97 protein-coding genes and 3 pseudogenes (2 of these 100 cut by a window edge) are annotated in these 115,343 nt (G+C 37.3%); 74 read left to right on the top strand and 26 right to left on the bottom strand.

What is annotated here, in order from left to right; translation table 11 throughout:
• From NPX36_RS04725 to NPX36_RS04700, 6 genes are all read right to left on the bottom strand, one after another.
• Positions 1-72, bottom strand: partial view of a hypothetical protein gene (locus NPX36_RS04725; RefSeq protein WP_257500263.1) — the 5' end (the start) only. It extends 1,413 nt beyond the left edge of the window; 72 of the gene's 1,485 nt are visible here — the first part of the coding sequence; the start codon lies at positions 70-72; the stop codon falls past the left edge of the window.
• A gap of 220 nt (positions 73-292) precedes the next feature.
• A complete protein-coding gene (locus tag NPX36_RS04720; RefSeq protein WP_257500262.1) occupies positions 293-3,385 on the bottom strand; it encodes an efflux RND transporter permease subunit in 3,093 nt (1,030 codons plus the stop codon).
• Between the two features lie 3 nt (positions 3,386-3,388).
• The gene (locus NPX36_RS04715) at positions 3,389-4,483 is read right to left on the bottom strand and encodes an efflux RND transporter periplasmic adaptor subunit (RefSeq protein ID WP_257500261.1); all 1,095 of its coding nucleotides are present in this window, start codon (positions 4,481-4,483) and stop codon (positions 3,389-3,391) included.
• Between the two features lie 4 nt (positions 4,484-4,487).
• Positions 4,488-5,738, bottom strand: a complete 1,251-nt coding sequence (locus NPX36_RS04710; protein ID WP_257500260.1) for a TolC family protein — start codon at positions 5,736-5,738, stop codon at positions 4,488-4,490.
• Positions 5,739-5,823: 85 nt separating this feature from the next.
• A complete protein-coding gene (locus NPX36_RS04705; protein ID WP_257500259.1) occupies positions 5,824-7,161 on the bottom strand; it encodes a sensor histidine kinase in 1,338 nt (445 codons plus the stop codon).
• Positions 7,162-7,164: 3 nt separating this feature from the next.
• The gene (locus tag NPX36_RS04700; protein WP_257500258.1) at positions 7,165-7,842 is read right to left on the bottom strand and encodes a response regulator transcription factor; all 678 of its coding nucleotides are present in this window, start codon (positions 7,840-7,842) and stop codon (positions 7,165-7,167) included.
• A gap of 151 nt (positions 7,843-7,993) precedes the next feature.
• Between NPX36_RS04700 and NPX36_RS04695 the strand changes: the two genes are divergently transcribed.
• Together NPX36_RS04695 and NPX36_RS04690 are read left to right on the top strand one after the other, a co-directional pair.
• Complete coding sequence (locus NPX36_RS04695) at positions 7,994-8,992, top strand: DUF4837 family protein (RefSeq protein ID WP_257500257.1); 999 nt, start codon at positions 7,994-7,996, stop codon at positions 8,990-8,992.
• Positions 8,976-9,419, top strand: a complete 444-nt coding sequence (locus tag NPX36_RS04690) for a GNAT family N-acetyltransferase (protein WP_257500256.1) — start codon at positions 8,976-8,978, stop codon at positions 9,417-9,419. The genes NPX36_RS04695 and NPX36_RS04690 overlap by 17 nt, the downstream gene beginning before the upstream one ends.
• A gap of 51 nt (positions 9,420-9,470) precedes the next feature.
• Here NPX36_RS04690 and NPX36_RS04685 read toward each other — a convergent pair whose 3' ends face one another.
• Positions 9,471-9,797, bottom strand: a complete 327-nt coding sequence (locus NPX36_RS04685; RefSeq protein WP_257500255.1) for a helix-turn-helix domain-containing protein — start codon at positions 9,795-9,797, stop codon at positions 9,471-9,473.
• Between the two features lie 252 nt (positions 9,798-10,049).
• On the opposite strand from NPX36_RS04685, the gene NPX36_RS04680 reads away from it, so the two are divergent.
• From NPX36_RS04680 to NPX36_RS04655, 6 genes are all read left to right on the top strand, one after another.
• Positions 10,050-12,044 carry a hypothetical protein gene (locus NPX36_RS04680; protein WP_257500254.1) on the top strand — a complete coding sequence of 665 codons (1,995 nt, stop codon included), beginning with the start codon at positions 10,050-10,052 and terminating at the stop codon, positions 12,042-12,044.
• Positions 12,045-12,104: 60 nt separating this feature from the next.
• Entirely contained in the window at positions 12,105-13,139 is a 1,035-nt protein-coding gene (locus NPX36_RS04675) for a hypothetical protein (RefSeq protein WP_257500253.1), read from the top strand.
• 86 nt (positions 13,140-13,225) lie between these two features.
• On the top strand, positions 13,226-14,488 hold the full coding sequence (locus NPX36_RS04670) for a gliding motility-associated C-terminal domain-containing protein (RefSeq protein ID WP_257500252.1): 1,263 nt from the start codon (positions 13,226-13,228) through the stop codon (positions 14,486-14,488).
• An 11-nt stretch (positions 14,489-14,499) separates the two neighbouring features.
• A complete protein-coding gene (locus NPX36_RS04665; protein ID WP_257500251.1) occupies positions 14,500-15,420 on the top strand; it encodes a PorP/SprF family type IX secretion system membrane protein in 921 nt (306 codons plus the stop codon).
• Positions 15,421-15,431: 11 nt separating this feature from the next.
• Entirely contained in the window at positions 15,432-17,399 is a 1,968-nt protein-coding gene (locus tag NPX36_RS04660) for an OmpA family protein (RefSeq protein WP_257500250.1), read from the top strand.
• A 10-nt stretch (positions 17,400-17,409) separates the two neighbouring features.
• The gene (locus tag NPX36_RS04655) at positions 17,410-17,541 is read left to right on the top strand and encodes a hypothetical protein (protein ID WP_257500249.1); all 132 of its coding nucleotides are present in this window, start codon (positions 17,410-17,412) and stop codon (positions 17,539-17,541) included.
• Between the two features lie 671 nt (positions 17,542-18,212).
• On the opposite strand, the gene NPX36_RS04650 is transcribed toward NPX36_RS04655, so the two are convergent.
• Genes NPX36_RS04650 through NPX36_RS04635 form a run of 4 tightly spaced genes read right to left on the bottom strand, consistent with a single transcriptional unit; the run spans position 18,213 to position 20,570 of the window.
• Positions 18,213-18,866 (bottom strand): response regulator transcription factor, encoded by a 654-nt coding sequence (locus tag NPX36_RS04650; RefSeq protein WP_257500248.1) that lies wholly within the window; start codon positions 18,864-18,866, stop codon positions 18,213-18,215.
• Complete coding sequence (locus NPX36_RS04645) at positions 18,844-19,632, bottom strand: sensor histidine kinase (RefSeq protein WP_257500247.1); 789 nt, start codon at positions 19,630-19,632, stop codon at positions 18,844-18,846. Before NPX36_RS04645 ends, NPX36_RS04650 begins: the two co-directional genes overlap by 23 nt.
• Positions 19,611-20,249, bottom strand: coding sequence for a hypothetical protein (locus NPX36_RS04640; RefSeq protein ID WP_257500246.1), 639 nt, complete (start codon positions 20,247-20,249; stop codon positions 19,611-19,613). The genes NPX36_RS04645 and NPX36_RS04640 overlap by 22 nt, the downstream gene beginning before the upstream one ends.
• 3 nt (positions 20,250-20,252) lie before the next feature.
• Positions 20,253-20,570, bottom strand: a complete 318-nt coding sequence (locus tag NPX36_RS04635; protein ID WP_257500245.1) for a hypothetical protein — start codon at positions 20,568-20,570, stop codon at positions 20,253-20,255.
• A gap of 566 nt (positions 20,571-21,136) precedes the next feature.
• Here NPX36_RS04635 and NPX36_RS04630 point away from each other — a divergent pair.
• From NPX36_RS04630 to NPX36_RS04505, 26 genes are all read left to right on the top strand, one after another.
• The gene (locus NPX36_RS04630) at positions 21,137-21,709 is read left to right on the top strand and encodes an RNA polymerase sigma factor (RefSeq protein ID WP_257500244.1); all 573 of its coding nucleotides are present in this window, start codon (positions 21,137-21,139) and stop codon (positions 21,707-21,709) included.
• A gap of 506 nt (positions 21,710-22,215) precedes the next feature.
• The gene (locus NPX36_RS04625; RefSeq protein ID WP_257500243.1) at positions 22,216-22,854 is read left to right on the top strand and encodes a response regulator transcription factor; all 639 of its coding nucleotides are present in this window, start codon (positions 22,216-22,218) and stop codon (positions 22,852-22,854) included.
• Between the two features lie 25 nt (positions 22,855-22,879).
• Complete coding sequence (locus tag NPX36_RS04620) at positions 22,880-23,629, top strand: sensor histidine kinase (protein WP_257500242.1); 750 nt, start codon at positions 22,880-22,882, stop codon at positions 23,627-23,629.
• 152 nt (positions 23,630-23,781) lie between these two features.
• Positions 23,782-24,774: a hypothetical protein gene (locus NPX36_RS04615; protein ID WP_257500241.1), complete on the top strand. Its 993-nt coding sequence runs from the start codon at positions 23,782-23,784 to the stop codon at positions 24,772-24,774.
• Between the two features lie 20 nt (positions 24,775-24,794).
• Positions 24,795-31,607 (top strand): beta strand repeat-containing protein, encoded by a 6,813-nt coding sequence (locus NPX36_RS04610; protein WP_257500240.1) that lies wholly within the window; start codon positions 24,795-24,797, stop codon positions 31,605-31,607.
• A 100-nt stretch (positions 31,608-31,707) separates the two neighbouring features.
• On the top strand, positions 31,708-33,987 hold the full coding sequence (locus tag NPX36_RS04605) for a SlyX family protein (protein WP_257500239.1): 2,280 nt from the start codon (positions 31,708-31,710) through the stop codon (positions 33,985-33,987).
• 73 nt (positions 33,988-34,060) lie between these two features.
• Positions 34,061-38,947, top strand: coding sequence for a GEVED domain-containing protein (locus NPX36_RS04600; protein ID WP_257500238.1), 4,887 nt, complete (start codon positions 34,061-34,063; stop codon positions 38,945-38,947).
• A gap of 11 nt (positions 38,948-38,958) precedes the next feature.
• A complete protein-coding gene (locus tag NPX36_RS04595; RefSeq protein ID WP_257500237.1) occupies positions 38,959-39,471 on the top strand; it encodes a hypothetical protein in 513 nt (170 codons plus the stop codon).
• Between the two features lie 68 nt (positions 39,472-39,539).
• On the top strand, positions 39,540-40,799 hold the full coding sequence (locus NPX36_RS04590; protein ID WP_257500236.1) for a gliding motility-associated C-terminal domain-containing protein: 1,260 nt from the start codon (positions 39,540-39,542) through the stop codon (positions 40,797-40,799).
• Between the two features lie 12 nt (positions 40,800-40,811).
• Positions 40,812-41,732 (top strand): PorP/SprF family type IX secretion system membrane protein, encoded by a 921-nt coding sequence (locus tag NPX36_RS04585; protein WP_257500235.1) that lies wholly within the window; start codon positions 40,812-40,814, stop codon positions 41,730-41,732.
• Between the two features lie 12 nt (positions 41,733-41,744).
• Complete coding sequence (locus NPX36_RS04580; protein ID WP_257500234.1) at positions 41,745-43,706, top strand: OmpA family protein; 1,962 nt, start codon at positions 41,745-41,747, stop codon at positions 43,704-43,706.
• 450 nt (positions 43,707-44,156) lie between these two features.
• A complete protein-coding gene (locus NPX36_RS04575) occupies positions 44,157-45,305 on the top strand; it encodes a hypothetical protein (protein WP_257500233.1) in 1,149 nt (382 codons plus the stop codon).
• A gap of 2 nt (positions 45,306-45,307) precedes the next feature.
• Positions 45,308-45,790 carry a hypothetical protein gene (locus NPX36_RS04570; protein WP_257500232.1) on the top strand — a complete coding sequence of 161 codons (483 nt, stop codon included), beginning with the start codon at positions 45,308-45,310 and terminating at the stop codon, positions 45,788-45,790.
• Positions 45,791-45,792: 2 nt separating this feature from the next.
• The gene (locus NPX36_RS04565) at positions 45,793-48,390 is read left to right on the top strand and encodes a hypothetical protein (RefSeq protein WP_257500231.1); all 2,598 of its coding nucleotides are present in this window, start codon (positions 45,793-45,795) and stop codon (positions 48,388-48,390) included.
• 71 nt (positions 48,391-48,461) lie between these two features.
• A complete protein-coding gene (locus NPX36_RS04560) occupies positions 48,462-48,896 on the top strand; it encodes a helix-turn-helix domain-containing protein (protein ID WP_257500230.1) in 435 nt (144 codons plus the stop codon).
• The gene (locus NPX36_RS04555; RefSeq protein ID WP_257500229.1) at positions 48,866-49,225 is read left to right on the top strand and encodes a helix-turn-helix domain-containing protein; all 360 of its coding nucleotides are present in this window, start codon (positions 48,866-48,868) and stop codon (positions 49,223-49,225) included. The genes NPX36_RS04560 and NPX36_RS04555 overlap by 31 nt, the downstream gene beginning before the upstream one ends.
• A 190-nt stretch (positions 49,226-49,415) precedes the next feature.
• On the top strand, positions 49,416-49,859 hold the full coding sequence (locus NPX36_RS04550) for a hypothetical protein (RefSeq protein ID WP_257500228.1): 444 nt from the start codon (positions 49,416-49,418) through the stop codon (positions 49,857-49,859).
• Positions 49,856-50,209: a toxin-antitoxin system YwqK family antitoxin gene (locus NPX36_RS04545; RefSeq protein WP_257500227.1), complete on the top strand. Its 354-nt coding sequence runs from the start codon at positions 49,856-49,858 to the stop codon at positions 50,207-50,209. Before NPX36_RS04550 ends, NPX36_RS04545 begins: the two co-directional genes overlap by 4 nt.
• Positions 50,210-50,246: 37 nt before the next feature.
• Positions 50,247-50,612 carry a hypothetical protein gene (locus NPX36_RS04540; protein WP_257500226.1) on the top strand — a complete coding sequence of 122 codons (366 nt, stop codon included), beginning with the start codon at positions 50,247-50,249 and terminating at the stop codon, positions 50,610-50,612.
• A gap of 75 nt (positions 50,613-50,687) precedes the next feature.
• Positions 50,688-51,668, top strand: coding sequence for an IS30 family transposase (locus NPX36_RS04535; protein WP_397376464.1), 981 nt, complete (start codon positions 50,688-50,690; stop codon positions 51,666-51,668).
• Positions 51,665-51,949 (top strand): hypothetical protein, encoded by a 285-nt coding sequence (locus NPX36_RS04530; protein WP_257500224.1) that lies wholly within the window; start codon positions 51,665-51,667, stop codon positions 51,947-51,949. The genes NPX36_RS04535 and NPX36_RS04530 overlap by 4 nt, the downstream gene beginning before the upstream one ends.
• Before the next feature lie 21 nt (positions 51,950-51,970).
• Positions 51,971-52,975 (top strand): toxin-antitoxin system YwqK family antitoxin, encoded by a 1,005-nt coding sequence (locus tag NPX36_RS04525; protein ID WP_257500223.1) that lies wholly within the window; start codon positions 51,971-51,973, stop codon positions 52,973-52,975.
• Between the two features lie 10 nt (positions 52,976-52,985).
• Positions 52,986-53,513, top strand: coding sequence for a hypothetical protein (locus NPX36_RS04520; RefSeq protein ID WP_257500222.1), 528 nt, complete (start codon positions 52,986-52,988; stop codon positions 53,511-53,513).
• A complete protein-coding gene (locus NPX36_RS04515) occupies positions 53,503-53,913 on the top strand; it encodes an energy transducer TonB (RefSeq protein ID WP_257500221.1) in 411 nt (136 codons plus the stop codon). The genes NPX36_RS04520 and NPX36_RS04515 overlap by 11 nt, the downstream gene beginning before the upstream one ends.
• A 4-nt stretch (positions 53,914-53,917) precedes the next feature.
• Positions 53,918-54,292 (top strand): hypothetical protein, encoded by a 375-nt coding sequence (locus tag NPX36_RS04510; RefSeq protein WP_257500220.1) that lies wholly within the window; start codon positions 53,918-53,920, stop codon positions 54,290-54,292.
• A gap of 13 nt (positions 54,293-54,305) precedes the next feature.
• Complete coding sequence (locus NPX36_RS04505) at positions 54,306-55,409, top strand: hypothetical protein (RefSeq protein WP_257500219.1); 1,104 nt, start codon at positions 54,306-54,308, stop codon at positions 55,407-55,409.
• Positions 55,410-55,475: 66 nt separating this feature from the next.
• Here NPX36_RS04505 and NPX36_RS04500 read toward each other — a convergent pair whose 3' ends face one another.
• The 4 genes from NPX36_RS04500 to NPX36_RS04485 all read right to left on the bottom strand — a co-directional run bounded on the left by NPX36_RS04500 (position 55,476) and on the right by NPX36_RS04485 (position 57,389).
• On the bottom strand, positions 55,476-55,820 hold the full coding sequence (locus NPX36_RS04500) for a hypothetical protein (protein WP_257500218.1): 345 nt from the start codon (positions 55,818-55,820) through the stop codon (positions 55,476-55,478).
• Between the two features lie 102 nt (positions 55,821-55,922).
• Positions 55,923-56,342 carry a hypothetical protein gene (locus NPX36_RS04495; protein ID WP_257500217.1) on the bottom strand — a complete coding sequence of 140 codons (420 nt, stop codon included), beginning with the start codon at positions 56,340-56,342 and terminating at the stop codon, positions 55,923-55,925.
• A gap of 77 nt (positions 56,343-56,419) precedes the next feature.
• On the bottom strand, positions 56,420-56,962 hold the full coding sequence (locus tag NPX36_RS04490; RefSeq protein ID WP_257500216.1) for a TetR/AcrR family transcriptional regulator: 543 nt from the start codon (positions 56,960-56,962) through the stop codon (positions 56,420-56,422).
• 10 nt (positions 56,963-56,972) lie between these two features.
• Positions 56,973-57,389 (bottom strand): winged helix-turn-helix transcriptional regulator, encoded by a 417-nt coding sequence (locus NPX36_RS04485; RefSeq protein ID WP_257500215.1) that lies wholly within the window; start codon positions 57,387-57,389, stop codon positions 56,973-56,975.
• A 99-nt stretch (positions 57,390-57,488) separates the two neighbouring features.
• Between NPX36_RS04485 and nfsB the strand changes: the two genes are divergently transcribed.
• Positions 57,489-58,148, top strand: a complete 660-nt coding sequence (gene nfsB / locus NPX36_RS04480; RefSeq protein WP_257500214.1) for an oxygen-insensitive NAD(P)H nitroreductase — start codon at positions 57,489-57,491, stop codon at positions 58,146-58,148.
• A gap of 74 nt (positions 58,149-58,222) precedes the next feature.
• Here the strand turns inward: nfsB and NPX36_RS04475 are convergent, their stop codons facing one another.
• Complete coding sequence (locus NPX36_RS04475) at positions 58,223-58,762, bottom strand: type 1 glutamine amidotransferase domain-containing protein (protein WP_257500213.1); 540 nt, start codon at positions 58,760-58,762, stop codon at positions 58,223-58,225.
• Positions 58,763-58,940: 178 nt separating this feature from the next.
• Between NPX36_RS04475 and NPX36_RS04470 the strand changes: the two genes are divergently transcribed.
• Positions 58,941-60,200 (top strand): putative DNA modification/repair radical SAM protein, encoded by a 1,260-nt coding sequence (locus NPX36_RS04470; RefSeq protein ID WP_257500724.1) that lies wholly within the window; start codon positions 58,941-58,943, stop codon positions 60,198-60,200.
• Position 60,201: 1 nt separating this feature from the next.
• The gene (locus tag NPX36_RS04465; protein ID WP_257500212.1) at positions 60,202-60,963 is read left to right on the top strand and encodes a TIGR03915 family putative DNA repair protein; all 762 of its coding nucleotides are present in this window, start codon (positions 60,202-60,204) and stop codon (positions 60,961-60,963) included.
• A gap of 63 nt (positions 60,964-61,026) precedes the next feature.
• Here the strand turns inward: NPX36_RS04465 and NPX36_RS04460 are convergent, their stop codons facing one another.
• From NPX36_RS04460 to NPX36_RS04440, 5 genes are all read right to left on the bottom strand, one after another.
• On the bottom strand, positions 61,027-63,159 hold the full coding sequence (locus NPX36_RS04460) for a catalase (RefSeq protein WP_257500211.1): 2,133 nt from the start codon (positions 63,157-63,159) through the stop codon (positions 61,027-61,029).
• 106 nt (positions 63,160-63,265) lie between these two features.
• Complete coding sequence (locus NPX36_RS04455) at positions 63,266-63,772, bottom strand: pyridoxamine 5'-phosphate oxidase family protein (protein WP_257500210.1); 507 nt, start codon at positions 63,770-63,772, stop codon at positions 63,266-63,268.
• Between the two features lie 113 nt (positions 63,773-63,885).
• Positions 63,886-64,308 carry a hypothetical protein gene (locus NPX36_RS04450; RefSeq protein ID WP_257500209.1) on the bottom strand — a complete coding sequence of 141 codons (423 nt, stop codon included), beginning with the start codon at positions 64,306-64,308 and terminating at the stop codon, positions 63,886-63,888.
• A 119-nt stretch (positions 64,309-64,427) separates the two neighbouring features.
• On the bottom strand, positions 64,428-66,404 hold the full coding sequence (locus NPX36_RS04445) for a KUP/HAK/KT family potassium transporter (RefSeq protein ID WP_257500208.1): 1,977 nt from the start codon (positions 66,402-66,404) through the stop codon (positions 64,428-64,430).
• Positions 66,405-66,417: 13 nt separating this feature from the next.
• Positions 66,418-67,320 carry a DUF4349 domain-containing protein gene (locus tag NPX36_RS04440; protein WP_257500207.1) on the bottom strand — a complete coding sequence of 301 codons (903 nt, stop codon included), beginning with the start codon at positions 67,318-67,320 and terminating at the stop codon, positions 66,418-66,420.
• 205 nt (positions 67,321-67,525) lie between these two features.
• Here NPX36_RS04440 and NPX36_RS04435 point away from each other — a divergent pair, with 205 nt between their 5' ends.
• From NPX36_RS04435 to NPX36_RS04425, 3 genes are all read left to right on the top strand, one after another.
• Entirely contained in the window at positions 67,526-68,422 is an 897-nt protein-coding gene (locus NPX36_RS04435) for a hypothetical protein (RefSeq protein ID WP_257500206.1), read from the top strand.
• A gap of 294 nt (positions 68,423-68,716) precedes the next feature.
• Positions 68,717-69,541 (top strand): IS5 family transposase, encoded by an 825-nt coding sequence (locus NPX36_RS04430; protein WP_257500205.1) that lies wholly within the window; start codon positions 68,717-68,719, stop codon positions 69,539-69,541.
• Between the two features lie 90 nt (positions 69,542-69,631).
• Complete coding sequence (locus NPX36_RS04425; RefSeq protein WP_257500204.1) at positions 69,632-70,561, top strand: hypothetical protein; 930 nt, start codon at positions 69,632-69,634, stop codon at positions 70,559-70,561.
• A 139-nt stretch (positions 70,562-70,700) separates the two neighbouring features.
• Here the strand turns inward: NPX36_RS04425 and NPX36_RS04420 are convergent.
• Positions 70,701-72,273 (bottom strand): annotated as a pseudogene (locus NPX36_RS04420) (IS1182 family transposase); the annotation flags it as partial.
• Between the two features lie 105 nt (positions 72,274-72,378).
• Here NPX36_RS04420 and NPX36_RS04415 point away from each other — a divergent pair.
• From NPX36_RS04415 to NPX36_RS04390, 6 genes and pseudogenes are all read left to right on the top strand, one after another.
• Complete coding sequence (locus NPX36_RS04415; protein ID WP_257500203.1) at positions 72,379-73,449, top strand: T9SS type A sorting domain-containing protein; 1,071 nt, start codon at positions 72,379-72,381, stop codon at positions 73,447-73,449.
• 46 nt (positions 73,450-73,495) lie between these two features.
• Positions 73,496-73,741: pseudogene (locus tag NPX36_RS04410) on the top strand (glycerol acyltransferase); the annotation flags it as partial.
• Positions 73,742-73,881: 140 nt separating this feature from the next.
• Entirely contained in the window at positions 73,882-74,922 is a 1,041-nt protein-coding gene (locus NPX36_RS04405; RefSeq protein WP_257500202.1) for a hypothetical protein, read from the top strand.
• Between the two features lie 66 nt (positions 74,923-74,988).
• Complete coding sequence (locus tag NPX36_RS04400; RefSeq protein WP_257500201.1) at positions 74,989-76,059, top strand: T9SS type A sorting domain-containing protein; 1,071 nt, start codon at positions 74,989-74,991, stop codon at positions 76,057-76,059.
• A 233-nt stretch (positions 76,060-76,292) separates the two neighbouring features.
• Complete coding sequence (locus NPX36_RS04395; protein WP_257500200.1) at positions 76,293-77,351, top strand: T9SS type A sorting domain-containing protein; 1,059 nt, start codon at positions 76,293-76,295, stop codon at positions 77,349-77,351.
• A gap of 233 nt (positions 77,352-77,584) precedes the next feature.
• The gene (locus NPX36_RS04390; RefSeq protein WP_257500199.1) at positions 77,585-78,652 is read left to right on the top strand and encodes a T9SS type A sorting domain-containing protein; all 1,068 of its coding nucleotides are present in this window, start codon (positions 77,585-77,587) and stop codon (positions 78,650-78,652) included.
• A gap of 80 nt (positions 78,653-78,732) precedes the next feature.
• Here the strand turns inward: NPX36_RS04390 and rnpA are convergent, their stop codons facing one another.
• Positions 78,733-79,110, bottom strand: a complete 378-nt coding sequence (rnpA, locus tag NPX36_RS04385) for a ribonuclease P protein component (protein ID WP_257500198.1) — start codon at positions 79,108-79,110, stop codon at positions 78,733-78,735.
• A 189-nt stretch (positions 79,111-79,299) separates the two neighbouring features.
• On the opposite strand from rnpA, the gene NPX36_RS04380 reads away from it, so the two are divergent.
• From NPX36_RS04380 to sufD, 9 genes are all read left to right on the top strand, one after another.
• Entirely contained in the window at positions 79,300-80,157 is an 858-nt protein-coding gene (locus tag NPX36_RS04380) for an MBL fold metallo-hydrolase (protein WP_257500197.1), read from the top strand.
• Between the two features lie 67 nt (positions 80,158-80,224).
• Positions 80,225-81,859 carry a S8 family peptidase gene (locus NPX36_RS04375; protein WP_257500196.1) on the top strand — a complete coding sequence of 545 codons (1,635 nt, stop codon included), beginning with the start codon at positions 80,225-80,227 and terminating at the stop codon, positions 81,857-81,859.
• Between the two features lie 183 nt (positions 81,860-82,042).
• Positions 82,043-83,932 carry a M1 family metallopeptidase gene (locus NPX36_RS04370; protein WP_257500195.1) on the top strand — a complete coding sequence of 630 codons (1,890 nt, stop codon included), beginning with the start codon at positions 82,043-82,045 and terminating at the stop codon, positions 83,930-83,932.
• 161 nt (positions 83,933-84,093) lie between these two features.
• The gene (locus NPX36_RS04365) at positions 84,094-84,423 is read left to right on the top strand and encodes a HesB/IscA family protein (RefSeq protein WP_257500194.1); all 330 of its coding nucleotides are present in this window, start codon (positions 84,094-84,096) and stop codon (positions 84,421-84,423) included.
• 88 nt (positions 84,424-84,511) lie between these two features.
• A complete protein-coding gene (gene sufB, locus NPX36_RS04360) occupies positions 84,512-85,960 on the top strand; it encodes a Fe-S cluster assembly protein SufB (protein WP_257500193.1) in 1,449 nt (482 codons plus the stop codon).
• A gap of 14 nt (positions 85,961-85,974) precedes the next feature.
• The gene (locus NPX36_RS04355) at positions 85,975-86,181 is read left to right on the top strand and encodes a DUF2683 family protein (protein WP_257500192.1); all 207 of its coding nucleotides are present in this window, start codon (positions 85,975-85,977) and stop codon (positions 86,179-86,181) included.
• Positions 86,172-86,444 carry a Txe/YoeB family addiction module toxin gene (locus NPX36_RS04350; RefSeq protein WP_257500191.1) on the top strand — a complete coding sequence of 91 codons (273 nt, stop codon included), beginning with the start codon at positions 86,172-86,174 and terminating at the stop codon, positions 86,442-86,444. Before NPX36_RS04355 ends, NPX36_RS04350 begins: the two co-directional genes overlap by 10 nt.
• A 13-nt stretch (positions 86,445-86,457) precedes the next feature.
• Entirely contained in the window at positions 86,458-87,195 is a 738-nt protein-coding gene (gene sufC, locus NPX36_RS04345; protein WP_257500190.1) for a Fe-S cluster assembly ATPase SufC, read from the top strand.
• Positions 87,196-87,283: 88 nt separating this feature from the next.
• Entirely contained in the window at positions 87,284-88,597 is a 1,314-nt protein-coding gene (gene sufD, locus NPX36_RS04340; protein WP_257500189.1) for a Fe-S cluster assembly protein SufD, read from the top strand.
• A gap of 46 nt (positions 88,598-88,643) precedes the next feature.
• Here the strand turns inward: sufD and NPX36_RS04335 are convergent, their stop codons facing one another.
• The gene (locus NPX36_RS04335) at positions 88,644-89,894 is read right to left on the bottom strand and encodes a helix-turn-helix domain-containing protein (RefSeq protein WP_257500188.1); all 1,251 of its coding nucleotides are present in this window, start codon (positions 89,892-89,894) and stop codon (positions 88,644-88,646) included.
• Between the two features lie 325 nt (positions 89,895-90,219).
• On the opposite strand from NPX36_RS04335, the gene NPX36_RS04330 reads away from it, so the two are divergent.
• The 8 genes and pseudogenes from NPX36_RS04330 (at position 90,220) to NPX36_RS04295 (ending at position 105,999) form a co-directional block, all read left to right on the top strand.
• Positions 90,220-91,476 (top strand): gliding motility-associated C-terminal domain-containing protein, encoded by a 1,257-nt coding sequence (locus tag NPX36_RS04330; protein WP_257500187.1) that lies wholly within the window; start codon positions 90,220-90,222, stop codon positions 91,474-91,476.
• A gap of 12 nt (positions 91,477-91,488) precedes the next feature.
• Positions 91,489-92,408, top strand: a pseudogene (locus NPX36_RS04325) (PorP/SprF family type IX secretion system membrane protein).
• 12 nt (positions 92,409-92,420) lie between these two features.
• Positions 92,421-94,382 carry an OmpA family protein gene (locus NPX36_RS04320; protein ID WP_257500186.1) on the top strand — a complete coding sequence of 654 codons (1,962 nt, stop codon included), beginning with the start codon at positions 92,421-92,423 and terminating at the stop codon, positions 94,380-94,382.
• A gap of 92 nt (positions 94,383-94,474) precedes the next feature.
• Positions 94,475-95,284, top strand: coding sequence for a hypothetical protein (locus tag NPX36_RS04315; protein ID WP_257500185.1), 810 nt, complete (start codon positions 94,475-94,477; stop codon positions 95,282-95,284).
• A gap of 49 nt (positions 95,285-95,333) precedes the next feature.
• Positions 95,334-98,108 carry a beta strand repeat-containing protein gene (locus NPX36_RS04310; RefSeq protein ID WP_257500184.1) on the top strand — a complete coding sequence of 925 codons (2,775 nt, stop codon included), beginning with the start codon at positions 95,334-95,336 and terminating at the stop codon, positions 98,106-98,108.
• Positions 98,109-98,129: 21 nt separating this feature from the next.
• Positions 98,130-99,743 (top strand): hypothetical protein, encoded by a 1,614-nt coding sequence (locus tag NPX36_RS04305; RefSeq protein ID WP_257500183.1) that lies wholly within the window; start codon positions 98,130-98,132, stop codon positions 99,741-99,743.
• Between the two features lie 113 nt (positions 99,744-99,856).
• The gene (locus NPX36_RS14415) at positions 99,857-103,666 is read left to right on the top strand and encodes a DUF11 domain-containing protein (RefSeq protein WP_257500182.1); all 3,810 of its coding nucleotides are present in this window, start codon (positions 99,857-99,859) and stop codon (positions 103,664-103,666) included.
• A 26-nt stretch (positions 103,667-103,692) separates the two neighbouring features.
• Positions 103,693-105,999: a DUF11 domain-containing protein gene (locus tag NPX36_RS04295; protein WP_257500181.1), complete on the top strand. Its 2,307-nt coding sequence runs from the start codon at positions 103,693-103,695 to the stop codon at positions 105,997-105,999.
• A gap of 58 nt (positions 106,000-106,057) precedes the next feature.
• On the opposite strand, the gene NPX36_RS04290 is transcribed toward NPX36_RS04295, so the two are convergent.
• Positions 106,058-106,291 carry a DUF6341 family protein gene (locus tag NPX36_RS04290; RefSeq protein ID WP_257500180.1) on the bottom strand — a complete coding sequence of 78 codons (234 nt, stop codon included), beginning with the start codon at positions 106,289-106,291 and terminating at the stop codon, positions 106,058-106,060.
• Positions 106,292-106,399: 108 nt separating this feature from the next.
• Here NPX36_RS04290 and NPX36_RS04285 point away from each other — a divergent pair, with 108 nt between their 5' ends.
• Complete coding sequence (locus NPX36_RS04285; protein WP_257500179.1) at positions 106,400-107,329, top strand: DUF6427 family protein; 930 nt, start codon at positions 106,400-106,402, stop codon at positions 107,327-107,329.
• A 98-nt stretch (positions 107,330-107,427) separates the two neighbouring features.
• On the opposite strand, the gene upp is transcribed toward NPX36_RS04285, so the two are convergent.
• Positions 107,428-108,069, bottom strand: coding sequence for a uracil phosphoribosyltransferase (gene upp / locus NPX36_RS04280; RefSeq protein ID WP_257500178.1), 642 nt, complete (start codon positions 108,067-108,069; stop codon positions 107,428-107,430).
• 68 nt (positions 108,070-108,137) lie between these two features.
• Here upp and NPX36_RS04275 point away from each other — a divergent pair, with 68 nt between their 5' ends.
• The 10 genes from NPX36_RS04275 to NPX36_RS04230 all read left to right on the top strand — a co-directional run.
• Positions 108,138-108,743 carry a DUF4254 domain-containing protein gene (locus NPX36_RS04275; protein WP_257500177.1) on the top strand — a complete coding sequence of 202 codons (606 nt, stop codon included), beginning with the start codon at positions 108,138-108,140 and terminating at the stop codon, positions 108,741-108,743.
• A gap of 44 nt (positions 108,744-108,787) precedes the next feature.
• Positions 108,788-109,084, top strand: a complete 297-nt coding sequence (locus NPX36_RS04270) for a hypothetical protein (RefSeq protein WP_257500176.1) — start codon at positions 108,788-108,790, stop codon at positions 109,082-109,084.
• Position 109,085: 1 nt separating this feature from the next.
• On the top strand, positions 109,086-110,117 hold the full coding sequence (locus NPX36_RS04265) for a glycosyltransferase family 9 protein (RefSeq protein ID WP_257500175.1): 1,032 nt from the start codon (positions 109,086-109,088) through the stop codon (positions 110,115-110,117).
• Positions 110,114-111,172 carry a M20 family metallo-hydrolase gene (locus tag NPX36_RS04260; protein WP_257500174.1) on the top strand — a complete coding sequence of 353 codons (1,059 nt, stop codon included), beginning with the start codon at positions 110,114-110,116 and terminating at the stop codon, positions 111,170-111,172. Before NPX36_RS04265 ends, NPX36_RS04260 begins: the two co-directional genes overlap by 4 nt.
• A 153-nt stretch (positions 111,173-111,325) precedes the next feature.
• The gene (locus tag NPX36_RS04255; protein WP_257500173.1) at positions 111,326-112,543 is read left to right on the top strand and encodes an aminotransferase class V-fold PLP-dependent enzyme; all 1,218 of its coding nucleotides are present in this window, start codon (positions 111,326-111,328) and stop codon (positions 112,541-112,543) included.
• Between the two features lie 69 nt (positions 112,544-112,612).
• Positions 112,613-113,029, top strand: a complete 417-nt coding sequence (locus tag NPX36_RS04250; RefSeq protein ID WP_257500172.1) for a SufE family protein — start codon at positions 112,613-112,615, stop codon at positions 113,027-113,029.
• A 4-nt stretch (positions 113,030-113,033) separates the two neighbouring features.
• The gene (locus NPX36_RS04245) at positions 113,034-113,357 is read left to right on the top strand and encodes an iron-sulfur cluster assembly protein (RefSeq protein ID WP_257500723.1); all 324 of its coding nucleotides are present in this window, start codon (positions 113,034-113,036) and stop codon (positions 113,355-113,357) included.
• Between the two features lie 2 nt (positions 113,358-113,359).
• Positions 113,360-113,878: a DUF2480 family protein gene (locus tag NPX36_RS04240; protein WP_257500171.1), complete on the top strand. Its 519-nt coding sequence runs from the start codon at positions 113,360-113,362 to the stop codon at positions 113,876-113,878.
• Between the two features lie 9 nt (positions 113,879-113,887).
• Positions 113,888-114,733 (top strand): DUF3078 domain-containing protein, encoded by an 846-nt coding sequence (locus NPX36_RS04235; protein WP_257500170.1) that lies wholly within the window; start codon positions 113,888-113,890, stop codon positions 114,731-114,733.
• 83 nt (positions 114,734-114,816) lie between these two features.
• On the top strand, positions 114,817-115,343 hold the 5' end (the start) of the coding sequence (locus NPX36_RS04230; RefSeq protein ID WP_257500169.1) for a gliding motility-associated C-terminal domain-containing protein. It continues 1,291 nt past the right edge of the window; the window shows 527 of its 1,818 coding nt (coding positions 1-527); its start codon is at positions 114,817-114,819; its stop codon lies off the right edge, out of view.

The following is a 115,343-nucleotide window of genomic DNA, read 5'->3' as shown; positions in this document are numbered from 1 at the left end:
TCTTTTGTAGGATAATTGACCATAGCCGTATGTAAAGTTAATTAAGAGAAATAATAGAATTGCTTTTTTCATTAGATCGCTATTTAAAAAGTAAAAATAACACTATTTATCTGTCAATAAAATATTATGTGAAACAAAAAAAGCAAGTTGCCATGTTGCAACTTGCTTTAATAGATAAAAAACACTCGTTCGTTAATGAATAATTAACTATTTTGAATGATGCTGCTAAATTACTGCAGTAGGGTAAACGAACGGTTATGTGTAAGTTATCTGTATATTATTTTAAAGTTTTTTATTCTTTTTGTTTTCTATATGCGTAATAAAAAACTATTGGAAGTATGGAAAAGGATAAAATTAAACACACAATCAATCCGCCTACAATCATAATTGCCAATGGTTTTTGTATTTCAGATCCCATTCCGGTTGATAATGCTGCGGGTAATAATCCCATCGATCCCATTAAAGCAATCATTACTACTGGGCGTATTCTGCTTTTCACTCCGCTTGCAATGGCTTCTTTTAGTTTCATTCTCTGTTTTAAATTTTCGCTTATAACGCCTATCAAAACAATACCGTCGATCGTTGCAACACCAAACAGAATAATAAAACCAATACCTGCCGAAATACCAAAAACTGTTCCTGTAAACCAAAGTGAGATAAATCCACCAATAAAAGCAAAAGGTAATGTTAACGATGCTATTGCGGTGTCTTTAATGTTGCCAAAATTGGTGTACAGCAATAATAAAATCAACACCAGCGAAACCGGAACAACCAATGCTAACTGCTTTGTTGCACGTTCTTTACTTTCAAATTCACCCGCCCATTCGGTATAATTTTCTTTCGGAAGTTTCACTTCTTTCGCAACTACTTTTTTGGCTTCGGCAATAGTGCTGCCTAAATCTCGTCCTTCAATGCTAAATCCTACACCAATATAGCGGCTGTTTCCTTCGCGATAAATAAATGCTGGGCCAGTCTTGTAACCAATCGTAGCAATTTCTTGTAAAGGAACGTTGTGTCCGTTGCTTGTTGGTATTAAAATGTTTGCAATTTTTTCAGGAGAATCTCTATAAGCTTCCTGAAAACGTAAAATTACATCAAACTTGCGGTCGCCTTCGTAAAACTGGGTAGCAGCTTGTCCGCCAATGGTCATTTCAACTACAGCCTGAACATCGGCGGTTTGAATGCCGTATCGAGCCATTTTGGAATCGTGCAGTTGAATGCGCAATTCCGGTAAACCAATGTTTTTATAAACGTTGATGTCAGTGATACCGCGCACTTTTGCAATAGACGCTGCCACTTTATTAGCATATTTTTCCAGATCGTATAAATCATCCCCAAAAATCTTTATGACTAGCGCACTTTTCACGCCGGCAACATATTCTTCCACATTGTCTTGAATGGGTTGACTAAATCCAAAGGTAATCCCTGGATATCGGTTTAATTTGGTTCGAAGCTCCTGAATAATGTCTTCTTTGGAAACCTTTCGGGTCCAATCGGCTGCGTCTTTTAGCTGAATATTAAATTCAATGTTGAAAAATCCGGTGGGATCGGTACCATCGTTCGGTCGCCCGGTTTGTGTTAGAATAAAATCAATTTCCTCACAATCTTTCTGCATCAATTGTTTCATTTCTTTGGTGATGCGGGTCGATTCTTTCAAATTCACACTATTCGGAAGGGTTGCACGAATATAGATTGCACCTTCGTTTAATTTCGGTAAAAATTCAGAACCATAGTTCATGAATTTGAACACACAAACGCCTAAAATTGCCAAGAAAATTCCTAAAGTGGCTTTTTTATATTTAAAAGCGGTACTGTATAAACCAAAAACTGTTTTTTGAAAAAAACGGGTAATGAAATTCTCTTTTTCTTCTATGTTTTTAGTGAATAATAGTTTGCACATTGCCGGCACGTAGGTTAAACTCAAAATTAATGAACCCAACAAAGCATAACCCAATGTAAACGCCAACGGAGAGAACATTTTTCCCTCTACCTTTTGGAATGAAAAGATAGGTAACAATGCCACAATTAAAATGATTAATGCAAAAAAGATATAAGATGCTACACTACCAGCACTTTTCTTAATAACGCCCATTTTGCTCATTTTTGCGAAACGTTCAGGGCCCACTTTGTGCGACAGCGTGGCGAGGGCAACGAATACGGTTTCAACAATTACGAGCGTTCCTTCGAGCAACAAACCAAAATCGAGCGAACCCATAGAGATCAAGTTGGCGGGCAAGCCTTGTATCTTGAGCATAATGATAGCAAACAAAAACGAAAGCGGAATAACCGATGCTACAATTACAGTAGATTTCCAGTTGTAAAGAAACACAAAAACGATTAACGATACCAAAAGCACACCTTCAACCAAGTTTTTTGATACGGTTTTCACGGTATTATCAACCAATTTGGTACGATCTACCACGGTTTCGATTGTTACATCGTCTGGTAAGGTGCGTTCGTTTAATTCAGTAATTTTGGCTCTAAGATCTTCTATCACTTTTGATGGATTTTCGCCACGAAGCATAATCACAATACCTTGCACCACATCATCTTGCTCATTGTATCCTACTTGTCCTAAGCGTGGTTTGTGTGATACCAACACATCTGCCACATTTTTTATAAGAATGGGGGTAGATCCATTGAGTTTTATGGTGATATTTTCTATATCCTCAATTTTATCCAACAAACCCACACCACGAACCACATACGCTTGATTTCCTTGTTCAATCACATCTCCACCTACATTTATGTTTGATTTGGAAACGGCTTCGTAAACATCTAACGGCGACAAATCGAAATTCTTCAACTCCGTAGGATTTATTTTTACTTCAAACGATTTTTTTTCCCCACCAAAACTCACCACGTCTGCAACGCCGGGAACAGAAAGCAGTTCGCGTTCAATAACCCAATCTTGAATAGCAGTTACTTCTTTCAGCGGAAGGTTGCTTTTTATGATATAGCGAAATATTTCACCTGTGGCTCCTGAAGGTGGTTCAATTTCAGCATCGGCACCATCGGGCAAATCCACGCCTGCCAGTTTGTTTGATACATATTGCTGTGCATAAAAGTCATCTACACCGTCTTCAAACTGCACGGTAACCACCGAAAGTCCAAAAAGCGAAATAGAGCGAATGTTTGATTTATGCGGAATACTGTTCATTACCTTTGAAACGGGAAGCGTAACAAGTTTTTCCATTTCCTCGGCACTGCGGCCTGGCCATTGGGTGATGATTCGGGCTCTGGTGTTGGTTACATCAGGAAACGCCTCAATGGGCGTTTGTTTCAGTGCGAAGATTCCTCCAAAAAGCAAAGCCAGTACCCCAAAAAGCACAAAAGTGGTGTTTTTCAAGGAAAAGGTTACGATGTTCTGTACAAATTTCTGCATAACTTATTGGTTTAATTCTTCAAAAATGATTAAAGCGTTGGTGTTTACAATTTTTTCATCGGCAGCAAATGTTTCACGAACGAAGGTGTATTCTTCATTGCTAGCGATTCTATTGATTTGCTTTGCAGCTAACGAACATTTGTTTTTGTAAACCACCACATACTCTTTGTTATTGCTAAATACAATTGCTTTATTTGGCACGGCAAAAGCTTCGCCTTGGGTGTTTTTTTTATCGATAATAATATCGGCACTCAAACCAGGCATTAAGTTCAATTCTTGGTTTTCAAGTATTACCCGTGCTTTTAAAACATGCTCATTAGCATCGAATACATTGTAAATTTTATCAATTCTTCCCGAATAGATTTTATCAGGATAGGCAACCGTTCGAACCTTTACAGGGTCGTTTTTATGAATATATTTTAAATTGTTGGCATAGATATTCACCATTACCCACACTTCTTTTAGGTTTGATATAGAGAAAAGCGGCTCTTGGTCATCTGCAGTGATTGCCATACCCGAACTCATATTTTTTTGAACGATGTATCCGTTTTTAGGCGCCAAAATTTGAAAAAAACCATTGCCTGTCCCGCGAAACATTTTTAAAGAAGCATTGATTTTCTCAGCTTCGATCTGCTCTGCTTTTAATGCGTATTCAATTTCAGAAACTTCGGGTTGCGATGCCATACCGTCGTTTAATAATTCTTTTTTGCTTTGCAATTGCTTTTGTAAAAGGGCTATTTGGTTCTCGTGTGCACGTTTTTCCTGCATTAAATCTTGGATTTCGTTCGATCGTACTACTCCTAAAACTTGACCTTGTTTTACATAGTCGCCCAATTCAAAATGCACTTTTTCAACAATTCCTTGCAGCAAACTTTTAAAGGCAACCAAATCGTTTTCGTTGTATTCTATTTTGCCCGATAAGGTCAATTGTTCTTGAATGGGTTGTTTGCTAATTGCCGTGGTTTGGGTGTTGGCGTGCAATTCGTTGCTTAAACAAAATGCTTTTTTCTCTGTAGTGGTTTCTAGAGTATCGTTTTCTTTTTTACAAGCCGTAAACAAAACGCCCCAAAAAAGGAGTAATAAGCTGTATTTTTTCATAATATTATAATTCTTTTCCTGTTAAATAATTTAGTTCTTCTAGGGTGTGCTGGTAATTTTCTACTAATTCGTTATAAGCTTGTTGTGCTTCGCGGTATGCTTGCGTAAAATCTAAAAACTCTAAAAGTGTAATTTGTTTGGTTTGTAGGTGTTTTTTATAATTCTCAATCATTTGTTCGTGCTCTTTTGTTTGCATACCCGACCATTTTTGTAATGATTGATTGATAATGCTTAATTGGCTTTGCAGTTGTTGCACAGATTGATCTAATGCTGTTTCTAATGCTTGTTGCTGTTTTTCTTGTTGATCTATCGTGTGTTTGGCTGCTTTAATAGCGCCTTTGTTTTTGTTAAAAATGGGTAAATCAACACTTACACCTACGCCCATAAAATCGCGCATAATGTTCCCGCCGCGGTCATATCCAATTTGAATATTTAGGTCGGGTATGCGTTTTGCTTGTTCCAAAAGCAATTGTTGGCGTGCCATTTGGGTTTCGTTTTGTTGTTGTTTCAGCTCTATATTGTTCTGCATTGCAGCTTGTTGCAAGTCTATCGGCAGATTTTTAGGTGAAAATGCCTGTTTTGGAAAACTTATTTGATTTATTTCAAGCGTGCTATTCTGTGTAAGCACTCTTAGTTTATGAATATTTTCTGTTTTTTCATTTTCTAATGCTACTTGTTCTTTTTGCAAAGCAATTAATTCGGTTTGCATACGGAAATATTCAGCTTTAGGAACGTTTTTTAGTTCGGTTTGGCGTTCGTATTGGTCACTCATTTGCTGAAACAACGCAACCATATTTTTTAAAAGCAGTTCTTCGGTTTGTACTTTATGCAGCGTATAATAAGTTTGGCGCAATTCTTTCTTTAGAGAACGCATTAACTCTTCAAATTCAAAAACGGCATTGTTTTTTTCTAACTGTTTTAAAGCCACACGCTTTTTGCGTTTTCCGGCCGTTTCGATAAGTTGTTCCAATTCTACTGTAACTTGTTGGTTGATACCGTATGTTCCAAATATGGGCGGTTGCTCTTCGATTTGATAGGTTTTCCAAAGATTCACTTCAGAAACAGTAAGGTTGGGATTTGGCCATAGTTTTTCTTGAACAATTTCGGCTTCGGCGCGTTCTATATTGTACTTGCTTGCTATTAATACATAGTTTTTCTGTAAAAACTGACTTTCTAAATCAGTTAATTGATAGGTTTGCGCCTTAACTAAAGACGTGAACCCTATAAAAAGGATGGTTAAATAAATTCTGTTCACTGTATGATACTTTTAGAAAGCAAAAGTATCGTTGGAACATTAAAAAGGGTTTTAGTTAAAATTAAAAGTAGATTAGAATTGGTTTTTAAAAGGCTAATTCAACAATAGTTCCCACTGGGTGATTTGCGCTCAAAGTAAGCGTGGCATTGTGCATTTGCAAAATAATATCTGCCATAGAAAGCCCAATACCTTTGCCTTGAAATTCGCCGGTATTGTTGCCGCGGTAAAAGTTCTGTTTAATTTGTTTTAAATCGCTTGCAGGAATACCGATTCCTTGATCAATAATTGCCAAAATTAAGCGGTTGTTTTTTTCGTAAAAACGAATGTTAACCAGTTTGTTGCCTGAATATTTTATAGCATTGCCCACCAAGTTGTTTAGGGCAACTTCAAGCATTTGTTCGTTTCCTTGCAGCGTGAGCAACGCTTCGTTGGTTACTTGTAAATCAACATCAATTTGTGCATTGTGATACAAAACAGCGTTTTCAATTACTTGCCAAACAATTTCATCAATACGCACCGATTTAAACTCAAAACTGGTTTTCACACCCGAAAGCAGCATCATTTGGTCTAATGTTTCTTGTAAATCGTTGGTATATTGTTTTAATTGATTAATAATTTGTTCGTGTTCTTCTAGGGTGCGTTTTTTGTTGTGAGCAACTTCCAAAGTTCCCAATAAGGCAGTTATTGGTGTTCGAAGTTCGTGCGAAACATAATCGATAAAGTTTTTTTGAATCGTGAATGTTTGCGAAATTTTATGGATAAAATGATTATAAGTTTCCATTAAATCATCAATTTCGGCGTATGTTTTCTTCAATTCAAGCGGTTGATTAAAATTGCGGGTGTCGCGCTCTTTAATTTGTGAAATAATTTTTAGAATAGGTTCATAAGCAATATGTCCTAAAAAAAGAGAAAAGAAATAAATAAAAGCAAGCCCAATTACCGATACAATTGCCAAAATATGCAACAAGGAAAGCATTTGCTCGTTAAATTCATCTTTTGGTTCGCGGGTAATCACCACAAAATCGCCTTGATTGTCATGGTAAAAAATACCGTTATAAAAAAAGTGTTCGTCCGTAAATGAATGGTTGTTGTTTGTTCGAACCATTTCAATAAAATCATTGGTGATGTTTTTATCGAACCGCATTTCACCGTTGAATTTTTTATTTATAGAATCATAGATGATGATGTTTTTCCGGGAGATGCTTTTCAGCAACATGCTTTTCACGTTTTCGTGTTCAAAAGTAGGCAGTTCATCTTGTTCTAAATAGTATAAAGCAGATAGAAGGGTTTTGTTTTCAAGCGATTGTATTTCCTTTTTTTCCATTTGGGTATAAAAAGAAAAATAGACCACTGCAGAAACAATAAGGATAATGACACTAAAGATCACAATAGAATACAAGGCAAGGCGGTGTTTTAATTTCATGTATCAGCTTTTAAACATATATCCAACTCCTTTTACGGTTTGAATATATTTGTTGTCTTCTTTCTCTATTTTATTGCGCAGGTACGATATATACACGTCAACCACATTGGTGTGATTGTTAAAAGTGATGCCCCAAACGGCATTTAAAATTTGTACACGTGTTACGGCCTTACCTTCGTTGGCAATTAGGTAGTTCAATAGTTTAAACTCGCGCGGTGAAAGTTCTGCTTCTATTCCGTTTACAAAAACCTTGTACTGATCAAGATCAATTAGCAATGCTCCGTATTCTTTGTTGTTTTCTACTTTCTCTTTTGTAAGTGCCGGATTGCGTCTTGTAAGTGCTTTGATACGCGAAAGCAATTCATCAAAATGAAAAGGTTTGGTGAGGTAATCATCTGCACCAAAGTCTAATGCCGAAACTTTATCTTGCACAGTGTTTAAAGCACTAAGCATTAAAATAGGGGTGTTGTTATTCTTATAGCGCAGTGTTTGCACCAATTGAATACCATCCATTCCAGGAAGCATCACATCGCAAATAATCAATGCAAATTCAATGTTTATGAAATGGTTCAACACTTCTTCGGCATTTTTGCAAAGCGTTACCACATAACCGTTTTCTTCCAATCCTTTTATTAAAAAGTCGCTTATTCTTTTATCATCTTCAACTACTAAAACTTGCATTTCAAGAAAAATTTATCAAATGTATGCTATAAATGTAAAAATAAAATATGGTAGGTTTTATTCTAACGTGTTTTTAATTTGTAATTAATTCTATTCTGAAGTGAAATTTCCGCGTGTTTGTGTAAATTTACAAAAATGAAGATCTGACGTTATGAAGTATTTTTTCTGTTTGATACTATTTTTCGGATTGCTTTTTGGTTGCAGTAAAAAAGAACAAACGCCAACAGCCAGCTTAAAGCCCTCGTTTGGAAATCGCAACGAAGTGGTTTTGGTAATTGACGACAGCTTGTGGGTGGGCAGTTTGGGCGATAGCATACGTGCACATCTTGCGCAAACCACAGCAGAAAGCACCACCACAGAACCCATTTTTGATTTGGTGCAATTAGATCCAAGTATTTTTACTACAAGAGCCAAAACAGCACGAAACATTGTGCTTTTTTCGATACATACCCAACATGAATTTTTGTTGCAGAAAAGCGTGCACGCCACACCGCAAAACTTCTTTTTTTTAAGAGCAAAAACAAAAAGCGATTTATTGGCGATGTTTAAAAAACGAGCCGATTCTGTTATTTCGGTTTTTAAGGCATCTGAATTAAATGAAGAAACGCACGAAGTGGTACGCACTTCTACCAAAGAATTAAGAGAATTGAAAGAGTTTTTTGGATGCACCTTAAAAATTCCGGATGATTATCATTTGCAAGTAAAAAGCGAATTTCCGTTTTTGTGGTATCAAAAAGATTTATCTTCGGGTAGTGTGAATTTAGTATTGTATGAATTTCCCATAGCCGAAATTGAAAACAACAAAGGTTCTGTTGAAGAACATCTTTTGCAAGCACGCAATTTTATTGGAAAGAAATTTATTAAAACCGCAAAAGATACTGCTTATATCACTACAAACACAAAAGAATATCAATTTGTTTCAAAAGAAAATATGTTGCAAATGCCCGCTTACAGAATTGTGGGCAGTTGGGAAACGGTAAACGACTACCTCAAAGGACCTTTTATTTCGTATGCCATTCGCGATGAATATTACCAACGCTATTTGTTTGTAGAAGGATACGTTAATAATCCTTTAAAAAACAAACGAGATCAAATTTTAGAAGTAGAAGCAATTATAAAAACCATAAATTTTAATGAAAACGGAAATTAAATCGTTCCAAGAACTTTCTGCTACCGAGTTGTACCACATTTTAGATTTGCGAAACCAAGTTTTTGTGGTAGAACAAAATTGTGCCTATTTGGATACCGATGGTTGCGATCAAGCAGCTACACATGTATTAATTTGGAACAATGATGAGGTGCTGGTGGCTTATGCGCGCGTAATTGCTCCTGGTGTAAAATACAAAAGCAGTAGCATTGGGCGTGTGGTGGTACATGCATCGTATCGGGCAAAAAATATCGGGCATTTACTAATGAAAACTGCAGTGCAAACTGTTTTTGATTTGTATAAAACCGGTCATATAACCATTTCTGCCCAAGCCCATTTGCAAAAGTTTTACAACCAGCATGGTTTTGTGACTTCTTCTGAAGTGTATTTAGAAGACAATATTCCGCATGTGCAAATGGTTCGCACCTAAAAATAACTACAAAAGGTTTTAATTTCTCAATGGCAAACGGTTTTTCGTTTGCTATTTTTTTTCGATTAAATTTTTCAAAGTTTCGATATGTTCTTTAAGCATTGAGATTGTTTCTTGGTAATGCTGAATAAGCGGTATTGATGCATTGCCCGTTGCTGGTAAACTTTTATTTTGCGCTGATTCATTGCTAAAAAACTCAAGTGCTGTAACTCCTAAAATATCTAAAATTTCATTTAAGCGTTCTAAAGTTAATTGTGTTTCCCCACTTTCAATCTTAGAATAGGCTCTTAAAGAAATACCCAATTTTTTTGCTAAATCTTCCTGAGTGTATTGTTTTTGTTTACGAAGTTGTCTCAATCGTTCATTTGCTTCCTTCATTATAAAATAGTGTTTCAGGAACAAATAGTTCCTTTTTATGTTAAAAATGTTTCAAATAAGAATTATTAATTCATATATTTACAAAAAATACGAATCAAAAGTTCTTGTTTTTATTATGTAGTCTAAGCTTTTTATGTTTTAAAGCTCAATTATTAGACCGTTTTTTTTAGAAAAGTCACATTTTACCTCTTTAAAAAAGATATATACGAGAAAATTATATAAAAAGAACAACTAATTGAAATTTTATTAACTATGAGAAAAATTACTATGTTGGCGGCCTTATGTGGGTCTGCTTATTTCGCAAATGCTCAAGTAGGTATAGGAACTTCTGAACCTGCTTCATCCACCATGTTAGAGATTAAATCTTCAGATAAAGGAGTTTTAATACCGAGAGTTTCATTAACGGAAACCGATTCTTTTAGTGGAGTCACAGGAACCGAAATCGAAAGTCTTTTGGTTTATAATACAGCCAATTCGGGTACGGGTAGTACTGCTGTTTCGCCCGGGTTTTATTATTGGACCATTCAAAATGGTACTACAACTGCACATTGGGAACGAATAGTTAACCAATCACAGTTAGACGAAGCTATTTCAAATATTACTGATGTGCAAGCCGATCTGAATAAAATTATCAATCTTTTAAAAGTAGCTTTTCCGGCAAATAATTTGGTTGATCCTGCTGTAACAGGTGATACGTTCGGAGGAGGCATGGTTTTTACTCCTGGAACAAATCCTACTATTGAATATGTTTACTTTGATGGAACAAATTATACCAAAAAAGATATTACCACCGACATTATTGCTATAATTAAAGGAAATGAATCTAAAACAAAAATTGTTACAATAAACAATAAACAGTACTACGTTTCTGAAAGTTATACGGGAACTGCCGACCCCGTAACTGGAACCGAAACTGGTGTTTATCAAATTGATGTTATTGGTGGTGTGGTAAACAACTTTAATGAATTTATAAATAGCACTGTTGGTGGTGGTGGAACAAATTATTCTACTGTTGAAGAATATATCGAGTATATATCTGAAAATGTTACAAAAACTGGTGAAACCCGAATTGTAATCGATACAAGTGTTACACCAAATCAAGCCTCTTTTGAACAATGGAACGGAACCACTTGGGTAACTGTTCCCAATACAGCTTTTAGTACAATCGTAAAATCAAATGAAACAATTACTACCTTAACTGCCGGTGCTAATGCTACTTATACCTACAAGAATGAAGCGGGTGTAGATGTTACAATCAATATACCAACAGCTGTTGTACAAAATTTAGATACCATTATTAACGCATCCACCAGCTTTAGTGGCTCCACATCCACAACATTAGTGCAATATATTCAAGAAATGATTGACAATACCGATCTGCCAGAAGGAATCGTTACAGCATCAATCACAGGAGGAAATATCATGTTTAATATCATCGATGCTTCGGGTACACCTCAGGCAGTTCCAGCAACAGCTTTCTCCGATATTGTAAAAGCTAATGAAAGCCTAACAACGCTTGCAAAAAGTACTAATAATTCAGCATATGTGCAGGTTACTGCAGATCCAAAGGCAGCTCAAAAGGTGGTTTATGAATACCTAACAGAGAATGCAACCATTAAAAATTATATGGATGTGACCGCTGATGTAGAATGGTCAATTGAGAATAATACAGATGTGCAAAATGCAATTGAAGATATTGTAAACAACTTATTAAATGAAGGTGGAAACGTTTATTTTACAAGAACAGAGATTGCAGCAGGAACTCCCGCAGGTCAATTGACAATTCCTGCATTTTCATTTTATACTATAAACAATACTACGGGGGTGAAGGAATTGGTTGATATAGCCCAAACAATTGTAAATGCAATTACCAATGCTACAGCAGTTCAAAAACAAGAAATTAAAAATCAATTAGGGGATGTTTATAATGAATCAACTGTTGTAAATACGGGCGATACATGGATTGATGGTGGTAAAATTTACACAGGAGTCTATGCTGCTACTGTTACTGGAAATACAGCGAATGTATCCACAATTACGATTATACCAGCCGCAGGAACAACCATTGGAAAAATAGTTAGCATTAAATTGCTGAACACTGATAACAGCCTAATAAATACTTCTACAACTGATATTGCTTTAACTGGAAACAATTTATCATTTAAAATTGGAACAGGTAATATGTATAATGTTTTGAGTACCTCAAACTTAAACGTAAAAGCAGTTGTAGAATTCTCTGCCCAATAATTTTTTAAATCAAACCATCTGTTTTTTCAAAGCAGATGGTTTTTCTAAACTAAATGAACTATGAATAATAAAATTATCTTTTTATCAGCTGTGTTATTTAGCGCTTTAGCATCGGCGCAAGTAAAAATTGGAGGAACAGATGGCACACCAAACCCCAATGCCATGTTAGAAGTAGAGGCAACTAACAAAGGTGTTTTGCTACCCCGCGTTGCATTAACATCCACAACCTCTTTTGCACCACTATCGGCACATGTTCAAGGTATGACTGTTTATAATACCGCCACAATAAATGATGTGGTTCCAGGTCAATATTATAACGACGGTAGCAAATGGAGCAGAATTGCAAATAGTACGGATATTCCCGCAGTAATAACAGCAAATAATGGTTTAACCAAAACTGGCAATAATATTGCTTTAGGTGGTAGTTTAGCAACATCAACAACAATTACCACTACTCCAAACAATGATTTAACCATTGCCACTACAGCTACCGGTATTACAGGAAAGTTGAAAGTTACGGGTTTGCCAGCAACAACTGCTGCACAATTACCTAGCGATAAAGTTCTTTTACAAGACGCAACAGGCATTCTAAAAACAGCAAACGCAAGCGATTTTGCCAAAACAAGAAATACGACCGTTTACCGAGCTGAAAACGACGGAGCTTGGAGTTTATTAGGTCTAACCATAGGAGGAACTAATTGGTCTAAAATCAACTTGCAAACAAGTGATACAAAGTTGGGAAATTCTGCACTGTTTAGTAATGGAAATTATACTGTGCCTTCAACGGGAATATACGCTATCAATTTTGAAGTGCAATTGGAAGGCGGAGTTGATTTAGGACTTCTTGGAGGAAGAAATCTTGCTGTTTTAAAAAATAATACGCTTTTGGAACAAAAGATGGTTGACGCCGTGCGGGTTTCTATTTTAGGAATTACCTTAGCTTCTGTTCCTGTGACCTCTACCTCTATAAATACGCTACACACATTAACAGCAGGAGATTTAATTTCATTTGGTGCGCAAGGTTCTGTATTAGATTTAGGTCTTTTAACAGATGGTAAAGTTTCTATTCATATTTACAAAATATCTGACTTATAGTTTGTGATTTTTCATCGTTTAAAAAGCGGTGATAAAGCTTACTAAACAATAATATGTTTTATGGATTTAACCTAAAATCATAAACTATGAAAAAAACTTTTATAAATATAGGTTTGCTTTTTATTCCCATTAGTTCTGCAATATATGCGCAGTCTTCAGAGAATATCATGGTAAATCACGGCGAATTGTATGTGTTGCCCAATACGGTAATTTCTACACAGTTTGATTTTGAAAATAAAACATCGGGAATAATTTTTAACGACGGGGAATTTCAGTTCTATAAGAATTATAATAACGACGGCTTGTTTACCCACTCAACAAACCAAAATACAGGTTACACAGTTTTTCAAGGCAGTCAGCAACAAACAATAAGTGGTTCGCAACCATCAAAACATTTTGATGTGCTTTTTAATAATGCCTCCACACCGTATTCATTTAATTTGAACAGCGATATGATTATTGATGGGGTAGGGAACTTTATAGAAGGCATTGTTCGTATCAACAAAACTGTTGGTGGGCAACTATTATTTGGCAATGGAGCTTCGCAAATGAATGCTAGCGACCGAAGTTATGCCGAAGGAATGGTAGAAAAGCAAGGTAACAATGCCTTTACTTTTCCCATTGGTAAATCGGGATTCTATCGTTTGGCAGGAATTTCAGCTCCTACAAATGAAGATCATAGCTATATGAGCGAGTATTTTATAGAGAACACCAATCAAACATATCCTCACAAAGACCGAACAGGAATTATTTCTGCTGTAAACAATCAAGAATATTGGACAATCAATCCATCTTCAGGAACAACAGGTTCGGTAATGGTTACGCTTTCATGGCACGATCAAACCACGCCAGCAGAATTTCACGGAACACAAGACTTGCATATAGTTCGTTGGGATGCAGCTCAAAACCTTTGGGTAGATGAAGGCGGAATTGTTGATAAAACTGCAAAAACAGTGACCACTCCCGTTCAGGTAGATGGCTTCGGAATATTTACACTGGGAAAAATCAAAGAGAAGTTCTTAAACCCAGGAGATGTAGTTGTTTATAATGGTGTTTCTCCTGACGGTGACGGAATCAACGATTATTTAATCATTGATAATATCGAGCATTTTCCGGATAATCAAGTCATTCTTTACAATCGTTGGGGGCGTAAAGTGTACGAAACCAAAAACTATAACAGTAAAAACAATGTATTTGTTGGCATCGCCGAAGGCAATGGAATTGTGGGCGGTGGGGAAAAACTACCTATCGGAACCTATTATTATGTGGTGGAATACTTGTACAATCGCAATGGAGAAAATCAATGGATTAAGAAAGTGGGATATATTCACCTCGAAAATCAAAACTAAACTAAAAAGCAATGAAGAGATTAAAAATCATAGGGGCTTTGTTAGCTTTAGTAAGCTTCTCTGCCAACGCACAACAAGATCCACAATTTACGCAATATATGTATAACACGGTAAACATTAATCCTGCTTATGCCGGCAGCCGTGGTTCGTTAAGTATTTTTGGTTTGCACCGCACACAATGGGTGGGTTTAGAAGGTGCACCAAAAACAAACGCCTTCTCTGTAAATACGCCCTTAGGAGATAGTAAGTTGGGGTTAGGAATAGGTTTTATTAATGATGGATTAGGAATTATGGACGAAAATACGGTAAGTGTAGATTTATCATATACGATTGATTTAAACAGCCGCGGTAGTAAATTTTCATTCGGTATTAAAGGATCAGGTAATATGCTCAATGTAGCTTATTCCAAGTTATTGACATACAATCCGAACGACCCTAATTTTCAAAACGATATCAGCGGACAATTTACACCGAATATAGGTGCCGGCGTTTATTGGCATAATGAAAAAAGCTATTTAGGGCTTTCTGTACCCAATTTTTTAGAAACAACTCGTTATGATGATAATATGCAAAGTACGATGCGGACCAAAATGACGTACTATTTCATTGGCGGACACGTTTTTGAGTTGAATCCCATGCTTAAACTTAAACCGGCATTTTTGGTTAAAGCAACAAACGGAGCACCCTTACAAGCAGATATCACAGCCAATTTCTTAATTAGTAACAAATTTACAATTGGTGGAGCCTATCGTTGGGATGCGGCTTGGAGCGGCTTGGTAGGTTTTCAAGCTACCGACGGTTTGTTTATAGGTTACAGCTATGATGGTGAAACTACTAAGTTAGCGAATTACAACAACGGATCGCATGAGGTTTTCTTAAGATTTGAATTGTTTAACAAGTATCGCCGTATCAACACGTCGCGTTTCTTCTAAAATCTACACACATGAAAAAAGGATTATCACTATTGGCCCTAGCATCATTGTTTTTTTTAGGGAATACCACAGCAAAAGCACAAGCAGGGTTAAAGCAATCTAACAAAGAGTATGAAAACTGGGCTTACGCAGACGCTATGCATATTTACGGAAAAATCGTAAAAAAAGGATATGTAACTCAGGATATCTTAGAAAAGTTAGCCAACACATACTACTTCAATGCAAAATATGCCGAAGCACAACCGTTTTACGAGCGTTTATTCACGGAATTTGAATCGGAAGACATAGCTTCTGAAGTATACTACCGATATGCACAAACATTACAGCATGTAGGAAAAAATGGCGAGGCCAAGCATTATTACGATCAATTTGCAGCTAAAACAGGATCTCAGTCACAGATTGCGCTAGTTCGCAAGAATGAAAAAGAACTTAAAAAACAGATTCTAGAAAACTCAGGACGTTATCGCAATATAGAAAACCTACCTATAAATACCCAATTCGCCGATTTTGGCAGCTATGTACACCATGAAAAACTTTACTTTACAAGTGCACGCGATACCGGCAGTTTTTCAAAAAAAATCCATACATGGACAGGTGGTGCATTTACCAATTTGTATGACTATCAGTTACCGAATGATACCATCAGCAAAAAATCGAAAATTAAAAAATTAAAAGGCGACATTAAAAGTAAGTTCAATGAATCGTCGGCAGTTTTAACAGCAGATGGGCAAACAATGTATTTTACTAGAAATAATATGTTGGAAGGTATTCGGGGTTATGATGCCGAGAAAAATACAAAATTGAAAATTTATCGAGCAGAATTGCAAAACGGTAGGTGGAACAATATTCAAGAACTGCCTTTTAATGGAAATGATTTCAATACAGCACACCCAACCTTGAATAAGGATGAAAGCATACTTTATTTTGCCAGCGATCGCCCAGGTGGTTTCGGAAATTCTGATTTGTGGAAAGTAACCATCAATGGCAATGGATATGGTGTGCCTCAAAATCTTGGTCCGGCAATTAATACAGAAGCAAGAGAAACATTTCCTTACATAAACAGCAATGATGAATTGTATTTTTCAAGCGACGGTAGAATTGGATTGGGTGGTTTGGATGTATATGCAGTAAAAGTTAAAGAAGATGGTGGTTTTTACGAAGTGCAGAACATTGGAGAACCCATAAACTCTAATACCGATGATTTTGCTTATTATATCGATTACAAAACCAAAAAAGGTTTTTTCTCATCAAACAGAACGGGCGGTCATGGCGGCGATGATATCTATAGTTTTGTTGAAACCAGAGCATTAAAGTTAGGTTGTGCTCAGGAACTGCTTGTTACAGTTTTAGACGCTAAAACAAACAATATTGTTACCGATGCATCGCTCACCCTTTACGATAAACTTTATAAAGAGTTAGGAACAGCAAACAAATACGTCAACAATGGCTACCGTTTTAATACTGAATATGAATGCGGTGCAACATATCATGTAAAAATTTCCAAAGAAGGATACATTACAAAAGAAGAAACGGTGATTTTAGATTCTGAATCTGGAGTAAGTGAACGAACAATTGCATTGGAACAGAAAAAAGTGGAAGTTAAAAAGAACGACGACTTGTTTAAGGTGTTGAAACTGAATCCTATTTATTTCGATTATGATAAAGACCATATCAGACCTGATGCTGCTTTAGAATTAGCCAAAGTGGTTGAGGTGTTGAAAGATTATCCGCGTATGAAAATTGATATACGTTCACACACAGATAGTCGCGGGTCCGATGATTACAATTTGAAATTATCTCAACGCAGAGCAAAATCAACAGCAGAATGGATTGTTGCGCAAGGAATAGATGTAACAAGAATCACCTACAAAGGCTTCGGCGAAACGCAGTTAATAAATACATGTATCAATGGTGCAAAATGTTCAGATACGGAACACGAAGAAAACCGGAGATCAGAGTTTATTGTTTTAGAATTATAACAAACTGTTTATGAATCATTTAAAAAAAGTAAATCTTTATTCGCAAAAAGATCTTCCTCCGTGCATTAAAAAAAAAGTGATGAAAAAAATAGCACTGATGAAGCAAAATCATAAAATAAAAAGTAAAAAAAGTCCTGAATAAAGGGCTTTTTTTATGATAGATTTGATAGCTTTTTTGAAAGAAGTTCGGCGTAATAGCAATTAACAACTAGTAGAAGATAATTCTCAAGACTGTGGTTTTGTTTTTCTTGGGAAGAATATTGAAAGTGTAATGGCGTATTTTTTTTAGGAAATCTGTTTTCGGCAAATTGCAGGTATGATAGCTGTATGAACTGTAAGGTTGTGAATAGTTGTTCCAACTGGTTTTTTAAAGCAATTAATTGCGTATTTCTTTTTTTTGAATTGCTTATTATTCCAATTAATCTTATTTTATGAAGGGTATGGGCGTCAAATTTTTTTATCAGTAGCTGTAAATCTACCGTATAACTTTTAGTAGAGGGAATCGAACCTTTAATGCTTTCTTGTGTTTTATTATAAAAAAAATTTAAGTGATTCCCAATAAATTCATAGCGCGTGTGAGGTATTGGCTTCATAGTATATTTTTTTAAAATAAAAAAGCTGTCAAATAAATTGACAGCCCTTTAAAATCATTGGTGTTTTTCTTTATACGAATTTTAGTTTTTTTTGCTGACATTTCATACGTGCTAAATTATAAAGAAGAACTAGTTACAGCAATAGGTAAAATACCTATTTTTATTCAATTGTAAGTTTTGTTTTTAGGTACTCTATAAAAGTTCTTAAAGCCATAAAGTGCTATAAGGTGTTGATTGTGATGATTTTATTTTTAATGCAATAAAGTATCGCACTCATCATACTGTCAAAACTATATTTATTCTGAATATTTTGCTTGTGGCTATTCACGGTTTTTGGGCTTATATATAATCTATCGGCAATTTCCTTCGCTTTAAGTCCTTCGGCGGTCCATTTTATAATTTCAATTTCTCTATCACTAAAAAGTTGATCCGTATGGTTTGGTTTCTGTTTTCGATCGTGGGCTAATAATTTATTGATTACCAAACGTAAGTTGTTTTCAAAATAAAATCCATCGTGAGTTAAATCCCACAGGGCATCTTCAAGTTCTAAAGATGAAATATTTTTTGTAAAATATCCTGCTATTCCTAAATCTAAAACCCGTTCAATTGCTGTTTCGTGATTTAAATGGCTTAATATCATAATTTTTATCGAAGGATATTGTGCTTTTAAAATTTTACAAGTTTCAAAACCATCCATTTTAGGCATTTGTAAATCTAACAATAGAATATCAACCTCATGATTTTTGATGGTATCTAATAACTCTATGCCGTTTGCTGCATCAAAAACAACTTGCATCCCCTCAAAACTGTTTATAAGCATTGCCAAACTTTTTCTAAATAAAGTATGGTCATCAGTTATAGCTATCTTCAACATAGTTATTTGTTTTAAATTTTATTTGAGTAGTGTTGCCCATCTGTTTAGGCGTGCATTCTAGCTCTGCGTTTATCTGCTGTACGCGTAAAAGAATATTTTTAAGCCCCATTCCTTTAGAATGCTTTACATGACTGTAAAAATCAAAAGGGCTGCCGTTATCATTCATTACAACATACACTTCCTCGTTTTTTAAAAACATCTGTACATCAATGTTATTTGCTTTTCCGTGTTTCACAGCATTGTTGGTCAATTCCTGAATGATCCGGTATAATTCATAACTCACCGCCGAGGGTATGTTGCGGGAATCAATAGTATAGGCTTCTGTAAACGTAATATTATGCAATTTCCCCATTCGTTCAAAATGGTTTTGCAAAGTAGTAACAATCCCATGACTTTCAATCGTAGGAGGCATAAGGCTGTAACTTATATTTTTAAGATTCATTGTGGACTGTTTTATGAGAACCAAAATGTCATCAAACAAATCTATTTTAGACAAATCTTTCTCTTGTTTTCTTAACAGATTGATATAATTCTGTAAAGCACTTAAATCCCCACTAATACCATCATGAAGATCCGAGGCAATACGTTGACGTTCCTTTTTTTCGGATAATAAAGATGCTTTCAATAAATTTTCAGACTCTTTTCGCTTCAAACGTTCCACTTTTGCCTGATGTAGAACAGCCAATAATATAACGCCAATTGCTAGAAAAGCCATCACCGAAGTGCCAATCCATAAAAAAAGCTCTACTTCTGCTGTATTTTGCATATTCCTACCGTTAAAAGAATTCGTAATACGAATGTAGCAATAATGTTAATTACCCAATATTCGTAAAAGAAAATATTATTAGTATATAGATAATTGCTTGCCAAAAACAAAAGCAGGGTAGTGCAGTAATAAATGACAAAACCAGAAACAAAGTAGAAAATAGGATTTGTTTTTAAAGGAATTTTTTTATCGCTTTTAATGAACTGTGTTAACCATAGCAGGGTAAAAGTAACCGTGTAAAAAGTCACAATGGTTTTGTTTAAGGCATTTGCCACAAGTTTACCATTCTCATGAGCTATTTTAAAAGAAATAAGGTAAAACCCTATAAATAAAAAAAGCATCACAAGTGATAGTATTTTATAACGCCCCTTGAAAACTTTTGTAAAGAAATATACAATACAGCCCATTTCCAACAAAGCGTATGCCTGAAACCAGTACGTAGTATCTATCTTTAAAACAAGTGAAAATAGAAATTCATATAAGCTGGCAAAAGCAGTTAAAACAGCAAAAGGAACAATTGCATTTGTAAAAACAAAAGTCCCTTTGGTTTTTTTTATAATCAAAACGGTTGCTGGGAGTATTCCACTAAAAAGTGTGATGTATAATAATGCAATCACAAATTAAGGTTTAAGTAACACACTTGTTGATGAACAATGTTGAGGACACGGCACAAGATTTTCTAAAATAATCCCGTTTGTCATATCTTCTCCTAATACATTCACTCCAACCAACACCAAGTTAGGCGTGCTTTCTGCGGTGTTGTAGCCATTGTAAATTCGGATTCCTATGCAATTTTCTTGCGCTAGGATACTCTCAATTTTGTTGCTGCCGGCAAAATAAGCTTTAATTTCTTTAGGGTAAAGGGTTTGATAGGCATGTGTAAAAGCAATAGCTTCTTCTAAAGTAATTACTTTTGATGCATTTGAATTAATTTCCATAGTATATGTTGTTTTGTTGTATTACAAATTTCTGTAATTAATTCAATTTATCAAACATTCCAAGCGTTTCAATATGGGGCAGAGTGAATAAAAAAAGAGGTTGTAGTGCGAACACTAGCAACCTCTTAATAACCAAAAAAAACACTTATGAAATCCAAATTTACGAATAAATTTAATACCACAAAACTTTTATGGGTTTTTTTTCAAAAAAAAAGCAAATAAAATTATTGGTTGCCATATGGCGATGTTTAAAACATTGAATTTCAACAGCTTAAAATTGTTGTTTTTTTAGCTTGAAATGAAAAATGAGCAAAAATTTGTCATTGAATCATAGTTAATCATTTATTAATTTTCATCCAAGAAACTAAAAATGTTGTACTTTGAAAAAAATACACATGAAAAGCTGATTCAATAAAAAGGAAATGATGGAAAAAGTTGTGTAGTATCTGAAAAGGTTTTTATAAAACAGGGTACGGAGATTAAAAAATTATTAGAATGTACTATTTAGTTGTACATTATTTGGTTGTTATCTGTAAAATAGTAAATTTACCCCTTAATATGTGTTGATGAAGAAAAGAATAGATAATAAAGTAACATTGTCCGATCAAGAAATAGTAGCATTGATAACAAAATTTAATCACTATTCCTATTTTGGAATTTTATACGATAGGTATGCCCAATTTGTATATAATAAATGTTATGCTTTTGTTGATAATGAAGAAGAAGCAAAAGATCTCACACATGATATATTTATTAAGATATTTCTTAAACTAACTGATTTTAAGGGAAAATCAAAGTTTTCTACTTGGTTGTATGCGATCACTTTTAATACCTGTGTTAATTATGTCAATAAAAACAAAAAGCAGAAATTTTATTTCTCCGATGAATATTTAGTAGAAGAAACCGAGGAAGATACTACCAATGAAGAGCTTAATCAATATGATCTTTTTGAAATTTCTTATACGCAATTGCAGCAAATTTTAAATACCATTCCGCCTACAGATAAAATGATCCTTATCATGAAGTATCAAGAAGATTTGTCAATTAAAGAAATCTCAGAAATTTTAAATGTGAAACTAAGTGCAGTAAAAATGCGTTTATCGCGTGCAAAACAAAAAGTTTTAGATCTGCATAAATAATTTTCTACCATATTATATAAAGAAAGCTGCCCAACATGTCTTCATAAAAACATTTGTTAAGCAATACTTACCTTCTTACCAGAATGCAAATACATCTATAATTTTATGCGAATACCATATTTAAGCTATCTGCAAAGTAGTTATTTATATGATTCACTTGTAGAACAAGTTCTACAACTAACACGTTTATGGTACTACAAAGACTTTTAAAGACTCTTCCTACATTTGCTTAAAGTATTGAATGGTTACAAACATAAGAAAAACACTAAACAATATAATTGTATCCATTTTACAGAAGCTTTTGCGAATTTCAACGGAATCATTCACAAAGCTTGTCATAAAAAATACTTATGTATGGATAATGATTAATTAAAAGTAAACAGCTTTAACGTACAGATAAAGGTTTTTTGTACCTAAATGTTTATAAGAACAGTTGATAATTAAACACTTATTCATACTTCGATTTTTTAAGTTGAAACGATTGTTCAATTTTAAAGTGTGAAAAGATGGAAAATATAGAAAAAGTTGCAGTTGTAGTAGATGATCATGCGTTATTCACCGATTCATTTACTTTGTTGTTAGAAAAAGTAGGGATTTTTGATGAAATTCATGTATTGAACGATGCAAAAATGCGAATGGATTATTTTTTGAAGAATCCACGCAAAGAAGTTTATTTGTTTTTAGACTATTATTTGGGCGATCAATTGGGTATTGAAATCGTTAATGAAATCCGTCGTGTAAATAAAAAGGTAAAAATAATTATTATAAGTAGCGTAACGCAAATAGTGGCCATTCGTACCATAATTTCGGCACGACCAGAAGCGGTTATATCAAAAATAGCAGGTTTTGATGTAGTTATTGATTGTTTAAATACCTTAAAAAAAGGAACATCTTTTTTCTGTCCAATCATTGCTAATATTTTAGAAGAAGCAAGCAAAGTGCAAGAAGTATTGTTAAGTTCGCGCGAAATAGAAATATTAGAATTTTTTGCTAAAGGCTATTCCGTAAATGCAACAGCAGAAAAGTTTTGTTTAAGCCGTCATACAGTGGTGGCGCATCGCAGAAAAATGATGAAAAAAACCAACACCAATTCCATTACCGAATTGCTATCGTATGTGCGTAAATCAGGTTTAATTTTAGATTAAAAACCGTTCCATAAATTTTTGTTGTATGCAGTGGGTGGTTATTATAGGTGTAGTAGGAGTGCTTTTGCTAACAAGTTGTGTGCTAACAGTACTTTGTTTTAAGCAAAAAAAGAAGCTCATTGATTTAAAAAAAGCAAAAAAGAGATTAGCAACGCATGCCGAAAGTCAACTTGCAAAGCGTGTAAAAGCAGAGCGTGCGGCTATGGCGCAAAATCTGCACGATGATTTAGCAGGAACTTTAGCAGCAATAAAAAACAATATCGATATAGCCCTACACACAAATAATACAGCGCAGTTAGAACAAGTCAATAAAATGGTAACCGAGGTGTATCATAACGTTCGAAATAAAAGCCATGAATTGCTAGAGCAGAAACCGGTTGCCAATTTAACATTTACCAATGAACTATTAAAGTTAACAGATACATTTTTTACATCAAACGCATACAAAACAGCAATCGAAATAGAAGAAGATGCTGTTAAAAGCATAAACACACATCAGCAAAACGAATTACTCCTTATTATAAAGGAAGCATTTACAAACATTATAAAACATTCAAAGGCAACCTGTGTATCAGTAACTTTGTATCAAGAATCACAAAAAATATATTTGTTAATTACAGATAATGGTGTTGGATTGCCAACACATATGTTAAGAAATGGTTACGGATTAAAATTAATAGAAAAAAGAGTAAAGGCTATAAAAGGAACACTAAATCTGAACAAACCCTTATTGGGAGCGGAGTTAGAAGTGCAAATTTATGTCAATAAGGTGTAAAAATCGAATTAAAATTTATTATTTTAGGATTGTTTATAGCATATTTGTGCTATAAATCAAAAAAAACTTTGAATTTAATTTTATTTTATTAGTACCTTTGCCTTTGATTAGAAAATAATTAGAATAATTTTAGAAAATAATTAGTTAATGTTATGAATAGAAAATTACTTTCAGTATCATTATTGTTATTTGGTATCAACGCTTATAGTCAGGTAGGTATTGGAACGTTGAATCCAAATTCCTCTTCACAATTAGATGTAACATCAGATAAAAAAGGGGTTCTCATACCAAGGGTAGCGTTATCTTCAACAACAGATGCAACTACCATTCAAAATGGTAATGTGAATAGTTTGTTGGTATTTAATACCAATAACGAAAACGATATACAACCAGGTTATTACTATTGGTATATTGATAAATGGATGCGTATTGTAAATGAGTCTGATGTTATTGCATTAGATAAAAATACAACAAACACTACCTTAACTGTTATAAACGGAGATTTAGTACTTACAGATAGTGATGGGAATACAGTTACTGTTCCTCTGTCAGCAATTAATATTCCAACTAATATAGTTACTTATCAAGGTAATCAATATTACCTTTCTGAAGAATATATTTTAAATGGCGGTTCAGCAGATGTTTCTACGTGGACAAGTGTGCCTCCAGGAGCTGTTTTAATAGATGTAGTTGGAAATGTGGTAACAAACATCCAAAACCAAGGCGATATCTATAGTGAGATCATCAACATCTTAGAACAAGAGAGCGATCTATTTGTAGACAACGGCGACGGAACCTTCACGCACACAGCAGTAGACGGAACGGTAATGACCTTTGATGCGAACACTTTGGATATGGTTAACAATAACGACGGAACCTACACCTTTACAAATGCCAACGGGGAAACCTTAACAGTAGATGTAGTAGGCGATGTGGTAACAAACATCCAAAACCAAGGCGATATCTATAGTGAGATCATCAACATCTTAGAACAAGAGAGCGATCTATTTGTAGACAACGGCGACGGAACCTTCACGCACACAGCAGTAGACGGAACGGTAATGACCTTTGATGCGAACACTTTGGATATGGTTAACAATAACGACGAACCTACACCTTTACAAATGCCAACGGGGAAACCTTAACAGTAGACGTAGTAGGCGATGTGGTAACAAACATCCAAAACCAAGGCGCTATCTATAGTGAGATCATCAACATCTTAGAACAAGAGAGCGATCTATTTGTAGACAACGGCGACGGAACCTTCACGCACACAGCAGTAGACGGAACGGTAATGACCTTTGATGCGAACACTTTGGATATGGTTAACAATAACGACGGAACCTACACCTTTACAAATGCCAACGGGGAAACCTTAACAGTAGATGTAGTAGGCGATGTGGTAACAAACATCCAAAACCAAGGCGATATTTATAGTGAGATCATCAACATCTTAGAACAAGAGAGCGATATTTTCAGAGACAACGGCGACGGAACCTTCACGCACACAGCAGTAGACGGAACGGTAATGACCTTTGATGCGAACACTTTGGATATGGTTAACAATAACGACGGAACCTACACCTTTACAAATGCCAACGGGGAAACCTTAACAGTAGACGTAGTAGGCGATGTGGTAACAAACATCCAAAACCAAGGCGATATCTATAGTGAGATCATCAACATCTTAGAACAAGAGAGCGATCTATTTGTAGACAACGGCGACGGAACCTTCACGCACACAGCGGTAGACGGAACGGTAATGACCTTTGATGCGAACACCTTAACCATGGGTAAAAACACAGACGGAACCTACACCTTTACAAATGCCAACGGGGAAACCTTAACAGTAGATGTAGTAGGCGATGTGGTAACAAACATCCAAAACCAAGGCGATATTTATAGTGAGATCATCAACATCTTAGAACAAGAGAGCGATCTATTTGTAGACAACGGCGACGGAACCTTCACGCACACAGCGGTAGACGGAACGGTAATGACCTTTGATGCGAACACTTTGGATATGGTTAACAATAACGACGGAACCTACACCTTCACTAACGCCAACGGGGAAACCTTAACAGTAGATGTAGTGGGCGATGTGGTAACAAACATCCAAAACCAAGGCGATATTTATAGTGAGATCATCAACATCTTAGAACAAGAGAGCGATATTTTCAGAGACAACGGCGACGGAACCTTCACGCACACAGCAGTAGACGGAACGGTAATGACCTTTGATGCGAACACTTTGGATATGGTTAACAATAACGACGGAACCTACACCTTTACAAATGCCAACGGGGAAACCTTAACAGTAGACGTAGTAGGCGATGTGGTAACAAACATCCAAAACCAAGGCGCTATCTATAGTGAGATCATCAACATCTTAGAACAAGAGAGCGATCTATTTGTAGACAACGGCGACGGAACCTTCACGCACACAGCGGTAGACGGAACGGTAATGACCTTTGATGCGAACACCTTAACCATGGGTAAAAACACAGACGGAACCTACACCTTTACAAATGCCAACGGGGAAACCTTAACAGTAGACGTAGTAGGCGATGTGGTAACAAACATCCAAAACCAAGGCGATATTTATAGTGAGATCATCAACATCTTAGAACAAGAGAGCGATATTTTCAGAGACAACGGCGACGGAACCTTCACGCACACAGCAGTAGACGGAACGGTAATGACCTTTGATGCGAACACTTTGGATATGGTTAACAATAACGACGGAACCTACACCTTTACAAATGCCAACGGGGAAACCTTAACAGTAGACGTAGTAGGCGATGTGGTAACAAACATCCAAAACCAAGGCGCTATCTATAGTGAGATCATCAACATCTTAGAACAAGAGAGCGATCTATTTGTAGACAACGGCGACGGAACCTTCACGCACACAGCAGTAGACGGAACGGTAATGACCTTTGATGCGAACACTTTGGATATGGTTAACAATAACGACGGAACCTACACCTTTACAAATGCCAACGGGGAAACCTTAACAGTAGACGTAGTAGGCGATGTGGTAACAAACATCCAAAACCAAGGCGATATTTATAGTGAGATCATCAACATCTTAGAACAAGAGAGCGATATTTTCAGAGACAACGGCGACGGAACCTTCACGCACACAGCAGTAGACGGAACGGTAATGACCTTTGATGCGAACACTTTGGATATGGTTAACAATAACGACGGAACCTACACCTTTACAAATGCCAACGGGGAAACCTTAACAGTAGACGTAGTAGGCGATGTGGTAACAAACATCCAAAACCAAGGCGCTATCTATAGTGAGATCATCAACATCTTAGAACAAGAGAGCGATCTATTTGTAGACAACGGCGACGGAACCTTCACGCACACAGCGGTAGACGGAACGGTAATGACCTTTGATGCGAACACCTTAACCATGGGTAAAAACACAGACGGAACCTACACCTTTACAAATGCCAACGGGGAAACCTTAACAGTAGACGTAGTAGGCGATGTGGTAACAAACATCCAAAACCAAGGCGATATTTATAGTGAGATCATCAACATCTTAGAACAAGAGAGCGATATTTTCAGAGACAACGGCGACGGAACCTTCACGCACACAGCAGTAGACGGAACGGTAATGACCTTTGATGCGAACACTTTGGATATGGTTAACAATAACGACGGAACCTACACCTTTACAAATGCCAACGGGGAAACCTTAACAGTAGACGTAGTAGGCGATGTGGTAACAAACATCCAAAACCAAGGCGCTATCTATAGTGAGATCATCAACATCTTAGAACAAGAGAGCGATCTATTTGTAGACAACGGCGACGGAACCTTCACGCACACAGCAGTAGACGGAACGGTAATGACCTTTGATGCGAACACTTTGGATATGGTTAACAATAACGACGGAACCTACACCTTTACAAATGCCAACGGGGAAACCTTAACAGTAGACGTAGTAGGCGATGTGGTAACAAACATCCAAAACCAAGGCGATATTTATAGTGAGATCATCAACATCTTAGAACAAGAGAGCGATATTTTCAGAGACAACGGCGACGGAACCTTCACGCACACAGCAGTAGACGGAACGGTAATGACCTTTGATGCGAACACTTTGGATATGGTTAACAATAACGACGGAACCTACACCTTTACAAATGCCAACGGGGAAACCTTAACAGTAGACGTAGTAGGCGATGTGGTAACAAACATCCAAAACCAAGGCGCTATCTATAGTGAGATCATCAACATCTTAGAACAAGAGAGCGATCTATTTGTAGACAACGGCGACGGAACCTTCACGCACACAGCAGTAGACGGAACGGTAATGACCTTTGATGCGAACACTTTGGATATGGTTAACAATAACGACGGAACCTACACCTTTACAAATGCCAACGGGGAAACCTTAACAGTAGATGTAGTAGGCGATGTGGTAACGAACATCCAAAACCAAGGCGCTATCTATAGTGAGATCATCAATATCTTAGAACAAGAGAGCGATCTATTTGTAGACAACGGCGACGGAACCTTCACGCACACAGCGGTAGACGGAACGGTAATGACCTTTGATGCGAACACCTTAACCATGGGTAAAAACACAGACGGAACCTACACCTTTACAAATGCCAACGGGGAAACCTTAACAGTAGATGTAGTAGGCGATGTGGTAACAAACATCCAAAACCAAGGCGATATTTATAGTGAGATCATCAACATCTTAGAACAAGAGAGCGATCTATTTGTAGACAACGGCGACGGAACCTTCACGCACACAGCGGTAGACGGAACGGTAATGACCTTTGATGCGAACACCTTAACCATGGGTAAAAACACAGACGGAACCTACACCTTTACAAATGCCAACGGGGAAACCTTAACAGTAGACGTAGTAGGCGATGTGGTAACAAACATCCAAAACCAAGGCGCTATCTATAGTGAGATCATCAACATCTTAGAACAAGAGAGCGATCTATTTGTAGACAACGGCGACGGAACCTTCACGCACACAGCAGTAGACGGAACGGTAATGACCTTTGATGCGAACACTTTGGATATGGTTAACAATAACGACGGAACCTACACCTTTACAAATGCCAACGGGGAAACCTTAACAGTAGATGTAGTAGGCGATGTGGTAACGAACATCCAAAACCAAGGCGATATTTATAGTGAGATCATCAATATCTTAGAACAAGAGAGCGATCTATTTGTAGACAACGGCGACGGAACCTTCACGCACACAGCGGTAGACGGAACGGTAATGACCTTTGATGCGAACACCTTAACCATGGGTAAAAACACAGACGGAACCTACACCTTTACAAATGCCAACGGGGAAACCTTAACAGTAGATGTAGTAGGCGATGTGGTAACAAACATCCAAAACCAAGGCGATATTTATAGTGAGATCATCAACATCTTAGAACAAGAGAGCGATCTATTTGTAGACAACGGCGACGGAACCTTCACGCACACAGCGGTAGACGGAACGGTAATGACCTTTGATGCGAACACCTTAACCATGGGTAAAAACACAGACGGAACCTACACCTTTACAAATGCCAACGGGGAAACCTTAACAGTAGATGTAGTAGGCGATGTGGTAACAAACATCCAAAACCAAGGCGATATTTATAGTGAGATCATCAACATCTTAGAACAAGAGAGCGATCTATTTGTAGACAACGGCGACGGAACCTTCACGCACACAGCGGTAGACGGAACGGTAATGACCTTTGATGCGAACACCTTAACCATGGGTAAAAACACAGACGGAACCTACACCTTTACAAATGCCAACGGGGAAACCTTAACAGTAGATGTAGTAGGCGATGTGGTAACAAACATCCAAAACCAAGGCGATATTTATAGTGAGATCATCAACATCTTAGAACAAGAGAGCGATATTTTCAGAGACAACGGCGACGGAACCTTCACGCACACAGCGGTAGACGGAACGGTAATGACCTTTGATGCGAACACCTTAACCATGGGTAAAAACACAGACGGAACCTACACCTTTACAAATGCCAACGGGGAAACCTTAACAGTAGATGTAGTAGGCGATGTGGTAACAAACATCCAAAACCAAGGCGATATTTATAGTGAGATCATCAACATCTTAGAACAAGAGAGCGATCTATTTGTAGACAACGGCGACGGAACCTTCACGCACACAGCGGTAGACGGAACGGTAATGACCTTTGATGCGAACACCTTAACCATGGGTAAAAACACAGACGGAACCTACACCTTTACAAATGCCAACGGGGAAACCTTAACAGTAGATGTAGTAGGCGATGTGGTAACAAACATCCAAAACCAAGGCGATATTTATAGTGAGATCATCAACATCTTAGAACAAGAGAGCGATCTATTTGTAGACAACGGCGACGGAACCTTCACGCACACAGCGGTAGACGGAACGATAATGACCTTTGATGCGAACACCTTAACCATGGGTAAAAACACAGACGGAACCTACACCTTTACAAATGCCAACGGGGAAACCTTAACAGTAGATGTAGTAGGCGATGTGGTAACAAACATCCAAAACCAAGGCGATATTTATAGTGAGATCATCAATATCTTAGAACAAGAGAGCGATCTATTTGTAGACAACGGCGACGGAACCTTCACGCACACAGCGGTAGACGGAACGGTAATGACCTTTGATGCGAACACCTTAACCATGGGTAAAAACACAGACGGAACCTACACCTTTACAAATGCCAACGGGGAAACCTTAACAGTAGATGTAGTAGGCGATGTGGTAACAAACATCCAAAACCAAGGCGCTATTTATAGTGAGATCATCAACATCTTAGAACAAGAGAGCGATCTATTTGTAGACAACGGCGACGGAACCTTCACGCACACAGCGGTAGACGGAACGGTAATGACCTTTGATGCGAACACCTTAACCATGGGTAAAAACACAGACGGAACCTACACCTTTACAAATGCCAACGGGGAAACCTTAACAGTAGATGTAGTAGGCGATGTGGTAACGAACATCCAAAACCAAGGCGCTATCTATAGTGAGATCATCAATATCTTAGAACAAGAGAGCGATCTATTTGTAGACAACGGCGACGGAACCTTCACGCACACAGCGGTAGACGGAACGGTAATGACCTTTGATGCGAACACCTTAACCATGGGTAAAAACACAGACGGAACCTACACCTTTACAAATGCCAACGGGGAAACCTTAACAGTAGATGTAGTAGGCGATGTGGTAACAAACATCCAAAACCAAGGCGCTATCTATAGTGAGATCATCAATATCTTAGAACAAGAGAGCGATCTATTTGTAGACAACGGCGACGGAACCTTCACGCACACAGCGGTAGACGGAACGGTAATGACCTTTGATGCGAACACCTTAACCATGGGTAAAAACACAGACGGAACCTACACCTTTACAAATGCCAACGGGGAAACCTTAACAGTAGATGTAGTAGGCGATGTGGTAACAAACATCCAAAACCAAGGCGATATTTATAGTGAGATCATCAATATCATTGAAGCTGAAGAATCTTTAACAGCAATGACACAAGATGTAAACACAGGTATTATCACATACACTCCAGAAAGAGGAACAGCGACTACAGCAAATGTTGTTAGTGCAGATGATGATAACCAAATAACTGTAGGGTCAGATGGAGGTGCTTATTATAAACCTTCAAATACCGTAAGAAGCATTGCTACTAGCAGTACAGTAGTAGCAGATGATGATACAATATTAATCGATGCGTCATCAGCAGCGTTAACAGTAACATTACCAGCTGCTAGTGAAAATAATGGTAGAATAATTATTCTACGTAAAATGGACGGAACAGGTAATATTATAACGTTAACAGAACAAGTAACTTTAGCTAACGGTGTAACATTTGATAAATTCAACGTACAAGGTACTATGCGTATTCAAAGTAATGGAACAAATTGGTATAAAATAGACTAATCAATTCTAATAATATGGATAAACAGAGGTTCGGCCTCTGTTTATTTAAACTTTGAAATAAATAAAACATCTACTATTATTAAAATTAAAAATAAAAGTTATGAATAAAATAACTAGAAATATAGCAGCTCTTATTGCATTTGGTATTGGAACTACAACAATAGGATTCGCACAAGTAACGCAACAAAAAATAGGAAATAATCCAACGATTATAAATCCTAGTGCAGTGATAGAAGTTGAAAGTGCAAATAAAGGTTTTTTGGCGCCTAGAGTAGCATTAACAAATACCAACAATTTTAGCCCAATCACTGGGTTAGCAGCAGCAGATCAACACACGGCAAACTCTTTATTGGTTTACAATACAGCAACAGCAGGCGACGTTACACCTGGTTACTATTACTGGCAAAAACCAACCGTAGCCGCACCTGGTAAATGGGTAAGATTAATTGATGCCCCAGCAGATGTTCGCCGGATTGGTACCAACCACATTTCTGAAGATGCTGGTGTAGGGAGTAATGGATCTACTATTCCAGGTAATGCCAATGTAGCTATAGGTCCAGGTGCTATGAATAGCGTATCGGTAGGTACACACCCATTTGGATTTACAGGCAACATTGCCATAGGTGGAGGTGATCAACTAGCAAAAATAACTGGCGCAGGAAACGTAGCCATAGGATATGCTAACTTACCTAACGCGACATCAGGAACCAATTTAGCAATAGGTGCTTTAAACTTACCCCAAGCAACTACCGCAGATGCAAACGTGGTAGTAGGTTCTTCAAACATGAGCGCAGTAACAACGGGGTCGTCTAATATTTCAATGGGTATAAGTAACTTAAGTGCTTTAACTACTGGAAGCAATAATCATGTTGTGGGAAATATGTCTTTAAGAGCTATAACTACTCAAAGTCAAAACTTGGCATTTGGGGCAGACGTTTTGCCTACTGCTGTTGGTAACAAGAATATTGGTGTTGGTAGCACTGTATTAAATACATTAGGAACAGGTGATGACAACGTTGGTTTAGGTGTTGCTTCGGGTGGCGCTTTAACTACAGGTAGCTATAATACCTTTTTTGGTACTGAAGCTGGAAATAGATTATTAGGTGCAGCGACAGAAAGATATAACTCAGGTGATTTCAGTTTATTTTTAGGCTCGCAAACCAAAGCAAAAAATACAGGTAACAATCAGCTAAACATCCAAAACTATATTTACGGAGAAAGCGGTAATTTAGCCTTTGGAGACTTTACAGGTGTGAATGCGTTACCAACTATAACTTCAACCAACCGTTTGGATGTAGTAACGGGTAATGTGCGTGTAAGACAGATTACTAATGCATATACTTTACAAACAGCAGATAAAGTTGTAGTTGCAGATAATTTGGGCGTATTGCGAACGGTTAACACTTCTGCATTAATACCTGCCACAACAAACAATTTATCTTTGACAGGAAAAAATTTAACGAGTACCGTTAACGGTGAGTCATCAACAGCTAATTTAGAACCTCTGGTTACAGCTGCGAATGGATTAACCGAAAACGGCACAGCAATTGAATTAGGCGGTACGTTAAATAGAGGTACGACAGTAGCAATCAATGGCCACTCATTAAATTTTAATAACACCATTCAACAGACGTCGGTATATGACACAGGAGGTCTTAGTCAAGAAGGTTTGTCAAATGAAGGAAGCATAATTATTAGGTCAGCAGATGCCAATACGAATGGTAGACAAACAAACTTATCTTTGCAGTCTTATGACGATAATGCAGCTCAAATATTTGCAGGCGAAGGAGCTACCAGATTAACAATTGGAACACATTATACAGCAGTACCAGCTCCTATTGTATTTACTACAAATCAAGTAGCTAATACCTTATCTACAGAAAAAATGCGTTTAACACCAACTGGGGAATTGGCTATCGGTGCCACTTCTGCACCATCCTTTACTGTAGGAGGAGCAACGATTCAGCCTAAATTGCACGTGGCAGGCGATATTTCTACAACTGGTAAAGTTTGGACAACAAACAGTGTGTATGCCGATTATGTGTTTGAGAAATACTTTGGTGGAAAATCTGAGATTAACCCTAATTACGAGTTTAAATCTTTAGACTACGTGAGAAACTTTATCAAAGCAAATAACCACTTACCAGGGGTTACTTCAATTGCTGATTTAGGCAAAGCTAACAATGGCTATACATTTGATATGACCAAGTTAACCATTCAAAGCTTAGAGAAAATTGAAGAGTTGTACATCCACACAATAGAACAACAAGATACCATAGAAAAACAGCAATCCGAAATCGAAGCGCTTAAAAAACAAGCCCAAGACACAGAAGAACGATTACAACGTTTGGAAAAATTGTTGTTAAACAAAAAAAACTAATTATGTGTTGCAATACTTTATCGATAGGATAAAGTATTGCAACTTTATAATTGCTCACATTAAATAATTAGTTATGACAAAAAACTACTTCACATATTTATTAGTATTTCTTTCCATTGTTTGCTTTGGCAATAGTTCCTTTGCACAATGTGGTTTTGTGGCAGGAGAAGGCTGTAGCAACACCGATTACAACAATGCCTTTGTTAATTCTACAAACAATGCTGCAACCATAGAATATGATAACTATACCTCTGCTTATCACGGTACTGCTGTAAGGCAGTACGATGGAACTTTTAAAGTTTGGGGACAAAATATGGCGAACAATGGAACAGACAATGTATTAAGTCCAATCACAATTAATGGAACCAATTTTCCTGCACTTGGTAATGCAAAAGTGTATAAAGTTACTGGTGCTTCCGGTGGTTCAAATAATCAATCATTTGTAGCACTAGCCTCTAATGGTTTATATGTTTGGGGTACAGAAGGTAGAATAATTGATGGGTCATTTACTACAAGTACTACATTTCAAAAGATAAGTGTTAATGGAAAAGCAGATGGGCTACCAACTGGTGTTTCTCCTACTGATGTAAAAATGCTTACCGGGACTATAAGAAGAGGTAGTACACAAATAGGAACATTATGTCTAGTAACTTGTAGTGGAGATGTATGGGTTATGTCGGCAAATCCTGAAATGAGAGGAAATGGAAATGCAGGAAATGCAACTACTTGGTATAGAGTTCAACAAACGAGCACTACTAATTTAACTAATGTTATTGTTGCAAGGGTAGCTGGTGGTACTGCTATGGCACTAAAAAGCGATGGAACCGTTTGGACTTGGGGTGAAACTTCATACTTAGGGAACAATACCGCTGCAGCTGCCAGATCTAGAGCAACACAAATGACTATTCCATCAGGAACCATTAAAATGATAGGTATAACACCAAGTACAAATTCTTCAACATTACAAGAGTCTGCATATTATATTTTAATGACTGATGGCAATTTGTACTCGATGGGATTTAATGATTACAGACAATTAGGTGATTGGTCAACATCCGAAAGAAGAACTTGGATTCAGCCAAGATATACATCATCTACAGGACCAGTGATGAACAACATCAAATGGATTAGCCCTAATGAACACGACGGAAGATATGCCGGTATCAATGTGATCAATAATTCGAATCAATTATACAATTGGGGATATAATGACGGAAGTATGCTTGGAAGAGGAACATCGGATGGTGCAGTGAATCCGGGTATTCCTAATGGATTAACTGTAAGTAGTATTGTTACTTCTGTACATACAGGCGGTCACACCACTATGATTACCGAACAATGCCAAACCAATTTTGGATATGTAGGACACCGTATTGATGGATCTATGGGTGCTGGTGGTGGTACTGATACAGATGAAACCAGCTTTACTTTCAATACAGCCTATGTCCCAATTTGTGCTTCTTCTGTTCCAAATATTACCTTAGAGCCTCAAATTAAAGGAAGTACCGGGAAATTTTGTGTAAATGTTGAATTTGATCTGGTTGCTATACCTACTGGCGGTACAGTTACAGCGAGCACAGGGCCAGTAACCATTACAGGAAATGCCACAACAGGTTATAAAGTTAAGTTTACAAGCGCAGGCACTGCTACAATTACCTACCAAACACCAGCAGGCACTTGCCCCGTGAGAACAATCACAGAAACATTTCAATCGGAGACTTGTAATTTAGTAAATGCTGTGGAAGATACCTACACCAATGTTGCTCCTGGAAGTGCAACAGCAAGTGTTATTGTAAATGACATTAACAATGCAGGAAATCCCGCAGTAATTGGTATTTCAGCAGGACAAGTATCCATTGCAACATCAGGAACTTGGCCAGCAGGATTTACACTAAATGCAAATGGAACTATTTCAGTAGCCTCAACAGTAGCTGCGGGAACATATACAATGAATTACACCATTTGTAACCAGACTTCAGGAACTCCTTGCGATACAGCGCAAGTAACTATAACGGTAGTTATAAATCCTTGTACTCCTTCTGCGGCCAACCCTGACTCTGACAGTGATGGTATTGCAGATGCATGTGACTTAGATGATGACAACGACGGTATTTTAGATATAGATGAGTGTCCAACAATTAATAACGAGCCACTCTATCATTTATTTGATGGTACAGCATCTAATACAACGGATGGGCTGTGGTTATATAAGCAGACAGATGGAGTGGGAACAACATATGTTTGCCCTGCAGGAACTGGTTGTCCTACAAATGGTGGCGTTCCTTATACAGTAGCAAACAATATCACCGCTACAACAAATTTAGCCTATGACGATGGTAAGTTTTACGTAATTAACAGTGCGGGGAGACTACTTTATACCAATAATATTACTACAGGAACCTTTACCGATCTTGGAAATGCAAATGTGGGAGGTGGTCAAAAAAACCTAGGGTATGATAATGGTGTTTTTTATCATTGGTTCAATAATTCAGGTACTCCGGTATTGTATTCTTCTACCGATCCTGTCACAAATAGCTGGACTAATATGGGAACATTAACTGGTTTAGCACTTACTTTCGCTGATGGAGGCAGAAACTATGCGTTGGTAGATATGGCGGTTCATGATGGCGTATATTACTTTATGTATTATTCTTCTTCAGGTACTGCTACAGAAACATTAGCGAATAGAACCAGAGTATATTCTTCTTCTAATCCTACATCGGCTACGCCAAATTGGGTAAATGAAGGAAGTGCAAATTTTGGAACGAATGTATTCAACATAGCATACGGATCTGAGGATTTACTCACTGTTTGCGACACTGATGGGGATGGTATCCCAAATTATTTAGATTTAGATTCAGATGGTGATGGTTGTCCTGATGTTATTGAAGGCGGCGCTAATTTTCAGGCAGGAGCAAGTTATATTTCAGGAAATAGATTAAATACCACCGTAAATTCGAGTGGTGTGCCAGCGTTGCCAACAGCAACACCTGCAATTACAGGCTATTCACAAGCGAGTGGACAAACAGTTAATCAATCGCAGACTGTAAATCCTGCTGCAGTTGCTGGTACAGCCACAGCCAATCAAACCATTGCTTCTGGATCTATCCCAACCGCCTTAACATTAGCGGGATCTACAGGAAGCATTCAATGGCAAGTGTCAACGGATAATGTAACATTTACAAATGTAGCAACTGGTGGTACAACTGCTTCTTACAGCCCAGGAGCATTAACAGCCACAAGATACTATCGTGCGGTTGTAACCAGTGCAGGTGGTTGTACGGCTATTTCCAATGTAGTTACGATAACCGTTGTACCTCCCTATGATTGTACCAATAAAACATATAGTCTAAGTGCAAATACAGGTGAAATAAGGGTTTTTGATACCACAACCGGAGCTTTGGGAGCGGTAATCAATACGACTCCACATCCTACATCGGTTCCAGCAGCACCCAATGGAGCAAATGCATTAGGGTTCAGTGATGTGACAAAAAAGTTTTATTATGTATTGAGCCAAAACGGAGGTCCTTCAGGAAGTAATATTTTTGTAAGTTATGATCCTATTACAGGAGCTTATCAAAACTTGGCTAGTACTACGGGACTTATTTACAGAGGAACAGTAACCAATGATGGTACAGGTTATTATGGAATTACGTCAAGCAATGTTTTGAAATATTATAATATCGCAAATAACACTTGGACAGATATTACAAGTAACTATGTAGATCAAAACGGACAATCACTAAATACTGTTTTAGCTACTTATACGGGCGGAGATATTGCCATGGACGGTAATGGCGACTTGTGGATATTATCCGGGACTGCTTTTGCGCCAACTGCTTATGTTTTCAGAATAAAGAGTGCAGTGCCTACAACCAATATGGGAAGTACACCTTTGGTATTAGAACAAATAGCTAAACAAGATATAGGAAATGGTCCAAATGGAATTTCATTCAGTCCAGCAGGAGAATTGTTTATTACCAATGCGACAACATTGTTTAGAATGAATAATGATTTTAGTATTTCATCGATTGGTACGATAACACCAGCAGGAGCTCAAGGAGATTTAGCAAGCTGTGCTACACCTTTAAACCCGTTCGCTGTTTCAGATTTTGGAGATGCACCAGATACCTATAAAACATTATTGGCATCAAACGGACCTCGTCATACAGTGTCTCAGTATGACGCAACTAATAACACAGCATCTCTTATGATTGGTTCTAACATAGATTTAGAGAATGATGGTTTTCCAAATACCAATGCCAATGGAGATGACACTAACAATATCAATGACGAAAACAGTGTAACTTGGCCAATATTATACAGTAATGCTACAGCATACACAGCAACGATTCCGGTTACTAATACTACCGGACTTGCAGCAACGCTAAGAGGTTGGATCGACTTTAATAAAAATGGAACTTTTGAAGCTGCTGAGTCAACTTCGGTTACAGTTGCCAATGGAGCAACAAGTGTTTCTCTTACATGGACAGGAATTTCTGGAATTTCTGCAGGAAGTACATATTTCCGATTAAGAATTGCACGAAACGCTTCGGATATTACTTTGCCTACCGGTTCTGTTTTTGGTGGAGAAGTTGAAGATGGAATATTTATTATTTCAGGACCAGGAGGTTGCTATGAAGACCCTAATACCAATCCAGCTGATAGTTTTACAAAAACAGGTATTTCTGATATTCTAGGATTTAATGGTGGAACAACAGGCTGGCCAGGAAATGTACCTAATGGTTTTATAGCAGTAGAGTCTAGAAGTAAAGGTTTTGTTATTTCACGTGTAAACCATGTAGGAGGTACAAACGGCACTCCAAACCTCACAACTGATTCCATTACGGCACCTGTTGAAGGGATGATTGTTTATGATCTGCAAGACAATTGTGTGAAATTGTTCGATGGATCAATTTGGAAGTGTATTGAGAAAGATTGTAGTTTTCCAACTAATTAAATTTTTTTAAGATGAAACAGTATTTTTTAATAGCAATAAGTAGTTTAGGTATCTACTCCAATGTAAATGCACAAACGGTCATCGAAGAAAAAACAGCCAGTAGTGCCTCTGCATTGTTAGATTTTAAAAAAGGAACTACAAACGGGATTATTTTACCAGCGGTAGAAACATTACCTACAACACCAGAAAACGGAACTTTTTTGTTTGATGCCAGATTTACTGAAAAAAAAGTAAAAATGTTTGAAAATGGTGCTTGGGTAAGTCTTTCAGAGGCTGGAAATACAACTACGTTGGTACCTTACAGTGGAACAGTTGATAACGGTAAAAAAACTGTGATTGGCGCAAAAGAATCTGATGCTGATGGCGTTTTGGTACTAGAGTCGGCTAATAAAGCTTTGGTTTTGCCACATGTCATGAATCCGCATTTAACAGTTAAAAGTCCTTACCCTGGAATGATGTGTTATGATACGGTGAGAAACGCAGTCGCTGTTTTTGATGGAGCTGTTTGGAATTATTGGAAATAATTCAAAAGATTTCCTGATAGAAGTAATTGTTGAACAATCTTTTAAAGATTTACAATAAAGAAAAATTTATGAAAAAAATATATATAACCACACTGTCTATTTTTTTAGGGATAAATAGTTTCTCCCAAACAGAATTAACAGTAAACGAGGGCGTTTTAAAAGTAGAGCCGGGCACGGAAGTATCTACCTACTTTGATTTCAAGAACGAATCAACGGGCGATGTTTTAAACGACGGCGATTTTTATTTCTACGGCGATTACCAAAACGAAGGTTTGTTCAGTTACACAACCAACAGCCGCACGGGCTATGTGGTATTTGAGGGCTTAATGCCGGGCATGCAACAGATTTCAGGAAGCTCACCCAGTAGCTTTTACGATGTATTGTTCAACAAAAGCGGGGCAGAACACAGTTTTCATTTAACCAATGACATTGCCAATGCCGGCACCGTAAATCTTTTAAACGGAGTGGTGTTGATGGATAAAGCCAATGGCGGTGCATTTGTCTTCTTAAAAGGTGCGAACCACATCAATACTTCCGACCGCAGCCACGTAAACGGCGAAGTCACCAAACGGGGCAACGAAGGGTTTAAATACCCTATTGGCGATGGAGGTTATTACCGTTTTGCAGGCATATCAGCACCCGTTCAAGAAGCAGAAATCTACACGGGCGAATACCTATTGGAAAATTCCAACAGCAAATACCCGCATGCCAGCCGCACCGGAGTCATAAAAGCCATTGACGACCAAGAATATTGGATCATCAACCAAAGCGTAAACACCGATAATTCGGTGGTTGTAACCCTCTCATGGGATACACGCACCACCCCAGCATGGTTAACAGCAAATCCTGATTTATTACACGTGGTACGTTGGGACGAAACCCAAAAATTGTGGGTAGATGAAGGCGGTGTGGTAAACTATGGCGAGCAAACCGTAAGCACACCTGTAAATGTAGATGGCTTTGGAATATTTACCCTTGGCACCATCAAAGAAGCACTGATCAACCCAGGTGAAGTAGTAATCTACAATGGGGTAACACCCGATGGCGACGGCATGAACGATTACTTCATTATCGACAACATCAACCAATTTCCAAACAACCACGTAACCATTTACAACCGTTGGGGAAGAAAAGTATATGAAACCCATAGCTACGACAGCAACGGCAACGTGTTCCGTGGCTATGCACAAGGCAATGCGATTGTAAACGAAGGCGAAAAACTCCCAAGCGGAACCTACTATTATGTAGTGGAATATTTATTCGACCGCGATGGAGAAAGCCAATGGGTTAAGAAAGTAGGGTATTTACACTTAGAAAACAACGACTAAAACTAAAAAGCAATGAAACAATTAAAAAAGATAATGGCTTTGTTAGCTTTGGTAAGCATTTCGGCAAACGCCCAACAAGACCCCCAGTACACGAATTACATGTACAACACGATCAACATCAACCCGGCTTATGCAGGTAGCAGAGGCGCCTTGAGCATCTTTGGCTTGCACCGCAGCCAATGGGTAGGATTAGAAGGCGCACCAACGACCAATTCGTTTTCCATAAACACCCCTATAGCCGAGAGTAAAGTAGGTTTAGGAGTAAGCTTTGTAAACGACAGGTTAGGGGTGACCGATGAAAACACGTTAAGTGTAGATTTCTCGTACACCTTAGATTTAAACAACCGTGGCAGCAAGCTAAGCTTCGGCTTAAAAGGATCAGCCAATATGCTGAATGTAGCTTATTCTAGGCTGAACAAATACAACCCGAACGATTCGCAGATCCTTACAGACATCAACAACCAATTCACTCCAAACATAGGAGCGGGTGTTTATTGGCATAACGAACAAACGTATGTAGGATTATCGGCACCCCATTTTTTAGAAACCACGCGCTACGACGACAACGTACAAAGCACGATGCAGCAAAAGATGCACTATTATTTAATGGGAGGTCACGTATTTGAGTTGAACCCGATGTTGAAGTTTAAACCGGCATTTTTGTTAAAAGCAGTAGAAGGCGCACCTTTACAAGCTGATATCACAGGGAATTTCTTAATCAACGAGAAGTTTACTTTAGGAGCCGCTTATCGCTGGGATGCCGCATGGAGTGCCTTGGCAGGCTTCCAGGTAACCGACGGATTGTTTATAGGCTATAGCTACGACAGCGACATCAAAGCCTTGAGAAATTACAACAACGGCTCACACGAGATTTTTATGCGCTTTGAATTGTTTAACAAATACCGCCGCGTGAACTCGCCGCGTTTCTTCTAAAAATAAAGAAAAATGAAAAAAGGGATATATAGAGCCGCTTTGTTCACCGCCTTTATGCTGGGGAACACGGGGGCACAAGCACAAGCGGGATTAAATACAGCCGATAAAGACTACAACCAATGGGCTTATGTAGATGCAATCAGCATTTACGAGAAAGTAGCCAACCGCGGCTATGCCGGGAAGGATGTACTAGAAAAGTTAGGCAACGCCTACTACTTTAACGCACGCTATGGCGAAGCCCAAAAGCACTACGAACGCTTGTTCAAAGAATTTGGCAGCGAAAACATTGGCAGCGAGTACTATTACCGCTACGCCCAAACCTTGCAACACGTGGGCAAAGAAAGCGAATCAAAGCGCTATTACGACCAGTTTGTAAACAAAGCCGGCAGCCACACGCAACGTTCTAAAATCCGCAAGAACGAAGCCGAACTTAAAAAGCAGATACAAGCCAATTCAGGTCGCTACGACCAAATCAAGAACTTGGAGATCAACACGCCTTATTCCGATTACGGAAGCTATGTACACAACAACCAATTGTACTTTACCAGCGCGCGCGACACGGGCAGCTTGCACAAACGCGAACACACCTGGACAGGCGATGCCTTTACCAGCTTGTACAGCGTAGCCGAAACGGCAAGCAAAGATGATAAAGTAACCCGATTGAAAGGAAAGGTAAAATCACCACTTAACGAATCCACAGCGGTAATCACCAAAGACGGCAACACGATGTATTTCACACGCAACAACTACATCAACCATACCCGTAAATACGATGCCGACAAAAACACGAAGCTTAAAATCTACCGTGCAGAAAACGTGGATGGCAAATGGGAGCACATAACCGAGTTACCGTTCAATATGGACGGCTACAACACGGCACACCCCACCTTAAGCCCAGACGAAGCCACAATGTATTTTGCGAGCGACCGTCCGGGAGGCTTCGGCGAATCGGATTTGTGGCAGGTAGCAATTCATCCCTCAGGAGCTTTTGGCGGACCTGTAAACATGGGTGAGGGGATCAACACCGAAGGCAGAGAAACCTTTCCGTTTGTAACCGAAAGTGGGGAATTGTATTTTTCAAGCGACGGTAGAGTAGGACTAGGCGGACTTGATGTATATGCCACAAAATTAGACAGAAACAGCCAACCTGGGGAAATCCACAACGTAGGAGCACCAATCAACGGAAATGCAGATGATTTTGCGTATTATATCGACCCAAACACCAAACAAGGCTTCTTTTCAAGCAACCGTGAGGGCGGCAACGGCAACGACGATATTTACAGTTTCCATGAAACCAAACCGTTGCAACTAGAATGCATCCAAAAATTGCTTTTAAAAGTAGTCGATGCAAAAACCCGCAACATTATTAGCGATGCCAACGTAACGTTGTACAACAATTTGTACGGCGAACTAGAAAGCAGCAACCGCTATCAAAACGGCGGTTATGTGTTCAACAACGAATTCAAATGTGGAGAAACCTACCGCTTAAAAGCGGAAAAAGAAGGCTATACGACCCAAGAAGACGTGGTGCGTTTGCCCAATGAAAGCGGTGTAACCGAGCACACCATTGTTTTGGAACCAGCTAAAACCCCTGTAAAAGTAGGCGACGACTTGTTTAAAGTATTAAAACTGAATCCGATTTATTTTGATTTAGACAAATACAACATCCGTCCGGATGCAGCGGCAGAGCTGGCAAAAGTATTGGCGGTATTGGAAGAATATCCAACGATGAAAATCGACATCCGTTCGCATACCGACAGCCGTGCATCGCACAAGTACAACGACAGATTGTCTGAGAACCGCGCAAAATCGACTAGAGAATGGTTGATTGACCAAGGCATCAGTTCGTCACGATTAACATCGAAAGGCTATGGCGAGCGCCAATTAGTCAACGAATGTGCCGACGGAGTGCAGTGTAGCGAAGAAGCACACCAAGCCAACCGTAGATCCGAGTTTATTATCGTGGAGATGTAAACCATCCACACAAAGGATTAAAGCTTATTAAACACCCCCAAATGGTAAAATATACCGTTTGGGGGTGGTTTTTTGTGGGGGATTAAATCAGTTTGGTGAAATTGAATAGCGGAGAATTTATGAATCAGAATTAATTAGAAAATACTCATCGGAGAATTAACTATCCTTAATGTTATTTTATAACATATTGTTGCTCTGTGTAATAAGCGTTTTTCAAAAAAGTATTAGATATTTTATAAAATTTCAAATTTTCATGTTGGTTTTTGATAGCTTAAATATGTTATATGTTGTTTTTTGTATAGCTTAAATTTGTTATTTTCAATAGGTTAGTGAATAATGTAGGTTCAATAATGATTAATTTTATGCTCGAAATGAAGATTTAGGAAAGAGTAAAACATACTTAAAATGAGTGTGTTAAAAAAATAATTATTAAGAACGATTATGAAAAAAATGGCATTAGCTACAGTTTTTTCTGTGGCATCATTGGGTGCGTATAGTCAAGGTCAGGTAGGGATAGGAACTAGAACACCTAATGCATCTTCTCAGTTAGAAATAGTATCGAATAGTAAAGGTGTTTTATTTCCACAAGTAAACCTTACTTCCACTACCGACAACACTTCTATTACACCAGGAAATATCAATAGTCTTTTTGTTTATAATACAGCAAATACTAGCGACGTTACACCTGGTTATTATTATTGGTATCAAAATAAATGGCAACGACTATTGAATGGAGAAGACGTAGCGGCGATTGATAACAATGCAATAGTGGCGCCAGGAACGGGGATATCGGTAGTTCCTAATGTGTCGGGAAATATAACTACTTACACAGTAAGTGCCAATACAGCTGGAATAACGTTGAATGGTGATGTAACAGGCGCAGCAAATAGTACAAGGGTAGAGAAAATTCAAGGAACAGCAGTTAGCAGTACCGCCCCAAGTGTAAACGGACAGGTTTTAACATATAATGGCTCTTTGAACCAATGGGAAGCCGTAACCCCAAGTTTAAGTGGAATGGCAGAAAGTGGTGTAGAAATACATGATGGAAAAGTAAAGTTAGGAGGGAATTTAACACGGGCAACTACCATTTCAAACAATGGAAATGCTTTTACCATTGCAACCGGAGGTAGTAATTTAGCAATTACTGGGCTTGATAAAAACAAAACCCAAGCTACAAACGCTACTACTGGAATTACACAGCATTTAATGGCTGTAAACCAAGATGGAACAGTAAAGGCTTTAAAAGCAGCAATGCCTAAATTTTTCTATATGCCATCGGTATTAGTGCCTACAGCAGAGAGTCAATTGGCTGGTCAAACAGGTGTTACCTATAATAATACCACACGAACCGGAACTATTAATCTTTATCAAATATACAGCACGCAATTTAGTAACCCAGTGATGAGTAGTACAGGTGCTGCTACACTTCCCGTTTTACCAGCTAGCGAATTGGGGTATCATGTAACATATGCCACACCAGGTGTTTTTACGATTAATAGCATCTCAGCAGCCGGACTTATGACTTACACGGTGAGTGCTTCTGCCAATATTAATAATGGCAGCTTTATAAATATTGTTTTTGCTGTTAAAGAAGATTAATCATGAAAAAGTATATTTTATATCTAGTTATTTGTTTCGTAAGCAGTTTAAATGTGCACGCACAAATAGAAACTTTAGAAGAAGCATTTAAAGCTGAATCAAAGCAAAATCAAGAATATTTAAGAAAAAGTTTACATGGTGAAAAATCATTTTTATATGTTAGCAAACAAGGTGAAATAGAAACTATTTTAAATGGTAAAGAACCTATTGATGTAATGGAATTGGAAGATGTAATTGCAATTCAAAAATTAAGATTAACAAACGAACAATTGCAGCAATTAAAGGTGTTAATCATCAATGTTCCTGCAGAAAGTTCCAATGAAATAGATTTAGAAGTGGCATCTCTTGCAAACTTAGAATACATCAATTTAAAAGGATATGACGAACAATCTCTAAAAAAAGTATCCGAAAAACTAAGTAACCAATTAAAAGAGAGTCGTTTAAAAAGTAAAATCCTTATTCAAAAATTAAATATAGACAGGTAGGAATGGCACATAAAAAGATTTATCTATACATAAAGCTCATTGCCTTGCTGCTTTTTCTATTTCAAGGCAAAAATCTATTGGCACAAGTGCAGAACAAACAAGCTTTTGGTTTGCGTACTTCTCCAAATTCACCAAATGGAGCACCAGCAGGGGGAATATATAACTTGCGCGGAGACTTCTTAATGATTGGAAACGCCAATTTATATGACAGAAGACTATGGAATTCAGGAACTCCAGAAGAAAATAACAGTAATAATTCCAACATGAGGTTTTATAAATTATCAGGAGATCCTAGTAATATATTGAATTCATCATCGGCTGTACTGGCGCACCCTTCGGGGTTTTCTCAAAATTGTTCTAAGATAGTTTATGCAGGTTTGTATTGGTCTGGGCGAGGTAATAATAATTCAAATCTCACACTAGGCAATGGTTTAGTTAAGAATAAGGTAAAATTGAAATTGCCGGGTGAAACAACATACACCGAACTTACCGCCAATGGAATACATTTTGGAGATTCTGATGTAGATGGCATTTATACCGCTTATGCGGATATTACGCAACAAGTCCGAAATCTTACAAACGCTTGGGGAACATATTCTGTTGCTGATGTTGCTACTACCGTTGGTGATGGTGGAGCTGTTGGTAATTATGGAGGTTGGGGAATGGTAGTAATCTATGAAAACGCGCAGATGAAATGGCGCGATATAACGATGTTTGATGGTTTTAGCTACATTGCTCAGGCTAATACGGGTGTTACAGATTATGGAGAATTAACCGTATCAGGATTCCGTGCTGCTCAAAATGGTAACATCAACGTTAAAATGGGAATGATGGCAGGCGAAGGCGATAGAGGAATTAGTGGCGATGTATTTGATATTCGCAATGCTGCTAACAGTAACTGGGTGCGTTTAAGCCATAGCGACAATAGTCCAAATAATTTCTTTAACTCATCTGTAAATACTGGCGAAAATACCCGAACACCCAATTATACCAACAATTACGGATTAGATATTGCGATGTTTGATTTGCCAAATAGTTCTAAGAACATCATCACAAACAATCAAACATCTACACGTTTTCGTTTTGGAACCAATCAAGATACCTATGCAATTTATAGTATTGTTTTTGCCGTGGATGCTTATGTTCCAGAGGTAGTTGCTGAAAATGCACCAGCAGTAAACACACCCCCGACAAACACCACTGTAAATCCTGGTCAGGACTTAGATTTTGAGGTGAAATTGTACAACAAAGGAACCGAAGCTATTAATAATTTTAAAGTAGAAATTCCGATTCCTTTTAACTTGCACTACGACAGTGCTACAATAATACCAGGAACCGATAGTACTATAAAAATATCAAACAATACAACAGTCACTTGGCAAAAGCCAGCTTGGGCTCCTGTGGGGGCTACACCACAAAACTATCCAGGCGGAACATTGATATGGGATGTGGGTACATTACCGTTAGACACTTCTATGGCCATTTTACAAGGTTCCTTGAAGTATAAATTAAAAACCACATCAAACTGTGCTTTTTTGTCAACAGTTGGTCCATGCGGATTATCTATACACGTTAACGGAACTGTTTCTGGGGTGGGAGCAACCTCGGGAACAACAGTCACTTCGAGACTAGTAAGCAGTTATTCGATAGGAAGTTGTGAAGGAGCTGATTATGATGATTTTGTGTCCACCATAAATGTGAGTCAAGCATTTATACAAAGTTGTGCTCCACCACCTGTTGAAAACGGCATGCTTCAATTTAAAGCATTTTGTTCGTTGCCTGGAAACGCATTTCCTCGTACTGATATCACCAATAGATATCCACTAGGAACCAAGTTTTTTACGGTGATTCCAACTAGTTATGATCAAACTACAAATCTTGTAACAGGCAATTTTCCAGTGAATACCGATGGCACAAAAAGAACGTTTTACGCAGTTGTTCCAGGTATGGCTCCTAATTGTTATATATCATTACAAACCTCACTACAATTAGTAACAACACAGCCAACCGTTCAAAATGTGAGCACTTGTCAAGGAAAAGCACCAGTTCTGCAAAACGCATTATCATCAACGGGTATTACCAACAGTTACCAATTGTATTATTTTGATTCAGCAACTGCAACCACACCATTAGCAAGCACACCCAATCCGTCTGCCGTTGGTACTTATACCTATTGGGTTGCAGAAGGAACTTCGGTTTCAGGAACTTTGTGCGTTGGTCCTAAAGTGTCTTTTACGATTACCGTGAATGCGTTACCTACGGTAGCGCAAAATGTTCCTAATATTAGTATTTGTGAAAATAACGATACACAAATAACGGTTGCTGTGGCCAATGCTACTACTTATACTTGGGAATATGCTTCAGCATCTGCACCTACGGTTTGGAATGTATTAACCAATGCTACTTTTAGTGGCGTTGTTTCGGTAAGCAACAACACCTTAAATATCACCCATGCTTCCAATGCTTTAAATGGAACAAAAGTGCGTTTAAAAGTGCTAAATAATGTGAATTGTGAAAATATATCCAACGAAGTATCCATACAAATAAAAAATTGTATAGCAATTACAAACCCGATGCTTCCAAATACACATAATAAGTAAAATATAACAGTAGATAAATAAGTAAGAAGAAGAAAAAAAATAGAGAAAACATAACACTTGGGCAAAAGTTAATGGAATTCAAATTTAAAGATATTCATATAGGACATCTTATTCTTCAATTGGTAAATGAACAAAAAATAGAGACAGACCGTATTCTGAAATTTTTTAAAATAACCGATGAAGAACTGGAAAAAATGTATCAATCCAAAAATATTGATACAGAGAGATTATTGCTTTGGAGTAAATTATTAGCGTACGACTTTTTTAGAATTTACACGCAGCATTTAGTGTTGTATGCACCGCCAACTTCCATCAATTATAAAAAAGAGAACAATTTTAAAAGTGTACCGCAATTCAGAAAAAACGTGTACACTACCGAAATTATTGACTTTTTTTTAGAGATGCTCGATAAGGGTGAAATGACAAAAAATGAAATTATAGAAAAATACAACATTCCTAAAACAACACTTTACAAATGGATAAAAAAATACAAAACAGATCAATAGTTCCTAATTATAAAAAAATTTATGTAGATTTATTAGAAAAAAAATATCCACATAAAAAGAATGATTGTGCCGCCTTTTTATCAAAAGAGAAGCTAACTTCAATGGATGTTTTGTTATTGAATGATTTAATATTTGGAAAAAAAATAAAGGAACAGCAAGATATTAACCAAAAGTATAAATCGTATGATGCAGCATCGATTGAGAAAATATTAAATTACCAAAAAAAGCATAATTTAAACGATAGTGAATTGGCACTACATTTTAAGTTGAGTCGCAATACAGTGGCAAAATGGAAGAAAATTTTTCAGCAGCAAACCGCTGAACGTTAGCGAAAACCCTTCCTATAAGACAGTATCTTATAATTTTTTTTAGGACATGTGGGAATTTATTTTTTGACAGATCTCTACCCCTAGAATGTTGATGATTGGGGAATGAAGCCTTGGCAAACTGTATATAGAGAAGAAATGCGTTAAATGAAATAAGCGCCGTAGGAGCGACTTCTAAAAAACAAACCAACAAATGAAAAATCTAATCATCATCATAATTCTTAGTTTGTTATCCTGCCAAAACAATGCACAAACTAAAACCGAAGCCAAACCCGAAATCAAAGCAATTTCCATTTCAATATTTGGCGGACGGAGCACAATCCAATCAAGAACCTACGTCATCACTAAAGATAGCGTGTTATATGATTTAGTAACTCACCACCGCGCCCAAAACATAAAAAAATCATATCCTAACAAAGCTCAGGATTGGGAAAATTTGCTAAAAAGCATCGATTTAGAAAAATTTAAAAATGCTAAAAACGGTTCGTCTTACCAAGAAACAGATGGCTATGATACCGAAATAACCATTACCACAACAAAAGAAAAAATCATAAAATTGAATGGCGAAAAAAGTGAAAGTTGGAGCAAGGCTTACCGTCAATTGATTTCCATCTATTTTAAAGAAGAAAAGAAATGAAAAACATATTGATAATCAAAATGCTACTCTTTACTCATTTTTTTGCTTTTTCTCAAATAATGGTAGCACCCAACGAAAATAGTGGTAGAACAAATGGTACCACCTACATTACTCATAAAAACGGAAAACTGGCAAAAGCGGGTAAATATGACAGCCACGGAAAAGAAACCGGCAAATGGAAATTTTATACCCTAATTGAAGATTTAGAAAGTATCGGTTACTATAAAAGTGGCCAAAAGCACGGTGAATGGAAAGATTTTTACGCTAATGGAAAAACCTTAAAAACGGGTAATTACGAAAAGGGTAAACGAAAAGGGGAATGTAGCCTTGTTGAGGCAAACTGTTCATAGCCCTTCAGGTCAACAATAGAACAACAAAATTATATATATGAGAAAAGTTACAAAAATATTAATCACTATTTCGATTGTTATTTCATTGATTAGTTGCGAAAAAGCATTAATAGTAGGAGAAAAACTACCGCAATCTAATGCTGCTTATGTGTGGGAAGTTCATTATAAAAACACAGATTTAGATGAAAAGAGAATTGCTTTAGAAGGTTATATCAGTTTAGAAAATTGGCGTGGAAGAGGCGATGAAAATTATTGTGAATTCGTAGATGAAACGGGCATGCATTTGATGTTTCTTACTATTCAAAGAAAATCCAAAAACAGTTTGAAAATTCAAGGTATAGGAAAAAACTTAGATTCAACTAATAAATGCAACATCATAAAAAAAACAGGGGGAACATTTTAGCCCCGCGGGGCTAAAATGTTCCCCCTGTTGGCGAAAAAATACCTTACTTTGTGGTTTCGACACTACAAAATAAAGATGGGACATTTAACGCTTGAACAAAGATACAAAATTGAAACTTACCACAGCTTAGGTAAACGAATTATTGAAATTGCCGACTATATCGGGAAAGACAAATCGGTTGTTTCCAGAGAAATCAAGAGAAATTCTGATGGCAGAAACGGCATCTATAAAGCCAGTTTAGCACATCGAAAAGCCCAAAAAAGGCATCAAATCAAGCCTAAAAAACTTACATTCACTCCAGAGGTTATAAGCAATGTAAAACAGTATTTAGCACAAGATTTCAGTCCAGAGCAAATGGTGGGAAGAGCCGTTTTAGAAGGAAAAAAAATGGTTTCTCACGAACGTATTTATCAGTATATCTGGAAAGATAAGCGAGCCGGTGGCAACCTATACAAACATTTGAGAACCAAAGGTAAAAAATACCGCAAAAGAGGTAGTTCAAAAGACAATAGAGGCTTGATAGCCAATAGGGTAGATATCAGCAAACGACCGCAAATTGTGGAGAAAAAAGAACGATTTGGAGATCTAGAAATAGATTTAGTTATTGGTAAAGATCATAAAGGTGCACTATTAACGATTAACGACCGAGCCACAGGATTACTTTTTATGGGAAAAATTGACAGCAAAGAAGCAAAAGCCGTAGAAACCAAAACCATAGAACTTTTAAAAGACTGGAAACCTTTATTACACACCATTACATCAGACAATGGAAAGGAATTTGCCAACCACGAGCAACTCTCAGAAAAGCTCGCAATTGATTACTTTTTTGCAAAGCCCTATCATAGTTGGGAAAGAGGTGCTAATGAAAATTTAAATGGTTTAGTAAGACAATATTTTCCCAAAAGTTCTAACTTTGAATCGATAACCCAAGATCAAATTAATACAGTTATTAATATTTTAAACAACAGACCACGAAAAAGATTTGGTTTCAAAACGCCTAACGAAGTTTTTGCTCTAAAAATGAACGAAAATAGACGAGTTGCATTTAAAACTTGAATCCACGAAATCAAAAAAGTAACAATATAGATTATGTTGATTTTGATGAAAAAAAATCTTATATTATTGATAATAAAGGAGATAAATTGTCTTTTGACCAAAAAATACTACTTTCTTTTGATATTAAGTACCCTAAAAACCAGGAAACAGGTCAGCATCCGGTTCATGTAATCAAAGACGAGGATACCAGCAGAGATATTAATAGAATACAGCGTATTGCCAAAAAAGGAGATAAGTATTACTTGTTCTATTCTGAAAATATTAGGATTGATAAACTTTAATGAGCATATACCAAGTATATCATGAAAAACTTACTCACAATCATCGTACTATTCTGTATTTGCCATTTCGCTTTTGGGCAAGGAATTACACCCGCACCCAACGAAAATAGTGGTAGAACAAATGGTACTACCTACATTACTCATAAAAACGGAAAACTCGCGAAAGCGGGTAAATATGACAGCAACGGAAAAGAAACTGGCGAATGGAAATTTTATACCCTAAATGAAGATTTAGAAAGTATCGGTTACTATGAAAATGGCCAAAAGCACGGTGAATGGAAAGATTTTTACGCTAATGGAAAAACCTTAAAAACGGGTAATTACGAAAATGGTAAACGAACAGGCGAATGGAAAACCTACAATCAAAATGGAGAATTGGCGTCCGTTGAAAAATATATTGATGGAAAACAAATTGGCAAAACCGAATTGTATAACCAACAAGGAAAAAGCACCACCCAAAAAGCGTTAGACAATGAAATGAAGGATTTGATGACAGCCGAATTTCAAGAATTTTGCACATCGCTCCAGCAAAAAGATTTTGATCAAGCCGTTGATTTTATTTCCGAAGATTTCCTAAATGCCACTCGCTTTTCAAAAGATCAAATGAAAAATATGCTTCAAAGCAATTTCGATAATTGGGAAATCCTTCCTGATTTAAATGTCGTATTGAAAAAAATTGAAACGGAAAAGCCGAAAAAAATCATCAAACAAGCAAATAAATTGTATGGTGTTTTAGCAGCCACCATGCATTTTGAAATGACCGTTACCGGAAATTTTACTAAAAAAGAAATTGCAGAAACAGTATCTATAATAGAAATTATTGGAAAAGATCGATACAAAATCGGCGAAATATCGCAAACTGAACAAACAACGGTTATTCAGCTTACAGACAAAAGATTGGTTGCCGCTATTTACGATGAGGCAAGCCAAACAGTGCGCTTTGCAATGGCAGAAATGGGTTTGCAATATAGTTTTAAAGAATTCCTCCCAAAGGAAATAGTAGAAGAAATGAAACCCCAATTGTAAAAAAAAAGATATGAATGTAAGAATTTTACTGACCACCGCTATCTTGGTTGTTTCTATTACCTCCTGCACCACCAGTAGAAGCGTGACCAAAAATTGCGATGCGCAACCTCAAAAATTGAATATCGCGAACATTAACGGAACGTATGAAACCGAGCGTTTGTGGGATGAATTTTACGAAAACAAAACCACCAAAATAGATACCACCAAATACAGCGAAAACGCACAAACAAAAATCTACTTCGACGGCAAAAAATACATCACGGCAAGTGTGTATGATAATGGACTGAAGAAAAACGAAATTACCCTAAAAGCCAAAGTATATAAAGATTTTGTTTCTGTAAAAAAAAGACACAAACTTTTGCCGTTTTTTCCATTTTATTTTTACAGCAATGTACACAAGTTTGCATTGTATAACGATGCTGATAACAACCTTGGATTGTGCGGTTACGGAAGCACCACAATGGTGGTTCTTATCATGTCGGGCGGAAAAGGCGGCGACTATTCAGCGACATATAAAAGGGTGGAAAATGAAGAGTAAAATAGTTTTATTGGTACTGACTACTCTGTTGACTTTCACAACAAGGGTAACAGCGCAGAATAAAACATTAAAAGATACCGTTGTTAGCAGAGCAGATATTAAACCATCATTTATGGGAGGAAATAAAGAACTCTTTGATTATATCGACAAAAACTTGGAACATCCTAAAAATGCTAAAACAAGTGATATAAAAGGACGTGTCGATGTTTCATTCATCGTAGAAAAAGATGGGCGACTTACTAATATTCAAATAGAAAGAAGCCTTTCTAGAAGCCATAACAGAAAAGCAAAAAAACTAGTGCGAAAAATGCCTAGGTGGAAACCCGCTTTATTGGGTGGACAACCTGTAAGATTCAGGTTTCGCTTACCGGTAGTTTTTAAAACAGAAATAAACAATTAGCAGTATGAAAACAAAACCAAAAGTAAAGTCATCACTTCTTACTACGCTATTTGTAGTGGCGGTATTTTTGATAACTAACACAATAAGTGGAGGCATCAATAGCTTCTATTACACACTTTTCATTATTTTTTTTACTCCCATTATTTTTGGCGGATTTTTGTTTTTAGGATTTATTTTACAATTTATTCTCTCAAAAAATAGAATCATCAAATCCTTCTGGGTGTATAGTTTAGCTTCATTTTTATTTATTTATATAATTATATTTTTGACGTTACCAACATCTGAGGGTGATTTTCCGCATCAGTTAGTATTTATATTTGTAATAACGACCTCATTTTTCTATGCAATTTGTGCTTTATACTTAGAAAAAGACGAATAAAAAAAATAAGTAAATGAAAAGAACACTCGTATTTCTCCTCCTTATTTTAGTGGCAGGCATTCTCATTGAAGGCTGTTCTACAATTAATTTATCGCCCAAATTACTATTCAATAGCGGCAAATTCAGCCAATTTCCTACGTTGGATGATGGTTTACAAGCAGAAGGTATTTCAATCAATAGAATTACCCAATCAAGCAATAACGAAATTCGGTATTTTCCCGAAAAGAACTTTTTTATGGTTGTGGCATCCAGTAAAGCAGGGCATTTCAATCCCATAAAAATAGACAGCATGGGCAATAAAGTGTTTGGATTGAATATCAACGAAAACTACTTCAAAGGGCAAACCATCGAAATTATCAATTGCTTTTTGATAGCACCTAACCAAATTTGCGATTTTTCTTCCGAAAAACCAACAGCAGAACCTTTTACAGAGGTATTAAATAAAGAAAGTACATTTTCTGAAAAAGATTGGGTTGAACGATTTGGTAGTCTATACAGCAGCTCAGATATAGTGTTGTATTCTTATCGATCTGATTTACCAACTTCAAGTGTGGTCTATTTTCAAAACCAAGGCAAATGGATAAAATTGTACACATCTACCAATCATCATTTCATCTATGCAAACTCAAATCAAGTAGTATGTGAAATCAATAATAAAAAAATTCCGCACAAATGGCATGAAGAAATATATTTGAAAGATGTGCAAAAAAACACCTATTCCAACGTACATCGTTATTCAGATGAATACATCACACCATTCAATTCCGATGGTACATTCTTTCCCAACCAAACACTCAAGTACCCGCAATCAGCAACAATAAAAACATTAGCTTTCGCTAAAGAAACGTACACTTCGGAAGGTTATTATAACCCCGGTATTCCAGTTCAATTTTATGGCACTGGATATTATGCTCTAGAAATTGAAAACAGCGTTTTAAATTTTAAAACCGTTGCAAGCAAAGAAGCCTTTTTTGGCAAAGTAGAAACAGACCTGTATTTATTTGTTTTGCCAACTAAATATGCCAATCAAAGCGTTGTAAGTTTTTTAAGCTATGATTACGGCACAAATTATCATGAAAATGACAAAAAAGGAGTTTACGTTATTCGAAAAAATTAAGCAATTTCAACAAAACCTTTTCCTGAAAGGAAAAAAATCATAACCCAATGCAGCACATCGGGAAACCTAGCATCTATCACCTACTAGCAAACGTGGTATGTCACCTTTTTCTTTGCTTAAAAGATAAATAAGATAGGGTGCAAAAACAACAATACCCAAAACTGCAGCTGCAAGCCCCCAAATAATTGATGAGGTTTTAAAATGACTGCGCCACATAATCCATAAGCCCGATAGCATTAAATAGCAGCTAAAATCAAGATTGAATTGCCCGCTCCAATTCATGTTTTTTACATTCGTTAAAAATACACTTAATAAATCGGCACCTTCTTTTGGGAAAACAAAAAGGGTATAAATCAGCACAGTAACTGCCATGAATGCCAAAAGCATCTTTAAAAAATTAGAAGTATTCATTTTCTTATGAAATAGAGATATAAATTGTTGATATTGTTTTTTTTGTCAAAATGTTCCGAATAACTCAATAGGTAGCATAAACATTTTTTAAATTTTATAGGCCTAATTTTTTGCAGCTTTCCATAGCGGGCCAACTGCAATAAGCAATACCAAAATATTGATGAAAGCATTGCTCACATTTCCCGAAGTAATTGAACCTGCGCTGTCTAAGAAAAACCAAGCCAAAATACCAGCCAAAACTGCTTTTCGAACCTCATTGGGTGCTTTGTCATAAACCCATTTTTGCAAAAACCAAATACAAACACCCCAACCAAACAAAAATCCGCCTGTCAATGCACTCAAAAATCGGGTAGTGGGCGCCTCATAATTTTGTAAACCGTCTAAGGGAAGGCTTAGTAAATCCAAAGACCATCTTGCGGGCTCAGATGTGGGCAGCATCGTGCCCAAAAAGAAAATCGGACCAAACGAACCTATTACGATTGCAGTAATTTTCAGATAAAACTTGTGAAATCTTTGTGTCATTTCGCTCTAATTAAATTTTTCACCACAAAATTAAAGAAAGAGTAAAAGGCGTTTTAGTCGCAACCGTACAATTACATTCAGGCAAAACTTTTGGCAATTGCTTTCAAATTTTCAAAATATGCCGAAAGCCAAGTGTGATTAAGGTTTTCATGGTTGATTTGCAAGAAAAAATTCTCTAATGCCAAGCTAAAAATGCCATTTATTTGTTGTGCAGATAGCTGCAAGCCTAAATCTTTAACCCACAATTTTACAAACGCATCGCCCACTATTTGATTCGATTGATGCAAAACAGCCGCAAATGCAGGAATGTGTTGCTGAAAGCGCAATTGACGGTTAAAAAGCAAATCGGTTTTATGTGTTACCAATATTTCAACAAGATCTGGGTGGACTGATTGAGCCTGCTGCTCTTTAAGTGCAATAATTTTAGATTGTGCAACATGATGTTGTAAAAGCAAGTCCACAAATAAATCCATATCTGCAAAATGATGATAAAACGATGATTTACTTTTGCCAACTTTCTTAGCAAGTGGTTCTATTTTTAAAGCAGCTTGTCCATGTAGTGCAAAGGTTTCGTAGCCATGTGCAATCCAATTTTTTTGATGGTCTTCTATGCGTTGCATATCGTATCAGTTATTCCTTATTATTAATTCGTTCTTGAAGTTTTGATTGTATTTCCTTCAGGAATTTTACCTTTTTGCCAGCTATTCGCTGACCGAAAGCCGATGCTTTAGCCGATTCATTGTGCTTAACGCTCCAATCGGCCATTTCTATCAAAATAGGTAACAAATCCGCACCTTTTTGCGTTAAACGATACTCAAATTTCGATTTGTTGGTAGCAGAAACTTCCTTTATCAAAATACTTTCTTCCTCTAACATTTTTAATCGATTTGCTAAAATGTTGGTCGCAATTTTTTCTTCCGAAAGTAAAAATTCGCTGTATGATACCTTTCCTTTCCATATTACATCGCGAATAATCAGCAACGACCATTTATCGCCCAAAATATCAAGCGAACAACTTAGCGGACAATTTGATCTGTTTTTTTCCATAAAAAAAATAAAAAAAGCACTTGCGTTTTGCAATTACATTTATATCTTTGTACTTGCATTTTGCAATTACAAAAATACATAAAAATAACCGTTTACATAATGAATTTAATCAACATTTTAAACAATCGATATTCAACGAAATCATTCGATCCTTCCAAAAAAATAAAAGAAGACGATTTTAAGCAACTTCTATCATTATTGCAAATGAGTGCGTCTAGCGTAAACCTTCAGCCGTGGCATTTTGTAATTGCTTCTACGGAAGAGGGTAAACATAGAATGGCAAAAGGTGTACAAGGAAATTATAAATTCAATGAAGCCAAAGTGCTGAATGCCTCGCATGTGGTGCTTTTCTGCTCCAAAACGCGTATTGATGAAGCCTACAAAGAGCAAGTTCTTGAATCGGAAGCCAATGCTGGGCGTTTCCCCAATGAGCAAATCAAGCAAATGACCAAAGACGGCAGAACTTTGTTTGTAAATATTCATAAAGAACAATTAAAAGACGAGCAACATTGGTTGGAAAAACAAGTGTATTTGAACATTGGTCAGTTTTTATTGGGAGCAGCCGCTTTGGGAATTGATGCATGCCCCATGGAAGGCATTGATGTGCAAATTTTGGATGAAGAATTTGGATTAACCGAAAAAGGATTCACAGCCATTACTGCTGTGGCGTTGGGATATAGAGGCGAAAGCGATTTTAATGATCCTGCCAAAACACCAAAAGCCCGATTGGCTTTAGAAGATATTACCACACTTGTTTAATGAGAAGCAAAGTGTTTGGAACAATTTAAAGTTAAAAACACCATCTGATAAAAAGCAGATGGTGTTTTTGGGTTTTAGGCTTTGGCAATCGCCTCAATTGTTGCTTTGTTAAAAGCGGGTAAATCTTTTGGGGTGCGGCTGGTGATTAAATTTCCATCCACAACAACTTCTTGATCTTCCCATTGTGCACCGGCATTTTTTAGGTCGGCTTCAATTGCCCCAACCGATGTCAATTTTTTGTTTCGAACAGCTTCTGCATTTATCAAGACTTGTGGGCCATGACAAATGGCAGCAACCGGTTTGTTCTCGTTAAAAAATGTTTGTACAAACTGCAAAGCATCTTTATTGGTGCGCAATTTGTCTGGATTGATCACACCACCCGGCAGAACCAATGCGTCAAATTCATTGGCTTTTGCATGGTTTAGCTGCAAGTCCACTTGGTACTCTTTGGTCCAATCGTCACCCGATTTTGCTTTTACTTTACCATTTTTTGGCGATACAATCAACACTTCTGCGCCGGCATCTTTCAAGGCTTCAAGCGGGCTGGTCAATTCAATTTCTTCAAAGCCATCTTCTGTAAGAATGGCAATTTTTTTTCCTTTTAAATCATTCATAGCTTTAATTTTTTAAAATGAATCTACAAGTTAATGATATTTTACAAGCTAAAAAAGTGGATTTTTGTTAGGGGGAATATCTTATCAAAACCTTAACAAAAAATGTCGTTTTTAACTTTTGGAACGACAAGTGAAAATGAAAGGAATCGTTAACTTTGATAGGATGTAAAGAGGAACTATTTTGGAACGTATCGAAGAAAAATTGATGATATTGGCCGATGCTGCAAAATATGATGTGAGTTGCAGTTCTAGCGGAAGCAAGCGAAAAAATACCGGCGGAATTGGCGATGCATCTGCTTCAGGAATTTGCCATACCTACACGGAAGACGGAAGATGTGTGTCTTTGCTTAAAATTTTGCTTACAAATCATTGCATCTACGATTGTGCTTTTTGCGTGAGCCGTAAAAGCAACGATGTAAAACGTGCTGCCTTTACGGTGGAAGAAGTGGTAGATTTAACCATGAATTTTTACCGCCGCAATTATATAGAAGGATTGTTTTTAAGTTCGGGCATTTTTAAAAATGCTGATTTTACAATGGAACGTTTGCTGCGTATTGTGAAAAAACTGCGATTGGAGCAACGGTATAACGGATACATTCACTTAAAAACCATTCCCGGTGCCAGCGAAGAACTGATACAGGAAGCTGGTTTGTATGTGGATCGTATGAGTATTAATCTTGAAATGCCCACCGAAGCTGGATTAAAGCTCGTGGCGCCTGAAAAAAGTCATGATGCGGTGCGCAAACCTTTGCAATTTATCAATCAAAAAATTCAAGGATTTCAAAACGAAAAAAAACTAATCAAACACACGCCCAATTTTGTTCCTGCGGGGCAAAGTACACAAATGGTTATTGGTGCCACGCCCGAAAACGATTGGGAAATTATGAGTGTTGCCGATGAGTTTTACAAGAAATATCAACTTAAACGGGTGTATTACAGTGGATATATTCCTGTGAATAATGCAAACGAAACACTTCCACAAATAGGTTCGCGACCGCCATTGATTCGAGAAAACCGATTGTATCAAACCGATTGGTTGCTGCGATTTTACAATTTTTCATTGAATGAAATTCTAAATCCGGCTTTCACACAGTTAGATTTAGATATCGATCCCAAATTGAGTTGGGCATTGCGCAATCTGCATTTATTTCCAATTGATATTAATACTGCTGATTATCAAACCATAATTCGCGTTCCAGGAATTGGCAGAGGATCGGCAATGAAAATTGTTTCAGCCAGAAAATACGGTAAGTTGCGCGAATATCAACTCAAAAAAATGGGCATTGCGTATAACCGAGCCAAACATTTTATTACGTGTGCCGATACCATTGCGCCGTTGGGTTTTAAATATGCACCCCAAATAAAAAATACTATTTTGCAAATGGGTAGTAGTAAATACAAAGCGGAAATGGCTGAAAATCAATTAAAATTGTTTTAAAATGAATTATGTGTTCGATGGCAGTTATCTCGGATTTTTGTGTTGTGTTTTCGAGTGTTTCGAAATGAAAGAATGGAAGGCCGTACCGGTTGCCGAAGGTTTTTTTCAGCCCGATATATTCATGCCCGAAAGAACCATTTTTACGGATGTTGACAAAGCCAAACGCATTCAAAACGCATTGATTAATCAATTTGGAAAAGCCACAGCCGATGATTTTTACAAAGCATTTCTCTCTGAAGATACCGAAGCTTGGAATGCGGCTTTTTATATCATGGTTTCATTGTTTAAAGGAAATCATTCCATATTAGAACATTTTGGTGATTTAAAGGTTTTGTATTTTCATCAAACCTTAAAAAAAGTAAGCCGTGAACGCCACCGCATGAAAGCTTTTATACGTTTTAGCAAAAGCAGCGATGGTTTATATTTTGCAGTTATTGAACCCGATTTTAATGTGTTGCCTTTGATCTTATCATTTTTTAGAAATAGATATACCGATATGCCTTGGGTGATCTATGATGTAAAACGCAAATACGGATTTCATTACAATTTAAAAGGACTTTATGAAATTGTGATTGATAAACAAGAACAAACCGCTTTTCAAAACACCAATTTAACTATTGCTTTAGACGAACGCGATGAACTTTTTAAACGTTTGTGGAAACAGTATTTTAAAAGTACCAATATCGAAGCACGCAAAAACATGAAATTGCATGTGCAACATGTGCCGAAAAGGTATTGGAAGTATCTGGTTGAAAAACAGTAAAAAAAAAACAAGCTGCACAATCAAAAAATGGTGCAGCTTGCAAATTTGGGCTAATATAGTGGGCTAAACAGGAACTTTTCGGGCTTCTTCGCGTTCCCAAACACGGTGTTCTTTCATAACGGCAATCATTTCAGAAATCCAGTTTTTATCTTTGCTTTCTAAAAAAACACCACGGTCTTTTTCTACAAACGATTGCGCCAAAACATCTTCTGTTCCCTCGGCAAAAGCCAATGCTTTGCAATGACGATATGCTTCGTTGATAAAAGCAAAATAATCGGGATTTTTTAATAATTTTTCAGTTGCTTTTCCGCCGGGAGTGTACACTGCATCATATAAAACCGATGCATCTGTGGCATAGGTGTGTTGAATGTTTTCTGTACCACCTTCCATAAACTGAAACGTACCCACATGCGGTGCAATTAAAACCGCTTCAGCACCTTCTTTTTCTAACGCCTTTTTAAATGCATCAACACTGGCTTTAGAAGATCCTTCATCAAGGAGAAAAGCCACTTTGCGCGTGGCAATAGTTCCTTCTCCTTTTTTAACAGCCATGCTTAAAGGTGCAGATTTTTCCACTTCGGGTTTGTTTGGTTTTAGAGGATATTCCGGATGATTGTTTCGGGCAAATTGCAACGTTAGCTCATCTAATTGTTCAGGAACGCTGATTCCCAAATTACTACCTACTTGCATCGCTAAATGCTTGTCTATTTGATGCAGAATAGCTACTTGGCGTTCCCTGATTTTAGGGTCGTTCACCTTACTCAATTCAAACGAAAGTGCGTTTATAATATGATTTTGCTCGTATGATGTTTGCGATTGGAAAAACAATCGGGCTTGTGTGAAGTGGTCTGCGAATAATTGTGTTCTTTTGCGTTCTTTCACAGTTTCAATAGGTTCTTTGTGCGATTGATAACCTGTTTCGCCTTTCAACATGGCGTGGTACGGACAACCAGCGGCTTTACTGTTTGGAAAATAACTTACATCACCTTTTAAAATATCTTGGCGGGCAAAACCGTCTTTTTGATTATTGGTTTTTTTGTTGATGCTTCGATTAATGGGCAATTCATGAAAATTGGGTCCACCTAAACGGTAATTTTGGGTATCCATATAAGAAAAAATTCTGCCTTGAAGCAACGGATCGTTAGAAAAATCGATTCCGGGAACCACACGCCCCGGATCAAATGCAGCTTGTTCGGTTTCGGCAAAAAAGTTTTCAGGATTTTTGTTCAATGTCATGGTACCAACAATGGTTACTGGCACCACTTCTTCAGGTACTATTTTAGTTGGATCTAATAAATCGAATGAAAAGGAATGTTCGTCTTCTTCAGGAATCAACTGCATGCCTAAATCCCATTGCGGATAGTTTCCGTTTTCAATTGCTTCCCATAAATCCTGACGGTGAAAATCGGAATTGAATCCTGATATTTTCTGTGCTTCGTTCCATGCCACACCGTGTGTCCCTAAACGAGGTTTCCAGTGAAATTTTACAAAAGTGCCTTTTCCTTCTGCATTGACTAACTTAAAAGTGTGTACCCCAAAACCTTCCATCATACGCAAACTGCGAGGAATGGCTCTGTCTGACATCACCCACATAATCATATGTGCTGACTCGGGCATTAATGAAATAAAATCCCAAAAAGTATCGTGTGCCGAAGCTGCCTGCGGAATTTCATTGTTGGGTTCGGGTTTTACTGCATGAATTAAATCCGGAAAATTCATCGCATCTTGTATAAAAAACACGGGAATATTGTTTCCTACCAAATCGTAGTTTCCTTCTTCTGTATAAAATTTTACGCTAAAACCGCGTACATCGCGTGCCAAATCGGTAGATCCTTTAAAACCTGCAACGGTAGAAAAACGTACAAAAACTGGGGTTTGCACGCCTTTTTGTAAAAAATGTGCGGAGGTGTATTTTGATAAATCTGCATTCATTTCAAAAACGCCATGCGCCCCACTTCCGCGGGCATGTACCACACGCTCGGGAATACGTTCTCTGTCGAAATGCATCAATTTGTCCAGATAAATATGATCTTGTTGCAAAGACGGTCCTCTTTCGCCTGCTTTCAGGGTATTGTTGTTGTCATAAATAGGTACGCCGTCGTTGGTAGTGAGCACCTTACCGTTGTTATCCGTAATTTGTTGTTGCAACTGTTTGGTTTTTTGGTTTTCGTCGGTTTGCTTTTTTTCTTTTTTCATGAATTTATTATTTTGGGATTTTATATTTGGTGGGTCTGTTTTAGCAGCAGGTTTTTTTGATGCAGAAAAAGCTCTGAAAAAACTTCAGAGCTTTTGTATTAAAAGGCTAAAGGTTTAAATCGCCTTCTCTGCCCATGTCCATTTTTGCGCCTGTTAACGCGCTTGTTGCTACTTTGAAGAAAGTAACCAATTTGTTGGTTTTGTTGTCCCAATAGTGTGCCTCATTTGGAACTACTTTTAAGATGCGAATGTTGGGATCTTCTTTCCCTTTTTCAAACCAAGCTTCTACAAACTTGTTCCAATATTTTTCGATTTTGGCAGCATCTCTTGAAACTTCGCCAATGCCGTTGATACTTAAAAATTCATAGGATTTAACATCGGCAAAGGTCAATGATACTTTTTTGTTTTCCATTAAGTGTTGGTGGGTATCGCTGGTTGCCGAAAATAGAAACCATATATTGCCTTCTTCGTCAACTTCTTGACGGCTCATTGGAATGCTGTGTGGATAATCGGTGTGGTTTTGAAAAGTAGAAAGCATACCAATATCAATGGCATCTACCATGTTTTTTAACTTTTCAACTGCTTCCTTGTGGTTCAGGTTTTCTGTACTCATAGCTTTAATTTTTTAAATTGATTTTTTCTTTTTCAATTATAAAGATACAAATTAATAACATAAAAATGCTATTAATTTTGTGTTTCTATGAAGCACAGATGTGAACGGAACGATTATTTTTTTTCTAAAAAGAGGGTGTCCATATCTGGAATCTCGGCAAATTCGCTGTATGTTCCACCGTTCATATTTACGCGTAGTTCCATTTTATCGTAGCCCAAAAAGCGGTAAATACCCCGCATGCGGTTGATTTCATTATTGTTTGCAAGGTTATAAAAAACATAATCTATTTGATGCGGTGTTTTAGAAAAATCGGCAATGTATTTGCAAGCGGCTTTAATGCCTTCGATTTCAAATTCTTTTCCGCCAAAGGTGTTTTTTCCGTTAATAAACGTCACATAACCATCTTTTGAGAATAGAATACAAACAGTACCTCCTTGGGAATCGGTTCCCTTCCATTTTCCTGTAAGGCGCTTATCTTGAGCTGTACAGGAAAGGCTCAGCATTAAAAAAACAACGAATAAAAGTCTTAAGTTCATGTGGCGAGTAGCATAAATATGTGATGTCAAATGTAAACATAATATTAATAGAAAAAGCGCTTGTTGAATTTTAGGCATAAAAAAATGCTGTTTCCATTGAAAACAGCATTATTAGTGATTTATTTCTTTTTATCGGTTCTTCGTTTTAAAGGAATATCAGCGATATTGTTGTTCAACAACAGCGGATAATATTCAATTTTCACCGAACTATTGTCTAATCCAAAAGCTTTTTCTTCCGATAAACTGTTCTTGCGGATGAATGCATAACAATCGAGTACAAATTTTTCGTACCAAGGCAAATCATTGTCATAAGAAACCACTTTTTCGATGATGATGTATTTGTGGTCGGCAGTAATTTGATTTTTTCTTAAAGAGTGATACGTACTAAGTTTATTGAACTCTCCGCATTTGTTTAAATCTTCTAAAACTTTTTTAAACAACGGACTTATCTTTGGTGCAATGCGGAATCCTAAATAAAAATCGACACGGATAATTTTGTCTGAGAATTTTTTAATTTGATATTCCATTCCATAAGGTTCATCTAAAACATTTACATGCAACATCCAATAAACATCAGCACGTTTGGGACGTTTATAAAGGATGGAATAAATCACTTTCGATTCAATTTCGCTTTTAATATGTGCGTTGGTAAGATAGATGAGGTTGTTGGCATATTGCGGGATGCTTTCGTCATTGCTTAAATCTTCTATTACAGTGGTGTAATCTTCCAAACGAACAAATTCGGTATAATTCTTACGAATGCGTTTACCCAAAAACCAAATGGCCATAACACTTGCTAAACCTCCTGCCACTAAAAGCGACACATAACCGCCGTGGTGAAACTTATCAATATTTGCCAAGAAAAACGATATTTCAATCACGCTATATACCATTACAAACGCAACGATGATGAATTTACTGAAGCGTTTTAAAATCATATAGTAGGTAAGCAATATACTGGTTGCAATCATGCACATTACAATTGCCAAACCATAAGCAGCTTCCATATTGCTCGATTCTTTGAAATGCAACACAATCAATATACAACCAATGCAAAGCATCCAGTTGGTAGAAGGAATGTATAACTGTCCTTTTATAATCGATGGATATTTAACCAACACACGCGGCCAAAGATTTAAACGCATGGCCTCGTTTATCATGGTAAATGAGCCGGTAATTAATGCTTGTGCTGCAATGATGGCTGCCAATGTTGCTACAATAATTCCGATGGGAATAAACCATTGCGGCATCATTAAATAGAACGGGTTTTGAATAAACTCAGCTCCGTTTTCAAATGTTTTCAGTTTTATATCGGCATGTGAAAGTAAAAATGCACCTTGACCAAAGTAATTTAAAATCAATGTTGTTTTTACAAACAACCAACTTGCGCGTATGTTTTTTATGCCACAATGACCCAAATCGCTGTACAAAGCTTCGGCACCTGTGGTACACAGAAACACAAAACCCAGTACATAAAAACCTTCGGGATGTTCTTTTAACAGCAAATAAGCGTAATAAGGATTAAATGCTTTTAAAATTTCTGGCAATTGGATAATTTGCAATAACCCCACAATTGCCAACATGCTGAACCAAATAAACATAATAGGTCCGAAGAATTTTCCAATGGTTTTGGTACCATAACTCTGAAAAAAGAACAGCACCACAATAACAGCAATTACAAGCGGAATGGTTTGCAAATCGGGGTAATAAATTTTTAAACCCTCCAAGGCCGAAGAAATTGAGATAGGAGGTGTGATGAATCCATCGGCAAGCATGGCACTACCGCCAATTAAGGCCGGAACAATCAACCATTTTTTCTTTAGTTTTTTCACCAACGTATAAAGCGAAAAAATGCCCCCTTCTCCGTTGTTATCAGCTTGTAAGGTAAGCCATACATATTTTATGCTGGTTTGTATGGTAAGTGTCCAAAGCACACAAGAAACCGCACCCAGCACCAGATTTTCATTAATGGGTGCTTCGCCAAAAATAGCTTTCATTACATACAAAGGCGAAGTACCGATATCTCCATAAATAATACCTAATGTGATTAATAAAGCGCCGGCACTTACTTTATTTAGGCTGTGTTTTGCTTCCACTTAAATTGGATTTTTAATTAGATTTAGATTGATTTTTTTTATATTTCTTATATTTCACTAAAAACCATAGCCCAAAAATAAGAATAATTAAAAAAAACGGCCAAAGGTATAAAATATCTATTAACGAATCTACAAAATTTTCAAAACCACCGATAAACGCATTTTTGGTTTTGTATCCAATAGTGCGATCGGGCGATTTTGCGTGTGGGATTTCTTTAAAAATAGTAAGCGAAACGGAACTGTATCGCACTTGTCGATCATACAACCGCAGGCGGTTTTCTGAAAGCTCAATTTCTAATCGCACTTGGTGGAGTTTCTCTTCGATTTCTAAAATTTCGGTAACGTTTTTTGCTTGTTTCAACAACTCTAAATAGCGTGCTTCTAATGCCCTTTGGTTTTTTAAGCGAGTGGCTACATCCACGTAATCGCGGGTAACATCTTCGCGCTTAATTTCCTTTAAATCAAAATAAGCTACATCTTTTTCAAGAGAAGTAATAAACCCGTCGAAATGTTCCGAAGGAATATTAAGCTGAAAAGCAATTTGCGGATTGTTGAAAGTGGCATCAGCAATTTCAGAAACTACAAAACCTTTTAAAGCATTGGTTTCGCGAACCAGTTTATTTTTTTCTTCTTCTAAATCATCTACTTGATATTTAACCGTTGCCGATTTAATGATTTTTTTAGCAAAAGAAACTTCGTTCTGCACGTTGTTGTGGTTAGGTGTTGGCTCTTGAACTTGAGCCATTTCTTCTGAAGATAATTGGGCATCATACATCACATTATCCTCGCGTGGTTCATATTCTGGCAATTCGATCTCGGTAACAGCTACGGCATCTTCGGTAGCCGTTTCGTTGTTTTTACAAGCAGTGATCAACAAACTGTTGAAAGCAAACACCCAAAAAATATACTTTTTCATACCACATCTAGTTTAGGTAGTACTAAGGTATATTTTTATTGTGAATATCAAATAGAAAATAGAGCGAATAATTACAGGTTTGTTTTTTGTATTACTTTTTTTTGGCTCGATTTTTTTATAATATAGCATAACTTTTATAAAAAACAATATTTTTAATTAAAATTTAAAATTTATCTTCACAATCTAATCTTAAAATTATATTAAAATGAAAAAATCTATTATTGCCCTTATGGGCTTGTTTGCTCTTGTAGCTTGTAGCGAAGATTCTTATCAGCAGGCTGATAAAATGAGTGAAACTGGAAGTGTTGAAACTGGTTCGGGTGGAATGCAGACAAATTCGGTTGATTCCGACGTACCGGGTCATACAACACCAGGAATCCCCAATAATTCTGGGAATTATGAGTCTCCGTATTTAACACCTGCCGGAACGCTTAGTCCAAAGTACCATTTTATAAACAATACATCTAATACGATAGTTATTACTCCAAGTGTCGGATTTTATGTTTGGGGACAACCAGTTGATCCCTATTATGGTAATTATTTATCAAATCCGGCTAATTACCCGAATCTTTTTGCTGGTGGTAATAAATATGGGAATACCGTGGACTTAGATCCGATTATTTTACACCCGGGAACCTCTTTAATGCATGGTCCTGCTACTGGTGGTTTGCCAATAAATGGAGCAACAATGGGTACAGGGTTTTCATATTCTTCTAGCTTGATAACAACAAATGAAGTATTGGCAATGATGGAAATTGGTAAAATGCATCATCTGACTTATAGTATCTACCCACGTAATGCGGACCCTAAATCTGTTCCTCCGTTTACAAAAGGAATGCTGAAGCAAAAGGTAGGTCCGGATACGTGGGATTTTACTATGTTTCCTAATCACTGGAAAAATATAGTACCTCTTTCTATTCACCCTGACCTAATGTTTATAGCTAATTTAAGGGATGATCCTACAAGAGGTGAGTTGTGCCTTACTAATAGTCCAAATAAGCCTATTGTGCCAAGTGAGGTTTCGATTACAGATCCTTTTGGAGCAACTCATACATTATCTTATGTAACTGATTTAACCGACATATATGTTATTTACCAATAATATTATATAATTTTAAAAACCGGAGTAATTTCCGGTTTTTTTATTTTTAAACTTTCTCAATTCCTCTATTTTTTCATAGAGCAATTTATCTATTTAAATTTTGCAAAGTAAATAAAAAGCCACTCAATTAATAGTGTTTTTTTTATTTCACTATTAAATTAAATAATTTTAAAAACAATTAACTTTGGCACGATGTTTATTTATAATATAGAATTGATTTAAACTTATTTTGTAAATAATAAAGGGTTGACGAAATTTGTGTTGCAAAACATATTCATTTCAAAATCAACCCTTATGTACAGTGTACTGAACAAAGATATAATAAAAAAAGAAATAGTACCTTATTTGCCATTAGCAAAACGAGGTTTTCAGGCAACAGTTCCTTTGGAAGAAATAGTAAATGCTGTACTTTACAAACTTAAAACAGGAGTTCAATGGCATCAACTTCCAGTTAAGGCATTATTTGAAGAAAATGTATTAAGTTGGGAATCGGTTTATTATCATTATCGAAAATGGTGTAAGGCAGATATTTTAAAAAAAATCTGGACAAGCATTTTAGAAAAAAACAAATCAAAATTAGACCTTTCGAATATAGATTTTGATGGTAGTCATACCTCTGCAATTAGGGGTGGTGAAGAAGTAGAATATCAAGGTAGAAAGAAACGTAAAACCACTAACTCATTGTATTTAAGTGATAAACAAGGAATTCCATTAGCCATTTCAGAACCTGTAGCTGGTAACCATAACGATCTTTTTAACATAGAAGTTCAGTTTGAAGTGATAACGGGAACTTTAGAGCAAGCAAAAATTCCAGTTGAAGGACTTTTTTTAAATGCTGATGCGGGCTTTGATTCTAAAGAATTTAGGTTGTGTTGTGAGAAAAAAGAAATACATGCAAATATTTGTTTCAATAAAAGAAATGGCGATACAGATAGAGATGAATATTTTGACCAAGAACTTTATAATGAGAGATATAAAATAGAAAGAACAAATGCTTGGATGGATAGTTTTAGATCCATATTAAATAGATTCGACACAACAGTTACAAGTTGGCTAGGCTTTAATTATTTAGCATTCATCGTAATTGCTCTAAAAAAATTTAATAAAATAAAAGTTTAAATCACTTCATAGTATAACTTTTAAAAAAAACAATATTTTTAATTAAAATTTAAAATTTATCTTCACAATCTAATCTAAAATTATATTAAAATGAAAAAAATAATTATTACCCTTATGGGCTTGTTTGCTCTTGTAGCTTGTGGTGAAGATGTTTCGCAAAGCCAAACACCAGAATTAAACAAAGTAGTGCCGGGGACCGATCCTAAAGCAACAAGTGATTCAGGTGGAGTCAAGCCTTTTACGAGTGTCAATGGGTATGATTCTCCTTGGGATATTAATAATGTGGTACCGGTTCAACATTATTTTCAATGCCATTTATTTTCTCAACAAGGTGTTTATACAAGAGTAACCCCTTATATTGGTTTGGCTTATTACGATGGTGCGAATGATGGTACTTATAATGGGGTTAATTTAGCGGGTGGTTATCCAAATTTGTATGCTGGCGGTAATGAGTATGGAAATTACATAGCTGCCAACCCAATTGTTTTAACAGGTACTTCAAGTACACACGAATTAGCGGTATTTTCTGATTGGGTTACACCTCAAGCAAACGATCATTGTCCTGTTATACCAAGCGTGTATCAATACCCATACAACCCAGAACCTATTTTTTTTGATTTGGTAAATAACAACATGGTTAAACCCGCAGCATTGGGCTTGCCTCCCATTACACCACCACCATCTGCCACCCCGCAAGAGGTACAATTACTAAAAGATTTTGGAAAGGTAATGTATTACAAAATTGAATTTGGAAGTAATCCAACAGTATTTACAGATACTTTTTATGTTTTGGGATTGCAAGATGATAGTGGTGATGCAATACAAAATTCACTGTCTGTAACCGATACATTTGGCGGAGATTTATATTGGCATATTAGTTCTAGAGAAATTATTGTAGATCCTACAACTGTTGCTAATCCAGATTTTGTAGTTTCTGGCGGTGATATGCCAACAGCTGTTGGTTCATTTAGGGCAAGAACGTTTTATTTAGACGGATTTGTACGTTTATATATAGAGTAATAGTAATAAACACAATGAGGCTGTCCAAAAAGGCAGTCTTTTTTTATGCGGCTAATTTTTGATAGTGAAAATTGTGGTGATTATTTTTAGTTGAAGAAAATTCTTGATGCTTAAAAATGAAAATTTCAATTTCAAAAATCATTTTTGAACCTCTTTTTGCGGTTTTTACAACAATTTTCTTAGAAGTCGCTTCTTTGGCCACCATTTTTCTAAAATTATGCCCAAGAGCCATCAGTAGAAACTCTAATTCTACTTTTTCTAAGCCTTTGAATGTAAATCTGTTAAATTTATTATTGCTTTTGAGTTGACCAAAGACAGCTTCTACTTCTATCGGGCGTTTGCTTCGGTGTTTTAAACCTTCTTCGCTCGTTAATAAATTTCTCGCTCTTTCTTTAAGCTCATTCAAACGGTGATTGACTTCTATTCTGCGATTACCTTTTGCATTGAAACATTCCCCTCGAAGCGGACAATTGTTGCAGTTTTTAGCTTGATAATAAGACACTTGCGATTCGTACCCGTTGCTCGATATTCGTTTGCCTTTGCCAACATTTTCCATTCGTTGACCCATCGGACAAACGTAAAAATCTTGTTCTTGGTTATAGAATAAATTCTGAACCAAAAACGGATTGTTTTCCATCTTCTTTTTCTGTTCTGCATGAAAATAATTATACTTCACATACGCTGTAACGTTTTTATTTTCAAGCATTTCGTAATTCTCCTCACTTCCGTATCCTGCATCGGCAACCACTTCTTTGCTTTGTTTTCCGTAGAGATTTTCAAAACCATCGAGATGCGATTCCAAAGTCGTGGTATCCCCCTTTTTGATGGATGGAAACGTGGGTAATAAACTGATTTTCAGTTGAAATCTGCGTATTATAAGCCGGTTTAAGCTGTCCGTTTTTCATGTGATCTTCCTTCATCCGCATAAAAGTAGCGTCGGGGTCGGTTTTGCTGTAAGAATTCCTATCGCCTAAAGTTTCTAGGTCTTTTTCGTATTTTTCTAATTTTGGAAGATGCTCATCCTGAAGTTTTTGTAGCTCTTTTGCCTGTTTTTTGGTAGGTTCTTTTAGTTTTTTGTTCAATTCAGATAACTTCTCTTTTAGTTCTTCGGAATTGATTTTTTTGGGCAGTTCTTCCTTGTTAAGTTCTTGATTATCTGATTGAATACTGTTTTCAATATCTGAAAGAATCGTATTGATTTTAACTTCTAATTTTTCTTTGTACTTTTCCACAGAACCCCGCCAAACGAAGGTGTATTTATTGGATTTTGCCTCTATTTTTGTGCCGTCAATATACTGAACATCAAGGCTGATGTAGCCCAATTCTACCAGCATTTTCACCACTTCGGCAAACAAATCTTTGATTTTCTCCTTCAAAATTTTCCCTCTAAATTCGTTGATGGTTCTAAAATTTGGCGTAGAATTTCCCGAAATGTACATAAAATGGATGTTTTCGGTAAGGGCTTTGGCGATTTTTCTACACGAATAAACGTTGGACAAATAGCTGTAAAACAACACTTTAATCATCATTCTCGGATGATATGCAGAGCAACCTCCGCCTAAGTAAAGATTTGTAATATCGCTGATATCCAATTGATTAACCACCGAATCCACCAACCGAACGGGGTGGTCTTCTGGAATCAAATCAAAAATATTGATAGGGAAAAGTTCTGGAGAGTTGCCTGTTTGATTTTTAAATGTTACCTTAGCCACAGTTGGGTTTTTTGTTCAACTCTAAAATACGAATTTTTTAGAGAAAACACAACTAAAAAAGGGCTGCCCAAACTTTTTGGACAGCCTCATTTTAATTTTATAATTATGAAAACAAGAATATTTTATATAGCAGCAGTTTTTTTGTTCACGCACTTATGTACAGCACAAATATTATTTACCGAAAATTTCAATAATTATGCATTGGGAGAAGTAAGTACCGATGCTACAGGAGCGATACCTGGAAAAGGCGGTTGGTATGTGAGAAAAGCATACCCTAACAACCCTGCACCATGTGAAATTGTTGCAGAAGCTGGCAGGGGTAATGTATTGTCAATTGGCGGCAATATTAATAATTTTACGCAAGGTAATACTTCGAGGGTAATACAAAAAAACATCAACACCTTATGGAATGGCAGAACACAAGGTAACAATATATTAAAATTAGAATACGATGTTTATACCGTTAGTACTTCGGTTAGTACAGATAAAATGGGGGGGTATGTAGGTTTAAGCACCGCAACTAGTAACAAATATACAGTGAGCAATGTCATAGATAATATTGTTGCTGGAAAACCATCAGCTGTTAATGCTAAATTACAGACAGGGTATTACACACCTTCTGGTACACAGTACATTTATTTGGGAGTAAATAATACTCCTGAATACAATAATTTTCCTTACAATACTTGGATTTCAGTGCAGCTTTTTGTTGATTATGAATACGAAGCAGGTAATGTAATTGGTGGTAAAATATATGTTTACATACCCGCATTAAATATTTTAAAGGGAGCAAGTTTTACACATAATGAAATTATAGAGATTTTACATTTACATGGAGGAGGTACAGGTAATTTACCAGTGGCGGTAAAATATGATAATATTAAGCTAACTGCTTTAAACACCTTACCAAACTATTTAGGAGTAGAAAACTTTTCGGCTGAAAATTTTAATTTATACCCTAACCCAGCAAGCAGCGTGGTTAATATAACCAACACCGAAAATATGCAGATACAGCAAATCACGGTGTATGATGTTGCAGGCAAGCAATTAAGCACCCAAAAATACAACAACGAAACCGAAATACAATTAAACGTAGAACATTTAGCAAGTGGCACGTATATGCTGCATTTGCAAACCAACCAAGGCACAGCGGTTAAGAAGCTGGTGAAAAAGTAGTTTTTTTTCTGTAACTTCAAAACAACTTTGCCAAAGTTTGGGATATTTGAAAAAGTTCGACAAGCTGATTGAAGAAGTAGAACCAGGCGGTGTGCGCTTGCCGGTTTTAATTAAAAAATACATCAAGCAAAACGCACGGGTAGTAGCTTTTAATGTAAATCCGCTGTTTAACAATTCGGTTGACGGATTAATGTACATGCGAATTGCCGATTTGCCCGAAAGCACCGTTCGCCCAGTAATTGAAGAATTGCAATTGGAACAGGAACGAAAAATGAACGAAAAGCAGGACTAGTAAACCATCAAAAATATTCAAAAGCTAAAAATTTCTTTTAGCTTTTTTTGATTTATTTAACAAGGTGTTAATTATTTTGCTATATTTACAATCTAACTAATTAAAAATATAGAAATTATGACAAAATTAAGCAAAATTTTGTGGGGGGGGTAATAGGCCTAACCCTTACGGCATGTACAACCGACACAATTGTTGACGATTTGGATCAGCAAAATGCTGAAACAGGTTCGCAATACCAAACTAATAGTTATAATCCTAATAATCCGGGGTATTATAATCCAGGATCTGGAATTCCAGCAATAGTAGGTGATAATTATTATTCTCCGTGGGATATTAAACACCGTAATGATGTTATACCAACTTATACAATATCGAATCATACAGCTGGTGAGGGTTATAGTATTTTTGAGTTACATTTAACCCCTTATATTGGTGTGGCATACTATGATGGTGTTAATGACGGTCAATATCATGATGCTTACCAAGCATCACTAAACCCACCTGGGTTAGTAGCCGATTTTACAAACGGTAACTATCCCAACCTATACCAAAACGGTAATGAAATTGGTGAATTAATTACGGCAGAACCTATTATTTTAGACGGTTCTTCTATAAATCATTCCGAAGTATCTATAAGCTCTTATGCAGATCATTGTCCAGTGAATCCTCACACCCCAGGGTCAAGTCCAGGTTGGAATCCCGAAAACCGTTTTTTTGATATTTCGAATAATGCCACACCTCAAGAAAAAGCGGTTTTAGCGCGTTATGGCAAAGTGTTTTTTTATGAATATACAGTAATATTAAAATCAAACGGAAGTGTTGTGGGCAATGGCTTTATTCAGGTGCAAAACAAAACAATTCAAGATCCGGCGACTTATCCTTATTGGGAGGACACGTTTGTAACCAATGCTTTCGTTCCTGGTAAAGGAAACGTTGGTAAATTGCGTTATTACCATGAAACTGATCCTTTAATTGCACCATCACCATTTACATCTTGGGTACCAAACCTACAACCAAACGATCCAACTGTGTGGTGCGATTCCCGTGAGGTGGACTATGAATTTGAGTGGTCCCATGAAGAGTATTTCTTTGGTTACCCATCGCATAAAATTAGCTTATATATGGGAATGGGTGCCAATTTATGGATGACATCTGGTCATGTTATATCTATAGGCTTATAAAAAATAATTCGTAAATCTTAATAATTTAAGATTTACGAATTTGTTATTTAATTTAAAAATGCTAGTATGAAAAAAATACTATTCACAATAATCCTGTTTGTTTATAGCTGTTATATAGATGCCCAAGTTTTATATAACGAAAACTTTGATAACTACACATTAGGAAATGTTGCTACCGATTTTTCTGGTCAAACGCCTGGTCAGGGCGGATGGCATACTTTATTTGGCTCATTGAACACAAATGCTACAGCAGCAAATTTTCAAATAGAAAATGAAACCAATAAAGGGAAAGTGTTAACCATTATAACTGGACCGGTAGGTAGCTATGGTAGTAACAGTATATTCAAAAAAGATTTTGATACGCTTTGGAACCAGCGTACGCAAGGGAATAATGTATTGAAGTTTGAAATTGAAATGTTTATACCAGACTATCTTGGTAATCCTTCAATACCTTTTGCATTAGCTGGAAGTATCATCCTTTACACTACAAAGCCAAAGACTTTGGCAGCGTTTGGTTATAATCATTTTGACGGAAAGTTAACGGGTCAAAGTTCTAACGGTTTAAAGCCTGCCTTTCAATTTCCTTTAGCTGCAAATAGTGGTAATTTAAATATAAATAAAAACCAATGGTATCAACTGATATTTTTTATTGATTATGATAATAACAAAGCATATGTTGAGATACCTAAATTGGGAATTGTAAAAAAAGTAGATGTTTTTGATAAGCTAACCCCACCAGATACGATGAGTAATTATCCGCCAATCGAGCTATATCTCAGTATAGGAAAAAGTATAGATGCTGTTCAAGAACAACCATCCTTTTTAAAATACGATAATATCAAAATAACGGCATTAAAAAGCGTGCCACCACACTTGTTAACTGCAGAGAATTTCTTGGCAGAAAATTTTAATTTATATCCCAACCCAGCAAACAATGTTGTAAACATCACCAATGCCGAAAATATGCAAATACAGCAAATCACGGTGTATGATGTTGCGGGAAAACAGTTAAGCACCCAAACCTACAACAACGAAACCGATATACAATTAAACGTAGAACATTTAGCAAGCGGCACGTATATGCTGCATTTGCAAACCAACCAAGGCACAGCAGTTAAAAAACTGGTGAAAAAGTAGTTTTTTTTCTGTATAGTGTATTTTGTATTGTTGTAAAATGTAAAATAAATTTGTGTAAAAAAAGCAAACTGTAGTAGAGTAACTTTAAAACCTCTTTGCCAAAGTTCGAAACTTTGGCAAAGATTAAAAACACTCAGAGCAGCCAATTTGTATTGGTTGCTTTTTTTTGGTTATCATAAAAAAATGTAAAATGATTGCGTATATTTACATAAGTAACTGTTAAAATATTCTTTATGAAAAAGATTCTCCTTATTATAACCACCTTATTAGGCGTTTATAATCTAACCGCTCAAGTATTGTATAATGAAACCTTTGACAGTTACAACTGGGGTAATGTAGGTACCGACCCTACCGGTGTAATACCGGGTCAAGGCGGTTGGTTAACAGAAGGTGAGTTTGCGCAACATAACAGTGTTTTTACCATAGTAAACGAAGCCAACAGAGGTAAGGTATTAGACTTAACCACACCTTACTCAATGAGTAAGGAGCATTATTTCTTGATTAAACCCAATTTGAATGTGTTAATTGACAACCGCACCGCTGGTAACGATGTCATTAAAATAGAAATAGATTATTTTACAGGTAATAAAATACCAGCTGTACAAGCTTTAAGTAATATAAGGTTGTTGTTAAAAGATATGTCACTTTACGTACCCCAAGAGGAATTTATAATAATACAATTTAGTAAAGTTTATGGTTTTTTTGGTGCTCGAACGGATGCCACATCCTCGAATACCCAAAGCTTTGCACACTATCCTGTTTTTCCGTTTAATACATGGGTTACGTTAATAATGTATTTAGATTATACCAACAATAAAATTTATATGCATATACCACAATTTAACAAGGTTTCCAGCAGTGGTTTGGTAACCAACCCTACATCAACCAATTTAATGCAAGATTACAAGTTGCAACGTTTGGTGTTTCAAGTTTCTGTTGCTAGTAACGGTAACAATAATGTATATTCAAACCAAAGATACGATAACATCAAAATTACGGCAATGAGTGTGGTGCCACCAGAGGTAATTGCGTTGAGTAGCACCGAACAGCTGGCTGCAAAATTTAATCTATACCCCAACCCGGCAAACAATGTTGTAAACATCACCAACGCCGAAAATATGCAGGTACAGCAAATCACGGTGTATGATGTTGCAGGGAAACAGTTAAGTACCCAAAACTACAACAACGAAACCGAAATACAATTAAACGTTGCAAATTTAGCAAGCGGCACGTATATGCTGCACTTGCAAACCAAGCAAGGCACAGCGGTTAAGAAGCTGGTGAAAAAGTAGTTTTTTTTCTGTATAGTGTATTTTGTATTGTTGTAAAATGTAAAATAAATTTGTGTAAAAAAAGCAAACTGTAGTAGAGTAACTTTAAAACCTCTTTGCCAAAGTTCGAAACTTTGGCAAAGATTAAAAACACTCAGAGCAACCAATTTGTATTGGTTGCTTTTTTTTGGTTATCATAAAAAAATGTAAAATGATTGCGTATACTTACATAAGTAACTGTTAAAATATTCTTTATGAAAAAGATTCTCCTTATTGTAACCACTTTATTAGGCGTTCATAACCTAACTGCCCAAGTACTTTACACCGAAAATTTTGACAACTACACATTAGGTGATGTGGCTACTAATTTTATTATTCAAGGACAAGGAGGTTGGTATTGTTTACCGGGGTCTAATCAACCTGCGTCACTTGCTGCAAAAAACTTTCAAATAGAAAACGAAACCAATAAAGGAAAAGTGTTAACCATTACAACCGGACCGGTAGGTAGCCATGGTAATAACAGAATGTTCAAAAAAAATATTGATGTGCTTTGGAACCAGCGCACGCAAGGGAATAATGTATTGAAGTTTGAAATTGAAATATTTGTACCAAACTATCCGGGTAATCCTTCAATCCCTTTTGCGGTAGTTAGCACAATAACTCTTTATACCACAAAACCAAAAATTTTGGCTGGGTTTCTTTATAATCATTTTGACGGGCTTTTAAGGGGTGTAAGCTCAAATGGATTAGTATCGTACTCTCCGTTTCATTTGACCCCAACTAATAATTTTTTGTATATACCTGATAGCCAATGGTATCAACTGTTTTTTTTTATTGATTATGATAATAACAAAGCATATGTTGAGATACCTAAATTGGGAATTGTAAAAAAAGTAGATGTTTTTGATAAGCTAACCTCACCAGATACGATGAGTAATTATCCGCCAACCGAACTAAATCTTGATATAGGAAAAAATATAGATGCTGTTCAAGAACAACCTTCCTTTTTAAAATTTGATAATATCAAAATAACGGCATTAAAAAGCGTGCCACCACACTTGTTAACTGCAGAGAATTTCTTGGCAGAAAATTTTAACTTATACCCCAACCCGGCAAACAGTGTTGTAAACATCATCAATGCCGAAAATATGCAAATACAGCAAATCACGGTGTATGATGTTGCAGGCAAGCAATTAAACACCCAAAACTACACCAACGAAACCGATATACAATTAAACGTAGAACATTTAGCAAGTGGCACGTATATGTTGCACTTGCAAACCAACCAAGGCACAGCAGTTAAGAAGCTGGTGAAGAAATAGTTTTTTCTGTAGCTTTAAAACAACTTTGCCAAAGTTTGGAACTTTGGCAAAGATTAATTGAAACGCTCTGATTAAAACAATCAGGGTGTTTTTTGTATGGTGGCAACAAACTTTTCAAAAAGCTGTTGGGTTTTTGTTTCAATTTCTTGGTAGGGCAGGCGTTCTTTGGTTTGATAAAAAAACATCATCACATAAGGTTCTTTTAAATCGTTCAGTAGCAATTCTTTTTTCAACCGATAACATTCGCGCAAAACCCGCTTAAAATAATTGCGGTCAACGGCTTTTTTAAAATATCTTTTGGAAACCGAAACACCCATTTGTAAGGGCACTTCTAAATCTTTCACAGGCACATACACCAAGCGCAACGGATATTTGGTTACCGTGCGTCCTTCCGAAAAAAGCAAATCGATATACTTTTTCCGTTTCAATTTTTCGGTTTTGGGATAGGTGTGGTTCATAAAACAATTTCTGGGGCAAAAATACTGTTTTGTATCGGTTTTAAAACAATTAATGAAGCTATTTGCAGTTTTCCTTTTAAACGGAAATCAAGTTATATGAAAAAGAGCATTCGTGTATCTGTGGAAAATTAGTTCCTAAAAATAAAAATTATTCCTATTTTTACTAATTCATACAAAAACAAAACAACGATGAAACTTCATGCCATAGAAGCAGGAAATTTTAAACTAGACGGTGGAGCCATGTTTGGCGTGGTGCCAAAAGTGCTTTGGAACAAAACCAACCCTGCCGACGCGAACAACCAAATTGATCTGGCTGCCCGTTGCCTTTTGATAGAAGATGCAAACCGATTGATTTTGATTGATACCGGAATGGGCAACAAACAATCCGACAAATTTTTTGGTTTTTACAATATGTGGGGTGATTTTAGTTTGGAAAAATCTTTGCAAGAAAAAGGTTTTCATAAAGACGATATTACCGACGTGTTTTTAACCCATTTGCATTTTGATCATTGCGGTGGTGCCGTTTCGTGGAATGAAACACGCACGGGATATGTGCCTACTTTTAAAAACGCCACGTATTGGAGCAATGAAAACCATTGGAATTGGGCCACAAAACCAAACCCGCGCGAAAAAGCCTCTTTTTTATCAGAAAACATTTTGCCGTTGCACGAAAGTGGTCAATTAAAATTTATTGAAACATCAAACAACCCTTTGGAGCAGCACACCGATTTGAATTTTGGTGTATTGTTTGTAGATGGGCATACGGAGAAACAAATGATTCCGCATATCAAATACCAAGACAAAACCATTGTTTTTTGTGCCGATTTACTGCCTACTGCCGGACATATCCCGTTGCCTTATGTAATGGGATATGACACCCGACCTTTGCTTACTTTGGGCGAAAAAGAGCAGTTTTTAAAGCACGCCGCAGCAAACAATTATTATTTATATCTGGAACACGATGCCCACAATCCCATTATCACCGTGCAAGAAACCGAAAAAGGTGTACGCTTGAACCAAATTTTTGCAATTAACGATATTTTATAACAATGCACTGTAACATTTGAATGTGTTTGCATACCAACTTTTAAAATTAATACAAGTTTTATCAAATATGAAAATCAATAAATCTATTTATTTATCAGCTTTAGTAGCATTAGCGTTAACAAGCTGTAAAACAGCGCAAACATCTTATTTACAAGATTTAAGTACGTTGAAACCTATTACTTCTGCAGACCAACTTCCTACAAGAAAATCTGCTTTGCCAGAAGCTACCATGCAACGTTGGAGTCATTTAGATATTTTAAAAGATACGGTTCCGGGAATGTCGGTAGATCGGGCTTATCAAGAAATCATAAAAAACAAACCGGGTAAAAAGGTTTTAGTAGCGGTGATTGATTCAGGTATCGAAGTAGATCATCCAGATTTAAAATCGCAAATATGGGTAAATCCTAAAGAAATTGCAGGAAACGGTATCGATGATGACAAAAACGGATACATCGATGATATACACGGTTGGAACTTATTAGGAGCTACCAACGAAGAGCAGTTAGAGCTTACCCGAATTGTGTCGAGAGGCGATGACGGATCGGCAGAATACAAACGTGCAAAAAAAGAATTAGACGAGAAAATTGCCGAGTTAGAGCCTGTGAGAAAACAGCTTGAAATGATGGAAGATGCGCACGGAAAACTTACAAAATACCTTAAAAAGACCGAGTATTCTAAAGAAGATTTAGACAACATAAGCAAAGATGCACCTGCCGATGTGGCAAAAGCAAAAAACATTGGTTATTTGTTAATTTCTCGTGGAAAATCGGCAGCTGATTTTATTAAAGAATACGGTGATTACGTAAACGGACAATTAAAATACAACTTAAATGTTGATTTCAGAGGACGCAAAACAGGTGATGATATTTTTGATATTAACGATACCAAATACGGCGATAACGATGTAATGGGCAACCGCGACCATGCAAAACACGGAACCCACGTTGCGGGTATCATTGCGCAAACACGAAACAACAATATTGGTGGCGATGGTGTAGCATCAAACAACGTAGAAATTATGTCGGTTCGTGCAGTGCCAGATGGCGATGAGTACGATAAAGACGTTGCGTTGGCAATTCGCTATGCTGCAGACAACGGTGCTAAAGTAATCAACGGAAGTTTTGGTAAATATTTTGCACAAAACAGCCAATGGGTGATGGATGCCATTAAATATGCCGCTAAAAAAGATGTGTTGATTGTGGTTGCAGCCGGAAACGATGCAATGGATTTAAACCCGGAAGGGGAAGAAATTAAGCGTTATCCAAACGACCGTATTGAAGGAACAAATACCGAAGTTGCAGACAACTTTTTGGTAGTAGGTGCTTTAAACCCATCATTCGGCGAAAAAATGGTAGCAAACTTCTCCAACTTTGGAAACATTGACGTAGATGTTTTTGCACCAGGTGTTAAAATTTATGCAACCGTTCCTCATGCCGGATACGAATATTTGCAAGGAACATCAATGGCGTCACCAAACGCCGCAGGTGTTGCAGCAATGATTCGCTCGTACTATCCAAACTTAACCGCACCGCAAGTAAAACAAATCATGAAAGATTCTGGTGTTGCTGTTAACAAAGAAGTTATTGTTTCAGGCGATAAAGACGACAAACGCAACTTTAAAGATATTTCTACATCAGGAAAATTTGTAAACCTTTACAATGCTTTAATCATGGCAGATAAAGTTTCTAAAGGGAAAAAATAAAATTATAATTAATTTAGTAATTTAGCTGTTCTCTTTGGGGAACAGCTTTTTTCTTTTAGATTAAAAACAGGCTAATGATAAAATCAAAGTTTATCATTGCTACACTAGTTCGAGCAAGCTCTCGTGTCGGTAAAAATCTAATAGAACTATTACTAATTTGCAACAAACACTTAAACTTAAAATATGAAAAAGTTTTTACTTTTACTGCTTGCCGTATCAACTGCCGGATACGCACAACATAAAAATCCAAATCCGGGCTATTGGCAGCAACACGTTGATTATAAAATGGATGTGACAATGGATGTTGAAAATTTTCAATATTCAGGAACACAAGAATTGGTCTATACCAACAATTCCAACGATACCTTAAAAAAGGTTTTTTACCACTTATACTTCAATGCTTTTCAACCGGGAAGCGAGATGGATGTGCGTTTAGCATCGATTTCTGATCCCGATAAACGAATGGTAAAGTCGTTTAAAGGGCCAGATGGTATCGAAAAAAAGCAAAGTAAAATAGCTGAATTAAAACCCAACGAAACAGGTTTTTTAAAAGTAAACGATTTAAAACAAGACGGCGTTGCATTAAAAAGCAAAGTAGTTGGAACTATTTTAGAGGTAGAACTCGCAAAACCTTTATTGCCGAAAGCTAAAACCACTTTCACCATGAAATTCAACGGACAAGTGCCTGTAATGGTGCGCAGAGCCGGACGAAATTCAGAAGAAGGCGTGGCACTTTCCATGACGCAGTGGTATCCAAAAATGGCCGAATTCGATTTTGAAGGATGGCATGCCGATCCTTATATCGGGCGGGAGTTTCACGGTGTTTGGGGAAATTTTGATGTGAAATTAACCTTGGATAAAAAATACACCGTGGGTGCATCGGGCTATCTTCAAAACAAAAACGAAATTGGTCATGGTTACGAAGATGCAGGCGTAAAAGTATCAATCCCTAAAAAAGAAAAAAATCTAACATGGCATTTTATCGCTCCAAACGTACATGATTTTGCTTGGGGTGCCGATCCTGATTTTATCCACGATAAAGTGATGGGGCCAAACAATGTAGAACTGCATTTCTTCTATAAAAACGATGCTTCTATCAAAGAAAATTGGGAAAAACTGCAACCAGAAACCGTGAAATTGTTAGATTTCTTCAACAAAAATATTGGCGAATATCCGTACAAGCAATACTCGGTAATTCAAGGTGGCGATGGCGGTATGGAATATGCTATGTGTACGTTGATTACCGGAAACCGCAGCCTACCAAGCTTAATTGGCGTTACCGCACACGAAATGGCACACATGTGGTTTCAGCATTTATTAGCTACCAACGAAAGCAAACACGAATGGATGGATGAAGGCTTTACCTCGTTTATTTCTGATTTTGCGGTGAACCAAATCATGGATAAGAAAAATCAAGAAGACGAAAACCCGTTTCAAAGTGCTTACAACAACTATTTTTACATGGTAAAGATGAATGGCGAACAACCCTTGTCAACGCATGCAGACCGATACGACGACAATATGAATTACGGCATATCGGCATACAGCAAAGGTTCGGTTTTTATTACCCAGTTGGCTTACGTTATCGGTTGGGATAAAACCTTTGAAACCTTAAAACGTTTTTACAGCGATTACCGCTTTTCGCACCCAACACCCAACGATTTTAAACGAAGTGCCGAGCGTGTTTCAGGCGCTGTATTAGATTGGTATTTGGTTGATTGGACACAAACTGTAAATACGATAGATTACGGTATTAAAAACGTTGAGGTAAAAGACAATCAAGCAAATGTTACTTTGGAAAGAATCGGCAGAATGCCAATGCCTATTGATTTTTTAGTGATTTATGAAGACGACAGCACCGAAAGTTTCTACATTCCCAATACCTTGATGCGTTGGACAAAAAACAACCCTTACCCAAATATTCCTCGCACGGTTTTAAAAGGCTGGGATTGGGCTTACCCAACTTATGATTTTAAATTTGATACCAAAGGTAAAAACATAAAAGTAGTAGTTATTGACCCATCACAATTAATGGCAGATGTAAATCTTGTAAATAACGCAAAAGAAATGTAACGATTCTAAATATTAAACCGCAAAACCACTTCCAATTTATGAAGTGGTTTTTTGTATCAATTCAATTTATAGCAGTATAAGTTATAATATTGTTATTAATATGATAAAAATCATATTTTGTACCTATCTTTGCAATTAGTAAAATTTAAAACCCGAAAGTCATGATAAAAGTGTCAGAATCGGCTGCAAAACGAGCTAAAATGTTGATGGAAGATGACGGATTAAACCCCGAAACAGCCTTCATTCGTGTAGGAGTGAAAAGCGGCGGTTGCTCTGGATTAGAATACGAATTGAAGTTTGACCAAAATGCTTTAGAAAACGATAAAATTTTTGAAGATAACGGCGTAAAAATCGCTGTTGATAAAAAAAGCTTTCTGTATTTAGTTGGTACCACGTTAGAATATTCAGGTGGATTAAACGGAAAAGGGTTTGTATTTAACAACCCAAATGCAGCCAGAACATGTGGTTGTGGAGAGAGTTTTTCGCTTTAAAAATGTATAGTTTTTTTAGTTTCAGGTTTCAAGTTTAACGTTCAAAAACTTTAAACCTTAAACTTTAAACTACAACTTAAAACTTATTATGAGCAAATACACAGAAGAAGAATTAAAAAAAGAATTAGAAACAAAGGAATACGAATACGGATTTTATACCAATTTAGAATCTGAAACCTTTCCTGTGGGGCTAAATGAAGATATCATTCGGGCAATTTCTATGAAAAAAGAAGAGCCGGAATGGATGACTGAGTGGCGTTTAGATGCTTTTAGAATTTGGCAAGAAATGACCGAACCCGAATGGGCAAATGTAACTTACGGAAAACCCGATTTTCAAGCAATTTCATACTATTCGGCACCAAAAAAAGTAGATCCAAATAAAACGCTAGACGATGTAGATCCGGAACTTTTGGCTATGTACAAAAAATTGGGGATTTCTATCGAAGAGCAAAAGCGAATGAACAACATTGCAATGGACATTGTGGTTGATTCGGTTTCGGTGGCAACTACTTTTAAAGAAACTTTGAACGAGAAAGGAATTATTTTCTGTTCCATTTCCGAAGCCATAAAAGAGCACCCAGAGTTGGTAAAAAAATACCTTGGAACGGTTGTGCCAAAAAGCGATAATTTTTATGCAGCATTAAATTCGGCTGTTTTTTCAGACGGATCGTTCTGTTACATACCAAAAGGTGTGCGCTGTCCAATGGAATTATCCACCTATTTCCGTATCAATCAAGCCGGAACAGGACAGTTTGAACGCACGTTGTTAATTGCCGATGAAAGCTCGTATGTTTCTTATTTAGAAGGATGTACCGCTCCGAGTCGTGATGAAAATCAATTACACGCAGCTGTTGTAGAATTAATAGCAATGAGCGATGCCGAAATTAAATATTCAACCGTTCAAAACTGGTTTCCGGGCGATAAAGAAGGTAAAGGCGGTGTGTTCAATTTTGTAACAAAAAGAGGATTGGCCGAGAAAAATGCGAAAATTTCTTGGACGCAAGTGGAAACCGGATCGGCAGTTACATGGAAATATCCATCATGCATCTTAAAAGGCGATAATTCGGTGGGCGAGTTTTATTCAATTGCCGTAACCAATAATTTCCAGCAGGCTGATACCGGCACCAAAATGATTCATTTAGGAAAAAACACCAAGTCAACCATTATTTCCAAAGGAATTTCGGCAGGAAAATCCCAAAATTCATACCGTGGATTGGTGCAAATTGGTTCGCGAGCAGAAAACGCGCGTAACTTTTCGCAATGCGATTCGTTGTTAATGGGGAATGAGTGTGGTGCACATACTTTTCCTTATATCGAATCGAAAAATGCAACAGCCAAGTTAGAGCACGAAGCTACCACTAGTAAAATTGGTGAAGATCAAATTTTTTATTGCAACCAAAGAGGAATTCCAACCGAAACAGCAATTGCTTTAATCGTAAATGGATTTTCACGCGAGGTTTTAGATAAATTACCAATGGAATTTGCAGTAGAAGCCAAAAAACTATTAGAGATTTCGTTAGAAGGATCGGTGGGATAATAAAATTAAAAGTTATGGATCTTATTTTAAAAAATGTAAAGAAGAAAGATTTTCCAGTATTAAAATCATTGGCAAAATCACTTGGTTTTGAAATTGTTGAAAGAAAAGAGAAACCGTACAATCCTGAATTTGTAAAAGAAATTTTGGAAGCAAGAGAAGAATTAAAACAAGGGAAAGGTATAAAGATGACTTTGGAAGATATTGATAAGTTATGGAAATGATATTTTCAAGCAAAGCCAAAAGGGATTTAGAATTTTGGTCAAAATCTGGAAATAAACCGATTCTTAAAAAGATTTCTGAATTATTGAGAGCAATTCAAGACAATCCATTTGAAGGAATAGGAAAACCTGAACAACTAAAACACAGTCTTTCTGGAGTTTGGTCAAGAAGAATAAATCAACAACACCGTTTGGTTTATGAAATTGTTGATGAAAATACAATTGAAATATTAAATATCATTTCATTAAAAGGTCATTACGAATAAATAAAACAATCAAATGTTACAAATTAAAAATTTACACGCTTCGGTAGAAGACAAAGAAATATTAAAAGGAATTAACCTAGAAGTAAAAGCAGGTGAGGTGCATGCCATCATGGGACCAAACGGCGCAGGTAAATCAACCTTATCGTCTGTAATTGCAGGTAATGAAAACTTTGAAGTTACCGAAGGCGAAATTATTTTAGATGGGGAAGATTTGGCAGATTTAGCACCGGAAGAGCGTGCTCATAAAGGTATTTTCTTATCATTTCAATATCCCGTTGAAATTCCAGGTGTTTCGGTAACCAACTTTATGAAAACTGCAATCAATGAAACACGTAAGGCAAATGGTTTAGAAGACATGCCTGCAAACGAAATGTTGAAATTGATTAAAGAAAAAGCTGAGTTGTTAGAAATCGACCGTAAATTCTTATCTCGCTCCCTAAATGAAGGTTTTTCGGGTGGAGAAAAAAAACGTAACGAGATTTTTCAAATGGCCATGTTGAATCCTAAAATTGCGATTTTAGATGAAACAGATTCAGGTTTGGATATCGATGCTTTACGAATTGTTTCAAACGGTGTAAACAAACTGAAAAATGCAAACAACGCAGTAGTTGTCATTACACACTACCAACGTTTGTTAGATTATATAGTTCCTGATTTTGTACACGTTTTGCACGATGGAAAAATCGTTAAAACAGGTGGTAAAGAATTAGCACTTGAACTAGAACAAAAAGGATACGATTGGTTGAAATAATATAGTTTAAATAGTTTAAGGTTTCACGTTTAAGGTTCATTTTCCAACTTTAAACAAACCAAACTTTAAACGTTAAACAAAACAAATAATGGATTTAAAAGAAAAAGTACTATCATCATTTTTAGCATTTGAACAAAAGGTAGATATCAATTCCACCTTGCACAATGTGCGTACAGATGCTTTGAAAGTGTTCGAAAATAAAGGATTTCCCACAAAAAAAGAAGAAGCTTGGAAATACACATCGCTAAATGCAATTTTAGCAAACGATTTCAATATTCTTCCTAAAAACGACAGCGCTGTTGAGTGGAAGGATGTAAAAAAATACTTTTTGAACGATGTAGATACCTATAAAGTAGTGTTCATAAACGGTGTTTTTTCCTCGCATTTATCCTCAACCACACACGATGGAATTGATGTGTGCTTAATGTCGTCGGCGCTCACAAAGCCTAAATATAAAATGGTAATCGATACCTATTTTAATCAAGCGGTAAACAAAGAAGACAGTTTAACCAATTTGAATACTGCTTACGCCTATGAAGGTGCGTATATCAATATTCCAAAATCGAAAGTGGTTCAAAAACCTATCGAAATTTTGTATTTCACCACCGGCAGTTCTTCCAATTTTGTGCAACCAAGAAATTTGGTAATTGTGGGCGAAAATGCACATGTACAGATAACGGAGCGCCATCAATCGTTGACAGATGTGGCTATGTTCACCAACAGCGTAACCGAAATTTATGCGGCAAAGCGTGCTATTGTTGATTATTACAAAGTTCAAAACGACGTGCAAACTGCAAATTTGGTTGACAACACCTATATCGAACAAAAGCAAGAAAGCCGCGTGTCGGTGCATACGTTTTCGTTTGGAGGAAACATCACCCGAAACAATTTGAATTTTTATCAAAAAGGCGAACGCATCGATTCTACTTTAAAAGGAATCACCATTATTGGCGATAAGCAGCACGTAGATCATTATACACTAGTGAATCACGAACAGCCAAATTGTGAATCGCACCAAAACTATAAAGGTATTTTTGACGAGCGTGCTACTGGGGTTTTCAACGGGAAAATTTATGTAGATAAAATTGCTCAGAAAACCGATGCTTTTCAACAAAACAATAATATTTTATTGACAGATAAAGCTACGTTGAACACCAAGCCGCAATTAGAAATTTTTGCCGATGATGTAAAATGTTCACACGGCTGTACCATTGGTCAGTTAGATGAATCAGCGATGTTCTACATGCAACAGCGCGGTATTCCTAAGAAAGAAGCCAAAGCACTGTTGATGTATGCCTTTACCGATGAGGTTTTATCATCAGTAGCCATTCCCGATTTACAATTAAAATTGCAAAAACTCATCTCCATGAAATTAGGAGTAAACATTGGGTTTGATATCTAATATAAACAAAAAAAAGACTTCTAAAAAGGAAGTCTTTTTTTGTAAATTAATGTTCGCTATCAGGCGGAAGCTCATTTTTTGTGCGGTATAATATCATTAATTCGTTCCGTTGTTTAATATTTAAAATCGTGTAAATAGCTTTTAAATGATACTTTACAGTGTTTTCAGAGATGAACAGTGCCGCTGCAATTTCTTTGTTGTTTTTTCCTTTTTGTACCAAATCAATAATCTCTAATTGGCGTTCGGTAAAATTAAAAGAATTAAGATCAATTTTATGGTCGCCTGCTTTATTAGCTAGTTCGGTTAGATGGTCAATTTTTTCAGAAAAGCGCTGGTTTTCTTCCACAATTAAAGCGTTTTTTTGTTTGTTGGATCGATACAATTGTATCAAAATAAAAACCACCAAAAATAGGATAATAGCTATGGAGAGAAGCAAAATTTGAATTTTCTGCTTTTTCTCTAGTTCCAAATGATATTCTTTATCTTTCAGCTGTTGTTCTAAAATTTCAATTTTGCTCCCCACATTGTTGGCATTGTAAACAGCATATACCGAGTCGCATTTTTTTTGATAATAAACCGCTTTTTCATAATCTTTATTCGTGCTAAAAACCCTTTTCATGATTTCATGCAGATAAAATTCATACTTGATATTTCCAAGTTTTTTAGCAATCAATAAAGCTTTGTTGTAAATAGCATCTCTCTTGTCGGTTTGTTTAGTGAAGTGGTACAGTTCAATAAACTTTCCGTAAACAATAGGCAATTCTTCCGGGTGATAAACCTCTGCAATTTTCAAAGCTTCGTTTAGTTTTTCTTCTGAAGCTTTATAATTTTTATCCATCAAGAAAAAATAACCCTCTTGGGTCTTCAAAAAAAGTTGCTGTTTTTTAGTCAAGCCTGCATAATCATTCTTTTTTAAATCACGCATCACTTCCTTTGCCTTATCAAATTGCTGCATATCAAAAAATACAAACGATTTTTCAGCCTTCACCTCTTGTAATCTGCTTTGTAGTTTGCTATCTTTTTCTGCCTCTTTCAATGCTAAATTAAGATGATGCAAAGCGTGTTCATACTTAAATAGTTTTTTGTAAATAGTTGATTTAAGTAAATACGCAGTAAATTTTTCTTCAGAAGTTAAATTTTTCTCTGACAGATAATGAGATAAAGATTGAATGGACAGCTCATAATCTTCATGCTGATTATAGTAGATAATTTGCTTTTTAAGCGAGTCTATCGGAATTTTATGGGCATAGATAAGACTGCTTAACAACAAAAGAATACATGTTATTAAGTTTTTCATTAGATTAGGTTGTAGCACAAAAATAGAAAATTATTGATTTATTTCACTATATAGTTTTTTATTTAACTTTTTAAACCGCCCTTACTGTCGTTTTTTTAATTTTTTTCGATAAAATACTGATTTTGAACAATTTGTGTTTACTACTACCCATTGAGTAGTAAAGAATTAACATAAATACTACCTACTAACTACCTGATTTATTGTGTTGATTAATAGAATTATACCTAAATTCGCAGTCGATATGAAATTCAAAAGGTCAATACACTCAAAGTCTGCAAATTCGGGTATTTAAAATGCAACTTTAGAGGACCTTAAAAATAACAACATGATAAAAAACTATTTTTTCTTTTTTATATTTTTTGGGCAATTAAGTTTCTCCCAAACAGAATTAACAGTAAACGAGGGCGTTTTAAAAGTAGAGCCGGGCACGGAAGTATCTACCTACTTTGATTTCAAGAACGAATCAACGGGCGATGTTTTAAACGACGGCGATTTTTATTTCTACGGCGATTACCAAAACGAAGGTTTGTTCAGTTACACAACCAACAGCCGCACGGGCTATGTGGTATTTGAAGGCTTAATGCCGGGTATGCAACAGATTTCAGGAAGCTCACCCAGTAGCTTTTACGATGTATTGTTCAACAAAAGCGGGGCAGAACACAGTTTTCATTTAACCAATGACATTGCCAATGCCGGCACCGTGAATCTTTTAAACGGAGTGGTGTTGATGGATAAAGCCAATGGCGGTGCATTTGTCTTCTTAAAAGGTGCGAACCACATCAATACTTCCGACCGCAGCCACGTAAACGGCGAAGTCACCAAACGGGGCAACGAAGGGTTTAAATACCCTATTGGCGATGGAGGTTATTACCGTTTTGCAGGCATATCAGCACCCGTTCAAGAAGCAGAAATCTACACGGGCGAATACCTATTGGAAAATTCCAACAGCAAATACCCGCATGCCAGCCGCACCGGAGTCATAAAAGCCATTGACGACCAAGAATATTGGATCATCAACCAAAGCGTAAACACCGATAATTCGGTGGTTGTAACCCTCTCATGGGATACACGCACCACCCCAGCATGGTTAACAGCAAATCCCGAGTTGCTGCACGTGGTACGTTGGGACGAAACCCAAAAATTGTGGGTAGATGAAGGCGGTGTGGTAAACTATGGCGAGCAAACCGTAAGCACACCTGTAAATGTAGATGGCTTTGGAATATTTACCCTTGGAACCATCAAAGAAGCACTGATCAACCCAGGTGAAGTAGTAATCTACAATGGGGTAACACCCGATGGCGACGGCATGAACGATTACTTCATTATCGATAATATCAACCAATTTCCAAACAACCACGTAACCATTTACAACCGTTGGGGAAGAAAAGTATATGAAACCCATAGCTACGACAGCAACGGCAACGTGTTCCGCGGCTATGCACAAGGCAATGCCATTGTAAACGAAGGCGAAAAACTCCCAAGCGGAACCTACTATTATGTAGTGGAATATTTATTCGACCGCGATGGAGAAAGCCAATGGGTTAAAAAAGTAGGGTATTTACACTTAGAAAACAACGACTAAAACTAAAAAGCAATGAAACAATTAAAAAAGATAATGGCTTTGTTAGCTTTGGTAAGCATTTCGGCAAACGCCCAACAAGACCCCCAGTACACGAATTACATGTACAACACGATCAACATCAACCCGGCTTATGCAGGTAGCAGAGGCGCCTTGAGCATCTTTGGCTTGCACCGCAGCCAATGGGTAGGATTAGAAGGCGCACCAACGACCAATTCGTTTTCCATAAACACCCCTATAGCCGAGAGTAAAGTAGGTTTAGGAGTAAGCTTTGTAAACGACAGGTTAGGGGTGACCGATGAAAACACGTTAAGTGTAGATTTCTCGTACACCTTAGATTTAAACAACCGTGGCAGCAAGCTAAGCTTCGGCTTAAAAGGATCAGCCAATATGCTGAATGTAGCTTATTCTAGGCTGAACAAATACAACCCGAACGATTCGCAGATCCTTACAGACATCAACAACCAATTCACTCCAAACATAGGAGCGGGTGTTTATTGGCATAACGAACAAACGTATGTAGGATTATCGGCACCCCATTTTTTAGAAACCACGCGCTACGACGACAACGTACAAAGCACGATGCAGCAAAAGATGCACTATTATTTAATGGGAGGTCACGTATTTGAGTTGAACCCGATGTTGAAGTTTAAACCGGCATTTTTGTTAAAAGCAGTAGAAGGCGCACCTTTACAAGCTGATATCACAGGGAATTTCTTAATCAACGAGAAGTTTACTTTAGGAGCCGCTTATCGCTGGGATGCCGCATGGAGTGCCTTGGCAGGCTTCCAGGTAACCGACGGATTGTTTATAGGCTATAGCTACGACAGCGACATCAAAGCCTTGAGAAATTACAACAACGGCTCACACGAGTTTTTATGCGCTTTGAATTGTTTAACAAATACCGCCGCGTGAACTCGCCGCGTTTCTTCTAAAAATAAAGAAAAATGAAAAAAGGGATATATAGAGCCGCTTTGTTCACCGCCTTTATGCTGGGGAACACGGGGGCACAAGCACAAGCGGGATTAAATACAGCCGATAAAGACTACAACCAATGGGCTTATGTAGATGCAATCAGCATTTACGAGAAAGTAGCCAACCGCGGCTATGCCGGGAAGGATGTACTAGAAAAGTTAGGCAACGCCTACTACTTTAACGCACGCTATGGCGAAGCCCAAAAGCACTACGAACGCTTGTTCAAAGAATTTGGCAGCGAAAACATTGGCAGCGAGTACTATTACCGCTACGCCCAAACCTTGCAACACGTGGGCAAAGAAAGCGAATCAAAGCGCTATTACGACCAGTTTGTAAACAAAGCCGGCAGCCACACGCAACGTTCTAAAATCCGCCAGAACGAAGCCGCGCTTAAAAAGCAGATACAAGCCAATTCAGGTCGCTACGACCAGATCAAGAACTTGGAGATCAACACGCCTTATTCCGATTACGGAAGCTATGTACACAACAACCAATTGTACTTTACCAGCGCGCGCGACACGGGCAGCTTGCACAAACGCGAACACACCTGGACAGGCGATGCCTTTACCAGCTTGTACAGCGTAGCCGAAACGGCAAGCAAAGATGATAAAGTAACCCGATTGAAAGGAAAGGTAAAATCACCACTTAACGAATCCACAGCGGTAATCACCAAAGACGGCAACACGATGTATTTCACACGCAACAACTACATCAACCATACCCGTAAATACGATGCCGACAAAAACACGAAGCTTAAAATCTACCGTGCAGAAAACGTGGATGGCAAATGGGAGCACATAACCGAGTTACCGTTCAATATGGACGGCTACAACACGGCACACCCCACCTTAAGCCCAGACGAAGCCACAATGTATTTTGCGAGCGACCGTCCGGGAGGCTTCGGCGAATCGGATTTGTGGCAGGTAGCAATTCATCCCTCAGGAGCTTTTGGCGGACCTGTAAACATGGGTGAGGGGATCAACACCGAAGGCAGAGAAACCTTTCCGTTTGTAACCGAAAGTGGGGAATTGTATTTTTCAAGCGACGGTAGAGTAGGACTAGGCGGACTTGATGTATATGCCACAAAATTAGACAGAAACAGCCAACCTGGGGAAATCCACAACGTAGGAGCACCAATCAACGGAAATGCAGATGATTTTGCGTATTATATCGACCCAAACACCAAACAAGGCTTCTTTTCAAGCAACCGTGAGGGCGGCAACGGCAACGACGATATTTACAGTTTCCATGAAACCAAACCGTTGCAACTAGAATGCATCCAAAAATTGCTTTTAAAAGTAGTCGATGCAAAAACCCGCAACATTATTAGCGATGCCAACGTAACGTTGTACAACAATTTGTACGGCGAATTAGAAAACAGCAACCGCTACCAAAACGGCGGTTATGTGTTCAACAACGAATTCAAATGTGGGGAAACCTACCGCTTAAAAGCAGAAAAAGAAGGCTACATAGCCAAAGAAGATGCAGTGAGCCTGCCTAATGAAAGCGGTGTAACCGAGCACACCATTGTTTTGGAACCAGCTAAAACCCCTGTAAAAGTAGGCGACGACTTGTTTAAAGTATTAAAACTGAATCCGATTTATTTTGATTTAGACAAATACAACATCCGTCCGGATGCAGCGGCAGAGCTGGCAAAAGTATTGGCGGTATTGGAAGAATATCCAACGATGAAAATCGACATCCGTTCGCATACCGACAGCCGTGCATCGCACAAGTACAACGACAGATTGTCTGAGAACCGCGCAAAATCGACCAGAGAATGGTTGATTGACCAAGGTATCAGTTCGTCACGATTAACATCGAAAGGCTATGGCGAGCGTCAATTAGTCAACGAATGTGCCGACGGAGTGCAGTGTAGCGAAGAAGCACACCAAGCCAACCGTAGATCCGAGTTTATTATCGTGGAGATGTAAGAATAATATATAAACAGGCTGGTTTTCCAACCAAAAAATCAGTCTGTTTAAAAATAAATGATGAAAAATTTCATCTAACAAAAAATATAAAAATGATGAAAAACAGATTACCTTTTATTGGAATTTTACTTTTTAGTGCAGCTACATATGCACAGGTAGGTATAGGAACTTTAAGTCCTAATAAATCTGCTCAACTAGAAGTAGCAGCTACTAATAAAGGTATTTTAATACCGCGTGTGCCTTTAAAAAGTATTACAGATGCAATGACCATTTCAAACGGAAATGTAGAGTCGTTATTGGTTTTTAATACCAATCCATCGGGCACCTTATCAAGAGGATATTATTATTGGATGGATAACAAATGGAACCGTATTATCAACGAAACCGATTTAAATGCGGTTATAAAAACAGTTGGTTTAGTAGATGGAGAAAACACTACGGTAACATCCAGTATTGATCCAACAGACCCAAACAAAACCAATTGGAAAGTGAATGTAGCAACCGCGAAAGGGGCAACAGCTGGCAATGCATCAACATTAGGCGTGGTAAAAGAAGCAGCTGTAAACCCTTCTGTATTGATTAGTCAATCGGGTGAATTGTCAGTAAACTTTGAAGCATTGAACGGAATAAAACAAGTAAACCAAGATTACAATGCCACGATAGGAGACGTGGTACTGTTTGCTGATGCAAGCGCAAATACGGTTACGATTTCGTTGCCCAATCCACAAAACAACAAAGGAAAAAAATTCACTATTAAAAAATATGATGATAACGAAAGCAACTTTGTGAATGTTTCTGGGGCTATTGAAGGAGTGCCGGGAGGTCTATATACCGCACTGCCTTATTCAGGTTGGAACTTTGTTTCAGACGGAACTGTTTGGAAAATCGTTGAAAAATTTTAAAAACAAATACATATTAAATAACTAAACTAATTTAGAATCTATTATCAAAATGAAAAAATTATTACTATCAGCATGTGTTGCTTTTGCAATGTTAGCAACAACAAATACGTTTGCACAGCAAGGTTTTGGAACCAATATACCAGATAAATCTGCAGCGGTTGATGTGGTTTCGTCGAAGCGCGGTATGTTAATTCCACGTTTAAATTTAGTAGCAACCGATAATCAATCACCTGTTACAGAAATTCCTGCACAGTCATTATTAGTGTATAACCAAGCTACTGCGGGCGCGGGAGCAACAGCAGTTACACCAGGTTTTTATTATTGGGATACCAATAGATGGGTGCGTATAGTATCAACCACATCAGAAAAAATCACCAAAGTTGTTGCAGGTACAAATGTACAAGTCGATTCTTCGGTTTCAGCAGATGGCATCACAACCACTTATACAGTTGGCGTGGCAGAAGGTACCCAAGGGCAAGTTTTGGTAACGGTTGAAAATCCAACAACAAATGAATTAGAATCAAAATGGGTAGATGCCTCTGCATTTATTAGCGGTGTAAACGGAATTACAATTACTCCCGTAACCAACCCAACTACGGGTGCTGTGACTAATGAAATTGGAATAGGTGGTACATTAACCGATACTTCGGGTACAGAAATTGTAACAGATCCAACTACAGGAAAAACATTAGCTATTACTGGTTTAGAAGTTTTAGATACAACAGGTTTTGATCCAGCAACACAAAACATCATGGTGATGGGAACAGATGGTATCTTAAAGCAAGTTGCTCCAAAAACGTTGATTGAAGATGCTATTGCAGCAGATAATTTAACAGCGAAAGAACTTTCAAGCGTTGGTGGAATTATTTCATTAAACGGTGCCGATACAGCCATTGCAAACAGCTTGTTAAAAGATGTGGAATTAGGAGTTAACAACCGATCAATCGGTCCGGAAAAATTAAATCCTGGAGCGGCAACAGTGGGTCAAATTGCAACAGTTGTTGACAATGCGGGAACCACCGAAGTGCAATACCAAAATCCTTCCACAGCAATTGGTAAAACGTTAACAACCGATAATATCATTGGCGTGGGGGCAGACAATACTGCCGCTTCTAATGCCACAGCCAACCAATTAGACGGTGCTGTACTTACACCAACATATTTAAAAATTAAGGACGATGCCATCACAGCGCAACAAATTGCACCAGATGCAGTTGGGGCTTCAGAGTTGGCAGATAATTCAGTAGCATCTGAAAACATTATTAATGGAGCAGTAGAAAATGCTGATTTAGCAGAAGGATCGGTATCAGCAAATAAAATGACATCTACGGTGACCGATGCAACAGGTGCAGTTACTGCAACCGCTCCGGCAAACACCGTTCCAACAGCAAATGGAACAGGAGGAGTAACCTATCAAACCATTGCAGCTGCAGCCGGTGAAGATTTAACAACCGATGGTAAAATTGTTGTAGGCGATAATACTTCTAATATAACTTCTTTAGAAAATGCCGTTTTGGTAGCAACCCGATTAAGTATTAAACAAGGTTCAATAGGCAATGTGGAATTAACAGATGGAGCTGTTACTGCAGATAAAATGCAATCTAAAGATGCAGCAACAGGTGCAAATGTAGATGCAGGGATGATTCCAACAGCAGATGGCTCAGGTGGTGTATCTTATGAAACAGTTGCAGATGCAGCAGGGAAAACCTTAACAGGATCTGGAATTACCGTTACTGCGGGAACAACAGTGGGAACAGATACTTCAGTAGCTAAAAGTGTATTGGCCGATGTAACCTTAGGAATAGCCGATAACGCCATTACATCTGAAAAAATACTAAACGGTACCATTGAGGCAGAAGATATACAAGCGCCAGGTTCTACAACCAATACAGGTGGTACAGTAAACCAAGTGATGGTTACCAATTCCAATGGAGAGGTTGCTTGGATTAATCAAAGTGCGTTAGCCAATAAAGATAATTACATTTTTGAAGCACCATTGGCAAAAGATGCAGGAACAGCAAATGCAAACGGCGGCACCGATTATGAGGTGAGTATTGCAACAGCTTCGGCTACTAGTTTAGGTGTTGTAAAACAATCGGCGGCTACTGGCGAAGAAATAACCATTGCAGCAGACGGCTCACTATCCGTTAATGAAAGTAATGTTGTTTTATCTGGCGATGTAACCGGACCTTTAAACGACACCAACGTAGCTGCAATTCAAGGAACAGCAGTATCAGCAACAGCACCAACTGCAAATCAGGTGATGACTTTTAACAACACTACAAACGAGTGGACACCAACAGCACCAACCAGTTTGGTTTTGGTGGATAATGGTATCAGCAAAGCTACCGATGGAGATATTATTTTAGGAGGAACATTAAACGAAGCAGCTACAGTAATTAAAACAGCAGGTGCATCGAACACCTTAGCAGTAGAAGGATTAATCGTTCCCACAGCAGCAAGCGAAGTGATGTATGCAGAAGGTGCAACCGGTGTTTTAAGAAAAGCTGTTCGTTCTATTGCAGTAGATGTTACAGCAAGCCAAACCGTAACTGCAATTGCAGGGTACAATAGTTTTGTACAAGAAATAACAATTTCAGCAACAATTGGTGCTTCTGAAGATATCGACATTACATTGCCAACACCTTCAGCAGATAACAAAGGTCAGGTTGTAAACGTTAAAATAGCAAATACTTCAGAACCAGATTACTATTTGAATATTCGCGAGACGGGTGGTACAACGCTTACTTATGGTAGTTTGCCGTATCAAGGTTGGATTGTAAAATCGAACGGCACCGCTTGGGAAGTTGTAGGTAGAAACTAATAAAAAAATCAATTATTGCTTATGTATAAAGCAAAAAAAATTCATATAGCCCTCACTTTTGCATTATTATTTAGTGCAAAAGGGCTCTATGCACAGCAAGGATTTGGAACCAATGAACCAAGTAAGGCTTCGGTAATCGATATGCAGTCCGAAACCAAAGGTTTGTTAATTCCAAGAGTACAATTAGCCTCTTTAACAGATTTTTTACCCGTTAAAGGAGAAACAGCTACAAATGTTGATAAAACCAATTCATTGTTGGTGTACAATACCGCAACTGTTGGGACAACCATCACACCGGGATATTATTATTGGACGACCGATGGAACAGCAATTAATAGTTTTTGGAAACGATTACTCGCAAATAACGATGCTTCGGCATTGGCATTGGCAGGCGATGTAACCGGAACGTTAGGAGCAAACGTTGTAGAGAAAATTCAAGGCATTCCCGTTGCTACTACCGCCCCAAACAACAACCAAGTCTTAACCTATAACGGAACAGCATGGACGCCTGCAGCTATTACACCTTCGGTGATTAGTAATAAAGCAGACCTAAGTGTAACAGACGGGATTAGAATTGCTTCAGGGTCTGGAACCGGAGCTTTGTTAAACGCAGCAACAGTTGGTATAAATGATAAAGGAATTGCGCCTATTAAAATAACTCCGGGTACAAATGGTCAGGTTTTAACAACCAATGGCTCAGGAAATGCCGTGTGGAGTGCACTGCCTTCCTCGGTATCATCTTTATCAGTTACTGCTCCCATTACAAATTCTGGAACAAGTACTGCACCCAACATAGGTATATCGAGAAATAGTTTAACCACGGCTTCAAGCAATGGGTCAGCAACGAATGCAGTTGTTATTACAAATGGATCTAATGCAGTTGTTAACGGAACCGACACAAGTTTACAAGTTAATAATACAGCAGCTTTATGGAATGCAAATCAATTAAGAGGACAGAATATATCAGCAACAACTCCCACAAATGCTCAAGTTTTACAGTACAATGGGGGAAGTTGGACGCCAGCTTCTCTACCAGCTGCAACCGTAACTACTGCAAATAACGGTTTAAATCTTAATGGAACAACCGTTGAATTAGGAGGAAATCTAAATAAAGCCACAACGATAACCCAAAATGCAAATCCTTTAACCATAGCAACTGGCGGAACAGCATTAACCATATCGGGTTTACCAACAGGTGTTACAGCAGATAAAGCATTAGTAGCTACAGCAACTGGCGTAGTAAAACAAGTAAGACAAGCTCCGCGTTTTTTTTATATGCCCGCAGTGATTTTTGATACATCTGCCAATGGTACTAATTTAACAAGAAATTTGTACGATGAATATGTGAAACAATTCCAGGGCGGACAAGCTGGTGCCGGAAGCACAACTTACAATATTGCTCATGGAGCAGCTGGTTACTCTATGCCCTATAATGGCGGAATCGTTGCGAGCACTGGAGCACCTGCAGATATTCCGGTATATGGAAGTAATGAATTATATTACTACATAACCTATTATGATACCGCTGTTTTTTCTAATTTAAGCATCAATGCAAGTGGTGAATTAACATACAGTATCATTTCAAATGCAAGTAACGTTTCCTATATGAATATTGTATTTGTTGTTAGAGAGTAACTGAATAATAATTAAGGCAATACATCTTAAAAAAGTGTTTTAAACAGAATTTTTTTACACTTTAATACAAGTAGGAAAAAAATAAATTTCACTTAAAAGTAATGAAAAAAAGTATGAATCTTTTTTCAAAAGCAAACAAAAAAAGCAGAATCAACGGGTTTTTGTTAACCATTTTGTTCTTTGTTATATCTGCGAGCAATGCCCAGCAACAACCAGTTTGTGCCACGCCAGGGTCAGATGGTGTGCAAGAATTTCCTGAGCCCAGAAACTCTTTTTTTCCAGGTATGGGGAATGATATTACAGTAAACGCAGGAGCAACCTCTTTTACATTAGATGCCATTCCATCTCCATTTTTGGTGGGTGGCGTTTTATATGACTTTGGAAATAATCAAATTTCTAAAGGCGATTTATTGCTTATTATTCAAATTCAAGGAGCAACTATAAATAGTGCGAATACAAACCTTTATGGATCAGGAAACGCCGCAAATAATGGTTCTGGATATCTCAATCTCAATAATGTAGGGCGTTACGAATATATGGTAGCTTTGAACAATGTAACGTCATCAGGTGGGGAATTAAGATTTAAAGCTGCCGGTTCAGGTGGCGGACTATTATATTCATACGAAAATAAACCTGCAACTACCTCTCAAGGAGTGAAACGTTTTCAAGTGGTTCGTTTAATGCAATATTCCGATTTAACCTTAACTTCCGACATAAAAACCACACCATGGAACGGAAGAGCCGGCGGGCTAATTGCTATTGATGTTGCTGGAACATTAAATTTTAATGGCAAAACGATAAATGCATCGCTAACTGGTTTTAGAGGTGGGTTTTTGCCTTCGCGAAGTATTGAAAATATACAATATACCGACTATCGATCTGCAATAGCAGGAACAAATAACCGCGGTAGTACAAAAGGTGAAGGAATCGCAGGTACACCCAGATACGTGTGGGATGGATATGAATACTTAGATCAAGGAGCCACATGGCAAGGTTACCCCAACGGTGATTATGCAAAAGGAGCTCCTGCAAATGCTGGCGGCGGCGGAAATGTGCATAATGCTGGCGGCGGCGGCGGCGGAAATGGTGGTTTTGGTGGTGCTGGTGGGTATGGTTGGCCTTTGGCAAACGAAAACCCTCAGACGAATAATAGAAATAATTTACTTAGTCTTCAAACGGGTGGTCGTCCGGGAGTTGCATTACCAAGTAATGTAAATAACGGATTGCTGTTTATGGGCGGTGGCGGCGGTGCTGGTGATGCAAATAACTCAGGTGATGGTGCACGCGGTGGCGTTGGTGGCGGAATCGTAATTATCACAGCCAATAAAATTGCGGGAAATGGTTTTATCTTAGCAAATGGTGGAAAAGGAGAGCCGGGAGCAGTAGCAAGTAGTGGAGATGGTGCTGGTGGTGGCGGTGCTGGCGGATCTGTTTTTATCAATGTAAAAGAACCCAGTACAGGCAATCTTTATATCCAAGCTAAAGGCGGTAACGGCGGGCATAGTACTACTGTTGATCTTCATGGTCCTGGCGGTGGTGGCGGTGGTGGCATTATTTATTACAATGCAAATGGTGCAAATGTTACGACCGATGTTACACCTGGAGAAGCGGGGCGTATCAATGCAGGACAACCCGTAAATGCGGCCAATTATGCAGATTTTCCAGCTGGTGCCAATAAGTTGCAAAACGGTAGTCTTCCCGGAACCTCGGGAGTGGTTTCTAGTTTTTCAATGAACGATTTACCAAGCTATTTAGCCGCAAGTGCTTATTGTTATCCTGCCCTTAGTATTGCAAAATGGAGAGATAGTCCATTAGATTCTATTCCAGCAGGATCTATGATCACTTATAAAATTAGAATTGACAATTCAGGCGGTGGTGCGAAAGGTGTGCGTGTAAACGATCCATTGCCGGCGTCATTTACCTTTGTTTCTGCTACTATTGATTTTGATACCACTACGGGTAATCCGCAAAGTATTAACAATATTGGAACTCCAACAAACCCTATTCTGGGTACTTTTGATTTGGTAAGCGGTGAAGGTGCTTATATAGAAATGAATGTACAAGTTCCTTTTCTAACTACAGAGGGAACCTATCACAACGGTGTGCAAGTTGGATACTTAGACCCAACAAGGGTAAGTGGGGCTCCCGAACGAATTATTTACCCACCCTTAAACGCAATTTCCGGTCAAAATACCACTTATTCCACAGGAAACGAAACAGTAGGCGGAAGCAATTACAATGCCAATCAAGAAGGGGAAGAAGTAATTGTGGTTCGACCAGAAATTGGTATTTCAAAAACCATTAATAATGCTTGTGCAGATACTGCTGGAAACATTTATTCTATTGTGCTTTTAAATCCAAATTCTTATACACTGACAAATGTTTCAGTGACTGATGTAATAGATTCTGAGTTAGATGTTTTAAGTGCAAGCGGATCGGGTTGGACCGTTTCTAATGTGGGCAATACATATACACTTACATTAAATACTTTGGCAGCTGCTACTGGTGCAACACCTTTTACATCGGCTCCTATAAACATTACGGTTCGCCCAAAAGCAACAGCAACAAAAAGCAATTGGTTAAATACCGCAACTGTACCCACTTCCAAGGGCGTTTCTAGTTCTTCGGTCATCATGTATCAACAGCCAACAACTGCAACTGCCTCACAAGTTATATTTGCTGGGCAATGTGATGATGGAATTTACTATATTCAAGGAAATCAACCAACAGTTGGTGTTGGTAAATGGGAGTTTGTAGGCGATTCTGGAACCGCTTTTTTCGAGAATCCAAATCAGCGAAACACGCGTATTCTAGGAATGCAACCGAACCAAACCGTGAGTGTGATCTGGAAAATAACTAATAGTTCTTGTGGTTCAGTAAGCAGTCCACCGCTATCATTCACCGCTCCTATTCGTCCAACAGCAACAATTAGTGGTGGTGGTACAATATGTTCAGGTGCTGCACTTGATTCTGCACCGGCTATCACAGTTTCATTAACTCCTGCAAGTGGTTACAAACGAATTAAATATATTGATGGTGGTGGATTTGAAAGATTTATAGTTTCAAGTAATAACGCTCCAACAATTGATATTCCACGAAATTTTGCAGGTACTTATATTTTGTTAGAAGTTAAGCAAAGCACTTCAAATTTAAGCGCAAACGATAGCGGTTGGAACTCTATTTGCCCGGGTATAGTTAGCGGAACAGCACAAATAAATGTAGTTACAACAGCCCCTGCCGGCGGAGTGATAAATTATCATGGAGGACCAGTGTGTAAAGGTGAAATTGTACCCATGTCTTTAGTGCTTACGGGCCATGGAGGAGTTGTTCTAGGTTGGCAAAGTTCTACTGATGGCAACACGTGGTCTGCAATTATTCCAGGAACTGAAAATGTTACTTCCTATAGCCCAGCTGTAAACACAAACATTTATTATCGTGCTACTATTGGAAGTATTGTGGTAAATGGATCACCTTGTTTTCCAAATTCTTTTTCTGGAATTGCTTATGTTCCTGTAAAAGATTGTAATGATATTTCTGTTGCCAAAACAATAAATAACAACACGCCAAATGCAGGCGATTCAGTTACATTTACTATAACAGCTACTAACAACAAAGAACAAAACGCAACAGGAGTTGTGGTACAAGACAAACTGCCTAACGGATATACCTATCAAAGCCATAATGCAGCTGCCGGTACAACGTACAATCAAACTACAGGTGTGTGGAACATTGGTGGTTTAAATACCGGTCAATCAAGAGTTTTATCGGTAGTTGCAACGGTAAATATGTCTGGGCAATATACTAACAAAGCAGTTATATCATGTAATGAACAAGAAACAAACTATGCAAATAATACAGCACAAGTAACACCTGTTCCTAATTGTGATGTTCGAAATATTTCACCTAAAACATCTAAACCTTAATTTTTCTAAGAGAGATGTTGTTAAAAATGAAAAATAATAAAAATATCGGTATGAAATACCTTTTTAAATTTATTCTAATAGTAGTTATATTGCTAGGAGGTGCTTCAACTATGCATCTTTTTGCGCAAACCTATACCATTACCGCTTCTGGAAACACGGTAAGTTTTCCTGTAGGTACATCTCTTAAAATAGAAGTTTGGGGAGCTGGCGGTCGTGGAGGTAGTAATGCAACCGGAGGCGGAGGCGGAGGTGGTGCGTATGCAGCAAGTACCGTAACAGTGAACCAAGCAACTGCTTATTACGTGAATATTGGAACAGGAAGTACCTCTACAGCCGCTGGAGGTGACTCGTGGTTTGCTCCAAATAATAATGTTAATAATGCTCTTGTATTAGCAAAAGGTGGAAACAGTGCTACCAATTCAACCGGTGCGACTGGCGGAAGTTATTCAGCAAGTTTAGGACAAGTAAGAAACAATGGAGGTCGAGGTGCTAATGCAACTTCCGATGGTGGAGGTGGAGGCTCTTCTGCTGGTGCAACAGGATTGGGAGTAAACGCTACCAACCAGTTTGGAGCAGTTGGACCTACAGGAAATGATGGTATTGGAGGAAACGGACGGGCTAGTTCAGACGGTGCGGGTTCAGCTGCCACCATAGGTCCAGGCGGAGGCGGAGGTGGTGCTCGTGGAAACAATGCAGGTGGTGCTGGTGCCAACGGAAGAGTAATTATCACCGTCTTAGGACCACAATCTGATATTACCACTACAGGTTCAGTTGAAGCATGGGTCGCACCAGAAAATGTAACCAGTATTGAAGTAGAAACATGGGGAGGCGGTGGTCGTGGGGGTAGTCGTACTTCTGGTAGTAATACTGGTTTCGGAGGCGGAGGCGGAGGCGGATATTCCCGCAGCCGATTAACGGTAAACCCTGGTACTACCTATTATGTAAATGTAGGCGCCGGAAGTACAACTACAGCAGCTGGTGGTGATTCATGGTTTTCCACTACAAATGTTACCGGAGGTTCTTTAGTACGTGCAAAAGGAGGTAACAGTGTGGCTAACAATGTAACAACGGGTGCTACTGGAGGAGCATCCACTGGAGGGACAAACCCTGCCATTGGAGATGTTAGACTTGCAGGGGGATCTGGTTTAAACGGAGGAGCTAATACAAGCGGTGGAAACGGGGGCGCATCTCCAAATGGGGGAACAGGAGGAAATGGAAAGCAGAACAATTCTTCAGGGAATGGAACAGACGGAAATCCTCCTGGCGGTGGCGGTGGCGGTGCTTATAGAGCAGCGAGTAGCAGTCCAACAGGAGGGAATGGTGGAGATGGAAAAGTTACCATTCACACATTTTATAATCTCTCTATAGCTAAAACAGTAACAACTACAACACCTTTGGTAGGTACAAATGTTACATTTACTATTACTGTTGTAAACAATGGAAGCAACACAGCTAATGGAATTGTGGTGACAGATGCTTTTCCTACAGGTATCACCTATGTTTCTAACTCTGCTTCGGCAACTTTTAATGCAGGTACATTAACTTGGAATGTGGGTACTTTAAATCCTGCGGCATCGGCAAGTATAGACATTGTGGGTACTGTGAATGCCTCAGGTAGCTATGCCAATACTGCGAATCTTACAGCGAATCTTGCAAATAATGGAAATAGCAGTAGTTTAATAACACTATTCCCACAGCAACCAACCGCCGATTTACAGCTTACAAAAGAGGTAAATAACACCATGCCACCTATAAGTGGGCAAGTAACGTTTACTTTAACAGCTTACAATGCAGGTCCGCAAAATGCAACAAATGTAAAAGTACAAGATATTTTGCCTTTCGGATTTACCTATGTGTCATCATCTGCTGGATATGATAACAATACAGGAATTTGGACTATTGGCACTTTGAATAAAGGTGCCTCACAAGTATTGACCTTAACAGCTTCGGTAAATGCATTTGGTAATTATTACAATCAAGCAGTGGTTTCAGCAAGCGAAGTAGATCCTAATTCAACCAATAATACTTCGGGCGTATCGGTATATCCTATTTATCCCATTATAGAAGTAGTGCTTCCTTGCGCCACAACAACGTATAATTTGAATAATATAACAGTTGCTACACCTCCTTCGGGCTCGCAAATTAGTTGGCACACAGCAAGTCCGGCAACTGCCAGTAATAAAATAGCTACGCCATCTAATGTACGTGCTGGCGAAAGGTATTTCGTAGCGTTTTATAATAGCTCAAGTAATTGTTATGGAGCAACTTCCGAAGTTCTTATTAAAAGGTCGTGTCTTATTACCAACCCAATGATTCGTCAACGAACAAAATAATTTCAAACCAAAACCAATCTAACTAAACAAAAAAAATCAGGTTTAAAACCTGATTTTTTTATTTTAAGAACGAGTGTGCTGTTGTATCTTGTTCATCTTCGTTGTTTGAAGCAAAAATGCGTAATTGTTTTAACCAATACGTAAATGCCACACAACAAATAATGATAAAAATCCAGTTAATAATGTTTGCAATCCACCAGTTGGTTAATTCTAATTTTGCAAACCAATCCATTGGTACAAACAACACATCAACGAATAAAAATTCAATACCTTTAAAGAATGATGTCCACATAATATTGTTATTAATTATTTATGTTTAATTTCAGTTTAATTCTAACTTTGCAACAAAAGTAAAAAAAATTATCAACAACTTATTTACAAAAATTAAATAATATCGTTAATGCTTGCAAATCTTTTTTCAAAAAGTAAACCAATTGGTTATGTAGTAATAGGTTTTATGCTTTTAGCTACTTATTTTCTACATTTAATAAGCGATTTGAAATGGTTGCAATCGCCCACAGCTATTATAGAAAAAAGCTTTTTGTTTGTAGCAGTAGTACTTTCGGTTTTGTTGATTCAATTCATCACTTTAAAAAACTATTTAGCGGTAAACAATTTATATTCATTGTTTTTGTATGCCTGCTTTTTAATTCTATTTCCCACCTTTTATGATGATTCCCAGTTAATCATTGCCAATTTATTGGTGTTGTTGGCCTTGCGCAGGATTATTTCGTTGCAAACATTAAATGAACCCAAATTAAAAATTTTCGATGCCAGCTTGTGGATTTTTATGGCAACTTTGTTTGAATCGTGGACTATTCTTTATTTCTTGATGATTTATCTAACCATTATTTGGTATGTGGGGCAAGATTACCGCAATTGGATTATTCCGTTCATCGCATTGCTTACTGTTACCATTCTTTTTTATACCTATAGTTTGTTTTACGATATCAATCTAGTAGCGTTTTGGACCGATAAATATGATATGAGTATCGATTTTAGCTATTTTGAAAATGTGTATCAAAATATTGCATTGGCTTTTTTGGCAACTATATCTGTATTGTTCACATTCTATCAGGTTACTAATTTAAAAACCATCGCAACTAACCAAATCACTCTTTATAAAAACATTGTGTTTTGCTTTGTTATCGGAGCTGCTATTTATGTGATATCGCCCGAAAAATCAAACGGTTTATTAGTGTTTACCTTTTTTCCATTATCAATCATCGGTGGAAACTTTGTGGCAAGTACAAAGGTTTATTGGGTGAAAGAAGCGGTTTTAGCTACAATTTTAGGTGTAAGTTTATTATTGTTTTTATTGAAATTATAGTTATATTTGCTAACCCTAAATTCAAAATTCTAAACGTGTTTTAGAATTTTAATGTTTTCTAATAACCCATGCACCCGGCATGGGTTATGTTTTTTTAATTATAGTTTCTCACCGTAAGCCAAATCGCCTGCATCGCCAATTCCGGGGATAATGTATTTGTGTTCATTTAAACAATCGTCTAAACTTGCCACCCACAAATGAATATTTTCAGGAAGATGTTTCTTTAAATACTCGATTCCTTCAGGTGCGGCAATAACTACGCAGATATGCATTTCTTTTGGTTGTTCTTTTTTCATTAATTGGTTTATCACTGCAACCATTGAATGCCCAGTTGCCAACATGGGATCCAACAAAAGCAAACATTTCCCTTCAAACGATGGTGCTGCTTGATATTCTACCAAAATTTCTGATGCTCCGTGAGTGCGTGCTGCCGATACAAATCCGTTTTCGGCTTCATCAAAAAAACTCATAAAACCGGTATGCAAAGCCAATCCGGCACGAAGTATCGAACACAAAACCACCTCATCTTTAATCAGCATGGTATCTTTTGTGCCAAGTGGTGTGGTTATTGAAGCGGTTTTGAAAGAAAGTTTCTTGCTTAATTCATACGCCATAATTTCGCCTATTCGTTCCATGTTTTTACGAAAACGCATCGAATCTTTCTGTACATTCACATCGCGCAATTGTGCCAAAAAATGATTTAAAATACTGTTTTGATCTGATATATAGTGAATATGCATAAGTTTACCAATGAAATTTTGTTGTTGTAAAAGTATTAAAACTATATTTGTAAATAAAAAATATAATCATGTTTGCAGAATTAGCTTTTCCTGTTTTTGAAAAAAGTATCCAAGATTACCATAAATTCGACGATGTAAATCAACCCATCGCAAACCCTTACGAAAAAGGTTCTATTGAGCATTTGCTGTATGCTAAAAATTGGGTTGATACTGTGCAATGGCATTATGAAGACATTATTCGCGATCCGCAGATTGATCCGGTGGCTGCTTTGGTTTTAAAACGAAAAATCGATGCATCGAACCAAGTGCGAACTGATATGGTGGAATATATTGACAGCTATTTTTTGGATAAATACAAAAACGTTCCAGTAAAACCAAACGCAAAAATCAATACCGAAAGTCCGGCTTGGGCAATGGATCGTTTGTCTATTTTGGCATTGAAAATTTACCACATGGAAGAGGAAGCTACCCGCTCAGACGCATCAGCAGAGCATCGTGCAAAATGTCAAGCAAAATTGGATGTGCTTTTAGAACAAAAACAAGATATGTTTACATCGATCAGTCAATTGATTGAAGATATTGAAAACGGCGACAAATTCATGAAAGTGTACAAACAAATGAAAATGTATAACGACGAAGAATTGAATCCGGTATTGTATCAAAATAAAAAATAACTACTTTTGAAAGACTTTCTTAAAAATAGAAAGTCTTTTTTACTATGAACAGACTTTTAAAAATAGCGCAGGTATTTATTTTTACCGTTTTGATACTTTTAATTGGCGTATTCATTTGGCAGTTTTTCGATGCATACGCGCAATTGCTTTTTATTCCGTTGGGCATTTTAAGTGTTTATTACCTTTTAATTTATCTTTTTGCCAAACTATTGCAGCAAAACCAATCTAAAATATGGTTTTATATAGGTGTTGTTTTTATGATTATTCCGTTGTTGGCTTTTTCATTGGCTTATAAACCTATGTTAGAATTTTCGTACAATATTTTGCAGATTTTCAATTAGAATGAAGCATATTTTAGTCATACGATTATCGGCAATGGGCGATGTTGCCATGACAGTTCCTGTAATTCGGGCGTTGGTTCAACAGCACAAAGATGTAAAAGTCACCGTGGTTTCTCGACCTTTTTTTAAGCCTTTTTTTGATGATATCGATCGGGTTGCTTTTTTTGGAGTTGATTTGGAAAACCGCCACAAAGGATTTTTTGGCATTTACCGATTATTTAAAGAGCTGAAAAAACTAAAAATTGATATGGTTGCTGATTTTCATAATGTATTGCGCTCAAAAATACTCCGCACTTTTTTTAAATCAACCGGAACAAAAACAGCTTTTACTGATAAAGGCAGAAAAGAAAAAAAGGAATTAACCCGATTAGAAAAAAAAGTATTAAAACCTGTAAAACCAATGGTTGAACGTCATGTTGATACGTTGGAGCAATTAGGTTTTAAGGTGGATTTATCAAAAATTTCTTTCCCGAAAAAAACGGTTTTGTCTGATGAAATTTTGGCAATAACTACCGAAAAATCAAACAATAAATGGATTGGAATTGCGCCTTTTGCTCAATATCAAACAAAAGTGTATCCAACCGAATTAATGCAAAAGGTTATTTTAGATCTTGCAGAAAATATAAATCACAAAATATTCTTGTTCGGTGGAAAAAATGAATTAAATGCGTTAAAAAACCTGCAACAAAACCTTGAAAATGTTATATTAGTTGCCAATAAACTCACTTTTAAACAAGAATTACAGTTTATTCCGCATTTAGATGTAATGCTTTCAATGGATTCGGGCAACGCACATATTGCAGCAATGTACGGCGTAAAAGTGGTTACGTTGTGGGGAAACACGCATCCCTTTGCAGGTTTTGTACCGTTTAACCAGCCGTTAGCAAACAGTTTGATTCCCGATTTAGAAAAATATCCGTTTTTGCCTACATCGGTTTACGGAAATAAAATAGTAGCGGGTTATGAAGATGTTATGCAAAGTATAATGCCTGAAGAAGTTGTTGCAAAAATTAGCACGAATTTATACGAATGAAAAATTTAAAAGAAAAAAGCATTGGGCTGCTGATTGATTTAATAAAAACACCATCGTTCAGTAAAGAAGAAGATAAAACGGCCGAAATTATTGACACATTCATAAAGAGTTTTGGCGTGGAAACACACCGCGAACTGAACAATGTTTGGGCTTTTAACAAATATTACGATCCGCTTAAACCTACTATTTTATTAAACTCGCACCACGATACCGTTCGTCCGAATATCGATTATACCCGTGATCCTTTTTTAGCAGAAATAATCGATGGAAAATTGTATGGTTTGGGATCTAACGATGCCGGCGGATGCTTGGTTTCATTAATTGCTACCTTTCTGCATTATTACGAAAAACCGAATTTAAAATACAATTTAGTAATTGCTGCCACTGCCGAAGAAGAAATTTTGGGCAGACACGGTTTGGAATTTGTGGTGCCAAAATTAGGCGTATTAGATTTTGCAATAGTGGGCGAACCAACGCAGATGCATTTGGCAGTTGCCGAAAAAGGTTTAATGGTTTTGGAGTGTAAAGCATCGGGAAAATCAGGACACGCCGCACGTAACGAAGGCGAAAACGCCATTTACAACGCTATTGAAGATATTTTGTGGTTTAAATCGTTTGAGTTTCCTAAACAATCGGAAATGTTTGGCCCGATAAAAATGTCGGTTACCATGATCAATGCCGGCACACAGCACAATGTAGTGCCATCGAGTTGTGATTTTGTGGTTGATGTGCGCGTTACCGATGCGTACACCAATGAAGAGGTTTTAGATATTATAAAAGCACATACCAAATGCGAAATTAAACCGCGATCAACTCGTTTACGTCCGTCGTTTATTTCGTTAGATCACCCAATTGTAAAAGCCGGAATACATTTAGGCAGAACAACCTACGGCTCACCTACCACAAGCGATCAGGCTATCTTAAAAATTCCGTCGTTAAAATTAGGACCAGGAAATTCGGCTCGTTCGCATACTGCAGACGAATTTGTGTATGTTCACGAAGTTGAAGAAGGTATAGATTTGTATATTAAGATTTTGGATGAGTTGGTGGGGTGAAATCAGATGGTGGTGAGAAATAGTATTTATTTCATCCCTAAAAACTTTAAATAGTTCCTTTTTTTATTAACCCTTTCATCCCAAATTCCATTTGCAGTTGCATGGGGTTCTTATTTAATATTAGTATCTTTGTACAAATTTTTCAAAATTTCTATGAAGTTCGATATCCAAAAAATACGCGCCGATTTTCCTATACTGCATCAGCAAGTAAATGGAAAACCTTTGGTGTATTTTGACAATGCCGCTACATCTCAAAAACCGCAAGTGGTGATCGATGCTGAAGCAAAATATTACAGCGAGATCAATGCCAATATTCACCGCGGCGTGCATCATCTAAGTCAGGTTGCAACAGACGCGTACGAAGCATCGCGCCAAAAAATACAAAAACACATCAATGCCAAAAACAGTTTCGAGGTGCTTTTCACAACGGGAACAACTTTTGGTATAAATCTCGTGGCAAACGGTTTTGGTCAGATCTTACAACCGGGCGATGAGGTAATTGTATCGCATTTAGAACATCATTCCAATATTGTGCCTTGGCAATTTGCCTGCCAGCGGTCGGGAGCAACGTTAAAAGTAATTCCCATGTTGCAAGATGGATCTTTGGATATGGAAGCGTATCAAAACCTGTTAAACGAAAACACCAAAATTGTAGCCGTAAACCATATATCAAATGCCTTAGGAGTAATTAATCCTATAAAACGCATCATTGAAAAAGCACACGAAGTGGGTGCGGCTGTTTTAATCGACGGTGCACAGGCAACACCGCATTTAAAGCCCGATGTTCAAGAGTTGGATTGTGATTTCTACGTTTTTTCGGGTCACAAAATTGGCGGACCAACCGGCACGGGAATTTTGTATGGTAAAGAAGCATGGCTTAACAAATTACCTCCGTACCAAGGCGGTGGCGAAATGATTAAAGAAGTTACGTTTGAAAAAACTACTTATGCTTGTTTACCGCATAAATTCGAAGCAGGAACACCCAATATAGCAGGCGGGATTGTTCTAGGGGTTGCTATTGATTATTTAAACGAAATAGGTTTGGACAACATTGCGGCTTATGAACACCAATTGTTAGACTACGGTACCAAACGATTAAACGAAATAGAAGGAATCACCTTTTACGGGACAGTTGCAGAAAAAACATCAGTTATATCGTTCAATATAGTAGGATTACATCCGTATGATGTGGGTGCAATTATCGATAAATTGGGAATTGCCGTGCGAACAGGTCACCATTGTGCACAACCCATTATGAATTTTTTCAATATACCCGGAACCATACGCGCATCTTTTGCCTTTTACAACACCAAAGAAGAAATCGATGCCATGATTGAAGCATTGAAAAAAGCGCAAATGATGTTATCATAATTTTGAAATCGAAAAAGGAAAACGAACAAAAAAACGTGAAACCTTAAACAAATCAAACCAAAAGCAAAAATGACAATTAAAGAAATACAAGAAGAAATAGTAGATGAATTTGCCCTCTTCGATGATTGGATGCAGCGATATGAATACATTATTGAATTGGGAAAATCACTGCCATTAATCAACGATCAATATAAAATAGAAGAAAATTTAATACGTGGATGCCAATCGCAAGTATGGTTGCACGCCGAAAAAAAAGACGATACCATTGTTTTTACTGCCGATAGCGATGCCATTCTTACCAAAGGAATCATTGCCATACTCATTAGGGTATTTTCAAACCAAAAAGCAGTTGATGTAATGAATGCCGACACATCGTTTATCGATGAAATTGGTTTAAAAGAACATTTATCGCCCACGCGTGCCAACGGTTTGGTATCAATGATAAAACAAATAAAATTATATGCAATCGCCCTTCAAGCCAACTAATATCATGGAAGAACAAATAGATATGAACGAATTAGGAGAAAATATCGTTCGCGTTTTAAAAACCATTTTCGACCCCGAAATACCTGTAGATATTTACGAATTAGGATTAATTTACGACGTGTTTGTAAACGAAAGTTACGAAGTAAAAATTCTAATGACACTAACATCTCCCAACTGTCCCGTGGCCGAAACCCTGCCTATGGAGGTAAAAGAAAAAGTAAGCTCTATTGACAAAGTGAAAGATGTGGAATTAGAATTAACTTTCGATCCGCCTTGGGACAAAGACATGATGAGCGAAGAAGCAAAACTAGAACTTGGAATGTTGTAAAAATGGAAGAAGAAATCATTAATAAAGTGGCACAAAGCAGCTTGGTGGTTTTTGATTTAGAAGATTACTTTCCTGCTGAAGAAGCTGTTGTTGTAGATATTTCGCAATGGCTGTATGAAGGTTTTGTTTTGAAAGAAAAAGAATTCAGAGCGGCTTTAAAAGAGGTTGATTTTACCGTGTATCAAAATAAATTGGTCGCACTCACTTGTAGTACCGATGCCATTTTACCCTCATGGGCATTTATGTTGGTATCCTCCTATCTACAACCATTTGCAAAACAAGTTAATCAAGGCTCGTTGACCGATTTATACCTCGCATTTTATCAAAACCTTATCAATACCATCGATTTTTCGGTTTATCAAGATCAACCCGTAATCATAAAAGGTTGTTCTAAAAAAGCCATTCCCGAAGAGGCATACGTGATGGCAACCCAAAAAATGATGCACCACGCACGATCAATCATGTTTGGCGAAGCGTGTTCGGCAGTGCCTATATATAAAAGAAAAAAAATAGAAAATTAGTTGAAAATTATGAAGAAAATTATTTTTGCGAGTTTTTTGCTTGCTTCACAAGTCTTTCAAGCCCAAGAAGCAGAGGTTAAAAAAGACACCTTGTGGACTAAAAAAGGAGTTATTGCCATTTTGGGCAGCCAGTCTAGTTTTTCACAATGGCAAGCCGGTGGTGCTAATAACGTAGCAATAAACGGATCTTTGAATTATGACATCAATTATAAAAAAGCTGATTGGGTTTGGGATAACAAATTCATTGCTTCGTACGGTATCAATAAAATCAGCGGACAAGATCAACAAAAAACCGACGACCGTTTAGAGATTAATTCCGTTTTGGGAAAAAAAGCAAAAGGCGAGTGGTACTACTCTGCGTTTACCAATTTCAAAACCCAATTTGATGTTGGTTTAAACCCAGATGATCAAACCGAACGAATATCGCACTTCATGTCGCCAGCATTTTGGCAAACAGGTTTAGGAATGTTGTGGAAGAAAAACGATAATTTTAAAGTAAATATTGCACCAGCAACTGCACGCTTTATTTTCGTACACAAACACTTTACCGACTTCAAAGAATCGTTTGGTGTGGAACAAGGAAAAAGCATGCGTTTTGAATTAGGTGCATCCGTAAATGCCTATTACAAAGTACAGCTCATGGAAAATTTCTCGGTAGAAAATATCCTTAATCTTTACAGTAATTATTTAGAAGATCCGCAAAATGTAGATATCGATTATCAATTAAATGCGGTTTTAAAAGTGAATAAGTATATTTCTACGAATTTAACCTTCCAAGCCCTTTATGATGACAACGCTTATAAAGGTTTTCAAACCCGCCATACATTAGGTGTAGGGTTAAATTATATGTTTTAATTTTTTTTTGTAAAAGTATTTTTCTAAATTTAACGAATTATTATATTAATTCAACCATTATGTTTAGAAAAATACTTTTCTTATTGCTTTTAACCTCTGCTACAGTAAGGGTATCAGCGCAGGATAACAGTGATCCAGGACCTACTTGTTTCGATGTATCAATTCGACCTGAAAATAATCCGTACTATTTAGAGAACAAAGATCAATATGTGGTATGTAAAGATCAGTTAGTTACTATTACCCCAACTATTGATGCTCCACTTAAAAGAACAAATCTGTATGAGGTAGAAGAGATTCCTTTTAATCCTTTTCCATATACAGGAACGGATATTCCATTTACAAATCTTGTAGATTATAGAGCAGATAGTGATATTGATTTGCCTTTTGATTTTTGCTACTTTGATGAAACTTGGAATAAAATTTCCGTACATTCTAATGGGTACTTATCATTTACCAACGGAACAAACCACAAAACACAATATCCTCAGGGAGGAAACACTCCTTCTTTTACACTTCCTGCTAATGCAGATGGTGTGACTAATACCATCATGTTTTGGAAGCATACGCATTGGATGACTGGAATGCAAGGTGCAATAAGATATGCAGTTTA

The organism is Paenimyroides aestuarii (assembly GCF_024628805.1).
In the GTDB taxonomy this organism is placed as follows: Bacteria; Bacteroidota; Bacteroidia; order Flavobacteriales; family Flavobacteriaceae; genus Flavobacterium; species Flavobacterium aestuarii_A.
The sequence above is the reverse complement of the archived record's forward strand: the minus strand, read 5'-3'. Positions and strand labels throughout refer to the sequence as shown.

Coding starts and splice junctions, on each gene's coding strand:
- NPX36_RS04720 (WP_257500262.1), bottom strand. CDS start 3,385: ATGCAGAAATTTGTACAGAACATCGTAACCTTTTCCTTGAAAAACACC.
- NPX36_RS04715 (WP_257500261.1), bottom strand. CDS start 4,483: ATGAAAAAATACAGCTTATTACTCCTTTTTTGGGGCGTTTTGTTTACG.
- NPX36_RS04705 (WP_257500259.1), bottom strand. CDS start 7,161: ATGAAATTAAAACACCGCCTTGCCTTGTATTCTATTGTGATCTTTAGT.
- NPX36_RS04700 (WP_257500258.1), bottom strand. CDS start 7,842: ATGCAAGTTTTAGTAGTTGAAGATGATAAAAGAATAAGCGACTTTTTA.
- NPX36_RS04695 (WP_257500257.1), top strand. CDS start 7,994: ATGAAGTATTTTTTCTGTTTGATACTATTTTTCGGATTGCTTTTTGGT.
- NPX36_RS04690 (WP_257500256.1), top strand. CDS start 8,976: ATGAAAACGGAAATTAAATCGTTCCAAGAACTTTCTGCTACCGAGTTG.
- NPX36_RS04685 (WP_257500255.1), bottom strand. CDS start 9,797: ATGAAGGAAGCAAATGAACGATTGAGACAACTTCGTAAACAAAAACAA.
- NPX36_RS04680 (WP_257500254.1), top strand. CDS start 10,050: ATGAGAAAAATTACTATGTTGGCGGCCTTATGTGGGTCTGCTTATTTC.
- NPX36_RS04675 (WP_257500253.1), top strand. CDS start 12,105: ATGAATAATAAAATTATCTTTTTATCAGCTGTGTTATTTAGCGCTTTA.
- NPX36_RS04670 (WP_257500252.1), top strand. CDS start 13,226: ATGAAAAAAACTTTTATAAATATAGGTTTGCTTTTTATTCCCATTAGT.
- NPX36_RS04665 (WP_257500251.1), top strand. CDS start 14,500: ATGAAGAGATTAAAAATCATAGGGGCTTTGTTAGCTTTAGTAAGCTTC.
- NPX36_RS04660 (WP_257500250.1), top strand. CDS start 15,432: ATGAAAAAAGGATTATCACTATTGGCCCTAGCATCATTGTTTTTTTTA.
- NPX36_RS04655 (WP_257500249.1), top strand. CDS start 17,410: ATGAATCATTTAAAAAAAGTAAATCTTTATTCGCAAAAAGATCTTCCT.
- NPX36_RS04650 (WP_257500248.1), bottom strand. CDS start 18,866: ATGTTGAAGATAGCTATAACTGATGACCATACTTTATTTAGAAAAAGT.
- NPX36_RS04645 (WP_257500247.1), bottom strand. CDS start 19,632: ATGCAAAATACAGCAGAAGTAGAGCTTTTTTTATGGATTGGCACTTCG.
- NPX36_RS04635 (WP_257500245.1), bottom strand. CDS start 20,570: ATGGAAATTAATTCAAATGCATCAAAAGTAATTACTTTAGAAGAAGCT.
- NPX36_RS04630 (WP_257500244.1), top strand. CDS start 21,137: ATGAAGAAAAGAATAGATAATAAAGTAACATTGTCCGATCAAGAAATA.
- NPX36_RS04625 (WP_257500243.1), top strand. CDS start 22,216: ATGGAAAATATAGAAAAAGTTGCAGTTGTAGTAGATGATCATGCGTTA.
- NPX36_RS04620 (WP_257500242.1), top strand. CDS start 22,880: ATGCAGTGGGTGGTTATTATAGGTGTAGTAGGAGTGCTTTTGCTAACA.
- NPX36_RS04615 (WP_257500241.1), top strand. CDS start 23,782: ATGAATAGAAAATTACTTTCAGTATCATTATTGTTATTTGGTATCAAC.
- NPX36_RS04605 (WP_257500239.1), top strand. CDS start 31,708: ATGAATAAAATAACTAGAAATATAGCAGCTCTTATTGCATTTGGTATT.
- NPX36_RS04600 (WP_257500238.1), top strand. CDS start 34,061: ATGACAAAAAACTACTTCACATATTTATTAGTATTTCTTTCCATTGTT.
- NPX36_RS04595 (WP_257500237.1), top strand. CDS start 38,959: ATGAAACAGTATTTTTTAATAGCAATAAGTAGTTTAGGTATCTACTCC.
- NPX36_RS04590 (WP_257500236.1), top strand. CDS start 39,540: ATGAAAAAAATATATATAACCACACTGTCTATTTTTTTAGGGATAAAT.
- NPX36_RS04585 (WP_257500235.1), top strand. CDS start 40,812: ATGAAACAATTAAAAAAGATAATGGCTTTGTTAGCTTTGGTAAGCATT.
- NPX36_RS04580 (WP_257500234.1), top strand. CDS start 41,745: ATGAAAAAAGGGATATATAGAGCCGCTTTGTTCACCGCCTTTATGCTG.
- NPX36_RS04575 (WP_257500233.1), top strand. CDS start 44,157: ATGGCATTAGCTACAGTTTTTTCTGTGGCATCATTGGGTGCGTATAGT.
- NPX36_RS04570 (WP_257500232.1), top strand. CDS start 45,308: ATGAAAAAGTATATTTTATATCTAGTTATTTGTTTCGTAAGCAGTTTA.
- NPX36_RS04565 (WP_257500231.1), top strand. CDS start 45,793: ATGGCACATAAAAAGATTTATCTATACATAAAGCTCATTGCCTTGCTG.
- NPX36_RS04560 (WP_257500230.1), top strand. CDS start 48,462: ATGGAATTCAAATTTAAAGATATTCATATAGGACATCTTATTCTTCAA.
- NPX36_RS04555 (WP_257500229.1), top strand. CDS start 48,866: ATGGATAAAAAAATACAAAACAGATCAATAGTTCCTAATTATAAAAAA.
- NPX36_RS04550 (WP_257500228.1), top strand. CDS start 49,416: ATGAAAAATCTAATCATCATCATAATTCTTAGTTTGTTATCCTGCCAA.
- NPX36_RS04545 (WP_257500227.1), top strand. CDS start 49,856: ATGAAAAACATATTGATAATCAAAATGCTACTCTTTACTCATTTTTTT.
- NPX36_RS04540 (WP_257500226.1), top strand. CDS start 50,247: ATGAGAAAAGTTACAAAAATATTAATCACTATTTCGATTGTTATTTCA.
- NPX36_RS04535 (WP_397376464.1), top strand. CDS start 50,688: ATGGGACATTTAACGCTTGAACAAAGATACAAAATTGAAACTTACCAC.
- NPX36_RS04525 (WP_257500223.1), top strand. CDS start 51,971: ATGAAAAACTTACTCACAATCATCGTACTATTCTGTATTTGCCATTTC.
- NPX36_RS04520 (WP_257500222.1), top strand. CDS start 52,986: ATGAATGTAAGAATTTTACTGACCACCGCTATCTTGGTTGTTTCTATT.
- NPX36_RS04515 (WP_257500221.1), top strand. CDS start 53,503: ATGAAGAGTAAAATAGTTTTATTGGTACTGACTACTCTGTTGACTTTC.
- NPX36_RS04510 (WP_257500220.1), top strand. CDS start 53,918: ATGAAAACAAAACCAAAAGTAAAGTCATCACTTCTTACTACGCTATTT.
- NPX36_RS04505 (WP_257500219.1), top strand. CDS start 54,306: ATGAAAAGAACACTCGTATTTCTCCTCCTTATTTTAGTGGCAGGCATT.
- NPX36_RS04500 (WP_257500218.1), bottom strand. CDS start 55,820: ATGAATACTTCTAATTTTTTAAAGATGCTTTTGGCATTCATGGCAGTT.
- NPX36_RS04495 (WP_257500217.1), bottom strand. CDS start 56,342: ATGACACAAAGATTTCACAAGTTTTATCTGAAAATTACTGCAATCGTA.
- NPX36_RS04490 (WP_257500216.1), bottom strand. CDS start 56,962: ATGCAACGCATAGAAGACCATCAAAAAAATTGGATTGCACATGGCTAC.
- NPX36_RS04485 (WP_257500215.1), bottom strand. CDS start 57,389: ATGGAAAAAAACAGATCAAATTGTCCGCTAAGTTGTTCGCTTGATATT.
- nfsB (WP_257500214.1), top strand. CDS start 57,489: ATGAATTTAATCAACATTTTAAACAATCGATATTCAACGAAATCATTC.
- NPX36_RS04475 (WP_257500213.1), bottom strand. CDS start 58,762: ATGAATGATTTAAAAGGAAAAAAAATTGCCATTCTTACAGAAGATGGC.
- NPX36_RS04465 (WP_257500212.1), top strand. CDS start 60,202: ATGAATTATGTGTTCGATGGCAGTTATCTCGGATTTTTGTGTTGTGTT.
- NPX36_RS04460 (WP_257500211.1), bottom strand. CDS start 63,159: ATGAAAAAAGAAAAAAAGCAAACCGACGAAAACCAAAAAACCAAACAG.
- NPX36_RS04455 (WP_257500210.1), bottom strand. CDS start 63,772: ATGAGTACAGAAAACCTGAACCACAAGGAAGCAGTTGAAAAGTTAAAA.
- NPX36_RS04450 (WP_257500209.1), bottom strand. CDS start 64,308: ATGAACTTAAGACTTTTATTCGTTGTTTTTTTAATGCTGAGCCTTTCC.
- NPX36_RS04440 (WP_257500207.1), bottom strand. CDS start 67,320: ATGAAAAAGTATATTTTTTGGGTGTTTGCTTTCAACAGTTTGTTGATC.
- NPX36_RS04435 (WP_257500206.1), top strand. CDS start 67,526: ATGAAAAAATCTATTATTGCCCTTATGGGCTTGTTTGCTCTTGTAGCT.
- NPX36_RS04430 (WP_257500205.1), top strand. CDS start 68,717: ATGTACAGTGTACTGAACAAAGATATAATAAAAAAAGAAATAGTACCT.
- NPX36_RS04425 (WP_257500204.1), top strand. CDS start 69,632: ATGAAAAAAATAATTATTACCCTTATGGGCTTGTTTGCTCTTGTAGCT.
- NPX36_RS04415 (WP_257500203.1), top strand. CDS start 72,379: ATGAAAACAAGAATATTTTATATAGCAGCAGTTTTTTTGTTCACGCAC.
- NPX36_RS04400 (WP_257500201.1), top strand. CDS start 74,989: ATGAAAAAAATACTATTCACAATAATCCTGTTTGTTTATAGCTGTTAT.
- NPX36_RS04395 (WP_257500200.1), top strand. CDS start 76,293: ATGAAAAAGATTCTCCTTATTATAACCACCTTATTAGGCGTTTATAAT.
- NPX36_RS04390 (WP_257500199.1), top strand. CDS start 77,585: ATGAAAAAGATTCTCCTTATTGTAACCACTTTATTAGGCGTTCATAAC.
- rnpA (WP_257500198.1), bottom strand. CDS start 79,110: ATGAACCACACCTATCCCAAAACCGAAAAATTGAAACGGAAAAAGTAT.
- NPX36_RS04380 (WP_257500197.1), top strand. CDS start 79,300: ATGAAACTTCATGCCATAGAAGCAGGAAATTTTAAACTAGACGGTGGA.
- NPX36_RS04375 (WP_257500196.1), top strand. CDS start 80,225: ATGAAAATCAATAAATCTATTTATTTATCAGCTTTAGTAGCATTAGCG.
- NPX36_RS04370 (WP_257500195.1), top strand. CDS start 82,043: ATGAAAAAGTTTTTACTTTTACTGCTTGCCGTATCAACTGCCGGATAC.
- NPX36_RS04365 (WP_257500194.1), top strand. CDS start 84,094: ATGATAAAAGTGTCAGAATCGGCTGCAAAACGAGCTAAAATGTTGATG.
- sufB (WP_257500193.1), top strand. CDS start 84,512: ATGAGCAAATACACAGAAGAAGAATTAAAAAAAGAATTAGAAACAAAG.
- NPX36_RS04355 (WP_257500192.1), top strand. CDS start 85,975: ATGGATCTTATTTTAAAAAATGTAAAGAAGAAAGATTTTCCAGTATTA.
- NPX36_RS04350 (WP_257500191.1), top strand. CDS start 86,172: ATGGAAATGATATTTTCAAGCAAAGCCAAAAGGGATTTAGAATTTTGG.
- sufC (WP_257500190.1), top strand. CDS start 86,458: ATGTTACAAATTAAAAATTTACACGCTTCGGTAGAAGACAAAGAAATA.
- sufD (WP_257500189.1), top strand. CDS start 87,284: ATGGATTTAAAAGAAAAAGTACTATCATCATTTTTAGCATTTGAACAA.
- NPX36_RS04335 (WP_257500188.1), bottom strand. CDS start 89,894: ATGAAAAACTTAATAACATGTATTCTTTTGTTGTTAAGCAGTCTTATC.
- NPX36_RS04330 (WP_257500187.1), top strand. CDS start 90,220: ATGATAAAAAACTATTTTTTCTTTTTTATATTTTTTGGGCAATTAAGT.
- NPX36_RS04320 (WP_257500186.1), top strand. CDS start 92,421: ATGAAAAAAGGGATATATAGAGCCGCTTTGTTCACCGCCTTTATGCTG.
- NPX36_RS04315 (WP_257500185.1), top strand. CDS start 94,475: ATGATGAAAAACAGATTACCTTTTATTGGAATTTTACTTTTTAGTGCA.
- NPX36_RS04310 (WP_257500184.1), top strand. CDS start 95,334: ATGAAAAAATTATTACTATCAGCATGTGTTGCTTTTGCAATGTTAGCA.
- NPX36_RS04305 (WP_257500183.1), top strand. CDS start 98,130: ATGTATAAAGCAAAAAAAATTCATATAGCCCTCACTTTTGCATTATTA.
- NPX36_RS14415 (WP_257500182.1), top strand. CDS start 99,857: ATGAATCTTTTTTCAAAAGCAAACAAAAAAAGCAGAATCAACGGGTTT.
- NPX36_RS04295 (WP_257500181.1), top strand. CDS start 103,693: ATGAAAAATAATAAAAATATCGGTATGAAATACCTTTTTAAATTTATT.
- NPX36_RS04290 (WP_257500180.1), bottom strand. CDS start 106,291: ATGTGGACATCATTCTTTAAAGGTATTGAATTTTTATTCGTTGATGTG.
- NPX36_RS04285 (WP_257500179.1), top strand. CDS start 106,400: ATGCTTGCAAATCTTTTTTCAAAAAGTAAACCAATTGGTTATGTAGTA.
- upp (WP_257500178.1), bottom strand. CDS start 108,069: ATGCATATTCACTATATATCAGATCAAAACAGTATTTTAAATCATTTT.
- NPX36_RS04275 (WP_257500177.1), top strand. CDS start 108,138: ATGTTTGCAGAATTAGCTTTTCCTGTTTTTGAAAAAAGTATCCAAGAT.
- NPX36_RS04270 (WP_257500176.1), top strand. CDS start 108,788: ATGAACAGACTTTTAAAAATAGCGCAGGTATTTATTTTTACCGTTTTG.
- NPX36_RS04265 (WP_257500175.1), top strand. CDS start 109,086: ATGAAGCATATTTTAGTCATACGATTATCGGCAATGGGCGATGTTGCC.
- NPX36_RS04260 (WP_257500174.1), top strand. CDS start 110,114: ATGAAAAATTTAAAAGAAAAAAGCATTGGGCTGCTGATTGATTTAATA.
- NPX36_RS04255 (WP_257500173.1), top strand. CDS start 111,326: ATGAAGTTCGATATCCAAAAAATACGCGCCGATTTTCCTATACTGCAT.
- NPX36_RS04250 (WP_257500172.1), top strand. CDS start 112,613: ATGACAATTAAAGAAATACAAGAAGAAATAGTAGATGAATTTGCCCTC.
- NPX36_RS04245 (WP_257500723.1), top strand. CDS start 113,034: ATGGAAGAACAAATAGATATGAACGAATTAGGAGAAAATATCGTTCGC.
- NPX36_RS04240 (WP_257500171.1), top strand. CDS start 113,360: ATGGAAGAAGAAATCATTAATAAAGTGGCACAAAGCAGCTTGGTGGTT.
- NPX36_RS04235 (WP_257500170.1), top strand. CDS start 113,888: ATGAAGAAAATTATTTTTGCGAGTTTTTTGCTTGCTTCACAAGTCTTT.